This is a genomic window from Bacteroides intestinalis (assembly GCF_003464595.1).
GTDB classification, from domain to species: Bacteria; Bacteroidota; Bacteroidia; order Bacteroidales; family Bacteroidaceae; genus Bacteroides; species Bacteroides intestinalis_A.
Map to the genome: position 1 here is coordinate 115,344 of NZ_QRZF01000003.1, position 115,343 is coordinate 230,686.

At 40.6% G+C, this 115,343-nt stretch carries 69 protein-coding genes and 1 riboswitch (2 of these 70 cut by a window edge); of the genes, 39 read left to right on the plus strand and 30 right to left on the minus strand.

Annotated elements, in window-relative coordinates; all coding sequences use genetic code 11:
• The 3 genes from DWW10_RS05305 to DWW10_RS05315 all read left to right on the plus strand — a co-directional run.
• On the plus strand, positions 1–1,052 hold the 3' portion of the coding sequence (locus tag DWW10_RS05305) for a cofactor-independent phosphoglycerate mutase (protein WP_118421553.1). It extends 244 nt beyond the left edge of the window; 1,052 of the gene's 1,296 nt are visible here — the last part of the coding sequence; the start codon falls outside the window, past its left edge; the stop codon is at positions 1,050–1,052.
• 2 nt (positions 1,053–1,054) lie between these two features.
• Entirely contained in the window at positions 1,055–2,356 is a 1,302-nt protein-coding gene (gene thrC / locus DWW10_RS05310; RefSeq protein ID WP_022393659.1) for a threonine synthase, read from the plus strand.
• A 398-nt stretch (positions 2,357–2,754) separates the two neighbouring features.
• Positions 2,755–3,570, plus strand: a complete 816-nt coding sequence (locus DWW10_RS05315) for a hypothetical protein (protein WP_259320416.1) — start codon at positions 2,755–2,757, stop codon at positions 3,568–3,570.
• Between the two features lie 28 nt (positions 3,571–3,598).
• Here DWW10_RS05315 and DWW10_RS05320 read toward each other — a convergent pair whose 3' ends face one another.
• Both DWW10_RS05320 and DWW10_RS05325 read right to left on the minus strand, forming a co-directional pair.
• The gene (locus DWW10_RS05320; protein ID WP_007667484.1) at positions 3,599–3,910 is read right to left on the minus strand and encodes a type II toxin-antitoxin system RelE/ParE family toxin; all 312 of its coding nucleotides are present in this window, start codon (positions 3,908–3,910) and stop codon (positions 3,599–3,601) included.
• Positions 3,895–4,086 carry a hypothetical protein gene (locus DWW10_RS05325; protein ID WP_007667482.1) on the minus strand — a complete coding sequence of 64 codons (192 nt, stop codon included), beginning with the start codon at positions 4,084–4,086 and terminating at the stop codon, positions 3,895–3,897. The genes DWW10_RS05320 and DWW10_RS05325 overlap by 16 nt, the downstream gene beginning before the upstream one ends.
• A 127-nt stretch (positions 4,087–4,213) precedes the next feature.
• On the opposite strand from DWW10_RS05325, the gene DWW10_RS05330 reads away from it, so the two are divergent.
• The gene (locus tag DWW10_RS05330) at positions 4,214–5,125 is read left to right on the plus strand and encodes a DMT family transporter (protein ID WP_022393657.1); all 912 of its coding nucleotides are present in this window, start codon (positions 4,214–4,216) and stop codon (positions 5,123–5,125) included.
• Positions 5,126–5,191: 66 nt separating this feature from the next.
• Here the strand turns inward: DWW10_RS05330 and DWW10_RS05335 are convergent, their stop codons facing one another.
• Genes DWW10_RS05335 through DWW10_RS05345 form a run of 3 tightly spaced genes read right to left on the minus strand, consistent with a single transcriptional unit; the run spans position 5,192 to position 8,808 of the window.
• Complete coding sequence (locus tag DWW10_RS05335; protein ID WP_022393656.1) at positions 5,192–5,854, minus strand: thiamine diphosphokinase; 663 nt, start codon at positions 5,852–5,854, stop codon at positions 5,192–5,194.
• Positions 5,855–5,892: 38 nt separating this feature from the next.
• Positions 5,893–6,495, minus strand: coding sequence for a nicotinamide riboside transporter PnuC (gene pnuC / locus DWW10_RS05340; RefSeq protein WP_022393655.1), 603 nt, complete (start codon positions 6,493–6,495; stop codon positions 5,893–5,895).
• A 3-nt stretch (positions 6,496–6,498) separates the two neighbouring features.
• Entirely contained in the window at positions 6,499–8,808 is a 2,310-nt protein-coding gene (locus DWW10_RS05345) for a TonB-dependent receptor (protein WP_118421467.1), read from the minus strand.
• A gap of 34 nt (positions 8,809–8,842) precedes the next feature.
• A riboswitch (TPP riboswitch) is annotated at positions 8,843–8,939 on the minus strand.
• 257 nt (positions 8,940–9,196) lie between these two features.
• On the opposite strand from DWW10_RS05345, the gene DWW10_RS05350 reads away from it, so the two are divergent.
• Positions 9,197–10,069 carry a mechanosensitive ion channel family protein gene (locus DWW10_RS05350; protein WP_118222869.1) on the plus strand — a complete coding sequence of 291 codons (873 nt, stop codon included), beginning with the start codon at positions 9,197–9,199 and terminating at the stop codon, positions 10,067–10,069.
• A gap of 104 nt (positions 10,070–10,173) precedes the next feature.
• Here DWW10_RS05350 and DWW10_RS05355 read toward each other — a convergent pair whose 3' ends face one another.
• From DWW10_RS05355 to DWW10_RS05385, 6 genes are all read right to left on the minus strand, one after another.
• A complete protein-coding gene (locus tag DWW10_RS05355) occupies positions 10,174–10,422 on the minus strand; it encodes a hypothetical protein (protein ID WP_007209479.1) in 249 nt (82 codons plus the stop codon).
• Positions 10,423–10,604: 182 nt separating this feature from the next.
• Positions 10,605–13,232 (minus strand): secretin and TonB N-terminal domain-containing protein, encoded by a 2,628-nt coding sequence (locus tag DWW10_RS05360; RefSeq protein ID WP_022392973.1) that lies wholly within the window; start codon positions 13,230–13,232, stop codon positions 10,605–10,607.
• A 201-nt stretch (positions 13,233–13,433) separates the two neighbouring features.
• Entirely contained in the window at positions 13,434–14,405 is a 972-nt protein-coding gene (locus DWW10_RS05370) for a FecR family protein (protein ID WP_118421469.1), read from the minus strand.
• A gap of 278 nt (positions 14,406–14,683) precedes the next feature.
• Entirely contained in the window at positions 14,684–16,525 is a 1,842-nt protein-coding gene (locus tag DWW10_RS05375) for an LruC domain-containing protein (RefSeq protein WP_259320417.1), read from the minus strand.
• 199 nt (positions 16,526–16,724) lie between these two features.
• Complete coding sequence (locus DWW10_RS05380) at positions 16,725–17,276, minus strand: RNA polymerase sigma-70 factor (protein WP_118421471.1); 552 nt, start codon at positions 17,274–17,276, stop codon at positions 16,725–16,727.
• 148 nt (positions 17,277–17,424) lie between these two features.
• Positions 17,425–19,062 (minus strand): rhamnogalacturonan acetylesterase, encoded by a 1,638-nt coding sequence (locus DWW10_RS05385; RefSeq protein WP_409012351.1) that lies wholly within the window; start codon positions 19,060–19,062, stop codon positions 17,425–17,427.
• Positions 19,063–19,437: 375 nt separating this feature from the next.
• On the opposite strand from DWW10_RS05385, the gene DWW10_RS05390 reads away from it, so the two are divergent.
• Positions 19,438–19,788, plus strand: coding sequence for a DUF1622 domain-containing protein (locus tag DWW10_RS05390; protein ID WP_007667463.1), 351 nt, complete (start codon positions 19,438–19,440; stop codon positions 19,786–19,788).
• A gap of 230 nt (positions 19,789–20,018) precedes the next feature.
• On the opposite strand, the gene DWW10_RS05395 is transcribed toward DWW10_RS05390, so the two are convergent.
• Positions 20,019–20,867, minus strand: coding sequence for a 23S rRNA (adenine(2030)-N(6))-methyltransferase RlmJ (locus tag DWW10_RS05395; protein WP_022391416.1), 849 nt, complete (start codon positions 20,865–20,867; stop codon positions 20,019–20,021).
• A 66-nt stretch (positions 20,868–20,933) separates the two neighbouring features.
• Positions 20,934–21,512: a Crp/Fnr family transcriptional regulator gene (locus DWW10_RS05400; protein ID WP_118421472.1), complete on the minus strand. Its 579-nt coding sequence runs from the start codon at positions 21,510–21,512 to the stop codon at positions 20,934–20,936.
• Between the two features lie 414 nt (positions 21,513–21,926).
• Here DWW10_RS05400 and DWW10_RS05405 point away from each other — a divergent pair, with 414 nt between their 5' ends.
• Positions 21,927–25,154: a glycoside hydrolase family 2 protein gene (locus DWW10_RS05405; protein WP_118487004.1), complete on the plus strand. Its 3,228-nt coding sequence runs from the start codon at positions 21,927–21,929 to the stop codon at positions 25,152–25,154.
• 117 nt (positions 25,155–25,271) lie between these two features.
• On the opposite strand, the gene DWW10_RS05410 is transcribed toward DWW10_RS05405, so the two are convergent.
• Both DWW10_RS05410 and DWW10_RS05415 read right to left on the minus strand, forming a co-directional pair.
• Complete coding sequence (locus tag DWW10_RS05410) at positions 25,272–27,335, minus strand: alginate lyase family protein (RefSeq protein ID WP_118421474.1); 2,064 nt, start codon at positions 27,333–27,335, stop codon at positions 25,272–25,274.
• A 20-nt stretch (positions 27,336–27,355) separates the two neighbouring features.
• The gene (locus tag DWW10_RS05415) at positions 27,356–28,831 is read right to left on the minus strand and encodes a sialate O-acetylesterase (protein ID WP_118421475.1); all 1,476 of its coding nucleotides are present in this window, start codon (positions 28,829–28,831) and stop codon (positions 27,356–27,358) included.
• A gap of 204 nt (positions 28,832–29,035) precedes the next feature.
• On the opposite strand from DWW10_RS05415, the gene DWW10_RS05420 reads away from it, so the two are divergent.
• From DWW10_RS05420 to DWW10_RS05510, 19 genes are all read left to right on the plus strand, one after another.
• The gene (locus DWW10_RS05420) at positions 29,036–31,552 is read left to right on the plus strand and encodes an AfsR/SARP family transcriptional regulator (protein WP_118421476.1); all 2,517 of its coding nucleotides are present in this window, start codon (positions 29,036–29,038) and stop codon (positions 31,550–31,552) included.
• A 181-nt stretch (positions 31,553–31,733) separates the two neighbouring features.
• Entirely contained in the window at positions 31,734–33,644 is a 1,911-nt protein-coding gene (locus DWW10_RS05425) for an MGH1-like glycoside hydrolase domain-containing protein (protein WP_118421477.1), read from the plus strand.
• 12 nt (positions 33,645–33,656) lie between these two features.
• On the plus strand, positions 33,657–36,473 hold the full coding sequence (locus DWW10_RS05430; protein WP_118421478.1) for a glycoside hydrolase family 31 protein: 2,817 nt from the start codon (positions 33,657–33,659) through the stop codon (positions 36,471–36,473).
• Positions 36,470–40,519, plus strand: coding sequence for a hypothetical protein (locus DWW10_RS25970; RefSeq protein ID WP_182021353.1), 4,050 nt, complete (start codon positions 36,470–36,472; stop codon positions 40,517–40,519). Before DWW10_RS05430 ends, DWW10_RS25970 begins: the two co-directional genes overlap by 4 nt.
• A 763-nt stretch (positions 40,520–41,282) precedes the next feature.
• Complete coding sequence (locus DWW10_RS05440; protein WP_182021354.1) at positions 41,283–44,462, plus strand: SusC/RagA family TonB-linked outer membrane protein; 3,180 nt, start codon at positions 41,283–41,285, stop codon at positions 44,460–44,462.
• A gap of 36 nt (positions 44,463–44,498) precedes the next feature.
• Entirely contained in the window at positions 44,499–46,628 is a 2,130-nt protein-coding gene (locus DWW10_RS05445) for a RagB/SusD family nutrient uptake outer membrane protein (protein ID WP_118421480.1), read from the plus strand.
• A 17-nt stretch (positions 46,629–46,645) separates the two neighbouring features.
• Positions 46,646–47,416, plus strand: coding sequence for a DUF3823 domain-containing protein (locus tag DWW10_RS05450; RefSeq protein WP_118421481.1), 771 nt, complete (start codon positions 46,646–46,648; stop codon positions 47,414–47,416).
• A gap of 395 nt (positions 47,417–47,811) precedes the next feature.
• Positions 47,812–51,501, plus strand: coding sequence for a glycoside hydrolase family 2 protein (locus DWW10_RS05455; protein WP_118421482.1), 3,690 nt, complete (start codon positions 47,812–47,814; stop codon positions 51,499–51,501).
• A gap of 47 nt (positions 51,502–51,548) precedes the next feature.
• On the plus strand, positions 51,549–54,146 hold the full coding sequence (gene xyl3A / locus DWW10_RS05460) for a xylan 1,4-beta-xylosidase (protein WP_118421483.1): 2,598 nt from the start codon (positions 51,549–51,551) through the stop codon (positions 54,144–54,146).
• A gap of 31 nt (positions 54,147–54,177) precedes the next feature.
• Entirely contained in the window at positions 54,178–57,579 is a 3,402-nt protein-coding gene (locus DWW10_RS05465) for a PA14 domain-containing protein (protein WP_118421484.1), read from the plus strand.
• A 46-nt stretch (positions 57,580–57,625) separates the two neighbouring features.
• Positions 57,626–60,445, plus strand: a complete 2,820-nt coding sequence (locus DWW10_RS05470) for a glycosyl hydrolase family 28-related protein (RefSeq protein WP_259320418.1) — start codon at positions 57,626–57,628, stop codon at positions 60,443–60,445.
• 282 nt (positions 60,446–60,727) lie between these two features.
• Positions 60,728–63,628, plus strand: a complete 2,901-nt coding sequence (locus tag DWW10_RS05475; protein ID WP_118421486.1) for a glycoside hydrolase family 2 protein — start codon at positions 60,728–60,730, stop codon at positions 63,626–63,628.
• Between the two features lie 159 nt (positions 63,629–63,787).
• Positions 63,788–65,080 (plus strand): glycoside hydrolase family 99 protein, encoded by a 1,293-nt coding sequence (locus DWW10_RS05480; RefSeq protein ID WP_118421487.1) that lies wholly within the window; start codon positions 63,788–63,790, stop codon positions 65,078–65,080.
• A gap of 3 nt (positions 65,081–65,083) precedes the next feature.
• Positions 65,084–66,481 (plus strand): sialate O-acetylesterase, encoded by a 1,398-nt coding sequence (locus tag DWW10_RS05485; RefSeq protein WP_118421488.1) that lies wholly within the window; start codon positions 65,084–65,086, stop codon positions 66,479–66,481.
• Between the two features lie 34 nt (positions 66,482–66,515).
• Positions 66,516–67,811 carry an alpha-l-rhamnosidase gene (locus DWW10_RS05490; protein WP_118421555.1) on the plus strand — a complete coding sequence of 432 codons (1,296 nt, stop codon included), beginning with the start codon at positions 66,516–66,518 and terminating at the stop codon, positions 67,809–67,811.
• Between the two features lie 331 nt (positions 67,812–68,142).
• A complete protein-coding gene (locus DWW10_RS05495) occupies positions 68,143–71,805 on the plus strand; it encodes a heparinase II/III domain-containing protein (protein WP_118421489.1) in 3,663 nt (1,220 codons plus the stop codon).
• A 60-nt stretch (positions 71,806–71,865) separates the two neighbouring features.
• Positions 71,866–74,127: a GH92 family glycosyl hydrolase gene (locus DWW10_RS05500; protein ID WP_022391892.1), complete on the plus strand. Its 2,262-nt coding sequence runs from the start codon at positions 71,866–71,868 to the stop codon at positions 74,125–74,127.
• Positions 74,128–74,136: 9 nt separating this feature from the next.
• Positions 74,137–76,497, plus strand: a complete 2,361-nt coding sequence (locus DWW10_RS05505; protein WP_118421490.1) for a glycoside hydrolase family 3 N-terminal domain-containing protein — start codon at positions 74,137–74,139, stop codon at positions 76,495–76,497.
• Positions 76,498–76,673: 176 nt separating this feature from the next.
• Positions 76,674–77,294: a CatB-related O-acetyltransferase gene (locus tag DWW10_RS05510; protein WP_118421491.1), complete on the plus strand. Its 621-nt coding sequence runs from the start codon at positions 76,674–76,676 to the stop codon at positions 77,292–77,294.
• Here DWW10_RS05510 and DWW10_RS05515 read toward each other — a convergent pair.
• From DWW10_RS05515 to DWW10_RS05525, 3 genes are all read right to left on the minus strand, one after another.
• A complete protein-coding gene (locus DWW10_RS05515) occupies positions 77,253–77,876 on the minus strand; it encodes a DUF1062 domain-containing protein (RefSeq protein WP_118421492.1) in 624 nt (207 codons plus the stop codon). The genes DWW10_RS05510 and DWW10_RS05515 overlap by 42 nt on opposite strands.
• Positions 77,877–77,986: 110 nt before the next feature.
• On the minus strand, positions 77,987–78,826 hold the full coding sequence (locus DWW10_RS05520; RefSeq protein WP_022393545.1) for an RteC domain-containing protein: 840 nt from the start codon (positions 78,824–78,826) through the stop codon (positions 77,987–77,989).
• A 333-nt stretch (positions 78,827–79,159) separates the two neighbouring features.
• Positions 79,160–80,152, minus strand: a complete 993-nt coding sequence (locus tag DWW10_RS05525; protein ID WP_118421493.1) for a hypothetical protein — start codon at positions 80,150–80,152, stop codon at positions 79,160–79,162.
• Between the two features lie 502 nt (positions 80,153–80,654).
• On the opposite strand from DWW10_RS05525, the gene DWW10_RS05530 reads away from it, so the two are divergent.
• Together DWW10_RS05530 and DWW10_RS05535 are read left to right on the plus strand one after the other, a co-directional pair.
• Positions 80,655–81,494 carry an AraC family transcriptional regulator gene (locus DWW10_RS05530; RefSeq protein WP_007219784.1) on the plus strand — a complete coding sequence of 280 codons (840 nt, stop codon included), beginning with the start codon at positions 80,655–80,657 and terminating at the stop codon, positions 81,492–81,494.
• Positions 81,495–81,510: 16 nt separating this feature from the next.
• Positions 81,511–84,234 (plus strand): ATP-binding protein, encoded by a 2,724-nt coding sequence (locus tag DWW10_RS05535; RefSeq protein WP_118421494.1) that lies wholly within the window; start codon positions 81,511–81,513, stop codon positions 84,232–84,234.
• A 67-nt stretch (positions 84,235–84,301) separates the two neighbouring features.
• Here the strand turns inward: DWW10_RS05535 and DWW10_RS05540 are convergent, their stop codons facing one another.
• The gene (locus tag DWW10_RS05540) at positions 84,302–84,520 is read right to left on the minus strand and encodes a hypothetical protein (protein WP_118421495.1); all 219 of its coding nucleotides are present in this window, start codon (positions 84,518–84,520) and stop codon (positions 84,302–84,304) included.
• A gap of 139 nt (positions 84,521–84,659) precedes the next feature.
• The gene (locus DWW10_RS25975) at positions 84,660–84,869 is read right to left on the minus strand and encodes a hypothetical protein (protein ID WP_182021355.1); all 210 of its coding nucleotides are present in this window, start codon (positions 84,867–84,869) and stop codon (positions 84,660–84,662) included.
• A gap of 205 nt (positions 84,870–85,074) precedes the next feature.
• Here DWW10_RS25975 and DWW10_RS05550 point away from each other — a divergent pair, with 205 nt between their 5' ends.
• Both DWW10_RS05550 and DWW10_RS05555 read left to right on the plus strand, forming a co-directional pair.
• On the plus strand, positions 85,075–89,100 hold the full coding sequence (locus tag DWW10_RS05550) for a response regulator (protein ID WP_118421496.1): 4,026 nt from the start codon (positions 85,075–85,077) through the stop codon (positions 89,098–89,100).
• 140 nt (positions 89,101–89,240) lie between these two features.
• Positions 89,241–90,767: a right-handed parallel beta-helix repeat-containing protein gene (locus DWW10_RS05555; protein ID WP_118421556.1), complete on the plus strand. Its 1,527-nt coding sequence runs from the start codon at positions 89,241–89,243 to the stop codon at positions 90,765–90,767.
• 60 nt (positions 90,768–90,827) lie between these two features.
• On the opposite strand, the gene DWW10_RS05560 is transcribed toward DWW10_RS05555, so the two are convergent.
• The gene (locus DWW10_RS05560; RefSeq protein ID WP_007209541.1) at positions 90,828–91,346 is read right to left on the minus strand and encodes a helix-turn-helix domain-containing protein; all 519 of its coding nucleotides are present in this window, start codon (positions 91,344–91,346) and stop codon (positions 90,828–90,830) included.
• Between the two features lie 234 nt (positions 91,347–91,580).
• On the opposite strand from DWW10_RS05560, the gene DWW10_RS05565 reads away from it, so the two are divergent.
• From DWW10_RS05565 to DWW10_RS26350, 3 genes are all read left to right on the plus strand, one after another.
• Positions 91,581–94,886, plus strand: a complete 3,306-nt coding sequence (locus tag DWW10_RS05565; RefSeq protein ID WP_118421497.1) for a SusC/RagA family TonB-linked outer membrane protein — start codon at positions 91,581–91,583, stop codon at positions 94,884–94,886.
• 13 nt (positions 94,887–94,899) lie between these two features.
• The gene (locus DWW10_RS05570; protein WP_118421498.1) at positions 94,900–96,882 is read left to right on the plus strand and encodes a RagB/SusD family nutrient uptake outer membrane protein; all 1,983 of its coding nucleotides are present in this window, start codon (positions 94,900–94,902) and stop codon (positions 96,880–96,882) included.
• 126 nt (positions 96,883–97,008) lie between these two features.
• Positions 97,009–99,819: a glycoside hydrolase family 88 protein gene (locus DWW10_RS26350; RefSeq protein ID WP_259320419.1), complete on the plus strand. Its 2,811-nt coding sequence runs from the start codon at positions 97,009–97,011 to the stop codon at positions 99,817–99,819.
• Positions 99,820–99,913: 94 nt separating this feature from the next.
• Here the strand turns inward: DWW10_RS26350 and DWW10_RS05580 are convergent, their stop codons facing one another.
• On the minus strand, positions 99,914–100,849 hold the full coding sequence (locus DWW10_RS05580; protein ID WP_118421499.1) for a DMT family transporter: 936 nt from the start codon (positions 100,847–100,849) through the stop codon (positions 99,914–99,916).
• A gap of 311 nt (positions 100,850–101,160) precedes the next feature.
• Here DWW10_RS05580 and DWW10_RS05585 point away from each other — a divergent pair, with 311 nt between their 5' ends.
• Both DWW10_RS05585 and rsgA read left to right on the plus strand, forming a co-directional pair.
• Positions 101,161–101,973: a class I SAM-dependent methyltransferase gene (locus tag DWW10_RS05585; protein WP_118421500.1), complete on the plus strand. Its 813-nt coding sequence runs from the start codon at positions 101,161–101,163 to the stop codon at positions 101,971–101,973.
• Positions 101,970–103,025, plus strand: coding sequence for a ribosome small subunit-dependent GTPase A (gene rsgA, locus DWW10_RS05590; protein ID WP_118421501.1), 1,056 nt, complete (start codon positions 101,970–101,972; stop codon positions 103,023–103,025). Before DWW10_RS05585 ends, rsgA begins: the two co-directional genes overlap by 4 nt.
• A gap of 70 nt (positions 103,026–103,095) precedes the next feature.
• Here the strand turns inward: rsgA and DWW10_RS05595 are convergent, their stop codons facing one another.
• On the minus strand, positions 103,096–103,407 hold the full coding sequence (locus DWW10_RS05595) for a helix-turn-helix domain-containing protein (RefSeq protein ID WP_007209550.1): 312 nt from the start codon (positions 103,405–103,407) through the stop codon (positions 103,096–103,098).
• Complete coding sequence (locus DWW10_RS05600) at positions 103,404–103,769, minus strand: type II toxin-antitoxin system RelE/ParE family toxin (RefSeq protein ID WP_118421558.1); 366 nt, start codon at positions 103,767–103,769, stop codon at positions 103,404–103,406. Before DWW10_RS05600 ends, DWW10_RS05595 begins: the two co-directional genes overlap by 4 nt.
• A gap of 271 nt (positions 103,770–104,040) precedes the next feature.
• Here DWW10_RS05600 and DWW10_RS05605 point away from each other — a divergent pair, with 271 nt between their 5' ends.
• The 4 genes from DWW10_RS05605 to DWW10_RS05620 all read left to right on the plus strand — a co-directional run bounded on the left by DWW10_RS05605 (position 104,041) and on the right by DWW10_RS05620 (position 108,743).
• Positions 104,041–105,393 carry an MATE family efflux transporter gene (locus DWW10_RS05605; RefSeq protein WP_118421502.1) on the plus strand — a complete coding sequence of 451 codons (1,353 nt, stop codon included), beginning with the start codon at positions 104,041–104,043 and terminating at the stop codon, positions 105,391–105,393.
• A 111-nt stretch (positions 105,394–105,504) separates the two neighbouring features.
• A complete protein-coding gene (locus DWW10_RS05610; RefSeq protein ID WP_118421503.1) occupies positions 105,505–105,840 on the plus strand; it encodes a helix-turn-helix domain-containing protein in 336 nt (111 codons plus the stop codon).
• Complete coding sequence (locus tag DWW10_RS05615) at positions 105,833–106,939, plus strand: type II toxin-antitoxin system HipA family toxin (protein WP_118487006.1); 1,107 nt, start codon at positions 105,833–105,835, stop codon at positions 106,937–106,939. Before DWW10_RS05610 ends, DWW10_RS05615 begins: the two co-directional genes overlap by 8 nt.
• 52 nt (positions 106,940–106,991) lie before the next feature.
• Positions 106,992–108,743: a PDDEXK family nuclease gene (locus DWW10_RS05620; RefSeq protein ID WP_118487008.1), complete on the plus strand. Its 1,752-nt coding sequence runs from the start codon at positions 106,992–106,994 to the stop codon at positions 108,741–108,743.
• A 183-nt stretch (positions 108,744–108,926) separates the two neighbouring features.
• Here the strand turns inward: DWW10_RS05620 and DWW10_RS05625 are convergent, their stop codons facing one another.
• The 6 genes from DWW10_RS05625 to DWW10_RS05645 form a co-directional block, all read right to left on the minus strand.
• A complete protein-coding gene (locus tag DWW10_RS05625; RefSeq protein WP_118421505.1) occupies positions 108,927–110,822 on the minus strand; it encodes a fimbrial protein in 1,896 nt (631 codons plus the stop codon).
• Positions 110,823–111,155: 333 nt separating this feature from the next.
• Positions 111,156–112,628 (minus strand): hypothetical protein, encoded by a 1,473-nt coding sequence (locus DWW10_RS05630; protein WP_259320420.1) that lies wholly within the window; start codon positions 112,626–112,628, stop codon positions 111,156–111,158.
• A gap of 217 nt (positions 112,629–112,845) precedes the next feature.
• A complete protein-coding gene (locus DWW10_RS26355) occupies positions 112,846–113,094 on the minus strand; it encodes a hypothetical protein (protein ID WP_259320421.1) in 249 nt (82 codons plus the stop codon).
• 422 nt (positions 113,095–113,516) lie between these two features.
• A complete protein-coding gene (locus tag DWW10_RS05635) occupies positions 113,517–114,305 on the minus strand; it encodes a DUF4469 domain-containing protein (RefSeq protein ID WP_118421507.1) in 789 nt (262 codons plus the stop codon).
• A 292-nt stretch (positions 114,306–114,597) separates the two neighbouring features.
• Positions 114,598–114,915 carry a nucleotidyltransferase domain-containing protein gene (locus tag DWW10_RS05640; RefSeq protein WP_118421508.1) on the minus strand — a complete coding sequence of 106 codons (318 nt, stop codon included), beginning with the start codon at positions 114,913–114,915 and terminating at the stop codon, positions 114,598–114,600.
• 217 nt (positions 114,916–115,132) lie between these two features.
• Positions 115,133–115,343 carry the 3' portion of a hypothetical protein gene (locus tag DWW10_RS05645; protein WP_118421509.1) on the minus strand. The gene runs 3,134 nt beyond the window's last position, so the window shows 211 of its 3,345 coding nt (coding positions 3,135–3,345); its start codon lies off the right edge, out of view — the gene reads right to left on this strand; it ends in the stop codon at positions 115,133–115,135.

The following is a 115,343-nucleotide window of genomic DNA, read 5'->3' on the forward strand; positions in this document are numbered from 1 at the left end:
GCATCGGTGTAGATTTGAAACCGGGCGAGATGGCAATGCGTTGTAACATCATTTGCATTGAAGGCGATCATATTAAAAACCATTCTGCCGGACACATCACAACGGAAGAAGCCGATGTATTGGTGAAGTACTTGCAGGAACATCTGGGCAATGAGCGGGTGTGTTTCTATACAGGCGTGCAATATCGTCATTTATTGGTGATCAAAGGCGGAGATAAGCGTATTGATTGTACGCCACCGCACGATGTGCCCTTGAAACCTTTCCGCCCGTTACTGGTGAAACCGGATTCAGTTGACAAGGTTTCAGTTGACGAGGTAACAAGGAAGAGTGACTCCCTTGTCAACTTGTCAACTGAAGCCTCGTTCCCTTCTCCTCTGTCCCCTGAACAAACCGCTGATTTGATTAATGACCTTATCCTGCGTTCGCAGGAGCTCTTGAAAAATCATCCGTTGAATCAGAAGCGGATGGCGGAAGGGAAAGACCCGGCTAACAGTATTTGGCCTTGGAGTCCCGGCTATCGTCCTAAAATGGAACGTTTGTCTGATAAGTTCCCACAAGTGAAACGGGGGGCAGTGATTTCTGCTGTAGATCTGATCAATGGTATCGGATATTATGCGGACTTGCGTCGCCTGACAGTGGAAGGTGCAACGGGTCTGTATGATACCAATTATGAAAATAAAGTGGCTGCCGCACTGGAAGCCCTGAAGACGGATGATTTCGTCTATCTACATATCGAGGCCAGCGATGAGGCCGGACATGAAGGGAATGTGGATTTAAAACTTCTGACGATTGAGAATCTGGATAGTCGTGCTGTAGGTCCTATATATGAAGCCGTGAAAGATTGGGAAGAACCGGTAGCTATTGCCGTATTGCCCGATCATCCTACTCCATGTGAGCTCCGTACACATACCAATGAACCGATCCCTTTCCTCATCTGGTATCCGGGTATCGAACCGGATAGTGTACAGACCTTTGATGAAGCGTCTGTTTGCGAAGGTAGTTACGGATTATTGAAGGAAGATGAGTTTATTAATGAATTTATGAAAAGCTGATTATGAAATATTACAGTACCAACAAACAAGCTCCCGATGCCAGCCTGGAAGAAGCCGTAGTGAAGGGACTTGCTGCCGACAAAGGACTTTTCATGCCATATAGTATTAAACCTTTGCCGCAAGATTTTTATGATAGTATCGATACTCTTTCTTTTCAGGAGATTGCCTATCGCGTAGCCGATGCTTTCTTTGGGGAAGATGTACCTGCCGAAACATTGAAACAAATCGTTTACGATACATTGAATTTTGATGTTCCTTTGGTGAAGGTGACGGAAGATATTTATTCACTCGAACTTTTCCATGGCCCGACGCTTGCTTTCAAAGATGTGGGTGGACGTTTCATGGCCCGTCTTTTAGGATACTTCATCAGAAAAGAAGGTAAGAAACAAGTCAATGTGTTGGTTGCCACCTCTGGTGATACGGGAAGTGCGGTAGCTAATGGTTTCCTCGGTGTGGAGGGTATTCATGTATATGTGCTTTATCCCAAAGGGAAAGTCAGCGAAATACAGGAGAAACAATTTACGACTCTCGGACAGAATATCACAGCCCTTGAGATAGACGGTACATTCGATGATTGCCAAGCGTTGGTGAAGTCTGCTTTTATGGATAAGGAACTGAATGAGCATTTGCAACTTACCAGTGCCAATTCCATTAATGTAGCACGCTTCTTACCGCAGGCTTTCTATTACTTCTATGCTTATGCTCAACTGAAGAAGTTAGGCAAGGCGAACGATGCCGTTATCTGTGTTCCGAGCGGTAACTTTGGAAATATCACTGCCGGATTGTTTGGCAAACGTATGGGATTGCCTGTGAAGCGTTTCATTGCTGCCAATAACCGTAACGATATTTTCTATCAATATTTGCAGACTGGCGTTTATACTCCACGTCCTTCTATCGCTACCATTGCCAATGCTATGGATGTGGGCGATCCGAGTAACTTTGCACGTGTGCTCGATCTTTATGGTGGTAGTCATGCGGCCATTTCTGCTGAAATCAGTGGTACTACTTATACTAATGAACAGATTGCCGAAACGATGCGTGAGACGTGGAAGGAATGTCATTACCTGCTTGATCCGCATGGTGCCTGTGGTTTCCGTGCTCTGAAAGAAGGATTGAAACCAGGTGAAACTGGTGTTTTCCTGGAGACGGCGCATCCGGCAAAATTCCTCGAAACCGTGGAAGGTATTATTGGTGAAACCGTAGAGATTCCTGCGAAACTGAAAGCTTTTATGCAAGGTGAAAAGCAAAGTCTGTCGATGACAAAGGAATTTGCTGATTTTAAAAGTTATCTATTGTCGCTATAAGGAGCGGAATTTCTTTAAGCGGAAAGAAATAAAGACCCGAAAGCTTGACTTTGGTGTTTCAATATAGTATATTTGTAACCGTAATTTTAACTCAGATTCAAGTTTAAATTAGCATAAGAGGAGGGGCATTGCTTCTCCTCTCTTTTTTTATCCCATCTGAAATGCCACATTTGATCTTCCCGAATGCCACATCTTAATGACTGAAATGTCACACTCTAACAGGCAAATAGTGTGGCATTTACCCGGTTAGAATGTGGCATTTGCCTTATTCAACTGTGGAAAACACACCATCTACTTGTGGCAAACGCATCATCTGTTTGCATGAAACACATGATGGAATGCATAAATCTGCTCTTGACAAAAAATCAGTAACTACTCAAGGATAATATTATTATAACATGAAAAAAGGCCTCTGCCAACTATGTTGGATTGTTTTTTTATACCTTTGTACCCATATTCAATTTCTGGTTTGTATTAACCATAAACAAGATAAAAACATGTTTGTATCGTCAATGTCGTCCGAAGAGTTATGTGCTGAAGCACTGAAAGATTTTTCAATATTGCAGACCAAAATCGATTTATTTATGGATCGTTGTGGAAAGCGCTACAGGCAAGAACACTTTATCGGAAGATTTGTTAAAAGAATGGTAGTCACGACAAAGCGGAATAATTCTTGGACCATTGCCTTTCTTGCTCTCAATGAAGGTATTTCACTTCTTATTTACGCTCCGATAACCGGTCAGGAAACTTGCGGATATATTGCATTATCGAGCAATAAACATCCTCTTGTTCTTGAGTATACTCCACATTTTATGCAGAGATATAGAGAACGTTACCTCAGGTATTATAATCTGGAAACTGGTAATTATAATGCATTTGAGTTTTTTAGCTTGAAAAATAATAATACTCTTTATGTCAGGCAACCTGATAATTCATACTATTTTATATCAGAGCAAGGTGTCATGATTGGCAGGCTGGTGTCAGAACGCATGATAAGTCACAGGACTTATATCGGAGATGATAACCTGTCTCTCCGTAAAAGGATTATTCTTGATGAAGAATACAAAAACCTCTGTGCTGCAAACGCACTTCTCCGTTTGCCTGATAATTTGAATTTGGAAACAGTACGTAATGTTGCCAGTCAATACAACTTGGGTGATGAGTTCACACAAAAATGGTATGCATGGCATGCGATGGAATTTGTTCAATCATAATTCGCTACTTATTTACTTTTTTTACATCTCATTCCTTTTTGGGGATTACTTTCAGTTCCCCCATTTTTAGTCGGTTGTCCCATAGTACAACAACTTCTATCTTCTTGAGGCTATGTCGATAGAAAAGTGTATATCCCGGGTGAGGAATGATGTAGCGTATATTTTCTATTTCTGTTGTTTGTCCGATGAACGGATTCATGCTGATGCGGTGTAATATGTTCTGCAATTGTACATAGAGCACTTCACCAACCTCATTATTCCCATTCTTTAGTTTTAGTATCTGGAATGCTTCCTTCAACTGTTTCTTGGCGACGAGCGACCATATTACTTGCTTAGCCATTCTGCTACCTCCTTGTTTATTGTTAAGTTATTCTGTCCTTCGCGGTTATCCAATTGGCAGCAGGCAGTTTCAACTTCCCGGCGCAGTTGATGAGAGAATACGAGCACTTGTTCTTTGCTCTTAGGTTCATCTTGCGTTTCGGTACGCAGTGTGTCTTTTTCTTCTTTACTTTTCATAGGGCTATCCTTTTTTGTTTTTCATAGAACATCCTAAAGATACGAATAGTTTTGGAATATCCATGCACGTTGAACAATTTTCTTCTCCCTGCGTTCTCTGCCTTGAAACCAAAATTGCGATATCCGAATGAAAGATAAGAAACTGGAGGCCAATTTAAGTTTGGTAGTCTCGCGAATATTTGCGGGATTGAATATGAATGCCCTGAAATTCCTGCTGCCCGTGTGGATGGGTGCATTGACGGGTGTCACGGTGCGTTGTACTTTTGCTGCTATAGCGTTCTGGGTGACAGGCTGGTTTGTGAAAGAAGCACCTATCACACGGCGGCAGCGTATCGGGTTACTTTGTCTGGGAGCATTCGGCATGTATGGTTTTATGTTCTGCTATTTGCTGGGTATCAGTAAGACGACACCCGTCAGTAGTGCCATATTCAATTCCCTGCAACCTATCTGGGTATTTCTTATCTCCGTTCTCTTTCTGCACGAGCGGGCTACACTGATGAAAATTATCGGTATTTCCCTCGGGTTCGGTGGTGCATTGCTGTGTATATTGACTCAAGGCAGCGATGACTTGGCACATGATGCCTTTACAGGTAATATGTTGTGCCTGCTCAGTTCGGTGTTCTTTGCCATTTATCTGATTCTGAGTAAGAAATTGCTGGAAGAGATCGGCTTGGTGACCGTAATGAAATATGTGTTTGGGGGCGCGGCGCTGTCCGGTCTGGTGATATCTACTATCCTGGGCTGGGACGCGCCGTTGTTCGCCGACGCAGCACATGGAACCTGGCACTGGATGCCGTGGATGATTTTGGCGTTCATCCTTATTTTCCCTACTTACCTTAGTTATTGGTTGATGCCCATCGGATTGAAATATCTGAAGACAACCGTAGTGGCCATGTATGGCTATCTGATACTGATTGTGACGACCGTCGTTTCTTATATCGTGGGGCAAGACCGCTTTACCTGGGAACAGGGGGTGGCTATCGGGATGATATGTCTGAGTGTGTACTTTGTGGAGGTAGCGGAGAGGAAAGGTAAGTAGTAATTATGAATTATGAATTATGAATTATGAATTGCCATGCGGCATGACAGCGTAGCAATTCATAATTCATAATTCATAATTCATAATTATCAAGTATTCCCCTTCTGCGTGAATGGTGAATTCTGTTTCCGTGCTTTCGTTCAGTGTACCTTGCCACCAGTTAGTGAAGTCACTGAGAGGGTATACCAAGCCTTCACCTCGCAGGTTATGGGCACCAAAGTTTATGATCGAAATCTGTTGCCCTGGCTCGCTGGGGAAAGAACAGGTGTCATGGCAGGGAATGAAAATACCATAATCGGTCAGCATGCGGACATGAGCTCCGGTACGCATATAATCAATGAGCAGGCTGATATTTCCTAAAGTATGGTCTTCCCGTTTGCCTGTGGCTCCTACGATAGCGATGTTTTTTCTGCCTTGTGATAAAAGGAAGTTTACGGCTTTAGTCTGGTCGTTGGTCTCCTGGTCGGAGATGTAATGGAGAATATGACTATATTTCCGGCGGTTCTCTTCACTCAGGGAATCTCCGTCACCGATAATAACATCAGGTACGTTGCCGCAATCTATATAAGCATCTGCACCGCCATCACAACAAACGATATAAGGAGCGTTTGCCAGTACCTGCAAAGGTATGGGATGGGTCGGATAATCACCATTGGCTAAGATAACTGCTTCCGGTTCACCACAGAGAACACAGAGTTCCACTGAATTCTTATTATTATTTTCTTTCATCATTGTTTCTTTTATCACCCTATCACCTTAACACCTTATCACTCTACCACTCTTCCCATCATCCTCTTCCATTTGAAGTAGCCAAAGATAGCGATTATTGTATAAAGAGCATACAGTCCTGCTGTGAAATTGAGGTCTTTGTAAACATAGAGTCCTGCACTGACAATGTCCACTACAATCCATGCCCACCACTGTTCTACATATTTACGTGCCAGCATCCACATGCCTACGATACTGAGGGCAGTGGTGAAAGAATCAAGCCAGGGTACATTACTGTTGGTAAAACGAATGAGTATCCAGGCAATGCCGACAAAAGTAACGGCGAATACAATGCCGAGGGGCAGGTAATATTTCATTGGCATACGGGTAATGGGAAGTTCCTGCTGTCCTTCTTTGATACGTAGATGAAGTTTTCGTCTTACAAAACTGCCGTATTTCCACATCATCCAACCGTAGACGGCCGCCCCCAGATAATAGATATTTATTCCGAAGTCAGCATACAGTCCGGCATCGTAATAGACGAAAATGTAGATAGCAGGCATGATGATGCCCGCTATCCAAAGATAGATACTTGCCCGGTATTCTAACCAGAGGTAGACAAGACCGACGATGGTTCCGATAATTTCGAGAGTTTGTTCCATGCTTTAAAAACTCAAAGAGATATGTCCCAGAACATTGGTTCCGGCTTGTGCCGCATAGGTTGCATAGCTGTAACGTTCTTTTTCTCCTGCATCATTGAGGGAATATCCGCTACCTGCGAAACCATTGTTTTCGTATGTTTCATTGAATAGGTTATATATCGTACAACCCACTGTGACTGACTTCATGCGAGGCAGTTTGAAGGTATATGCCAGGTTCAGATTGCTAACGAAGTAAGCATCCAATATTTGGTCATCACGTTTAGCATTGGTCATATACTGTTTGCTGACGTATTGGGATTGCAGGGCTGCTTCAAACCCTCTATACGTATAACTGAAACGATTGTTCAGAATAAAGTCCGGTGAGAAAGAGATAGGAGTATTGCCACGATCTATTTTCCAGGCTTCGGTAGTAGGCTTTTCCCATTCGTACAGTGTCTCGGAGAAGTTCTCTACACGGTTACGGCTAAAGGTGGCATTGATATCCCATTGGAAACCACAGTTCAGTTTCAATCCGGCCATGAGTTCTATACCCATGCGATAACTGTCGGGTACATTGGCTGCTACAGCTTCGCCAATTTCATTCTTTTCGCCTGTCAATACCAGCTGGTTTTTATAATCCATGTAATAGAGATTAGCGCCCAGATTTAACCATGAGTTGGCAAAGGTATATCCCAGTTCATAGTCGAATAAGCGTTCTGCTTTGGGATGTTCGGTTAGTTTTCCGTCGGTATAGTTATTGCGCGTAGGTTCTTTATGGGCTACACTGAATGAACCATATAGACGGTTGTTAGTATTGATCTGCCAGAACAAACCAGCTTTCGGGTTGAAGAAGTCGAACTTATCTTCAATATGCAAGGTTTGAAGTGCGTTCGTATCATCGTTCCATTTGTCATTCTGACCATGCATCTTGTAGGTGATGTGACGATATTGCAGATCGGCGTATGCACTGACACCACCACCTAACTCATAGTTGGCTTTCAGATAGATATTTCCATCATTTTTAGTAGCGTTGTTGCGGTAGTAATCATTATCAGGATTCAGTTGCCCCAGATAGTTCTTCACCCACAGTACTTTACCGAAATGGTCGCCATCATAACGATTCAGACCGCCACCCAGTGAAGCATTCAGTCGGTCATTGGTATAATTTACGGAGAAGATTCCTCCACCAAACCAGTTATCCATTGCTTTTTTACGAACAAGATCGCTTTTGGTTACGTTTTCTCCACTTACTTCATAGGGTTTCATGCCATATTCTACCAATTTACGTCCAATCTTGTATTCCTGATAATATCCATCTCCTTTGGTATAGTGCAAGCCGGCATTCAGACGCCATTGCGGAGTAAAGGTGTGGTTGACTAACAGGTGATAGTTCTTTTGTACATAGTTATCTGTCTGGTCATCATAGAAGTGGAAAGTGCCACCATTTTTGATCAGTTGATCGGCTTCTTTGACACCATAATCGTAATCAATCTCCGGTTGATGTATCCCTCCGCTTTTATCTTCAATATACATGTATCCGCAAGAGTTGAAACGGCGTCCGAATGCTGCCATTTGATCTTTGCTGGCATAATTCCATGCATGATAAGTGCGCTCTTTTCCGCCGAAAGTGATCAGTTTCACCGATGTGTTGTCATTATAATATCCACCCTGGGCATAGTAGGAATTTAAGCCAACGGATGCCCGGTCTATATAGCCATCCGAACTGATATTGGATAGCCGTACGTCAAAAGACCAATGTTCGTTGATAAGTCCGGTACCTACTTTCACCGTCTCTTTGTGAGTATTGAATGAGCCGTAAGATGCGTTGATTTCGGCATATGGTTTCAATGAAAAATCTCCTGTCTGCATATTGATACTACCACCGAATGCACCTGCACCATTGGTGGAAGTACCTGCGCCTCGTTGCACTTGTAAGTCTTTTACGGAAGAGGCAAAATCAGGCAGGTTTACCCAGAATACGGTGTGGCTTTCTGCATCATTGATAGGAATACCGTTGGCGGTGACATTGATTCGCGTGCCATCTGTGCCGCGTATGCGCAAGGTGGTATAACCAATACCGGCACCTGCATCACTTGTTGTAATGGCAGAAGGTATCATGCTTAATAAATAGGGCAGGTCTTGCCCGAAATTCTGCTTTTTAAGTTGTTCTTTACTAACATTGGTAAACGCCACAGGTGTGGTTCCCGTGGCACGGGTAGAGATAACTTCTACTTCCTGCAGGTTTATCACCCGCAAGCTGTCTTTCTCATGCGTCTGCGCACAGACACTCAGCGTTGCCATCAACAGGCAGGCCGCCATTGCATGTTTTCTCATTACAATTTTAACTATTAAAGATTAATACAGAAAAGGGGAACTTTTCTTCTTTTCCCTCCGCCGGCACTACCCGGATCAGGTCAATGGGTATGATCTCAGCCCGTCATATTAGGGCACCCCTTAGTTGAAATCGGGGGCAAAATTAAGTGTTTTCGCTGAAACACGCAAATCGAGTGAACGATAACCGGAAATATTTGTTACTTTTGCAGTTGACAAGGTTTCAGTTGACAAGGGAACAAGGCAAGAATGTCAGGCTTTTCATGAGAAAATGATAGGTAAGAATTGTTTGTGAGACTATCTCCCTTGTTCCCTTGTCAACTGAAACCTTGTCAACTACGAAAGTTGAGCTTGCGAAACTTGAATTATTAACTTCAAACGAACAAATATTATGTTATTATTTTTACAAGCAGCGGCTCCTGCAACTGAAACTGTTGTGGAAGACGGTTTTAGTAAATTGCAGGTATTTCTCCAACAGTTGATAGACTGGGGAGTGAATGCGGGTGGCCATATCATTGGTGCTGTATTGATCTTTATTATAGGACGTTTCCTTATTTCTTTCCTTAATAAAATGTTGGCCCGCTTATTGGCTAAGCGACATGTGGATGCCAGTATCCAGAGTTTTGTAAAGAGTCTGGTGAACATCTTGCTGACTATCTTATTGATTATTGCCGTTATCGGTAAGTTGGGAGTGGAAACGACTTCATTTGCTGCCTTGCTGGCATCCGCCGGTGTAGCTATTGGTATGGCATTGTCCGGTAACTTGCAGAACTTTGCAGGTGGTCTGATTGTATTGCTGCTCCGTCCTTATAAAGTAGGTGACTTGATTGAAAGCCAAGGCATCACGGGTACGGTTCGTGAGATTCAGATTTTCCATACGATCCTGACTACCGGTGATAATAAGATTATTTATATCCCGAATGGTGCGTTGAGTAGTGGTACTGTGACTAACTACAGTCGTGAAGCTACCCGTCGTGTAGAATGGATAATCGGTGTGGAGTATGGCGAAAACTTTGATAAGGTGGAAGAAACTACCCGTCGTATCATTGCTGAAGACAAGCGGATTCTCAGTGATCCGGCTCCTTTTGTTGCCCTTCATGCACTGGATGCCAGTAGCGTGAATGTGATTATCCGTGCCTGGGTGAAGAGTGAGGACTATTGGGGAGTTTATTTCGATATGAACAAGACCATCTACTCTGTGTTCAATAAGGAGGGTATTGGTTTCCCTTTCCCACAGCTGACGGTACATCAGGCAAAGGATTGATAGTAGTCTGGAATTGATTACCGTAAATGAATAAAGGGCATAACAACAACTTGTTATGCCCTTTATTCATTATAGTTAATACTCGTGATAGTTTTTATTGCAAATCACATTTCATATACTCCGAGTTCTTCCTCTATGGCTTCGCATTCATCTTTCTCTATATGCAGTAAGCGATTGATTTCCCTTCGCTTTTCGAGATCAGTGAAATAACTTTCTACTACGGTATACAGGTCGAATCCTTTGGTGGAACCTGCTGCCATGTCTAATGACTCTACCATTTTCTCTACTTCCCTGTGAATGCGTTCCTTGTTGATGAAATGCAACTCATTACTATGAATCAGATACTTTTCCATGATCGTTGGTATTTAAAGTTCTATGGATATAACGTCTGTCGTGAACGGTTAGTTCATACAAAGGATGATAATTCATTCCGGTACTGTGAAATTTCCTGATACATCTTCTTTGCTTTTATCGGGGGGCAATAGAATATTTTCGCTGTAAAATGGTGTAAGCAATAAGTGTTCTCTTTCATAAATTAAAAGTAGATTTTATAACTGATATTCGGAATCATACCCGATCCGTCTTCTTTCTCTATCTTATGGGTCTTTTCGTTGTACTGGTAAAAGTGCATACCTGTGCGCATACCTACATTTAGCATTTTAATGGAAAACTCATGAGATATTTTCCTTTTGTTGATTCTATAACTGAAAGAAATATCACCATTGAGAGAAGGATTAAATTTCTTGCTGTAAGCTCTGGTTTCATCAAATTTGATATCATGTTCTATCAGGCTTTTCTCTTCGTCTACAGGAGTGTAGCGGTCGCCACCTTGGAAGAAGATACGTCCGTTAAGGCTTAGTACATTTTGTTTATTGCGTCCCACCATCCATTCTTTTCCGGCAAGTACGTTTAGGAGGTAGTTTTTGTCCAACCGTGTGTTGCGCCAGATATGATCCCCGGCTTTGTATCTCGATTTAAAAAGAGAAGCCGTTATCATATAGTAGAAACCATTTTTCATGTATTGTTCTAATGTGATGTCTATACCGTAGTTCACTCCGGAACCTCTATTCTTTAATATTCTTTCCAGGTAGAAGCTCTGATGGTTGATGATAGAAAAGGAAGAATTCTCTTCAACGGGAATACGGAATAAATATTGATAATAGGGTTCCACTTTTAAGTGTATATATGAGTTGATGTTCCAGTCGTATGTAAGCCCAAAGTGATGAGCCTTTGAAAAATTCAGATATCTGTTGGATTCAGTTTTTCCATTGACCTCTTGTTCTACAAAGTAGTAGTCAAGTCTTTCTCTTCGACTGTGCAGGCCGTATGCCAATGCCAGGGCATGTTTCGGATTGAAAGTCCATTTCAGGGCTGCTCTGGGTTCTATGGTCCAGTTCTTATTTAGAGTGAAGTATTGCGCAGTGATGCCCAGACTGGTGGTAAGATGATTACTTAGGTTGATGACAGAACTGCTGTAGGCCGAGAGTACACAACTTTCTCCGTTCCCTTTTGAAATCTGTTCCATAGGTATATCTAAACCAAAATTAGGACTGATTTTGTAATCCAGATCGTATTTAAGTCCTGTGATTGTGATACCTGTCCGGTTGATGTGGTTGGAGCTGAACTTCTTGTTCAGATAAGAATTGAAAACGATATCCCATTTGGAATTCCGGATATCTCCTACATGGACCAGTTTATCATCTTCTGTCATCTGATCAGCTTCTGTGTGATCTTTTGCATAAGTAGCGGCTAATGAAGAGTGGATATAAGTATCCGTATTGATAAGATACTTGTGAGTAATTCCTCCTGCTGCTTTATCAAATGTTGTATTTCCGGATTGCCGGTCACTTTGTGTTTCCCATTCATCACGATCGAGAATCTCCGGTTTATAGCGGTCAATCAGTCCGATCCCCCAGATAGAGAAAGTTCCGGCCTTCCGGGTAGGAAAATTCAGCTTAAATGATAAGTCCTGATATTTGAGGTTCATGTCATTTCCTGTAGCTAAAGAAGTAGTAGAGAAGCGGTAATTAAGGATATAGGAACTTCCATGCTTCTTGCTTATCGGGCCTTCCGATGCCAGGTCAATACCCAGAATACCCAACTGAAATGTATGTTCGTACTTCTGATTGTTACCATTTCGTATTTGCATGTCGAAGATACCTGATAACGCATTGCTGTATTCGGCAGGGAACGCACCGTTGTAGAAATCGGAGTTACCGATCACCTGTGTACTCAGGGCCGAAAGAAAACCTCCACCCAGTCCGGTAAGGTCAGCGAAGTGAGTAGGATTAGGAATTTCTACACCTTCCAACCTCCATTGGGTAAACTGGGGTGAATTTCCTCTGATAGCTACAGCGTTGGTTCCTACATCTCCTGCCACACCTGCAAATGCAGAACTCAGACGTGCCGGATCATCAAAGCCATTGGCAAACCTGCCTGCCTCTTCCATACTGATCATACGTCCGCCGGTAATGGCCATTGCATTCAGGGGCTTATCTTTCTTTATCTCCGGTTGTATGACGACTTCCGCCAACGAATGAACATTCTCATCCAATGGGATTTCCATATATACTTCCTTGGAAGAGGTTACAGGTATTTCATTGAAAATATTGGCATTATATCCTACATAGGAGGTTTGTATATTGCATCGTCCCACAGGAACATGATCTATCCGAAATCTCCCCAGACTATCTGTTGTACTGCCCAAAGAACCGCTATTCATAATTCTTACAGTCGCAAACTCTATAGGTGTATTGGTTTTGGAATCCAGTACGATTCCTCTGACTGTTTGGGTAGGTTTCTCCGTTTTTTCCTTGGTGGATTTCTGTTGTTCGTTGTCGGATGGAGTGATAATGATATGGTAGCCTGTTATTTTGTATGAATACCGGGTGTCTTTCAGGATTTGTGATAACGCCTTGTCAATACTCTGGTTTTCTAATGACAGGGATATTTTCTTCTTTACATCTACAGTCGACAACTCATAAGCTATGCTATATCCGGTTTGTAGTTCTATCTCGGCAAAAGCTTCTTTCAGTGATATGTTTTTATTTTGTATGGTGATTTGCTTTTTGTCATTCTGTGCTGTGGCATTAAATGATAGAAAGGCAAAAAATAAAAAAAGGAGTATCTTATTTATTTGTTTATTAATGGTTATTCGGTTCATTATTGTACATTTTTATAAGATAAGCTGCATTTCGGCAGAACTTTTTCATGCAAGCATGAAAGTTCTGCACTCAAATTGCATTATCTTTGTATGGTTGATACTTTATTTTAGTTCACTTTCAAATAGAGCATTAGCATTTCAGAACCGGGTTGAGGGTCTCAAGCTGCAATCCGGTTCTTTTTCTTCATAGGCAGTTTCTTTTTATTGTTTTTTGATTAGTTCTACTTTGTTTCCTTGCTTTTGATAACTGAAGCCAATCATCTCACTTAATACAGGCAGTATTTCTTCCAGATTTTCATCTTTAAGGAATCGGACGGTATATCGTTTGGAGGCAGGGATGTTCATTGTATGATTGATAGTCACATTATAACGTCTTTCAAGTGTTTGCAGGATCTCGGTGAAAGGTGCATCGGTAAATATCAGTTTACCCGTGATCCAGCCATCTGTATCGGTTGGGGAGACTTCAGTAATGTTGACGGCGTATGTTTTTTTATCGTATGTCAACTGTTCATTAGGCTTTAGTATCCGTGGGTCTTGGGTGGGAGGGATAACTTCCACTCTACCACTTGTCAGGGTAGTGGTCACCAGTTCATCATCAGCGTAAGCCTTTACGTTGAATTTAGTTCCTAATACTTTAACTGAGAGTTGGGAGGTTTCTACAATAAACGGTTTACTTGTGTTCTTCCGAATAGAAAAATAAGCTTCGCCATCAAGGTGTACAAGGCGTTGCACTTTCGAAAACTCTTTCGGATATTTGACTACAGTTCCCGCATTCAGCCATATTTCAGAACTGTCCGGTAATAAGAAGTGTTTCTTGTCACCGTATGCAACTGATATTTCAATCCATTTATTTTGTGTGGAGGTATAATATAGATAGCCTCCTGTCATCATAAATAGTGGAATCAGAACGGCTGCAATACGTGCCAATTTCTGATAGAAAGGTCGGTGAACGATTTCTTTATAGTCAATTCTTTGATTTACTCTGTCCAGTATAAGTTCTGTGTCCGGATCGGCTTTTGCTTCCAGTTCATTCCAATATTCCAGTGAGGCTTTTTCTTTTTCCTCAATATCTTTATCTTTAATAATCCATTTCTGAACCCTTTCTTCTGTATCGGAAGAGAAACGTCCGGATAAGTATTTCTTAAGAATTCTAGCGATAATATTTTTTTTCATCTGGCTGCATTTTATAATATATACAGCTAACAGATGAAAAGCTCAGTAAGAAAACCGAGTTTTTTTTATTTTTTATTTTAAGGAAGTAGGCTTTCTCTAATAACCGAGAAAAGGAACAAAATAATCTGCACCTTACTAACTCCATATCTCCTCCATACCAACTCCATACCAACTCCACTGTTTTGTTTCCCGTATAGGAGTGGAGCAAGTGCGGGCTTGATATGGATATGGAGAGCTTTTGACCAAAATGAGTTATTGGATTAATTCATTTCCTAACTCTATTGTGCAGGATGCTTATACCAATCTTTATTAGTTTTTCCCTCAGACTTTACCCAATCGTTGAATTGGGGATAAGCTAAGTCGATTCTTACACTTTCATCGGGTGTAGGGAAATCCTTAATACTTGCCAAATTCAGGGCAAAGGGAAATTTAAGCCTGTTCATTACGTAGTAGAGGCCTTCATCAGGGCGTGAAGCATCGCTTCCTGTACCGAATAGACCGAAATCAGCCTTGTCTGTCGGAGGATATTTCACTAAATGTACTTCTCTTCCTCTGCCTTTGTCCGATTCTACAAAGATGAATGGATTATATGGAGGTACGACATTTGCTTCTTCAAGATCGTTCAGTTCAAAACTTATTGTGATTGTCTTTTCGAGCACATCTTTGATATTGTCGAATAATAAGAAAGTAGGATGACTTTGTCCAGGCTCCTGATTAGCTCCTTGCATATATTGGGATTGTCCGGCTCCATCTATCGTTATATTACTTACTTCACCAGATGAGACATTGCTCAACTGGAAACCAAATCCTGATTGAAGTGTACCACCATTATGACGTGGAATGAATTGATTCTCTATCTTATATACTCTGTTATTACTTGTGTTTTTATACACTTTGCATGAATAGTCTATCATCACATCATTCATATCATAGTCACCCATTGATGGCCACAAGTCTTCAAAGGTTAGTGTACCATAGTATGTAGTGAAGTTCTCTGTGTTACTCGGTGGATTTCCGACATCCGGTATTGTAGGTGTGTTGCTTTCGTCTATTGCTCCCTTCTCTTCTATTTGCAGATAAAAAGTGGCGTCATTGTAACGATAGTCATTATTATCCTCGAATCCAATAGCTACAAGTTGGTCAGAGTCCGGCTCTCTTAATGAAATACTTCGTTGTATCCCATCCGAATTTAGGTGGGGAAGTGAGAAACTATTGTATCTTCCATCTACTTTATGTATGATATTTCCTGTATTGAATCCCATTCCTTGCAACCACCATCCGATGGTTACCCCTGCCGGAAATTCATCCTGGAATTTTTCTCCATCCCAATATTTCAGTTGCACCTTGTCTCCACTAACTAATGCTCCCGTTGCACCTTTTTGGGCAATAGATGTGGCACTGGGGAATGCAATGATTCTCTGCACTTCTGATATACTTTGGGGCTCTTGTCCGGTAGAATAACTAAAGTAACCGACACTGTTGTTCCAGGCAGCGGAACTACTAATGAAGCATAAGTAAACTTTTGTAGCTTTTATGATTTTTATCTCAGAACTAACGCCAGGAGCGAAGAATGCTTTTCCATAATCTCTTTGCTCCATAGCAGTTCCATTGTATTTGACGAATATCTCATTTATGTTATACAACGTTTTTGCATCAGGCAGCACTCTGCCGGGTGTTAGATAAGCAGGAGTTCCGAGGGTACTCCAGTCACCCAAGGTTAGCCAGCCGTCAGGATATTGATGATTGTTAGGTGTTAAGGCTCGGGTAGTTGCTTTTGCAATATACTTCTCCTGATTGTACATGATAGAGTTATCAGTAACTTCTAACTGAATAGGAGAGAGTGTTCCAGCATACTCTGAGTATAACCATACCTCTGACAAAGCAGATTGAATTTGTATCTCTCCGGAAAATTTACCATCCTTATCTGTGGCGGCACGATAAATGGGAGAGATGTCTTTTTTGACAAGTTCCCCGTTTTCATTTTCTATTATCGGATTTTCGTCGTAGAGGTCGAATAAGACAACATAGTCTTTTCCTTCGAATCCATAGTCCACAGACAGGTTTATCTTCTGGTTTAAGTCAAAATCGAAGAACTGGTCTGCCGGAATTTTAACATACACATCATTTTTTTCTAAACAACTTGTCGCTAGTAATAGTGTCGAAGTTATGCAAGTAGCAATAAATAAAAATCTTTTCCCCATAAGATTATGAATATAATAATTTGCAATTATACGAAGAAAAATGATTCTTTGTTATTTTAGGTGAATATATTTTTTCTTTTACTCCTTTTTTAGGGGGTTGGAGCGAAAAAAGAGTGTATTATAACAGTGATAAGAAGAAGCATGAAATTGTTTTCCGTATTTCTTTCAAGGCGAGGCTTAGCTGGCTTTCTACATTTCTCTTCGTAGTATTCAGTTGTGCTGCTATCTCTTCATTGCTTAAACCTTCGTTACGGCTCAGGGTGTATATCTTCTTCCTCTGTTCCGGCATTTTTTCTACTGTGTCGTCTATCAATAGGCCGAGTTCTTTGGCTATCAGGTCTTCTTCCGAAGTGGAACTGCATTCTTGCTTTTGGATATTATCTAGATAGGTATCTTCTACATATTTATGTTTCAGGAAGTTGATAGCAGAGTTTCTTGCTACTGTATGTAAGAAAGAATCAAATGATTTTGAAATATCAATAGAATGACGGTTTATCCAAAGATTCACAAATAAATCTTCTGTAAGCTCCTCGGCATCCGGACCCGACTTGATGTAGCCATATATAAAGGCTTTCGTCTTACCGTAATAAGTGATAAAAACTTCTTCGAAAGCCTTGTGGCTACCTTGCCGCAAAGCTTTCAGAGTTTTGATATCAATCTTATTGCTCATTTATAGTCCAGTTTTGTTTTTTGACAGGAGCAAAAGAAGTGATTATTTGTTTGATGAAGCTATTCTTTTGGATTAATTAACCATGTCTATTTTATTTTCTATTTTCATTCTTGGGGCTGATCATTCCTGCAATGTTTTCATATAACTCCTATTTCAAAAACTTCTTCAGTGGACAATCTGTAGTTTTTAATCCTTCTGCAATACTTCGGGCATTCATTTGTGCTCCTTTCAAAGAAGTGTGTGTATGATCCGTATTGTAGAAAGTTGTGGTTTTCTCAGGTCCTACTTTTTGGAGTTTATCAGCAGATAGTTTATTCAGGTCTATAAAGTAAGCACTGGTTGCTTCTGCCGCTTCACGTGTCCACTTGCCATAACTCTTGGTATTACGCTCTATTTGTCCGTCTTTCCATTTATTGCGGGGGGTATGGCTCAGAACAATGGGAATCGCCCCCTTTTCCTGGGCATCCATAATAAATTTACGGAGATACCAGCCAAAGGTATAGACTACTTGGTATTTTCCAGTCTTCTCCATTAAGAAGACTTTACTTTCGTTTCCTGAGCCATGTAACTCACCGCGGGCTTTTCCAGTGTTGATATCTCCTCCGTCATTGTGTCCGAACTGGATTAATACGAAATCTCCCGGTTTGAGTGCATTATAAACCTTGTCCCAACGTCCTTCGTCCAAGAAAGTACGGGCACTACGTCCTGCCATAGCACAATTCTCTACCGATATTTTTTTCGGATTAAAGATCTCGGCTATTACGCTTCCCCAGCCCCACATGCCATTTTTATCATCGTCTTTGTTTTTGACTGTACTGTCGCCGATGGTGAATACTACCGGACATCCTTCTTTTCGGCTGGAACCAGTGATCGTATCTTGTTCAATTGGTTTCAGATAGTTAGCCAGTTCCAGACCTGCATATTTCCGAATACCTTCGGCGGCAGATTCAGCATTTACTTTTGCTCCGAAAGCACTGGTGTGAATGCGGTCTAAATAGAACATATACTTGACTTTTTCCTTGCCGAATTTCTCGAATTTACGGGCAGTGATATCATTCAGATCAATGAATGGAATCTTTTGTTCTTCGGCTATTTGCTTGGCCCATAGGCCAAAAGTGTGATTGACGCGTGTGATAATCGTACTATCCTTGTCTTCCCAAGCATTGCGGGGAGTCAGGGAGAATAGGATAGGATGGGCACCTTTTGCTTTTACATCCTGTACGAAACGGCGCATATATTCTCCGTAAGAGTATACAGTTTCCTGTACTCCGGTTTCCTGAATAGTGACATTCAGGCTATCTTTACCGATACCTGGTATGGAGGCACGTGCACGACCGCTATCATAAGGGCCGTTGTCGTTATGTCCCAGTTCAATAATAACCCAATCTCCTGCCCGTACACCTTTAATAACTTCCGGCCAGAGACGGTTATAAAAGGTACGACTGCTTGTTCCCCCCAGTGCATGATTTTCTACAGTGATTTTATTTGAATCAAAATGATCGCCGGCATAATATCCCCATCCCCATTGTCCATTATTACCATTCCCTAAGGTTCCGGTACGCATAGTAGAGTTACCCACTAAAAATAAAACGGGATTATTTCCTTTTCTACTTGACCCTGCTACAGGTCTTACTGTGTGGGCTTTATTTAAACTATCCAGTGTGTTGTCAATAACTTGGTTGACGTCTTTCATGGGTGCAGTAATCTTGTTCTGAGCTTGTACAGACAATCCAAAGGCAAATGTCATACCTACTATCAAATAACTGTAAAATGTGTGTTTATCCATTTTTCTATAACCTTAAATTCTTTGTTTGTGCAAAAGTAGGCGAAATATAGGTTCCTGTAAATGGAATATTATTCATAATTACTGTCTTTTTGTACACTCAAGTGGGATTCTTTTAAAATAGAATCCCCAGTTTTATTGAAATTGAGTTGTGACGGAGCTTTTCTTGGAATTGATTGTCGGGTTGAAGAAATATCCACCATTTACATCTTTTTCAGGAGCAAATGAATATCCCATACTTACATTACAGGTAAGGCACCTATCGTTGCGCTGTTGCGAGCTGGTACCTGATATCTGCAAAGACCGGTATCAAAGCTTTTTCATAAAAATCAAACATTAAAGCATTTTGCAATGTTATATTAATAAACTTCAATCGGCATGCTTACTACTTTCTTAAATACATTAGCTACAATAATCAGTGTGACAAGTCTTCTAATTGTCACCTATGGAGCATTAATCGGAATAATATCTTTTCTGATCAATGAGTTCAAAAGGTTCACGGGTAAGTATTCGACTACTAACATCCGAAAATTACGGGCAACTTTCGGAACTTATTTGTTGCTCGGACTTGAATTCTTAATCGCATCAGATATTTTAAAAACAGTATTGGAGCCAACTTTGAATGAACTGGCTATTTTAGGTGGTATAGTTGTTCTGAGAACTATCTTATCCGTCTTCCTGAACAGAGAAATCAAGGATCTGGAGGCTGAAAGCGAAAAAGATCAATGATGCTGTAGAAAGTGGAATTCTTTATGTTAATTGTTAACATAAAGAATTTGAATAGTTAACAACTTCCTTCATTCTATTAAACCATGTTATAAATGTCCCCGTTTAGTCTTGGAAATTTGGAGATATCCTGAAAGTCCGTATCTTTGCAATGTGTTTTTCATAGTATTAGATTTAAGGTTAACAAAAGATTGGCTGTCTGGGATAGATAGCCTTTTTTTATGTTGGTATGTTTACTTTATACTATCTCTGTATAGTCTCCCATCATAACTTTTATATTTAGTGTCACTGTACATGCAAACTAACATATCGCTATAATCCCAAATTGCTTTATTGGCTTCCTGAGATAAGTTGGTAGCTAAAATGCCGCTTCCCAATATACCCGGGTTACAAGGAATCGCATCTTTTCTGATTGAATTCATGATTAACTCAATACAGGTATATTCTTTTATGCTTTCTTCCTCCAGTCTATTCACTATATATTGGTTAATGTGTATTTTGTCATTTTCAGTCATAAAACCGTACCACAATAGGCATTTCATACCTGCTTGGGTTGCTTGTATTAATACATCCAGATAGGTTGTTCCCGATATTCCCTTTTTATCAATTTCATAAGGATCGATATGGAGGAAGGAAGATTGGGAAAGTGAGGGTAGTAGTTTTATAACCCCTTCGAGTGAATCCGTATGACAGGTCTGGATATGTGATTCTAATTTCACTTGTTTGGCATAGGATTTTATATTTTCTAAAGCATCTTTTTCTATATCAAAGAATATATATTGGGATGTTCGTTCTGCCAATGTATTCATTGCTAAAGCGGGAGAGCCTAAATAGTTTCCTTTTGCCATTTCTGTGCTTTCCAGCTTGTAATAAGGAGATTCCCTCAAAGGTTTTTCTTCACGGGCTTTCTTCAGGAAATGGTAAATGCCGTATTGCTGTTCCGGGGTATGCGCCATTTGATAAATGGCGGATGCTGAATTCGTTTCTATGTATATCTGCGGTTTTTCGATTTGAAGAACCTCACAAAGCACCAGATGTTTGAATACATCAGCTTGTTTCCCATAATGAGTGTAAGTTGCCATACTTTTATGATTTATGTTTATGGCGGCAATATTAAGCTATATAAAGTGAAAAAGCCTTGACCAGAGTCAAGACCTTTCGTTATACAGTTGCTTTTTTCGTATTCTGCTGAGGGTTTCGGGAGTTATGCCAAGAAACTGGGCTATTTCTTTGAATGAAAGCTTTTCTTGTAAACCGGGGCATCGTTTCATTAATGCATGATAACGTTGTTCCGGAGTATCGCAATAAAATCCCAATAGTCGTTGGTATATTTCTGCAAACATGGTTTCGGCTATTTGCCTTCCTAATCGTTGGGTGTCCATGTCTGTTTCCCAGAATTGATTAAGTTTGCTCAAAGGGAGGAGATAAATCTCACATTCGGTAGAAGCTTGTATCGTGACTGTGGAAACTGTCTGTTTTATGAAAGAAGGATAATCACAAACAAAATCATTTGCAAAGCTATAGCCTACTATCCATGTATTACCATTTGCATCTGTATGAGACAAACGGAATATACCGGATACGACAAAGCCTATCTGATTGTTTTTCTCATTTTGCTGTACCAGATATTCGTTCTTTTTAATTTTCATCAGGAGCCCTTCTTCCAAGAATAATTTTTCAAGTCTTGAGGTATCCGGAGGACTATCTTTTACATTAAATTTGTCCATGATTATCATATTAGTACATACGACAAAGGTACGAAGATTACAGAATAAATGATATAGTTCTAAACTAAAATAAGTACTGAATAATATTATATATTATTTATAAATAACGTATACTTAAGAAAGGGTAGTATGCTGAACCTAATTCAGTCGTATAGTGAATGCCATTCAGTCGTATACTGAATAGGGTTCTGTCGTATACTGAATACAGTTGGGTATATCATGTCCATAATCATCAGAAAGATGTTAATTCAACTACTGATTTGCATTATTAACAGAAAAGTTCTGGATTCCGGAGGATTAATGTGTTTTTAATCCAATATTAATTCTGTTTCGGCTTACTTTTTAATGTCACCCTGTTTACTTTGCAGACAGGAAAAACAAATATGTCTAATACCTAATTAATAGTATTCTTAAATGAAACGAAATGCAATTTTATTAAGCTTGTTGACGACTTTGTTCTTGCTGCCGGGAAAGGCAGTGGGGCAAACCACATCGAGCGATGGTAAATTGGTGTATAATTTCCCGTTTGCACCAAGTGAGGGTCTTGTGAATAGAACAGAAAAGGAGTATAGGAAAGAAATCTGTCTGAATGGCTATTGGGATTTCCAACCTGTGGCCTTGCCGGGTAGTTACGTGCAAGGTAAAGGAGTGGCACCGGAATTATCGCTGCCCAAAGAAGGTGCATGGAGTAAAACACGTATAAAGATTCCTTCTCCATGGAATATAAACTCTTTTGCTAACAGAAATGTAGAGGGACCTGATCATCGCAACTACCCGTCTTATCCGAAAGAATGGGAACAAGTGAAAATGGCGTGGATGAAGAAAACAGTAACTATTCCTTATGACTGGAATGGTCAGCAGATAAAATTATATTTTGAAGCTGTAGCCGGCTATACTGAGGTCTATATCAATAAGGAAAAAGTTGGAGAGAATTTTGATCTTTTTCTTCCATTCAGCATAGATATTACGAATAAGGTAGCTGCAGGTGAAACCGCTGAAGTATGGGTGGGAGTTCGTAGTCAATCTTTGTTTGAAAACAACTCTACAATTGGTCGTCGCATTGTTCCTGCCGGTTCTATGTGGGGATATCACATTGCCGGTATCTGGCAGGATGTATACTTGTTGGCATTGCCTAAAGTACATGTGGAAGATGTATATGTGAAACCGTTAGTTTCAAAGAATATGCTCGAACTGGAAGTGACTGTACAGAATAATACGGAAAAAAAGACTGATCTGCAACTTCAAGGTAAGATTAATGAATGGGTAAACCTGGCTGGGACAGATGTTAATTCAGCTCCTGTACCTGCATGGGAACTTGGACAGGAAGCTTTGAAAGTGGTCCCTGTTAAAGTTAGTATCCCTGCCAATGCTTCAACAAAAGTAGTGTTGCAGGTTCCGGTATCCGGTGAGTTGAATTACTGGACTCCTGAACAACCGAATCTTTATGCCGTATTGCTTTCATTGCAGGCTAAGAAAGAAACCCTTGATATGAAATATGAACGTTTCGGATGGCGTGAATGGACATTGCAAGGCACCACACAGTACCTGAATGGTAAACCTTATCAGTTGAGAGGTGATTCCTGGCACTTTATGGGTATTCCGCAAATGACACGCAGATATGCGTGGGCATGGTTTACTGCCATTAAGGGTATGAATGCTAATGCTGTTCGCCCTCATGCACAGATTTATCCTCGTTTCTACATGGATGTAGCTGATGAAATGGGTATCTGCGTATTGAATGAAACTGCTAACTGGGCGAGTGATGGTGGTCCGAAACTGGATTCTGAGCTCTTCTGGGAAGCATCAAAAGAACATTTGAAACGTTTTGTACTCAGAGACCGTAATCATGCCTCTGTCTTCGGCTGGAGTATCAGTAATGAAAATAAACCGGTGATTTTGCATGTCTACAACAGACCGGAATTGATGCCTCAGCAGAAGAAAGCTTGGGAAGATTGGAGAGACATTGTTCGTGCAAACGATCCGACCCGCCCATGGATTTCTGCCGATGGAGAAGATGATGGAGATGGCATCTTGCCGGTTACAGTAGGTCACTATGGTGACATGAACTCAATGAAACATTGGGTTGGAATAGGTAAACCTTGGGGAATCGGTGAACATAGTATGGCGTACTATGGTACACCCGAGCAGGTTGCTAAGTATAATGGTGAAAGAGCTTATGAATCGCAGTTGGGACGTATGGAAGGATTAGCTAATGAGTGCTACCACCTCCTTGCTAACCAGCGTAATATGGGAGCTTCTTACAGTACTGTTTTCAATATGGCATGGTACTCTTTGAAACCGCTGCCGCTGGGAAAGAAAGATATGACTACAGAACCGGATATCAATAAAGATGGTATTTTCTTCACTGATTATAAAGAAGGTGTACCGGGTGTACAACCGGAACGTGTAGGTCCTTATTGTACAACATTCAATCCGGGATATGATCCGAATCTACCTTTGTATGATCCATGGCCTATGTATGATGCTATGCGTGCAGCCAATGCACCGGGACACCCTGCTTGGTCTGCTTACGCTGATATTGACAAAAAAGAATATGAAGCACCGACAGCTACTCCGGCAGAGAAATATAAAGAAGTGATTTTCATAGGCGGAGATGACAGTAAATTGAAAGGTATTCTGGATGCGCAAGGCGTGAAATTTGCTGCAAAGATTACTGCACCTGCACGTATGATCTATATTGTAGATGGTACTTACACTTTGTCTGCTGCTGAAAAGAAGAGTATGTTAGCTAATATTGCTAAGGGTGCTGATGTATGGATTTGGGGATTAACACCTCAGACATTGAATGTATACAATGAGATATTGCCTCTTCCGGTAGCGCTGGACAACCTTAAACGTTCTTCTTTCCTGCCGGTTCAGAAGTCATGGATACGCGGCTTGAATAACTCTGATTTCTATTTCTGCGAACTTCAGAGAGCTGATGCTTCAGAATATTCATTAACAGGTGCGCTGGTAGAAGAAGGAGATGTCTTGCTGAATGCTTGTAAAACAGATTGGAGAGCTTGGAATAAACGTCCGGAGGAAATCAAAACTGCCAGCACGGTGCGGAGTGAGTACGAATGTACAGCTGCTACTCCTGTGTTTGTGAAGTATCGGAAAGATGCCTCTTGTTTCTATATCAGTACCCTGAAAGAATTCACTAACTCTGAAAAGGGATACAATACACTGGGAGTGATTTTAAAGAATGCCGGTATTGATTGTAATGAGATTGAAGTAAAATCAAATGAAGTCTTCTTCTTGCGTGATAATCAATTGGTATTTCCGGTTGCAGCGAAAGAAAAGTTAGTGAAAAAAGCGGATGGATGGGCCTTGGATATCTATGTATTCAGTCCGCGTCCTTTGGATGACTTGCTGATTGAACCGAATATGCCGAAGCTGACTTTGGTTGTGAAAGCAAAAGAATGCCAGCTTGCTATTAATGATAAAGCATATGCAGTTGCTTCGCAAAATAGGCATGAGGCTACTTATAAAGAACTGCCCTTGCTGCAAGGTTGGAATAAGGTGAGCATAAAAATAGGAGAAAGAGATAAAAATGAATTCAGTGGTAACTTTAGATGTGATAACAGAAATGAATTCCTTTCTTCGTTGAAGATTATGTTTGTTAATCCTGAAGCGAAATGATTATAGATAATGATTAGAAAGATGTAGTTTTTAATAGGTTCTTTTTTGATAAGTTCAGTGTTGCAATCCAGTGTAGTGCGAGATAATTCGCATAGCACTGGATTGCTTATTTATTTTTTATTCTTTATAGTTATGGCGGCTTATGTTATCTTTAATACTTGGTTGGATGGCCGTTCTTGCATCGATACCATAACATCTGTTATTTTGTACAGTGTTATGATGGATTGTTATATCTTTGCAGTTATTCATTTGCTTTTCGATAAATATCCCATTTTCTCCATTTCCTTCAGCGAGGCTGTTGATTATAGCTATTTGGCTACTTTCTGCACATCGTATACCTGAGAGTCCATTACGAGCCATCTCCGAATGAATTGCTTTTACATTCACACAGAAGGTAACGTTTATGCCATTTCCATAGGGAGAGGTATCAAAACGACTACTTGTTATTTCACAATTGGTAATGTATGATAAATGAAGATTGTGGTGAAATCCGGCACCCGGCACTACACTGGCTCCATTATCACTGAAATCACATTGGTGAATGCGAATGTTTTTTCCACTGACTATTGCTACACCATTTTTTGTGAAATTCTGTACTGTAATATTTTCCAAAACAACATTCTGTATACCATCTTTCTCTTTGGATTTGAGAATGATACCTTCCCGGCTGGGAGCATTCATATATGAACGGCTTCGACGGTCATGATTAGGATCGGCATTTTCGATAACTTTAATGGCTCCTTCTACTAAAAGATCGCGAATGGTGACATCAGAAAGGATATCTTCTCCATTAATGATTGCAGTTTCAGTACGTGGAGAGGGAAAGATTATTGTTTCACGTCCCTTGCCGGCAAGGAGAGTTCCACTGTATATTTTAAGAGGAGCATCCAAAGTATGTACTCCTGCTTCCAGAATAATCCATTTACCAGTATTTCTGTTGGAGTTTATAGCCTCTTGTATAGATTCTCCCGGTTTTAGATGGATACTATTGGCAGGGAGCTGTTTCGATTTACCTTTTAAAGCCCCGATTATAGTTGGTTTCAGAAAGTTATCGGATCCTGTAAAGATAGAAGGTTGTGTAGAGACATTGGAAATTGGAGCTTTTACAGCTGTCAGAAAGCCTACTGACGATTTGGAACGAGTGTGTTCTTTTATCGCTTTCTCAGTATATGGCAATATTACACCTCTTACATTTTTATAATGATGATATATGGATTCATAAATATCCCTGAATTTATCGTTATCTCTATCTGTAAAAACTCCAAATAAATCGATATGCTCTCCTAACATGAAACGTGCGGTATATTCGAATCCTTGTGCTAATCTATCATCGGCTACACTGTAAAAGTCTAACCCCTGCGTGTTGGCTGTTTGTGCAGCTTTGGCAAATTCACCTATGCCCAATTGTACATGCCCCCAGTCTCGTGTAGTTTCCTGACATTGCCCTCCAGGGTAGAGATACCGGGTGATACCAGAATTTCCTTCTCCCCAGTAAAATCGTTCTATTGCACGGTTGAATATATCATGGTTGTCGGTAAAAATGCCAATACACATGATGGTACTGATCATAGATGCATCCCAGTTACCATTGGCTTCAGTGAAAAAGTCTTTAATAGTGGGGTAAAAGACTGTAAGAACCATTTGTGTAAATTGTTGTAAGTCTTTGGAAGTCCAACCGGAATCGGTATATTTTAATATTTCGGCTGCGTTAAGGTAGTAATATCCGAAAAGCCCAACATTCAATTTGGCATTGTTTGCATCGAATCCGCGGAGCAAGTAGCTCCATGCATTCAAAATTTCGATAGTTTTTTGTGCGTAAGCCCTGTCCTTAGTAATATACCACATCAATGCATGATTATATGCCATCTCGGCACTTTCGGAGAATTCACGCCCGCCAATGCTATTTGCGCCGTAAGGGCCAACGGATATTTCGGTACATGGACTGGGGATGAAATCTAAAGAGGCGCTTTTCTTTAAGTTTTCGTAGGCTTTTTTCCAGGGCTGTATGCCTTTTAGTACCATTTCACGCATATAATCAAGATCTTGTTTACTTTGCGCCATTCCGGGATGTATAAAAGCTTGAGTCAGGAATTCCGTTTTGGATTCCTTCTCACCTGAGGCTGATATGCTGTATATTGAACTGCATAACAGACATACTAATAAGAATATTTTCTTTTTCATGCTTTTTATGTGATTATGATTTACCAGTTATCGGTTCTGAATGGAGCCACGGGAATGCCATAGATATTGAATACACTTGCCTTTGTGTAGTTTTTATAGGCGTATCGCACTGCAACTGGATTTGGAACTTTATCACATGATACAGCGAGTCGAGTCGTCTTAGTTTCTATTTCAGCATAGGCAGGGTAGAAGACTTTATCTTCACCAGCAATTTCGAATCCTTCAAGTGGAGTCCACATCGGACAGAGTCCACGTTGTGCATTATCTACATTGATATATATCTTATTGCCAGATATTTCCATTGATTTATAAATGGGAGTGGCGTAACCAAATCCTTTTCGTCCATATGTTTGGGAAAGGGCCCAAAGAGCCAAACGATTTCCCACAGTTTCTTTATCCATTGGATGAATGAATACCGGATGTCCGATATCTAAGGTAGTGACCATTCCACTGTTGGGAATATCTTTCATATTTTGCTGTTGAACTTCACGCATGCGGGCTGCTGAGGTACCATCAGCGCCTTCGTAATTGAAAGGTGCTATTTCCACGAAATAAAAAGGAAATTCTCCGATATTCCATTTACTGCGCAGGTCTTTGACAAAAGCTGGCATTAAACTTTTGTATAAGTCTGCATTATCGCGGTTACTTTCACCTTGATACCAGAGAAAGCCTTTTATAGTGTAATTTGTGAAAGGTGCAATTTTCCCGTTATATAGTACGCAAGGGGTGGCTGTAATATTTTTTATAGGTTCATCATTGTCGAGTATAGATAAGTCGATGCTTTTGAAGGGCGTTATTGCTTCCCTGCTCATCCATGCTTCTACTTTTGAACCTCCAAGTGAAGATACGATGATACCGACCGGTACTTCCAGTACTTCTTGGATATATTTGGCAAAAAAGTAAGCAGCTGCGCTTGTGTGAGATACGTTGCTTGGACTATTTTCTAACCATTCGCCTTTACAGTCTTCCTGTGGAGTTTTGCTGAATTGTCGTACCCATCTTCCATCTTTTGAGTCGGTATTATAAATACGAATTGGAGTAGACACTTTAGCTTTTGCAATAATGTCATTTGTACCCTGCGTTGGTTGGCGATCGAAGCCACTCATGGGCATTTCCATATTTGACTGGCCGGAGCAGAACCAGACTTCACCTATTAGTATGTTTTTCAGTGTTAAGGTTTCTCCATCGCTAAATGATATCTCATAGGGGCCACCGGCCACTGGTGTAGAAACAACTAAGAGCCATTTTCCTTGTTGGTCAGTAGCTGTTTTGTATGACTTATTATTCCATGATGTTTTTACAGTAACGAAAGAGTTTTCTTTGGCATTACCCCAAAGTTTAACATTTGATTGTTGTTGTAATACCATGTTGCTGTTAAGTACAGAGGGCAGTTTGACTTTGGCTTCTACAGATGTAGAGATAGAAAGAAAATGTACTAATAGTAAAAAAGTAAATAACGATCTTACTTTCATGTAATTAAAAAAAAGTTTTTTCATAATACAGTTTTAATTTGATAAATAGAACGATCTTTTTTATTCTTTGTAACAAAAGTAAATTGAAGATATTACTTCCTTGATTAATTTGTTATTAATTTACGCATAATATCAGTTTAATTGAGCTCTAATTCCAAATTCTCGTATCCTTTATTTGTAATGGACGATTTTTTGTTACCTTTGCAGTGTGTTCTTTAACGACATACTATGAAAAGTAAATTGCTAATTTGGATATTATTATTCTTCTCATTTGGGTATTTGGAAGTGTTGGCTTCTATAGATTATGGCCTACATTTCAAATCTCATTCTGTGCCTGGTAATGAACGTACTTCTTTGTCTCTTGATGAGAATGTTCCTTTCCATATAAAAAATGAATTTATTATTGATTTTCAAATGTGGGTTCGTAATGAACCTGATTTTGGTGCTATTCTTCATTTGTGTACCAATGAAAATCAATTTCTTCATTTTGTATTTGCAGCAGGTGATAATAATCGGAATTTTCCAGCTCTTGTATTCAATGAAGGGATGTTTGCTATTAATACCAATATAGAAAAAGGTAAATGGATCCCTGTCTCTTTGCACCTTAATATAGAAGCAAATCAGATTGATTTGAAGTATGATAGTAAAGATACTACAATGGTAGTGCCTTTGCGTGGAACTAAGGATATAACGGTCTCGTTTGGAAAATCTCCATATTTTTCAGCCGATGTAGCTCCAATGAATATTAGAGATGTAAAGATTACCCGTGATGGAGAATTGATTAGATATTGGAAGTTATGGAAACATAATGGTGATGTTTGTCTTGACGAAGAAGAAGGAGCTGTGGCATTGGCGTCCTATCCTTCATGGTTAATTGATAATCATATTGAGTGGAAGAAAATATATGCTGAAAGAAGCTCAGGTCGTTTAGATATTGCCTTTAATGCTCGTGATGCTTCGTTTTATCTTATAAGACGAGATAATATAGACATATTGAATGGAATTTCTTGTGATTTGAACAAAAGACCTATTGTGGAGGGATACCCAGCTATGGAGTATACGGATCATATGGTTTACGATACTTTGACTAATCAGTTACTTTCTTATTCTTTACATGAGAAATTGGTTTCTGCTTTGTCTGTCAATGAGGGAAAATGGAGTTTAAATGAAAGACATTTGGATGAGCCTCGTTATTATAACCATGCACGTACATTTAATCTTTCTGATTCTTCATTTTACTTTTGGGGGGGATATGGGTTTTATCAATATCGGAATAATTTATATCGCTTAAAAGTGGGTATGAAGCAAGTCGAAGAAGTGACATATACCCCTGTTATTTCTCCTCGTTATTCATCTGCTGCTACTGTAGTAGGTGATGAATTGTACATTTTTGGTGGTCGTGGAAATAAGCAAGGAAAGCAAGAGTTTAATGCTCACTTTTATTATGAATTATGTGCTATTAATTTAAAAACAGGAAAGTCCCGTAGTATATGGAGGAAAAAACAAGCTACAGATGTACTATTGATGGCATCTACTATGTATTTTGAACCTTCGGATAGCTCTTTTTATGCTGTTAGTATGAAAGGTGGAGGAAGCTTGTGGAAGGTTTTTATGAATGATTCTGCTTGGGTAGAGATATCCAAACCTATTCATAATGATTTAGTTTACCAGGACTGCGATTTTAGTTTTTACTCATCACCAGCTCATCATAAGCTATATTTGGTAATAGATAAGATTTTGAGTGATCGTACACATGATGTAGCTATTTACTCTATTAATACTCCTTTATTGAATGATAATGAGATAGTTCAGATTGTAAATGATAATTCGGTTCCAAGATGGCTATGGTATTCGTGTGGTATATTGTTATTAGGGGGGGCGATATTCCTTTTCTACCGAATAAAGCATAATAGAGTAGGAGTTAGAGTTGAAGATATAAAAGAAGATACTCCTCGAATGGAGCCTGTTGTTAATGAAACGATAGAGGGAGTAGAGGTCGTGAAAAAATATTTTGATCGTAGTCGCTCAGCAATATCTTTGTTGGGTACATTTAATGTTCGTGATAAAGATGGTAATGATATAACCGGAGCTTTTACACCACGATTGAAAAGTTTGCTTATATTACTTGTGCTTTATACGGAAAAAAATAAGCAAGGTATACTGACTAAAAAAGCAACGGATATTCTATGGTCGGATAAAGAAGAAGAAGCTGCTCGTAATAATCGTAATGTGACTTTGCGTAAGTTACGTGTGCTGTTGGAAAAAGTAGGTGATGTGGAAGTTGTTAGTGATGCAGGATTTTTGTGTATTCGATGGGGAGAGGGAGTGTTCTGTGATTATTGGGTAGTATTAGATTGTATTCGTCAATTTAAGGAAAATGGTGAGCATGGGGATGATGAACTCTTAAATCAGATACTTGAAATTTTGTTGTACGGTCCATTGTTATCAAATACTATCGTTGATTGGTTAGATGAGTTTAAAGATTCTTATTCCAGTCTTTCTATTGATTTGCTAAGGAATTTGTTGGAATTACAGCGTAACGATTATGATACAGTGTTGCGTATTGCCGATATATTGTTCTTACATGATCCTCTGAACGAAGAAGCATTAGCTGCTAAATGTTCTATTCTCTTTATACAAGGTAAAAAGGGTATTGCAAAGAGTGTGTATGACCGTTTCTGTAAAGAGTATAAGGACTCATTGGGAGAAGAGTATAAAGTTCCTTTATGTAATTTATACAGGTGATAAATAAATGCTAAAGTAAGAAAAGCGCTTAATCGTAATGATTAAGCGCTTTTTTAATGTTCAATTAATAAGTGATAGCTCTGTTTTTTAAGATTAGGCCTTTTATTTTGCATTTGTGAAGGTATTCTTGGAAACCTTCTAAATGAAAAGTTGAAATAATATATAATTTAGTATTTAAGCTATGAAAAAGTACTTGTCAATTGGATTGTTTTTATTAGGACTGTTTATTCATCCTAATAAAGCTATTTCTGGTAATACTCCTGAAGAATTATATGAGAATTTGCAAAAGCAATTAGCTGTCGGTTGGAATACCTGGGATACTCGTAGCGTACTGACTCATGTATTTCTTCCTTATGGTTTTGCTGTCGATTTAAATATAATGGATATAGATGGGAGTCGGGTGAAGAAGTTTAGAATCGGAGACAGGGCTAAGGGAGCGCCGTTATTGCAACCGGGTCCCCATTCATTTGATGGAGCTTATACAAAGATAACTGTAGATTGGCGTGGATATAAGTTGCAAGTAGAAAGTGCTGCTGTGGGATTTAAAAATGTAATTCTGATTAAACCGCTGACAGGAACAAAGAGAGGAGGGCGATTGGTCGTTATACCTGAGAGTCTTTGGAAACGTGGAAATACGCTTACTGTAGATAACCTCGGATTTACGCTAGCATCACGTGACAAAGCTGTTGAAATAAAAACTTATATAGAGGGGGAACTTAAGGGGAAAAATGGGAGAGAATTTATTTTGTCTTTGGATACTCCGATTGCTATCTGCTGTGGCGAAAAAATGAATTTAGATCATGCTATGGCTTTTATAAATGATCGTGCCCAGGATTTTGTTCATTCTAATCAAAAATGTTTTGGTGAAAATTATGATTGCTATAATGCGATGCAGAGTGTTTTGGCTTGGGATAATATTTATGATCCTAGTATTAGAAAAGTTATTACCCCTGTGAGTCGGATTTGGAGCTCTGAATGGTTTGCTAGTGAAGACTTTGGCGGGTTCACTTTGTTCTGTTGGGATACTTATTTTGCATCGATGATGCTTGCTGTTGGTAATAAGGAACTAGCTTACGCAAATGCTGTAGAGATAACCAAGGCGATAACAGAGAGTGGGTTTGTTCCTAATTGTTTTTATAGTAATAATTTTAAGTCAAGAGATCGTTCCCAGCCTCCTGTCGGTTCTTTAGCTGTTTGGACAATATACAAACAATATCAAGAAAAATGGTTCTTGGAATTATTGTATAAGGAATTGTTGACTTGGAATCGTTGGTGGAATCAAAATAGAGAGTATGAAGGATTATTATGTTTGGGTAGTAACCCCTATGAAAAAGTTACTTATTTCAGATCTGAATTTGATACAAATTGTCATTATGGTGCAGTCTTGGAATCAGGACTAGATAATTCTCCAATGTATGATGGAGTGCCTTTTAATAAGCAAAAACATTTGCTGGAACAGCATGATGTGGGTATGTCTTCTTTATATATAATGGATTGTGATTATTTGGCTTTGATAGCGGAAGAACTTGGGCATAAAGAAGATGTAATTGAACTTAGAAATCGCGCAAAATATTATCGGAATAATTTAGAAGGATTGTGGGATGAGAAAACAGGCTTTTATTATAATCGCTCTACTCAAAACATGAAATTTAATTATCGTACCTCACCGACTTGCTTTTATCCGTTGTTGGCAAAAGTGCCTACCCAGAACCAAGCTGAAAGAATGATAAAAGAGCATTTACTGAATACAGATGAGTTTTGGGGAGAATATGTTATCCCTTCTGTACCAAAGAATGATCCCGCATTTAAAGATAATGAGTATTGGAGGGGACGTATATGGGCTCCGCTGAATTTCTTGGTTTATCTGGGATTGAATAACTATAAATTTTCGGAAGTACGGCATGTTTTTGCTGAAAAATCTAAAAAATTATTATTGAAATCCTGGTTATCGCATGGGTATGTTTTTGAGAATTATAATGCTCTCACTGGAGAAGGTGATGATGTCTTGAGGAGTGATAAGTTCTATCATTGGGGGGCATTATTGGGGTATATTTCTCTTATAGAGAATGGAGTTGTAAGTAAATGTAATTAATAATGGTGGATTATGAAAAATATTATTTTGATTATCAGTTTCTTGTTTTATTCTGTTTCTATTGTGTATGCTCAAGAACAGTCTTTTTTTAAGAATTCTTGGAAAGGAGACATGACTTTTGTTACGCAAGAAAAAGGAAGTTTGGAAATATCATCTATTACTGCACCTGAAATGTGTTGGCATTTGGATGCTTCTTCTAAAAGGGTAAGTATATATAGAGATGTGCAGTTAAATAGTATAAATGGGACAGTTTGGTGTAGCTTTTTGGTATTAAAAGAAAAAGGTAATTCACGGTTAGGCTTTTCTTTAGAGAAAGGTGTTGAGGAAAGAATATTTGTAGAGGCTAAGCAGACGCGGGAACCTCAGTTAGTTGTGGTACGTATTGATTTTTCTGATGAACCTGATAAGGTTGATAAAGCATATGTTTTTTATAGTCCTACTGCTGCTGCCGTTCCTGACTTGGAAAATGCTGAATATACCTTATCTGGTAAATTTGATTTTAATCGTATTAAAATCCTAGCAGAGAAGGGAAGTAAGGGAATTTTTACTGATGTTTCTTTGGGTAAGAATTATCATGATGTAGTACGTCCTAATACACTACAAGTTACTAATAGAGAAGGGCAGTCGCAAACTGTACTTTCTTGGGAGAAAAAACAACAGGCTTTGTGGGTTCAGACATCGGGTGGGATTTTATATTTGCAACCCTATAGTATAGGGAGTATGCATGTGATGTTCGGTTCTGAATATGAAATAAAAGAATATAAGAGTGTTGCTGTAACTCAACAGTCAAAAGTAGCAGAGTTTAGTGTGGAAGATACTCAGAAAGAGATAGTATTACGTTCTCCTCGTTTTTCTGTTACTGTGAATAAGAAGAAAGGATATATCAGTCTTCTTGATGTATCTGGAAAAGTATTATTAAAAGAATTTCCAGAAAAAGCGAGGATGAATGTATGTGGAGATTCTGTCAGTGCATATTGTAAGTTCCAGTTACGGGATGAAGAAGCTTTGTATGGTTTAGGTCAATTTAGGGATAATTTAATGAATTTACGGAATGCCAAACGAGAACTAGTTCAGTTTAATACACAAGCTGCTGTGCCGATTATTTATTCTACTGGTGGTTGGGGAATATTTTGGGATAATCCTTCACGGACCGTTTATACGGATGATAATACCGGGATGAGTTTAGTTTCTGATTATGGTAAAATTGTTAACTATTACCTTTTTGTTGGTGATAAAATAGATGACTTAGTGGGCAGCTATCGCTCTTTAACGGGAGTTGCTCCGATGTTACCCGATTGGGCTTTAGGCTATCATCAGAGCCGAAATCGTTATGCTACGCAAAAAGAAGTGATGGATGTTGTGAAGAGAATGAAGAAAGAAGATATTCCTGCCAGTACTATTTTTATAGATTATCATTATTGGGGTAAATATGGAACAGGTTCACATCGGTTTGACGAGGCACTATTTCCTGATATTCCTTCAATGTTAGATAGTCTCCATAATGTTTATGATATTAAGGTAGTTCTCACAATGTGGCCTAGTTTCAAACCTGGTATTCCTAATTATAATGAGATGTCGCAAAAAGGGTATATTTTGGAGGGCGCAAAAGCTATTGATGGCTATATATATGATACTTTTAATCCGAATGCTGCTAAAATGTATTGGGATAAAGTATCTTCTTTAGTCAATCTCAATATTGACGGTTGGTTTTTGGATGGGCCGGAGCCTGATCATATAGCTTCGTACTTACCACTTAATACATATGCTGGGTCAGCTCAGAAGGTACGAAATATATATCCTTTAGTTCATGCATCACATTTCTATAAAGGAATAACCGAGGCTCGCCCAAATATTCGTCCTTATTTGCTGACCAGATGTGCCTGGGCTTCTCAGCAAAAGTGGGGTACAGCTGTATGGTCAGGTGATATTCCAGCAACATTTACCGAGTTACAAACGCAAGTAACAGCAGGATTAAACTTTACAGCAACAGGAATTCCCTATTGGACTACAGATATTGGTGGCTATTCAGGGGGAGATCCTTCTAAAAAAGATTATCAAGAGTTATTTGTACGCTGGTTTCAGTATGGAACATTCTGTCCGGTTTTTCGTTCTCATGGACGCCGCTATCCGGGAGATACAAAAGCACCTAATGAATTATGGGCATATGGGCCTGAAGTACAACGTATATGTACTGATTTTATAAAGTTAAGATATCGACTATTACCTTATATTTATACTTTATCAGGTAAAGTTACTCATGAGCATTATACACCAATGCGATTACTTGCTTTCGACTTTGCTCAAGATGAAAATGTGTTAAATTGTAAAGATCAGTTTATGTATGGTCCAGCTCTCTTAGTTTGTCCCATTTTGACGGCAGGAGCAATATCTCGCTCTGTATATTTGCCACAAGGACATATGTGGAGGGACTTTTGGACAGGAACTATATATAATGGGGGAACTACTATTGAAGCGAAAGCATCTCTGGATAAAATACCTTTGTTTGTAAGATCAGGTTCTATTATACCTTATTATACTTCTGTTGAGAAAAATATAGATACTAATGTTCCGCTTGAGATTCATGTCTTTGATGGGGAAAATACAAGCTTCGATTTATATGAAGATGATGGTGAGACTTTGGATTATAAAAATGGAGATTATAGTATTATTCCGTTTAAATGGAATGAATATACAAAGGAATTTATAATTGGAGCCCGAATGGGAAATTATGCAATGAAAGACAGGGACTTTATCATTAAGTTAAATGGTGGAGATGTGGTAAAGAGAATAAGATATAGCGGTAAAGAAATGAAAATTATATTGAAATGATTTTTAGGAAGTTTATAATAGTCAGTCTCTTTTTCTTTTCTTTTTTTGCAAATCTTTTTGCAAGTGGAAATATCAGGGGATGGGTTATTCTGTCTGATAATATGGATCATGCTATCCAGACAATTAGAACGGCAAAGGAGTATGATATCAACCAGCTCCAATTATCTCATGAAATTATTCATGATCTAAAAGCTATTAGAGAAAAGAAAGTATGTGAACAGGTTAATAAACTTATTCATTTTGCACATTTACAAGGCATTGAAGAGGTTCTACTTTGGGATCATAGTCTATATTCTTTGGATTATTATCCATCGTGTTTTAGAACAGGTCCTAACGGAACAATCAATTTGGACAATCCTAAATTTTGGGAATGGTTTAAGGAGGATTATCGCCGGATGCTTAATCTGGCACCTGAAGCAGATGGACTTGTTTTAACATTTATTGAGACTGGAGCTTATGTAGAGAAACAGTATTCGATGAGCATGAAAACACCTGAAGAAAAATTGGCTGCAGTTGTTAATGCAATCTCTGATGTGGTTATAGGAGAAAGAAGCAAAAAACTCTATATCCGTACTTTTGCTTATTCGGAGGAAGAATATAAGGGTACTGTTGGGTGCATAGAACATATAAAAAGCGATGAGGTAATTTTAATGATGAAAGAAACACCTCATGATTTCTTCTTGACCCATCCTGATAACTCCTATATTAGAAAAATGAATAAACCTACAATTGTTGAGTTTGATTCTGGTAATGAATACAGTGGACAAGGAGTGGTTGCTAACACATGGCCTGAATATACTATGAAAAGATGGGGTAGTTATATTAACTGTCCTAATGTTGTTGGATATGTTGCACGAACGGATCGTTATGGAAATACCAGTATATTAGGAACTGCCAATGAAATTCAATTATATGCATTGAAACGGATGACAGAAGAACAAACGGTATCTGCAATGCAAATATATGATGAATTTATTACATCAAAATATGGTGAAGCAGCTTTATTGCCCATTAGAAAAGCTTTCCAAAATGCATACGATATAGTTACATCTGTTTTTTATACTTTAGGGACAAATTTGACGGATCATTCTTCTTTAAATTATGAAAATAATAAATGGGGATATAGTAGACATGTATCAGGAAGATGGATTGATCCACCTATGGTGCATGTAGAACATAATATAAATAAAACATTTCACTATTGGAAAGATATTATAAATCATATTACTCCTGTGCATCTTAAATCGTTGTCATCCCCATTAGCTGTTGAAGTAAAAACTGTATTTGATAATCAATGGATCGACTCTGGTGAAAAAATGGATAGTGTATATTATAATTATATTGTAACTGAAAAGCAATATGGAGTTCAACTTGCTTCTGAAGCATTATCTGAAATTGAAAAAGTAAAACCATTATTAAAAGCTACAACATATAATGAATTATATCAGCTTTTTTATCGTACTTATTTAACGGCGTGTTTGCATGAAGCTGTATGTGTAGCATATTATGGTTCTAGGATATATGTAAGAGATGAATGTTTTCATCCTAAAGGTTTGAAGAATGGTATTCTTTTATCTTTAATGAAAATTGAACAAGTCTCAAAAGAAATGAATTTGCTAGCGAATACATATCCTATAGGTCAATATAATTGGTTGAATGATGCTAAAACAGCTTTGCAATACAGAGAAAAAAATCTGCAAATAATGAAAGAGCATGATTCAAAGTTTAGTATTGATGAAGGAAGTTTATCAAAGGCAGAATATTTTTCTTGGATAAATAATACTAATGAAGGAGCTACGGAATCTCAGACATTAGCTAATTTGAATTTTTTTGAATGGCTTCATCAAGAATACGGAATGCAGTTGGATATATATGCTTTTGATGCAGGGTTAATTGATGGCAAGAATTGTTATGGGAATATGAACTCACAGAGGTTTAAGGAAAAATTTCCTGAAGGATTAGATGCTGTTTATTCAAAAGCTAAAGAAAATGGAATGCGCTTAGGACTTTGGGGAGGCCCAGATGGGTTTGGAGATACTACTGAAAGTGCAGAGGAAAGAAAAAACATGTTAGTTTCACTTTGTTGCAACTATGATTGGGCTCTTTTCAAATTCGATGCTGTTTGTGGTCCATTGAGAGAAGAGAAAGAAGATCTATTTGTAGATATGATTAGGGAATGCAGGAAATATTCTCCGGATTTAGTTCTTCTAAATCATCGTTTGGGATTAAAAAAAGCAGAACAATGTGCGACAACTTTTTTATGGGAGGGTAAAGAGAGCTATACTGATGTAAACTCTTTTAATACCTATACAGCTCCTCACAATAGAGCAGGAGCATTAGAAAGAGGAATTGTTCCTGATTTGAAAAGACTAACAGAAGATCATGGGGTTTGTCTTTCTTCTTGCTTAGATTATTGGGAAGATGAACTTGTATTACAGGCATTTAATAGGGCTTTGATACTTTCTCCTCAAATATATGGTAATCCTTGGTTGTTATCAGATGGGGAGTTTTCTAAATTAGCACGAATTTTTAATTTGCATCGAAGATTTTCGAAGTTGTTAGTGAATGGTATGGAACTACCTATGACTTATGGGAAATATGCAGTTTCGAGGGGAGATGACCAGACGAGGTTAATAACATTGAGAAATCTAACTTGGCAGCCTCAGAAAGTCAATATTAAATTAGATCATGAGATTGGTTTGGAAGAATGTAAATATGTAAAGTGCCGACTATTTCATCCTGTTGAAAAAATATTTGGAGTTTATGAATATGGCGAATCTGTGGAAGTAACAGTATTGCCATTTAGATCGATGTTATTTTATGCTTCTGCAGATGAGAGTATAGACGGTATTGGAATTGAAGGCACTGATTTTGAAATAATAAAAGATGTAATAGGACAACCAATTGAAATAAGTCTATTAGGATTTACAGGAACACAAACGCATATTAAATTAAATAATTTATCCAATATTGAAAAAATAGAAATGGATGGACAAGATGTTACAAAGAAATTGAATAACTCGAATGGGATGAATATAAGCTTTGCAGGGGATAAATATTCAAAGTTTTACCACCGAAAAATAGCTGATTTATCTCCTAGCTCTATGCCTTATGATGCAAATTCCTTATATGAATCTACTGTATTTGCTGCAGATAATAATGCAATGGAAGTTCGTTCTCTATATCGTTCGGGAATAACAAAATTTAATCAGGTAGAGGCTGCTCGCAATGCATTCTTTAATCAGTCTACTTTTATAAATCGAGGCATTTGGGATAAATACTTATTTGATGGTAACATGAAGACAGGCTTTTGGCCATCAAGAAGAAAAGGGGATATTCGAATAAAGGGTGGTTGCTTTCGTTTGGATCTTGGAGAGAACTTATTGGTGGATAGCATTCTAATGAGAGTAAACAGCGAATATGAATTGCAACCTTTATTAATTGATGAAGGTAATATCGCTTATATCTCATGCGATCTAAAAAGTTGGGAATCTATGCCTTTTAGGGCTGGTACAACTATAAATTTGAAAATAGGAAAGAAGATGAGATATCTTAAAATGAAACCTTTTCCCGATGCAATAGCCGAAGTAGAAGTTTATACTGATGGAAGAAAGATAGAATCTAGTAAGTTTAGAGCCAATAATCTTTTTGCAGATAGCTCTGTTATGCAGTGTGCTGGTGCTTGGAAAACAACATTTCAGTTAGATGAGGTTGCTCCTAATAGTCGCATTTGTGTAGCCATTAATGGGAAACATGGTATTGAGGGAGCATATGTTGCATTAAAAGTGGATGACCAATATATAGGAGCATCTTCTAGAGCAACTTCGTATCCTGCTAATCCATGGGAAAATACGACTATACAATCTGATTCCAACTATACTTATTTCTTTGAGATTGATGAGAAATTTGAGAACAAAAATATAGAAGTATACTTATTGGCTTATGATTCAAATAAGCTTTCTCTACATCCAGAAGTCTGGATAACAGCTTATCCGATCCCTTATGAAAAAAAGACATTAGTGATTCATCAGAAAACTGTAAAATAGCTGGTTTAAAGTAACACGAGTAGTGTTGAATGCGGAAATATGTTGATTTGATCTTAGTTATCTTATAATGTTAGTAAAGAGGCAGTTCTTTTTTTAATTTAATTCAAAATTAAGCATCAGATAAGCGAGATATCACTTAATTTTTAATCTCGAGTATATAAATTTGTCGTATCAAAGCGATAATAATAGGCTCAATAATAAGTTCTTTTTAGGTAATATAAAAGATTGTGCACAGGATAATATTTTAAAAAACGAAGGATACTAAAAATACTTAACTTAAAAAAAGCATATGAAAAATACAAGTTAACTGAAGGCATATCCTTTTACCTAATTTAGGTTTCTTCAAAGGATAGTATGAATTTATAAAGTTGTCCATTGAAATCTGGACGGTTAAAGATAAATTGGGTCTACCAGAACCACTTCGTTCTTTGTCATTTTGAAATTAGCTTTATTGAAGAGATCAGATAACAAGTAAAGGAGGATTTCTAAATTATGTATTGCATAACTTTGATTAAATTTTTCCAAATTATTTAGAGGAATATATTTGCTAAGTTTTGAATGATGCGCTTTACTTTGATGAGCTTGCAATAATATGCTAAGTTCAGATATACTTTGTCAGTTTGATAATTGACTGAATCTTTAAGAGTTGATTCTGATCTTTAGATAATTGCTTAATTTCTAAGTGCTTCAAAGATTGTTTGAGGGTCTCTAGTGGTTACTAATGATGTGATTTATTATGAAAAACAATTTTAAAAGTGAATTTATGAAACACATGAAAAATGAAAGAAAAATTACCGACCCAGGTAAGTATACCTGGTGGTGTATGTTAGCGGTGTTTTTGATGATTTTTGTTCCTTTACAGGCACAAAATCTTCGGAGTATATCAGGACAAGTCGTTGATGGTACAGGTCAACCGATTATTGGTGCTAATATTACAGTTGTTGGTAACAAAGCATTAGGTACTATTACTGATGTTGACGGTAATTTTAATCTTAAAGTTCCTACAGGAGCAACGTTGGATATTTCTTATATTGGTTATACAACAAAACAAGTGAAGTTGGACAATAGAACTTCTTATAACATTGTTTTGCAAGAAGATTCAAAATTGTTGGATGAAGTGGTAGTAGTAGGATATGGTACGCAAAAAAAAGCTACTATAACAGGTGCTGTGTCTGCTGTGGATAATGATGAGATTATTTCTACTAAAAGTAACAATATCCAGAATATGTTGACAGGTAAATTGCCGGGTGTTCGAAATATACAAAAGACATCTGAACCTGGACAGTTTACTAATCAGTTTGATATTCGTGGTTTGGGTGCGCCTTTGCTGATTGTAGATGGTGTGCCACGTGGAGATATGCCGCGTATGGATCCGAATGATGTTGAAAGCATTTCAGTTTTGAAAGATGCATCGGCCGCTATTTATGGTGTTCGTGCGGCTAATGGTGTTGTGTTGATTACTACTAAAAAGGGAGAAAAGGGAAAGGCTAAGATTGAGTATTCAGCTTACTATGGTATTCAAACGCCGGCTGAAATATTGCGTCCTCTTCGTTCCCGTGACCGTGCTATTCTGTATAATGAGACTACTATGCGTAGCACTACTAATCCTGTTTTAACATACGATGACTTGTATTTCGAGCAATTGGCGAATGGTGAAATGGCCGATACAGATTGGTATGATGCAGTTTTGAAGAATACTGCTCCCCAACAACAACAAAATGTCTCTATCAGCGGAGGTAGTGATAAAATAGACTATTATGTTAATTTTGGTTATAATGATCAAGGTGGTTTCTTCCGTACTAACTCTGCTAACTACCACCGTTACAATTTGCGTACCAACTTGAATGCTCAGATTACAAAGAATTTGAAAGCAGGTGTCAAATTGAATATGATTATGGATGAAACAAATCGACAACAAATGTCAAGCTGGGAAGTTTTCAAGATGCTCTGGCGTTCACGTCCTACAGATCCGGTGTATGCTAATAATACTGATCCTTATTTCTATCACCCAGATGTAGAGTTTAATCCGGCTGCTGTTATTCGTCCTGATCTGGCTGGATATGTAAAAGATAAGAAGAATATCTTTCAATCTAATATGCAGTTAGAATATACAGTTCCATGGATTAAGGGTTTGACAGCTAAAGGTATGTTTAGTTATGATAAAACTTATAACGACAATACTAATTATAAGCAGGAGTATAATGAATACCGCTACAATTCTGTTACAGAGCAATATGAAGTAGCTGCTACTCGAAATAGTAAAACAGAGTTGAAACGTGTGTTTGATACTTCTTATTCTACATTATGGAATGTACAATTGAATTATGACAATACATTTGCTGAGAAACATCATGTGGGTGCTATGATGCTCTATGAAGAGGGATATAGCCAAGGATATGATTTCAGTGCAAAGCGCTATTTCGAGATTCCCATTCCTTATCTGTTTGCTGGTAATACCGAGAACCAGGAAGGAACAGGAGGAGGTTTGTCAGAGAGTGCTTCTAGGGCTTTGGTTGGTCGATTTAACTATGATTATGCTGGTAAGTATATAGGTGAATTCTCTTTCCGTTATGATGGATCATCTAAATTTCCGAAAGGTAAACAGTGGGGATTCTTCCCAAGTGTGTTGTTAGCTTATCGTATTTCAGAAGAAGCATTTCTTAAGGATAATCTTCCTTTTATTTCTAACTTAAAGATAAGGGGGTCTTGGGGAAAGCTTGGAGATGATGGCGCTTCTGCATTCCAGTTTATTGAAGGATATGATTATCCTCAGTCATATCATAATAGGCAAAATCTTCCGAGAGGATATGTATTTGGTAACACATTTACCAATGCGCTTGGATTTAGAAATGCACCGAACTTGGATTTGACTTGGTATACATCTACCATGATAAATGTTGGTGTTGATGCTGATTTCTGGGATGGTCTTTTTGGCTTTTCTGTAGACTTTTTCCAACGTGACCGTGATGGCTTGTTGGATACTCCAAGTATCGTTGTACCAGCCACATTTGGTTCTGGTATTTCTCAAGCTAACTTGAACTCGGATCGTACCAAAGGTTTTGAAGTTGCTTTGCGCCACAATCATCAGATTAATCAGTTTAGATATAATGTAGGGCTTTCTGTACAGATGACTCGCAGTATGTGGACGAAAAAAGTGATGCCTGAGCGTTCTAATTCTTACGACTATTGGCGTAATAATTTCATCAATCGTTATAAAGATATTTGGTTTGGAAAAGGTTCAAACGGCCAATATCAATCGTATGATGAAATTGCTAATTCAATTTACTCTAATGCAAATTCACTTCCTGGTGACCCGATCTATGAAGATTGGAATGGTGACGGTGTTATCGACGATGCGGATAAACATCCTATTGCTACAACTACAAACAGTGATAATAATGGAGGACTTCCCGGTACCAATCTTAACAATGCCCGTAACTATCCTCTCATGAACTTCAGTTTGACATTAGGTGGTCAGTGGAAATGGCTTGACTTTAACTTGTTGTTCCAAGGTGCAGCTATGTCTTATATTGGTTATGGTGAGCAATTGTTGAATCCGCTTTCTTGGGATGGAAATGCTCTTGACTTATTGTATGACAGATGGCATCCGGTTGATGCGAAGAAAGATCCGTATGATCCAACTAATAAATGGGTTTCTGGTTGGTATCCATATGGTAAAACCAGAGCAGAAGAAACCTCTGAGTTTAATTTGCAGAATGGAGCATATCTGCGTTTGAAGAGTGCAGAACTCGGTATTACCATTCCAAAAAATCAACTGTTTGGCCGAATTGGAATTAAGAATTTACGTGTATTCGTAAACGCTTATAATGTATTTACTATTACAGGTGTAAAGGGACTTGACCCGGAAAAACCCTCTGAAACATACGGTTATCTTTATCCGTTGAGTAGAACTTACAACTTCGGAGGAACTATCACATTCTAATAGAACTGGATTATAAATATGCTAAAGATAAAAGAAATGAAAAAAATACATTGGATGGCAGTTGCGTCACTGCTTTCGCTCAGGCTACTTACCTCTTGCGTTGATTTGGATATTACACCTACATCCATTGTTACGGCCGAGGATATATATAATGAAAAAGGTATTAAAGCTTACATGGCAGGTATGTATAATCACTTGCCTATGGAAGATTATCACTATGATACGAATTCTGACGGTACGGAAATTGGCGGTGGATATTATGTTGGTAATGGATTAAGTGTTTGGACTTTTTGGAATTCTACCGGTGAAATGGTTAATCGTAACAATACTGGTATGACATACCACCGAAGTGGTTACTGGGGAGGTGGATTTAAAGTAATCCGTCAAGCGAATACGTTGATTACAAATCTACCTAACTATCCGGAATTAGCAAGTCAATCAAAATCTTGGATTGCTGAGGCTAAGTTTATCAGAGCTTACATCTATTTTCAATTGGCTAAACGCTATGGAGGATTGCCGAAAATATTTGAACCACAAACTTTGGATGCTAATGATGAATCGAAGTTATGGGTAGCACGCGAAAGCCATGCCGATACGTATGATTTTATATTGCAAGATTTGGATGAAGCTATTGCGGATCTTCCTGAAACTAGTGAAGCTGGTCGTGCTAATAAATACGTGGCAGCTACTTTAAAGAGTCGTGTAGCATTACATGCCGGTACTACAGCTCGTTATGGATCAGAAAAATTTCAAGATTGGGAAGTGGATGGAGTATTGCTTCAAGGTATTCCCAAAGAAAAGGCAAATGGCTATTTCCAACAGGCTTGGGATGCTGCGAAACTTGTGGAAACTGGTGGACAATACGAACTTCACAGAGCCAATGCTGATAAAGAAGCTAATTATGCCGAAGTATGGGAAAAGGCTGATTCTAATAAAGAATCTATTTGGTTGCGTAAGTTTGACTTCAATATGAGTGTTCACTCTTATAATTCTATGATGTGTCCACCTCGTATGGCATCTGAAGGTGGGGACCGTTTCAATCCGACTCTTGACTGGGTAGAGTTATTTGATGGACTACCTTTAGATGATAACGGACATTTCAGTGCTTTTGATGAAGAGGGTAATTACTTGGTATATGATAACTGTCAACAGTTGTGGGAGGGTGTAGAACCACGGCTTAGAGCTAATCTTTTGATACCGGGAAGACTTTATAAAGGAGGCATAAAGTTAGATTTGCGTGCTGGTATTATAAAAGAAGAATATGATCCGGCTGTAGATGCGTTCAAGAAAATTACCGTTGATGATGGAGCTGCTGAAAGTAACCTTAACTCTTCTTCAATGTGGAATAAGGGTGTTTATACAAAGAATCCTTTCCGTGAACGTACTTTTATCGATTGGTCTACGCAAGGGTCAGCGGATCAGCAGGATCCATACCTTCGTTCGGATGGTGTAAAGATATTCAAGAATGGATTGGACGGACCGAAGATTAATGGAAATACTGGTTCTAATACAATTACCGGTTTCTTTGGTCGTAAGCACTTGGATATTACTGTAGATAAGGCGTCAACTGTACATCAGACTTCTACTCAGCCTTGGATTGAAATGAGATATGCTGAGGTATTGCTTAATCGTGCAGAGGCAGCTGTTGAATTAGCTCAAAACGGAGTGGCATCTTACGGTGGCACAGATATGCTGGAGGATGCTTTCAATTGTATCAACGATTTACGTGATCGTGCTGGAGCTGATTTGCTGAGTAGTCCGAGTGAACTTTCTACTGAAGCTGCTTTTACCAACTGGTCTAATCCTGGTCCTAAAGGACAAGGTGGATTTGTTGAAGCACCGACTAGGGGCTTACAGATTGTCCGTGTAGAAAGATATAAAGAGTTGGCTTTTGAAAGTAAAATTTATTGGGACTTGCTTCGCTGGTTTACATTTGATACACAGATTCGTCAGTATCGTCGTAGAGGACTCTATTCATTTATGTTCGCTAAAGGTGCTACTGTAGATGAAAATGGTATTCCTGATGGTAAGTACATCTACGATGCCAAGTCTTGTGAAGAAGGAAGTGGTCGAGTTAATTTTGGTGCTGTAAATAGGTATTATGAAGGAATTCCGACTAACGAGTTGAAGAACAATCCTTTGTTGCAAAAGAATAGAAATCAATAACTTTAAAATGCAATAATATGAAACTCTTAAATAAATGTATACTTTTCGTTTTGTGTGGTATGTTGGCTACATCTTGCGAATTAGATAATTATGACGAACCAGATGCTACGATTCAAGGTACTTTGTACGACCATAATGGCCAGCCGTTGCAGGTAAATCACGGATCGGGATATATCCGAATGCGTGAGATTAGTTGGGGGGCCGGAAAAGAAAATGCGTTCATTGGTAACCAAACATTGAAGGTACAACAGGACGGTACATATCGTAATACAAAGTGGTTTGCAGGTGAATATCGAATGCTCCCTTATGCTGGAAATTTCTTTCCGTATGATGATGAGCTGTTAGATGGTGATGATGCAGGTGAATTGGTTAATATATCTGGTACTACCACGAAGGATTTCACTGTGACTCCGTATCTTACCATCGAGTGGGTGAAAAAGCCAACAATTACAGCAGATAATTATTTGGAATGTTCTGTTCGTTTCAAGAGAAATCAGAAAGCTGGATATGAAATGCCTGATTTGCGTGAATCTTATTTGCGCATATCTCGTTCGGTGAATGCTTCTGCTTTTGATGGTCAGCTGTTTCAAACTAAGAAGACGATAACTAATGATATGGAAGGACAGGAGATCACATATCGTACAGATATGCCATTGAAATATACAGGTATTGACTATTGGGTTCGTGTATCAATGAACTGCCAGACAGCTACAGGAAAACCGGAAACAAACTATCCTGGTATGGGAGCTGAGAACTTTACGACAATTGAAAAGATACATGTACCTTAAATCTTAGATTCCGGAGGAAATATTGAATTGTCCGGATATCAACAGATACAAAGCAAGTTGATTTGAAATTGAATTGAATAAGTAGTTAGGTAAGGAGGGTATTTGTTTCCGAATAAGTGCCCTCCTTCTTTTTATCTGTTAGTCTTGCCATAGTACTGGCAAGGTTTTGCCACTCCTATGGCAATACTTTGCCAAAGGGATGGCAGAGTATTGCCAATAAGGTGGCAAAACAACAAGAATAATACTCTTTTTTAGTCCTGTATTATCTTTAATTCTCATTGATGAAGATCGCTCAATAAAATTAAGTACTTTTTAATGCCTAATTAATTGTTTATTTGGCTTTCTGTTAATGGGGCAGGACTACTTTTGTAAAACTATAATTTATATTTTATATTATGAAGATTTTTAATACGGCTTTTTGGACCGCTGTATGTCTTTGGATTTCATCATCCGGGTATGCGCAATCTGAATGGAAGACTGATTTTTCCAATCAACAGGAAGTCTTAAAAACGATAGGGAGAGGTGAGTGTGGAATAATCGATGGCGTGTTCCACTCTAAAGGCTCATATGCATGTTTTGGTAATCCGGAATGGAGAAACTATACGATGTCTTTCAAAGCGCGCGCTCCCCAAGAAGCAGAACAAGTTCAAATTTGGGCTGGTTTCCGTGCCTACAACCGTTTTGACCGCTATGTAGTTGGTTTAAAAGGTGGTTTACAAGATGATTTATACCTGATGAGAATGGGATATATGGGTACTGATGAATTTATGGGAGTTCGCCCGTTAGGATTCCATCCAGTGCCAGGTCAGTGGTATAAATTAAAGGTAGAAGTATGTGGTAGTCGTATTCGCATTTTCTTGAATGATGAAAAAGAACCACGTATGGATATTACAGATAAAAATAGCAATTTAGCACCCTCCGGTCCTGTGACTTTGGGAGGAGGTTGGATTGAAACTGAGTTTGATGACCTTGTGGTTACTCCTCTGAAAGAGGATGCATTGAAGGATGTGAAGGTTGCAGAATATCGTAAGGTAGTAACACCACAAGAGAAGGAAAATAAGCGTCAGCTTGAGAGAGCAAACTATACCTCTGTTAAAGTGGGTGAACTGGAGGAAGGACGCACGGATATTTCGTTGAATGGAAATTGGCTTTTTATGCCCGAATATCAGTTGGATAACAAAGAAAAAGCAATATCTACTACAACGGATGATAAAGATTGGCATGTAATGTCTGTTCCTAATTTCTGGAATCCTATTCGTATTTGGTTACATGGCGAGACTATGCCTTCACCTACAGGAGCTCAGCCTAAAGGAGTTTCAGATACATACTATCAGCAAGAAACAGAACGTTGTGAAGGTTATACTTTTGATTATAGGAAAACAAATGCAGCCTGGTATCGTCAGTGGGTGGAATTGCCTGCTAATATTGAAGGTAAGAACATGACTTTGACTTTCGATGCAGTTTCAAAGGTAGCGGAGATTTATATTAATGGGGAATTGGCTGGCTCACATATCGGTATGTATGGTGAAATACAGGTAGATGGAAGCAAGTTACTGAAACCTGGAAGAAACTTGGTGGCAGTGAAAGTGACACGTAGAGCAGATGGCAGTTCTTCTGAAAGTGGTAGTGCTGCTATTGATTTTTTCTATTCTTCTGTTCGTGAAAGTGAACAAGAAGGCGGAAAAGTGTCTGTAAAGAGTAATATCCTGAAAGATATTGCCCATGGCTTTTATGGTGATGATCCTGCAGGTATCTGGCAACCGGTGAGGTTAACTATTACCAGTCCGGTAAAAGTAGAAGATGTATTTATAAAACCAACTTTAGAGGGGGCTACTTTTGATTTGACAGCGAAGAATCATGGCAGTAAGAAAAGCCAGTTCGATCTCTATACTGATGTCATAGATAAAGAAACCGGTTCACTACTTTACAGTGGCCTTTCTCTGCCTAAACTGATACTAAATGCTGGTGAAGAGAAGGTGTTTACTTACAGTGTGAATAATTTGAAACCTCGACTTTGGACGCCTCATCATCCTAATTTATATGACTTCCGCTTTCGTTTAGTTGCTGCCAAGGGTGCTGAATTGGATTGTATGACAGAGACTTCCGGTTTCCGTACTTTCGAAGTAAAAGAAGGATTGTTTTTCCTGAATGGTAATCGCTATTGGTTACGTGGTGGAAATCATATTCCGTTTGCTTTAGCTCCAAACGATCTGAATCTGGCCAATACTTTCATGCAATTGATGAAGGCTGGTAATATGGATGTCACTCGTACACATACCACGCCATGGAATAAACTCTGGATGGGAGCTGCTGACAAAAATGGTATTGGGGTTAGCTTTGAGGGTACATGGCCTTGGTTGATGATTCATTCTACGCCGTTACCCGATGCAAAACTTATTGAGATGTGGAAAGAAGAATTTCTCCGTCTGTTGAAAAAGTATCGTAATCATCCTTCACTACTCTTTTGGACAGTGAATAACGAAATGAAGTTCTATGATAATGATAATGACTTGGAACGTGCTAAAGAGAAATACCGTGTAATTTCGGATGTTGTGAAAGAAATGCGCCGTATAGATCCTACACGTCCAATCTGCTTTGACTCTAATTATCAGGCTAAAGGTAAGGATAAGAAATTTGGAACTGACTTTATGAATAGTATAGACGATGGAGACATTGACGATATGCATGGTTATTATAATTGGTATGATTTCTCTGTATTCCGCTTCTTCAATGGTGAATTTCAGGAACGATATAAAATGCCGGATCGGCCGCTCATCAGTCAAGAAATGTCAACTGGATATCCTAATAATGAAACAGGGCATCCAACACGCTCTTATCAGTTGATTCATCAGAATCCACAATCATTGATTGGTTATGAATGCTATGATTTTTCTGATCCGAAGTACTTTCTTACGGCGCAGTCGTTTATTACAGGTGAATTAGCCGAGACGCTTCGTCGCTCCAATGACCAAGGATCGGGTATTTTACACTTTGCATTACTCACCTGGTTCCGTCAGGTATACGATTATCAGAAAATAGAGCCGTATCCCACATACTATGCTCTGAAGCGTGCTTTGCAACCAGTGCTGGTAAGTGCCGAATTGTGGGGGCGCAATCTGTATGGTGGCGATAAACTTTCTACGCGTGTTTATGTAGTAAATGATCGCGAGGATGGTACAGAGCTGAAACCAACTTTGCTGCGTTGGGAAATTCTGGATGAAGCTGGAAAGAAACTAGTTTGGGGGAGTGAAGAAGTTCCGGCAGTGAAACATTACGAACGTCATTATATTGAACCAAATATTCAGTTGCCTACCAATTTACCAGCTGATAAGATCAACGCTAAATTAGTATTAAAGTTGACAGAGAATGGATTACCTGTATCTGAAAATGAATATCATTTAGTGTTAGCTCGTAAATCCTGGAATATGAATCAGATCTCAGAAGGTAAGAAAGTGGTTCTTTTGGATAAGGATGGCATGAAAGATAAACTTGATTTCTTACATGTAAAATATCAAATGGTATCTTCTATAAAGGAATTGGTTAATTCTAAACTGAAAGCTGACCTTTGCATTATCTCAGGATTGACTGAATGTGTGGATGAAGAAAAGGAATTAATTCGTTCTTATCAGTCAAGGGGTGGGAAGCTTCTTTTGTTGAATAGTAAAGAGGTTGCAAAAAACATCTATCCTGAGCATATCACAGGTTGGATTATTCCGACAGAAGGTGATATTGTGAATATGGAACGTAATGATGCTCCTGTGTTCGATGGTATTGATGTATTGGAACTACGTTATTTTAACAATAATAAGAGAGAAATCCCCTTGGCTTGTAATGCTACTTTGAAAACGAACCGGAATGAAAATTTGATAGAATTGGCAGGGCAGATGAAGATACATGCCTATATTGATGGAGGAAAACCAGAAGACCGTATTCGTAAGATAGATTCGATGAGGGGCTTTACTTTACTCCAGATAAAGGATGGAAAGGGATTGACTACTGTTTCTACAATGTGTACGGAAAAGGCTGATACAGATCCGATAGCAGGAAAATTATTGGTAAATATGATATCAGATTTGTTGAGATAGCGGATATTAACATTTAAGTCTGTTTAAACTATTACAGTCAAAATACTATGATGAAGAAATATCTTGTAACTTTTTGTTTGAGTGCTGTAGCCATTTGGGCTACAGCACAAAATGAGCCTTATAAAAATCCGAGTTTGTCACCTTCGGAACGTGCTTGGGACCTATTGAAACGAATGACTCTGGAAGAGAAAATCAGTCAGATGAAAAATGGTTCTCCGGCTATTGAACGTTTGGGTATTCCAGAATACAATTGGTGGAATGAAGCACTACATGGAGTAGCACGTGCTGGAAAAGCAACTGTTTTTCCGCAGGCAATAGGGCTTGCTGCTACTTTCGATGATCAGGCTGTTTATGAAACTTTCGATATTGTTTCTGATGAAGCCCGTGCCAAATATCACGATTTCCAGAGTAAAGGCGAACGAGATGGTTACAAAGGATTGACATTTTGGACCCCGAATATTAATATATATCGTGATCCACGTTGGGGACGAGGTATGGAAACTTATGGTGAAGACCCCTATCTTACCTCCCAGATGGGATTGGCTGTAGTAAAAGGTTTACAGGGTGATGGTGCTGGGAAGTATGATAAAACGCATGCTTGTGCAAAACATTATGCGGTACATAGCGGCCCTGAATGGAACAGACATAGTTTTGACTCCAAAAATATTTCCCAACGTGATTTGTGGGAGACGTATTTGCCTGCTTTTAAAGCTTTGGTGAAGGAGGGAAAAGTGAAAGAGGTGATGTGTGCCTATAATCGTTTTGAAGGAGAACCATGTTGCTCGAACAAGCAGTTACTGATTCGTATCTTGCGTGAAGACTGGGGATATGACGATATCGTTGTTTCAGATTGTGGAGCTATTGGAGACTTTTATTACCCTAATCATCATGAAACCCACCCTACAGCAGCTGCAGCTTCTGCTGATGCGGTTGTATCCGGAACGGATTTGGAATGTGGCGGTAGTTATTCTTCTTTGAATGAGGCTGTGCAGAAAGGACTGATTTCAGAAGAAAAGATCAACGAATCTGTGTTTCGTTTATTGCGTGCTCGTTTCCAGTTAGGTATGTTTGATGATGATACGCTCGTAACTTGGTCCGAAATTCCTTATTCAGTGGTAGAGTCAGAGGAACATGTGACCAAGGCTTTAGAAATGGCGCGTAAAAGTATGGTATTGTTGACTAATAAGAACAATGTCTTGCCATTGAGTAAGTCTATTCGTAAAGTAGCGGTATTGGGGCCTAATGCTAACGATTCAGTTATGCTTTGGGCAAACTATAATGGTTTCCCAACCAAATCTGTTACGATTCTTGAAGGCATTAAGAATAAACTTCCAGAAGGAGTAGTGTATTATGAAAAAGGATGCGATTACGTGAATCCCCAAACTGTATTCAGTTATTTTGACTGTTGTTCCTATAATGGTAAGAAAGGATTTAAGGCAACTTTCTGGAATAATAAAAAATTGGAGGGGGAAACTGCTGCAGTTGGTCACTTTAGCGAGCCGCTTAATTTTGGTAATGGTGGTAATACCGTATTTATGCCGGGGGTAAAGCTGAATAATTTCTCAGCACGTTTTGAATCGGTATATATTCCGAAAGAATCAGAAGAAGTCTCTTTTATTATTTCTGCCGATGACGGTTCACGTTTGTATATTGATGGCAAAGAAGTATATTCAGATTGGCATGACGGACCTGCAAAAGAACAGATATATACTCTGAATGCAGTGAAAGGTCAAAAATATAAGGTCGTATTAGAATATTTTCAAGCTGGTGGAGAAGCCTCATTGAAGTTTGATATAGGTATCAAAAGAGAAATAAATTATAAAGAAGTGGCGGATAAAGCGGCGGAAGCAGATGCTATAATCTTTGTTGGTGGTTTGTCTTCCTCATTGGAAGGTGAAGAAATGCCTGTGGATCTTCCCGGTTTCAGAAAAGGTGACCGTACCAATATTGATCTGCCGCGTGTACAGGCCGAAATGCTGAAAGCTCTGAAAAAGACAGGTAAACCGGTAATTTTCGTAGTATGTTCTGGTAGTACACTAGCATTACCTTGGGAAGCTGAGAATCTGGATGCGATTCTTGAAGCATGGTATCCAGGTCAACAAGGTGGAACGGCTGTAGCCGATATCCTGTTTGGCGACTATAATCCTGCCGGACGTTTACCACTTACTTTCTATGCTTCAAACAATGATTTACCCGACTTTGAAGATTATGATATGAGTAACCGTACCTATCGTTATTTTAAAGGTAAAGCTTTATTTACTTTTGGACATGGTTTGAGCTATACTACTTTTGATTATGGTAAGGCGAAGGCAGATAAAACGGTCCTTCGGATAGGTGAGGGGATGGTTTTAACAATACCATTGAAAAATACAGGTAAAATGGCTGGTGACGAGGTTATACAAGTCTACTTACGCAATACAGGTGATAAAGAAGGTCCCATTAAAACTTTAAGGGCTTTTCGCAGGGTCAACTTAAAAGCAGGTCAGGCAGAAAATATACGTTTTGAATTACCTGTCTCAACATTTGAATGCTTTAATCCTGCAACAAACCGAATGGACATTCTTCCTGGTAAGTATGAACTACTTTATGGAGGGACTTCGGATGAGAAAGTCCTACAAAAGTTGACAGTGACATTGAAAAAGTAAAATATGTTCTCCTATAATCTTTAATACTGATATGAATAAATATTTCTCACTGTTTTTTGTCTTTTATCTGCTTTGTGGCTTTTCTGCCAATGCAGGAGAGGGAAGATATACTATCCCATTGACGGGAAGTGGCTGGTCGTTATGGTTTGATAAAGAAGCAGAGTGGCAGAATGATCGGCTTTATCTGCCTAATGAAATCACAGACTTGTCTATACTACCTGTGAATGAACCCACGGGTGGTTGGCAAATCTTAAATCATAATCCTAATGCTGTTCCTGTTGAGGTGCCGGGTACGGTAGAGGAATATCTTACCAGTACTGATAATCCTCGTCCGGAACACTTCCGGGGAGTTAGCTGGTGGTACCGTAAAATCAAGATTCCGGCAGATCAGCAGGAGAAACGCTTTATCATCTATTTTGAATCAGTCCGTATGCGTGCGGAAGTTTATCTTGATGGTAAGTTGGTAGCTTATGACTTGATTGGTGAGACTCCCTTCCATGTAGATATTACTGATGAGGCTAAACCTGGTACAGAGCAGTTATTAGCGATACGTGTAACTAATCCCGGAGGAAATTTCCATTGGCAGGATTTCGATATATTGAAATGGGGAGAGTACAACATTCCTCCTGCAAGAAGTTTCAGTGGAATAATTGGCAGAGTTAAGTTGGAAAGCGTGAATCCGGTTTTCATTTCTGATATCTATATGCAGAATACTCCAGAACTGACTAAGGTGAATGCAATCATATCTTTTACCAATGAAACACTTTCCAGCGTGAAACAGAATGTAGAACTGGTAGTGAATGAAAAGGCTAATCCCGATAAAGTAGTATTCCGACAAACTTTGAAGAATCTCTCTTTTCCTGTAGGAAACCATGAAGTAACAATTCCTGTTAATGTTCCAGACGCCAAACTATGGGATCTTTCTACTCCTGAATTATATACATGTAATGTACAAATAAAGAAGGGTAAGAAGACGCTTGACCAAGATAAGAAAGATTTTGGATTCCGTTGGTTTACTGTTGATGGAATTGGTAAGGATGCAGTATTGCGTTTAAATGGACGGCGTATTATGTTGAAAAGTGCAATCAGTTGGGGATATTTCCCTGTGACAGGATTAATTGCAACAACTGAAATGGCCGAGAAACAAGTGCTTACAGCTAAAAAACTGGGGCTGAATATGCTGAACTTTCATCGTTGCATAGGTAGTCCTGTTGTTCTTGAAAAGGCTGACGAGCTAGGGCTGCTGTACTATGAAGAACCGGGTTCTTTCCATTCGGCTAATCATGATCCGTTTATCCGCACTATAGTAAATGAGAAGTTGAAGCGAATGGTTTATCGTGATCGTAGCCATCCGAGTTTAGTTATTTTTAACCTGATTAATGAATTTGGTGGTCCATTGACGAAGGATAAGGCACTTGTAGCTAAACGTATGAATGATATGCGTGAGGCTCATGCCGTAGATCCCAGTAGAATTATGACATTTACATCGGGTTGGGCAGGAAGTGAAGATAAGGAAGAGGACTCAAAAGCGCATATGTTACCTTTTGACACCACTTTATATAGAAAAGGCTGGTTTGATAATCACCGTGCAGGAGGACCGGAAACTTATATAGAAAGCTATTATAAAGGTCCTAAAGACAATCTCATGTATACCACTAATTGTACGGAAGTATATATGAGAGGTGAGGAAGGAGCCATTTCTACTCCTCCACGTATTCAGTTGATTCATGATAAAGTTGAGAGTACAGGTAAAACTGGTTGGGATGGACTTTTCTGGAAGAGTCAGTATAAAGCTTTTACAGATTATTTTCAGGCTAAAGGACTTACTAATCACTTTGCTACTCTTGATTCTTTAACTCGTGCAATGGGGAATGTCTCTTTTGAGCATCAGGGAAGACGTATAGAAGGTATGAGAATGCAAAATCTTGGTGATGCCTATATGGTAAACGGTTGGGAAGCAATGCCTTATGATAACCATTCTGGTATTGTGGATATATATCGTAATCCTAAAGGCGATGCTTCTATATTAGCATACTATAACCAGCCGCTATATGTAGCCGTGGCCTCACGTAATCAAGTGGTTAAACTTCCTGGTACTGCAACGGTAGACTTTTATATTGTAAATGAGAAAAACTTGAAGGGTGATCATACTCTTGAGATTAAGGTGATTGCTCCCGATGGAAAAGTTGTTTATACCCAAAATGAAAAGGTGAATATCGAAGGGGGAGAGACTTTTGGACAGCTTCTATTGGAGAATGTAGAAATACCTATTGATAAAACAGAAGGTACTTATCATATAAAAGCTAATATAAAAGCCAGCAATCAGCAGATATGTGCCCAAGGGCACGATGAAGTAGTTGCCGTAAGTTGGGAAGCTACTGATTTGGCAGGTAACGGCGCGTATTACGGCGGTGAAAATGATAAAGTTGCTGCTTTCTATAAAGAAACTACCGGTAAAGAACTTCCGGTTTTCACACCACAACAGGCTGCATTGGATTGGCTCATTGTCAACCGTTCATCATTGGATGCTCCGGTAGCTGTTGCTCCTAATTACTTTCAGGATAAGACGGGAAATTCTACTTTGAAAGTTACTTGGTATTATGATAATGATATGAAGTCTGTTGCCTCTGTAAAATCTGATACAGAGATTAACCGGACTTTTGTGGGAGGTGCCCAACCGGATGAATCCGTTCCGGCTAACCAACCTTTTTCCGTTGTGTGGGAAGGTGACATATATCCACTTGAGTCAGGACAATATTTACTGGGAGTGGAGACGGACGGTGGTGTGCGTTTGTATGTTGACGGATTACAATTGATAGATGACTATAATAATAATTCTCTGATAAAGCAAAACCGGCCGGTTGTTATGGAAGCAGGTAAGCCGGCTAAAATCCGCTTAGAGTATCGACAAGGTGGTCAGGGGGGTCAGATACAATTGAAGTGGTCTCAGCCAAGTGCAACTACTATTGCTCCACAAAAATTGTTTGATCGTGTGAAGAATGATGGAACTACATTGATTTTGCTCGGTGCAACTGAAACTTGGATGCAAGCTGTAGCAGAGTATACAAATACTGTATATAGTGGTTATTACAATGTTGGAAAGAATTGGGTTGGTGGTATTCATTTTGTAAAGGAACATCCTTTGTTCGATGGGCTTCCTGTGAATGATGCTCTCAACTGGCCTTATCAATCGGTAGTGAAAAATGGTGACCGTAGATTTGGTTTCCGTATGCAAGGAGAAGATTTGGTGGTTGGTTCTTATCGAAGTACGCCATTTGAGTTGGGAACAGCAGTGGGAGTTATTCCATGTGGAAAGGGAAAAATAATATTCTCTTCATTGGATATTGTAGATAATTTGGATGATCCTTCCGGACCGGCAGAAGTGGCTCGGAAGATATTGTGTAACTATATTAAATACTCTTTATATCGGTAGTCTTGCCACTTTATAACAATCAATAATTATGAATCGAAATTGCAGAATGACAAAAGTATTTCCTAAGTTGTGGATAACGGTTTCAATAACTCTGATGACAATGTTTCCCATGAACATTGCTTGTGCGCAAACAAAACAGCAAGCTCCACAACAAAGTATTAAAACCATTTATCCAACAAAGGATTGGGTTATATCTGACTTTGTTGTGACCGAGTTTGGAGCTAAGGCTGAACCTGGATTTGATAACAGGGTTGCCTTTCAGGCGGCTATTGATGCCGCATATAAAAGTGGTGGAGGTGTGGTATATATACCTGCCGGAAATTACGAATTCCGTAGCACACAAGTTGGTACTAAAAATGTCAGAGTTCGCCAAGGTCGTTCGGAAACAAAGACAGATTTCCATTTCGAGTATGTTTTACGTCTCCATCCTGGTGTACAGCTACGGGGAGATTGGGCTGATCCGGAATCTAATAATGGAAAAGTCCTTGGAACGATTCTCGAAGTGCGTGTCGGTAAAGATTCACCGAATTATGATGGAAGCGTTGAAAGTTGGTGGAACGATGGCCAAGCGGGAAATGCACTTCGCACAACCTATACAAGCATAGCTGATAGATTCATAGAAATGAATGCGGGAACCGGAGTTACCAATCTTTCCATCTGGTATCCTGAACAAGATATTAATAATGTAAAGCCATATCCATGGACGCTGTTTCAGACTCAGGGAGATTGTGCTACGATAGAGCATGTTACTCTTGTGAACTCTTATAATGGTTTCAATTCTGCACCAAGTGAGTTGCATTATGTTTTGAATAGCTACATGACTGCTCTGAATAAAGGTATTGAAGTGCATGTATGTACTGATATCGGTCGTATTGAAAATGTCAGTATAAGTCCTAAGTATTGGGCTAATTCAGGTCTTCCGGGATCTCCCTCTCTTGCTGCTGTAACAGCCTATACAAAAGCGAACGGAACAGGGTATCAAATGCATCGTTCGGACTGGGAATATGTTTCTTACCTGTATGTCTCAGGTTACAAAACTGGTGTGTGGATAGGACGTGAACCCGGCTTTGCCGATGCACCGAATGCTCAGTTGTACGAGGTTCATGTAGAAGATTGCGGAAACGGATTGTATGTTGAGGATGTCAACCCTTATGGTATACTTATTTCCAACTCTTCATTCAGTGCCAATAAAGGGGATAATGCTGTGTACTTTTACAAGGATTTTAGTACTTCCGTACAATTCAATGGAGTGGATTTCAGTGGAGCTATCGTAGGTGATGGTGAAGATGGGGTCGTATCGTTTGAAAGTTGTACATTTGGCGAATACAGTGATTATGCCCTTAAGATGAATAGCGGTAATGTATTGCTATCTCAATGTGATTTTAAAAAGAATATCGGGCATATATATCTTGGCGCAAATATGCATACTTTGAAATCTGTTAATTCAGGCTATAAAGGCAGGCTGAAGATTGATAATCAAAGTACTTCTGCTAAAGTTGAAGTTGTCACAGGGCAAAAATATGCTTTCGCCCCCATTCCTAAAAACATAAAGACAAATATAGACGTACATCCAAGGCCGGCATCAGATAAAGTTTTGAAAGCAGATTTAGCGAAAGCAACAGGTTTTAATAATAATCGTCCGGTAAAAGATATATCAGCAGAACTGCAATCTGCATTAGATGCTGTGAAAGCTGCTGGTGGAGGTACGCTTTATCTACCAGCTGGTAGATATTTGGTGGATAATCCTATTAAAGTTCCTTCGGGAGTGGAATTGAGAGGGTCATGGGATGTACAGCATCATACACAAAGTGGAGGGACTGCCATATTCACCAATTATGATGGTGGAGCTGCGGGAGAAAATGGTTCTTCGCTCATACAACTTGAAGCTAATGCGGGTATCAGAGGTATTACGCTGGCACAACTCAATATTGCTTCTGACGGTTTCAGTGTTGATAATCCGAGAAAGACTCCATTCTTGATACAGGGACAAGGTCCAAAAGTGTATATTATTAATGTAACTATAGCTGTAGGTGATAAAGGTATAGACTTGGCTTCATACGATACGAGTGGACACTATGTCGATTACTTGGGCGGTGTACCTTTAAGGGCAGGCATTTGGGTTGGCGGTGGAGCCGAAGGGGGATTCATTCGCAATATGCAGCTAAATCCTCACTATGGATCAAGGCTTCCAGAAGGAGGGCAGGGATATCCGGCAGTATTTATGATGCGTTTTGTACAATCCAATTGTAGTGCACTTAAATTTGCAGATGTTAAGAATCAGACTATTTTCAATAACTTCGTTTATGGTTCGGTATACGGAATACATTTTCTGAAAGATGCAATAACAGGCAAGTATCCGGGGGAGATGACTGTTATTGGGCATGGATCTGACGGATGCACTTATTCTTTGTTTGTGGAAGATGCAGATAAGAATACTAAGATAGTTGCTATTAACTCTGAGTTAGTTAATACAAAGATTCCGAATGAACCGGTCAGATCATATGTTCTTATGGGAGATAAAGTCAATACTGATAAAGTACATCCAGATGCTAAACTAATCTTGTACAATAGTGCATTTTGGGGTAGTCCTGTTTTTGGAGCAATCATAAACAATGGTATTGTATCCTTTCAACAAGCTAACTTCTCCCGTTCCGGTACACAAGGGGTAGATGTTAGAGGTGGAAAAGCACATGTGTTCACTTCTTATTTCGCTCAAAAAATAGTAGAGGGAACTAACGGAAGTGAAGGGTATGCAAGACTGGGTATTCAGGGCAAATCGATAGAGTTTACCAATAATTATTATATATCCGGCTTCCGGTTTAATAAGTCTGGAGAAGGGCTGATTTATGGTTCCGATAAGAAATAAGTGTTGCGAGACGGTAACTTCATTTACATGCTGAGGTAAAGGTCGTTACATACCGAGGTAAAGAGCATTACAATAAGTGGTAAAAGTCGTTACATGCCGCGGTAAACGCTTTTACATCGTAGGTGAATTAATTGTAAATGCTATTTGTTGATAATCAGTGAACTAACGAAGTGTATTGGCAAGGTTAATTCGTTTCTACTCAAGAATGAATTAATTTTGCCAACGCTGTTTTAAATATTTGATACCTATTGTGTTATCTTTAATTTTTTAAGTATGCCAGTTATGACTAATAATATTTCATTTAAGTGCTGCTTGTTGGGAGTTATTTTCTTGTTTTGGGGAGTAGTTGATCTTATATCTCAAACGGTAGTGTTTCCACGTGATTTTTCACCAGCTGAGGGCTTGGTCACTATACAAGAGAAACCTTTTCGTGACGAAGTATGTTTGAATGGACTTTGGGAACTGCAATGTGTTCCCGTGCCCTCTTCTTGGAAAAGTGGCTCCGGAGTAGCTCCTGAACTATCGTTACCACAACCAGATAAATGGGAAAAAGTAAAGATAAAAATTCCTTCTGCCATTAATGTAAACGACTGGGGAAGAGGTAGCAATGTAGGGGATGGTACACAAAAGCCCTACGTCCCGAGCTCCGTTTATTTTCCAAGTTATCCGGAACATTGGAAGCATACCCGTATGGGATGGTTGAGGAAGAACTTCCGTATTCCGGTAGAGTGGGAGCAGAAGCGTGTTTTACTTCATTTTGAGGCTGTTGCTGGAGACTGTATTGTTTTAGTAAATGGTCAGGAAGTGGGAAGCAATTTTGACTCTCATCTTCCTTTCGATTTGGATATTTCCAGCTATATTAATCGTGATGCAGAGAATGAACTGTTGGTAGGTGTTCGTCATACAAAATTATTTGATAAGTCGCATCCTTTATATAAGAAAATGGGAGCTACTTATCCTACAGGATCTAATACGGATGATTTGATTGGCATCTGGCAAGATGTATATTTACTTGGAGTGCCGGAGGTGAGGATTACAGACGTGTTTGTGCAACCTTGGGTAGATAAGAACGAACTAATATTGGAAATAGCAATGACTAACCTTACTCCAAAGAATAAAAAAATCACTTTAGGTGGAGTGGTGAAAGAATGGGTCAACCATGCTGGTAAGGATGTATTGACAGCTCCTGAAATCAGTTGGAGCTTGGGAGAAACTGTGCTTACCATACCTTCTGAATTCGTAATACTTCGGGCAGGAGAGAGTAAAACGATTACGGTCCGTCATCAGGTGAATGATGTATTGAAATACTGGACTCCTGATACTCCTTATCTATATACTTTGCTGCTGAATGTAAATGATAAGAAGCAAACCTATGATTGTAAAGCCACCCGTTTTGGCTGGCGTCAGTTCAAGATAGTAGGTGATGAATTTCAGTTGAACGGCAAAAAGATACAGTGTTTTGGAGATATACAACATCCTTTCAGTGCTTATATCTGTTCACGCCGTTTTGCGTATGCATGGTATCAGATGATAAAAGATTTCGGCGGGAATGCAGTTCGTCCACACGCACAACCTTGGCCACGCGTCTATTATGACCTGGCAGACGAAATGGGATTGATGGTATTGGATGAAACGGCTTTATTCGGCAGTTCCATCCGGTTGAACTTTGAGGAGGAGCTAACCTGGCAACGTTCGCACGAGCATCTGAAGCGGTTAATCTTGCGCGATCGCAACCATCCGTCGGTGATAGGTTGGAGCGCAGGGAATGAAACATTCGCTATAGCCCTGCTGAATAAACCGGAAAAAGAAGTAGCTGCTGTTTGGGATGACAAGCTGGTAGATTTGACATTGAGTGCCAGGAAATCTGATCCTACTCGCGACTTTATTACATTGGATGGTGACCGTGATATGGAAGGACGCCTACCAGTGTGGAGTAAACATTTTGCGCATGGCCTTAAGTTGGAAGATCTGCCTCGAAACCTGAATAAACCTCTGATTGTAGGAGAATCAGGTGCTACTTATTACGGACGTCCCATTCAATTGTATCCCTTTGTAGGCGAAAAAGCTTTCTTGTCTTATGAAGGCCGAAGCGAAGCATTGGCGATAGATGTCTATCAGAATGCAAAGCAAATGGCGCTTCCTTATCTGTCTTACTATTCTCCGTCTGAGGTCTGCTGGTTTGGTCTGGAACACATGAATCTGGGATATCATCATTTTGAGCGTTTGCCCAGTCTGACAGATGGTATTTTTGCAGGAAAGCCTTATGAAGAAGGAAAACCCGGTTACCAGTATGAGCGCATACCGCCTTATATAACTACGTTTAATCCGGGATTAGATCCGGAACTTCCTTTGTATAAGCCTCTCCCTATGTTTAATGCTCTGAAAGCTGCATTAACCGGCGGTACATGGACACCTTATCAAGAAGTGAAACACCCGGCAAAGCCTGAGTTCCCTCTTCCGCTTTATGAAGTTGCCTGTCTGTTTGGAACGGTACAACCGGAACTGATTGATTTCATAACTCGGGCAGGTATTTCTCTGACCGATATGCCCCAAAAAGCAAATTTATGGATTATAGATGCCGAGGTTGTGACAGCTGAAGACTTACAGAAGATACAACCGATATTGAAAAAGTGGCAGAAGAAAGGTGGAATGCTGCTTGCCTTAAGCTCCGGTGCAAAACTGAGTGAAGCCTTCTGCAACTGGTTGCCGGAGGAAGTGAAACTGACAGATCGTCGGGCTTCTGCTTTGGAAACCGATAAGAATACCTCTTGGGGAAGCTATTTTGAACTTCCCGATTTGTACTTCAGCGAGATGGATGGTGATCGTTACATTCTGAAACAGGGATTGGCGGGCGCATTGGTAGAAAAAGGGAATGCCATATTCCGGGCGTCACGTACAGACTGGAATTTGTTCAACAATGTACCCGAACATTGGAAGTGCGCTCAGGTAGTACTGTATGAAGCTATGGAGAAACCCGAAGGTACTGCTTTGGTCACTTATCCTTTAGACAAGGTCAATCTGGTTCTTTCTGCTATTGATTATCATTTGTGGACGAAAGAGACAGATGTTTTCTGGAGAACCTTGTTCAAAGTGATGGGGATTGATATAGATAAGAAAGACGTTCAAAATAGGAATGCAAAGAAAAAAGAGCATGATTTATTGATGGATGGCCCTACAGATTGATAAAAACGCTATTAATGTTTCATTTTAATTGAAAATTAATTGTCAGATAAGCGCAATGTACCTGAAGGTTTAATTTCCCACCTTTACTTTTGCAGAAAGATGAAAGAATAAAAACTGGTAGAAAGTTTTATAAATAATAGATATAAAAGATAATTCATTATGAGGAATAAGTTATTCGTTACATTGGGTATACTGGGTATGAGTCTGTTGGCTTATGCCGGCCCCAAACACTCTCAGGAAACTTCTTATCCAAGTTACAAAGGATTGATTATGGCGGGGTACCAAGGATGGTTCCGTGGACCGCAGGATGGGACCAATCAGGGGTATGGTCATTATGGCACCGGAAAACTTTTTGATGAAAAACATTGTACCATTGATGTATGGCCTGATGTAAGTGAATATCCGAAAACGTACGAAACTTCCTTTAAACATGCTGATGGAAGAAAAGCGCATGTGTTCAGTTCGGCGGATCAATCTACTGTGGATTTACATTTTAAGTGGATGAAAGATTATGGAGTAGATGGGGTGTTTATGCAACGTTTTGTTGGGTATACCCGTGGTAATCAGGAAAACTCTGTACCTAACCGCATCTTGGCAAATGCTTTGGAAGCTGCTTCGAAATATGACCGTGCTATAGCTGTAATGTACGATCTGTCCGGATTGAAGAAATCTGGCGAAGACTGCTCGATGATTATTGAAGACTGGAAGCGTCTGGTGGATAAACTGAAAGTAACGAATCAAGTGGGTAAAAAGACTTATTTACATCATAATGGCAAGCCTGTTGTAGCAATCTGGGGTGTTGGTTTCCCCGACCGTCCCTATAATGTCAGGAATATCGGCATGGAACGTTTAATTGACTTCCTACAAAATGACCCGGTATATGGTGGTTGTACGGTTATGTTGGGTGTTCCCACTTTCTGGCGGAATTTAGAGTCAGATTGTATTAATGATCCTTATTTGCATACAATAATTAAGAAAGCTGATATTGTTTTACCATGGACAGTTCAGCGCTTTTCTCCTCTGTTACATAACGATATGGACCGTTATCGTGATTTGGTTATTGGAGACATTCGTTGGTGTAAAGAGAATGGAGTAGACTATGTTCCTGCCGTGACTCCAGGATTTAGCTGGCATAATCTCAGTAAGTTGGAGTTCCCGGATGATGTGAAGCCTGTCGGTAGTATTCCGCGTCAAGGAGGACGTTTCTATTGGCAACAGCTTTCAACAGCAATGATGGCAGGGGCTGAAATGATATATGTTGCTATGTTTGATGAGGTGGATGAAGGTACTGCCATATTTAAATGTACGGAAGATCATCCGGTTAGTGATACAGCCAAGTTTATTGATATGGACGGACAGCCTTCTGATCATTATTTGTGGCTGACGGGAGAAGCTGCCCGTATGCTTAGGAAAGAAATACCATTGACATTTAAGCTGCCTGTAAGAAATTAAGCTATGAAACGATATCAGTTGATGATGGCTTTACTTGCATCCTTACTGTTTCTAACAGAAGGGATGCAGGCTAAAATAACATTACCCGCTTTTTTCTCGGATGGAATGGTGTTGCAACAACAAAGTTCTGTTGCTATTTGGGGAAATAGTGATAAGAAAAAACAAAAGGTCACGATAAAGACGTCATGGAACCAAAAGAAATGTGCGACAATCACTGATGAATTGGGGCAATGGAAAGTGAGGGTGGAAACACCTGTATATGGTGGTCCTTATAGTATAGAGGTAAGTGATGGTGAAACGGTAACTATTAATGATGTATTGATTGGTGAAGTATGGCTTTGTTCGGGGCAGTCTAATATGGATATGCGTGTAGGCGGGCGTTATAGCGACCCGGTGATTGGTTCGTTGGATGCTATAGTCACTTCTGAAAATCCTGAAATCCGTATGTTCATGGTGGGAAGTAAGATGACTTCCGCACCCCTGACTGATTGTGAAGGTATTTGGCAAGAAGCTTCTTCTGAAACAGTTCCCGACTTCTCGGCTGCCGGATATTTTTTTGCACGTAAGCTGAATGAGGTACTCAGGATACCGGTGGGGATTATCCATGCCAGTTATGGTGGTTCGCGGGTAGAGGCTTGGATGAGCAAGGAAGCGATAGAACCTTACAAAGATTTAGAGGATGTACACAATGCTTCCATTCTCTATAATGGAATGTTGAGTCCGGTTGTAGGATATGGTATACGGGGTTGCCTGTGGTATCAGGGAGAAGCCAATGTAGATGCTCCCGATTTGTATACCCAATTGTTTCCGTCATTGGTAAATGATTGGCGGAAGAAGTGGGGAATGGGAGAATTACCTTTCTATTATGCCCAGATCGCTCCATTCAATTATAATAAAGGTGAAGGAAAAGGAAAGAATTCAGCTTACCTGCGAGAAGCTCAAACAGCATGCTTGAAATTGATTCCTTCATCCGGCATGATCATTCTGACTGATATTGGCGATGCGCGTACTATACATCCGATGGAGAAAGAAGCGGTAGGCAATCGCTTTGCATATATGGCGTTGGGGCGGACTTATGGTAAGAAAGGTTTTCCTACTACCGGTCCGTTATATAAGTCTATGCAGACGGAAGGAAATAAGATAACTCTGTCGTTTGATGAAATGGGTAAGGGGTTGACTACGTATCGCCAACAATTGACAGGGTTTGAGGTAGCCGGTGAGGATAAAGTATTTCATCCTGCCAATGCACGTTTTGGCAAGGATGCACAAACGGTTATTGTTTCAAGTCCGGAAGTGGAACAGCCGGTGGCTGTACGGTATGCTTTTAAAGATTATATAAAAGGTACTCTTTATAATATGTCCGGTCTTCCGGCATCTTCATTCAGGACGGATAATTGGTAATATATACGAATAAAATTATATAGATTGAACAATGATGAATAGATACATTCTTTCTTTTTCGCTTCTTTTATTCCTTTCGGTAGCTTCTATGCTAAGAGCGCAACAGACCCGATTAGTAGAGGTAGGTAAAGGATATAGCTGTACGTCGGTCAATACTACTATATTTCGTCACAATTCTTTGGTGACGAAAGGTAACACGCAGTACATTAGTTATTACGATGCGGATGGATATCTGGTACTGGGTAAACGGAAATTGAAATCTGATCGTTGGATACTGAACCGGACACAGTATAAAGGAAATGTGAAAGATGCGCATAACGGCATTAGTATGATGCTGGATGGTGAAGGCTACCTGCACGTCTCGTTCGACCATCACGGTCATAGGCTGAATTATTGCAGGAGTGTTGCCCCGTATTCATTAGAATTGGGTGACAAGGAAGCCATGACGGGAGTGGACGAGGGTAATGTTACTTATCCTGAATTTTATTTGTTGAGTGGGGGCGACCTGCTTTTTGTCTATCGTTCTGGATCTTCAGGCAGGGGAAACCTGGTGATGAACCGTTATTCTGTGAAAGAAAAGAAGTGGTATCGGGTACAGGATGTTTTGATTGACGGTGAAGAACAGCGAAATGCTTATTGGCAGCTTTATGTAGATAGTAAAGGTACAATTCACCTATCTTGGGTGTGGCGTGAAACGGGAGGCGTGGAGACGAACCATGACCTTTGCTATGCGTGTTCTTTCGATAATGGTGTGACGTGGCAAAAGGCGGATGGTGAGAAGTATGAATTACCTATCCGTGCTGACAATGCGGAATATGTCTGTCGCATTCCGCAGAACTCGGAGCTGATTAATCAGACCAGTATGAGTGCGGATGGTGATGGGCACCCTTACATTGCTACTTACTGGCGTGCTTCTGACAGTAAAATACCTCAATATCGCGTTGTTTGGCATGATGGTGAGGCATGGCATATCCGTCAAGTCTCAGATCGTAAGACTCCTTTTTCATTGAGAGGCGGCGGTACTAAGATGATTCCCATTGCCCGACCACGAATTGTGGTGCATAAAGAGCGTGCTTATTACATTTTCCGTGATCAGGAACGGGGAGGCAAAGTCTCAGTGGCCTATACACCGTCTATAAGCACCGGTAAGTGGAGTGTTACTGACTTAACGGACTTTTCTGTGGATGCTTGGGAACCGTCTCATGATACCGAACTTTGGAAGCATAAACATCGCCTTCACCTTTTTGTGCAGCGTACCGGACAGGGAGATGGAGAACGTACAGTGGAACTTGCCCCACAGTCGGTGTATGTGTTGGAAGTGAATAATTAATTCGGATGTATATATAATTTATTATAATGGCGAATTCTCTTTAATCCTTGCTCAGAATACTTTCTGGAAGGGGGAATAATGAGTATAGGACTGAATGGCATTCAGTATACGACTGAATAAGATTCACTCCGGGATAATGAAATGAATTTCGTCCAGGATCATGTAAATTGGTAGGTATTGTTTACCTTAAAAGCATTCACCGAAACCTAGAATGCCGTGAGTACTGTACCTTTTTCAACAAGTGATTCTTTGGTTTTGTCTGAACTGCACAGATCAATTTATTAATGGTTTAAAAACTGCTCTCTAGATAGGGAGCGCAATTTATTTACGTATGAAAAACAGAAAGAATTTATTTAGAATAGCTTGTGCCGCATTGTTCCTGTTTACTGGATTACCCCAAAATAGTCGGGCTCAAGAATCTCCCAAAGAGTATTGGAACATACGTACCCAATTAACCCCATTGCGTCTCCCTCCTCCACCGGTTGGTTATAAACCGGAGTACCTGGATCTGAACGGAGACGGCAAGCCGGATGCCATAAAGTCCGTTACCCACAATAATATCCCTATCCTGTGGCTGGACGATGACGGCAATATGAAGGAAGGTGACCTGGAAGGTGATATGGTAAACGACTGCCTATTGATTGACCGTAATCGGGATGGTATTTACGGAGGTCAGGGAGACTTGATCATCGACTGGGTAGATACAGACGGAGATGGAAAAGCAGATATGCAGATTGTCATTGAATACCCGAAAGAACGTACAGGGGAAGTATGGCCTAACGGACATTATATGATAATGCTCGATCTGGACCATGATAATGTTTTCAACTATATCAATTGGAATAACTTTACTCTTCAATGTTGGGATCGTAGCGGTTTGTCCGATTTCTATGAGGACTATAGTGGTCAGTCTGCTTTCATGAAGATACATACTTCTACGTATGATATGAAGGATTTGCGCTTGAACTGGGAGAATCCCTTCTTGTTCTATGATCCGGATAAAGACAATAGGACAGAAATGGCTATTCGTTTATTGGATTCTCCGAAAATTCATGATCCGAATGCTCCCTCTAACAGTTATGTGAATCGTCAGGTAGAAGGACGGATAGACTGGGTTTCGCTCTCTGTGGATATTGATAACGACAATGCCACTGGTAATGAGTTTGACTTTGATTTCACTATCGGTTTCCAAGGCGAAGGTTTTGATTATATGGATCAGGTTCACCCTATCAGAAACCTGCGTGGAATGCCCGAGGCTGATAAATTCTTTATGGACCCCCGTTATCGTCAACTGACGGAATTAATATATCCGGATCATGACAGTGTCCAGGAACTGATCTTCCAGCGTGGCAAGTGGAACCGTATCAACTTTATCTATGATGAAGATGATGATTGCAGCCGTTGGGAACGTGTAGAGTTCTATGATCCCAAAGATCCGTTTAAGGTAGGATGGAATAAGGGTGGTATCGACAACAACAAACAGAGTGATGCTGCCGGTGACCGCGGTGAGTGGGACATGGATAATTCGGGTAATGCTCAACTCTATATCAGTCGTTTTGACGGTCGCCTGCACCTATATGGGGCAGAAACCGGAGTTTGGCGTATTGATCAGAATGCGGAATACTTCCAGGGATGGGACCGTATGTGGATGGGCTTCCGCGATCCGAAACAGTTTGCTACAGTACTTTATAGCGATCGTGACAATAATGGTTTCTTCGATCATATTGAATATGACCTCGATGGTGATACAAAGATGGAGACCGTGATTGACTTTAAAGAACTGGGTATTGACGATGCCTGTGAGGTGATTGATATTTCCAAGTTTACTTATAATGATTATGTTGCTTTAGGCAAACGGATGTCTGAAGATATCTGGAAGAATGCCGGGCAAGCCGTTCAGGTGGCACGCCAATATGGAGTAGAACCTTTGTGGTATGCTAAATGGATGCAAGCTTCAACCACACGCGAGAAATATAACCGTGGTTACTGGTTGCAATTCTACTTATACAAAGATCTGGAGAATCTGTTTATCCGTCAGGGCGATGCTGCCAAGCTCCGTTTGTTGAATCAAGCTTATTATTCCGGCGATTGGTCAATTATAGCTAAGAAAGGCAACGAAGGTTTTTATTTCTTTTCTGATGAAGATGTTGCTGCTATTCGCTCATCGGCAAAATCACAGTGGGGAAAGAAAATCATAGCCGATTTGGAACAGAAAGTGAAAGAAAGACGTAAGCATCCGTTGGAAGTGCCTAAAGAAGAAGGAGGACATTTTCATGATTACTTCTGTCCGGTACATAATCTGCAATTTACTTTCCGTTGGGATAAGCCTTTGGCACAATATTGCTCGGCTTGCGATAAAGAGTGGATTGGAAACAATCGTTATGACTGGGCGTGGATTTATGAAGTACACATGCTGAACAGAGATTACATGTATCAGTGTATGTACCTTTATCTGGCCACCGGAAAACAACAATATGCTGATTATATCCGTACCATGTTATTGGATTATGCAGGTAAGTATGCCGGTTGGTTCGAGCATAACTCAGGCAGGAAAGCTACTGATCAACATAGTGGGAAAGCATTTGCTCAGAGTCTGGATGAGGCTAACTGGGCTACTAAAGTGGCAATGGCCTATATGGCTGTTAAACCAGTTTTATCAAATGAGGAGGTCAAAGCGATAGAAGAAGGATATCTGCAACCTGCCGCTACTTTATTGTTGCATCGTCCGGCCGGGGCTAACTGGCAGATGTGGCATAATAGTGGATTGGCTGCCTTAGGCATTGCTTTGGAAAATGACTCTATTGTTAATGTAGCAATCAATAAGGATAAGTATGGCTACCACTATCTGATTGAAAAACATAAAAATAACGATGGCTGGATAAATGAGGGGTCTCCCCATTATCATTATTATCCGTTGGAAGCCTTGCTGTTCACTGCTAATGCAGTAAAATGCCGGGGGATAAAACTGTTTGATAAGGATTTGCACGATATGTTTGTGGAACCGGTAAAGGGTACATATCCAGATTTATCTTTCCCTGCACATAGTGATGGATGGTATGGGGCTAATCTTCTGTCTCAATCAGCTTTGTATGAGGTAGCAAATGCCCGGTATAACGATCCTTTCCTGAAGCGTGTACTGGAACTGACTTATGTTCAGAAAAAGAGACTGGATCCCGAAGCTTTGCTAAGTAACCAGTTGATAAAAGCATCCGGAGAGAGTCTGTTACAGAAGAGTTATTCGTTTGATACTTCCGGTTTCTGCTTATTACGTAGTGATGCACGCACCGTTGTATTGAAATTTGGTGGAGAAGGTATCGGACACGGTCATCCGGATAAACTTTCCATTACGATTCATGATGGTAAGAATGAGCTGGTATCTGACTTCGGAACTTCCGGTTATGGAGTTCCGGATTATTTGAAATGGTATAAGCGTACTCTTTCGCACAATACGGTGACTGTGGATGCTAAGGATCAGAAAAGGAGTGTGGGTAAACTTTTGAAATTCAATCCCCGTTCTGACGGAGGATATGCTGAGGCAGAAACCACTACAGCTTATCCCGGAGTCAGGATGAAACGGAGCCTGGACTTAAAAGGTACACATTTGCAAGATGTATATACTTGTACATCCGATTCTTCTCATTTATACGAATATGTCATCCTGTTCAATGAAAAACCGATTATGGATGGACAGCCGACAGCAACTACATTGACAGGCAGCGAGGTACACGAACGGATTCATAATACTTTCTCCTATCCTCATAAATCTGGTTTTACTTGCCGCACTTCTTCTGCTTCCGTACAATTCGATATTCCTGAGGGAGAAGTGGTGGAAGTGGTATTGGGCGAGGCTTCGGGAATACCGGCCAATCCAACCGTTAAAGATGGACCAGGTGCGGGAGATGTAGCAGTAAAGCCTTGTTATCCACTGATTATCCGTATGAAAGGGAAGGCTATGAAGGTTGAAGCTAATTGGAATCTTACACGTATCAAGTAACGACTGATTGTTAACATATAAATATTTGCTTTTATAACAAAAACATAAACATATAATTTTATGAAGAATAAACTCTGCATGCTGTTGTTGGCCTCAGGAATCGGATTGTTTTCCTGTGCAGAACAGGACCTCCCCAAGGAGTATACCGATAGCGTGAATGTATTTATAGGGACTGGTGGACATGGCCACACCTTCCCTGGTGCAACTTTACCCCATGGAATGGTACAGTTGAGTCCGGATACCCGTCTCTTTGGCTGGGATGCCTGTTCCGGCTATTATTACGACGATACTTCCATCATGGGCTTTACCCATACCCATCTTAGTGGAACGGGTATTGGAGATTATGGCGATATACTCTTTATGCCCGTAGTCGGCGAGAAACCTTTGATTGCCGGGACAGCAGAAAACCCGGATGAAGGCTATCGTTCTCGTTTCTCGCATGAACAAGAGAGTGCCCGGCCGGGCTATTATCAAGTACTGTTGCAGGATGATTCTATCAATGTGGAACTGACCGCTACTTTGCGTGCAGGCCTGCATCGGTATACTTACCCTAAGGCAAGTGATGCCCGTCTGATTGTGGATATGGAACCTACCATTCATGGTCATCAGCATCCTGTTACTCAGATTCGTGTGGTGAATGATTCTACCATAGCAGGAATGAAATATACTGTTGGTTGGGCTAAGCGTCACTATGTATATTTCTATGCAGTGTTTTCCAGTCCGTTTGATTATAAATTGTATTCGGGTACTGAGTATCAGTCGGATAGTACATCTGTAACAGTCAATACCGCTAAGGCAGTGATGAGTTTTAGAAATCTCCCTGCTGACGGACGTGTATTGGCAAAGGTAGGTATCTCAAGTGTGGATGAAGAGGGTGCCCGATTGAATGTAGAGGCCGAAATCCCCAATTGGGACTTTGAAGGTGTCATGAAACAGGCGAATACTACCTGGAATGAAGCCCTTGGAAAGATTGATATCGAAACTTCGGACAACGATAGCCGTACTGTATTTTATACTTCACTGTATCACGCATTTATCCAGCCGAGCCTGGCATCCGATGTAGACGGACGTTACCGTACAATGGGACATGAGATTAAACAGGATGCTTCTTATACAAATTATACGGTGTTCTCTCTCTGGGATACTTTCCGTGCAGCTCATCCTCTCTACACTATTGTTACACCGGAGCAGAATCAGGCTTTCATTCGTTCGCTGCTTCGTAAGTATGATGAAGGTGGCATCTTGCCTAAATGGGAACTGGCTTCTAATGAAACCGGTACTATGATCGGTTACCACGCCGTTTCTGTCATAGCCGATGCTATGATGAAGAAACAATGCGATTTTGATGTAAAGAAGGCACTGGAAGCGTGTATACGTTCATCGGTATATGATACTACGGGTGTTACGCCGATGATGGATCGCCAGATTCTGAATGGGAAACTGATGCCTGTATCCATTAAATATAAGAATGAACTGGGATATATTCCTTGCGATAAGGTAGGTGGTTCTGTTTCACAAGGGCTGGAATTTGCTTATAATGACTGGCTGATAGCCCAGATGATGAAGGAGCATAATCGTAAAGACCTTTATGATAAATATATGGAGCTTTCCAGGAACTATCGGAACTACTTTGATCCGGAAACTAAACTGATGCGGGGACGTCTGAGCGATGGCAGTTGGATTACTCCTTTTGATCCGGCATCCGTGCAACGTCCCAGTAATTACGTAGAGGGAAATGCATGGCAATGGGCATGGTTTGTGCCGCAGGACGTAGAAGGACTGATGGAACTGGTTGGAGGCCGGAAATCTTTCGAGGCCCATCTGGATACGCTGTTTACTACAAGTTCCGAACTGACGGGTGATCCGAACGCCGCTGCCGATGTTACCGGAATGATTGGCCAGTATGCACATGGCAATGAGCCAAGTCATCATATTCCATACCTTTATAATTATGCCGGTGCACCTCGCAAGACACAGGCTTTAGTAGACCATATTCTTCATACACTCTACCATAATGATCCTAACGGGCTTTCCGGAAACGAGGATGTTGGACAAATGTCTGCTTGGTATGCATTGAGTGCTATGGGATTCTATTCGTTCTGTCCGGGCCGTCCGGTTTATGAAATTGGCCGTCCGATATTCGATAAAGTGACTATTCATTTGAGTAATGGGAAAGATTTTGTAATCCAAGCGAAGAATAATAGTGTGGAAAATAAGTATATTCGCTCCATGAAGTTGAATGGTGAGGATTTGGCGGAACCGAGATTCTCTCATTTCGACTTGATGAAGGGTGGAGAACTAATATTTGAAATGGAAAACTAAAAAGATGCTATGAAAAGAAGAATCGCTTTATGTATTGCTGTATCGCTTTGTGCGGGTGTGTATGCGGGTAATAATCCCGGTATATATAAGAAAGGCTGGATTGATTTTAACAAGAACGGTGTGAAGGATATCTACGAAGATCCTTCGGAACCGATAGAGGCAAGAGTACAAGACCTGCTGTCGCAGATGACCTTGGAGGAGAAAACTTGCCAGATGGCTACCTTGTACGGGTCCGGCCGTGTACTGAAAGATTCTCTTCCTACTGAGAAGTGGAAAGATGAAATCTGGAAGGACGGTATAGCCAATATAGATGAACAGGCCAATGGCTTGGGACGTTTCGGTTCTTCTTTATCATATCCTTATGTAAATAGTGTAGAAAATCGGCAGACCATTCAGCGATGGTTTGTGGAGCAGACCCGTCTGGGAATACCTGTTGATTTTACCAATGAAGGAATTCGCGGACTTTGCCATGACCGGGCCACCATGTTCCCTGCCCAATGCGGACAGGGGGCTACTTGGAATAAGGAACTGATCAGTGAAATAGCTCAGGTCACCGCTGAAGAAGCAAAAGCATTAGGTTATACTAATATTTATTCTCCTATTCTGGATATTGCACAAGATCCGCGTTGGGGACGTGTAGTAGAATGTTATGGAGAAGATCCTTTTCTGGTGGGAGAGCTTGGAAAACGGATGATTAAAGGACTTCAGCAAGAAGGGCTGGTTGCCACTCCCAAACACTTTGCAGTATATAGTATCCCTGTTGGTGGGCGTGATGCCGGTACCCGTACCGATCCACACGTAGCACCGCGCGAGATGCGGACTCTTTATATCGAACCTTTCCGCAAGGCTTTCTGTGAAGCCGGAGCATTGGGAGTCATGAGTTCGTATAATGACTATGATGGTGAACCGATTACCGGAAGCTATCATTTCCTTACTGAAATACTTCGCCACGAATGGGGCTTTAAAGGCTATGTAGTGTCTGACAGTGAAGCGGTAGAATTTCTTTATTCCAAGCATCAGGTGGCTGCCGATGCTGTAGATGGAGCTGCCCAGGTAGTAAATGCGGGACTGAATGTGCGTACTAACTTTACTTTGCCCGAGAACTTCATTCGTCCGCTTCGGCAGGCTATTAGTGAAGGAAAGGTTTCCATGCAGACGATTGATAGTCGTGTAGCAGATGTGTTGCGGGTAAAGTTTGGGATGGGGTTGTTTGATAATCCTTATAAGGGAGATGCCAAACATCCTGAAAAGGTGGTGCATAGCAAGGAACATCAGGCAGTATCCATGAGAGCGGCTTTAGAATCTATCGTTTTATTGAAGAATGAGAATAATATCCTGCCACTCTCCAAAGATTTGAAGAAAGTAGCAGTGATTGGTCCTAATGCGAATGAAGTGCAGAACCTGATTTGTCGCTATGGTCCGGCTAATGCTCCGATAAAGACGGTATATCAGGGAATAAAAGAGTATTTGCCTGATGCAGAGGTTCGCTATGCAAAAGGAACAGACATTATTGATAAATATTTTCCGGAGAGTGAGCTTTACGAAGTGCCATTGGATCAGGAAGAACAGGCTATGATGGATGAGGCTGTAGCCTTGGCAAAGGAATCGGACGTAGCCATCATGGTACTGGGAGGAAATGAGAAGACAGTGCGTGAGGAATATTCCCGTACCAATCTGGATTTGTGCGGACGACAGGAAAAACTATTGCAAGCTGTATACGCAACGGGCAAACCTGTGATCTTGTTACTGGTAGACGGACGTGCCGCCACCATCAACTGGGCTGAGCGTTATATTCCGGGTATTGTACATGCTTGGTTCCCGGGAGAATTTATGGGAGATGCTGTGGCACAAGTACTTTTCGGTGATTATAATCCGGGTGGTAAATTGGCGGTAACCTTTCCCCGTTCGGTAGGGCAGATACCTTTTGCTTTTCCTTTTAAACCGGGTTCCGATTCAAAAGGTTTTGTACGTGTTACCGGTACGCTTTATCCCTTCGGATATGGTTTGAGTTATACTACTTTTGCTTATAGTGATTTAAAGATAGAGAATCCGGTCATTGGTGTACAAGGTAGTGTGAAGTTGAGTTGTAAAGTGAAGAATACAGGAAAAGTAGCCGGAGATGAAGTCGTTCAGCTTTATCTGCATGACGAGATGAGTTCTGTGACTACATATGTAAAAGTATTGCGTGGCTTCGAACGTATCCATCTGGAACCGGGCGAAGAAAAAGTGATTGATTTCGTGCTTACCCCGCAAGAGTTGGGATTATGGAATAAGGATAATCATTTCGTAGTAGAACCGGGTACGTTTGCTGTAATGGTGGGAAGTTCTTCACAAGATATAAAGTTACAAGGAAAATTTGAAGTGAAATAATTACTATCTTTGCTATGTGATATGAACCATAGTCTTTAATCATCATGAAATGGCAACTTTGTAAATAGCTTCGTTTAGTATAATAGGGCAACAGCTAAGTCTGTTGCCCAACTTGATTGTGACCGTTTCCGTCACAAGATATTAAAATACTAAACATACAAAAAGAAGTAATTACAATGAATACGAAAACATATCCGCGTACCAATGATTATCAGACTATCTATTTGAATACCATTATCAACAATCCGAATATCATAGTTGGTGATTATACCATATACAATGACTTTGTAAATGATCCGGCTCAATTTGAGAAGAATAATGTCCTCTATCATTATCCTATCAACCAAGACCGCCTGATAATCGGCAAATTCTGTTCTATTGCCTGTGGGGCAAAGTTTCTTTTTAACAGTGCCAACCATACATTGAAATCCTTGTCCAACTACACATTCCCCTTGTTCTTTGAAGAATGGGGATTGGATAAGAAAAATGTAGCCTCAGCATGGGCTAATAAAGGTGATATCATTATAGGCAATGATGTCTGGATAGGCTATGAAGCTGTTATTATGGCAGGCGTGCATATAGGAGATGGATCTGTCATCGCAGCCCGGGCAGTAGTAACTAAAGATGTTCCTCCCTACACCATAGTAGGAGGAACACCTGCCAAGAAAATACGGATGCGATTTGAGGCAGAGACAATCGCCAAGCTGCAACAGATACAATGGTGGAACTGGCCTGTTGAGAAGATACGTCAGTCCTTACCTTATATCATGAATGGAACGGTTGATAGACTTACTTAATCCCTCTCTTTGTATCAGAATCATATCTCCATCTTTCACTTTATGCTTCTGAGGTGGTTTATTGCTTGAAATCGTAATGATACCATCTTCGAACATACGTTTCACCTGATTGGCAGAGAGTGAGAAGCGCCTTCTGATTAATGATGATAATTTGAGATCAAACTCAAGCTCGCACTTGATGTGGATTTTGATAACCTCATTGGATAGATTCAGCAAATCTTCCAATGAGGTATTAGGAATAACTTCGTATTCTACACTACCATAATCCAGCCTCAGGTTATTCTTTCTCTCCATTTCAGTAGAAAAAGCATACTTCCAGGCTGTGTCCTTATCATTCATTGAAAAACTATGGAATAATGTCTTGTCAATCAAATCCGGTTTACTGCGTGATAACAAAGTGAGGTTGCAAGTGTTGTCACACTTCACGCATCTGTAAATCAACCATACATCTATGTTCTTCTTTTGAGCATTCATCCTGAACTTGTCGCTACAATAAAATCGGTCACTATCGCAGTGACTGCATTTCTTAATTAATAAAGGGGTATTCTTCACCTTTACTTCCCATGTAATTGTTGTCTCCATAAATAAACTATTATCTTTCTTTGCGGGTTAAGTAATTTTCCGGCAAAGTTGGATATTAGCCATTTACATAATTCACAAGATGTCACAAGACGCTATGAAATATTCTTTGTTTACCTGTCAAGTTCGTCCATCATTTGGGTTATTTTCTCTTTCAGTTTATCCAGAAATTGTGTCCTGCTTTTCTTCCTGTTCCTGATTTCAAGAAATATCCGGTAGAAATCACCAATCTCAATATCAAAAAGAGTTTCGCAGCAGAAAGCGATTTCTTTCAGGTTCGTGTTACCATTATTAAAGCATTTTCCGGCATATAGTGCATAAATGAATTCTACCAATGAAACCTTACTTTCCGTCCATTGCAATAGTTTGCTTTCTATGATAGAGGTGAACTTTAGGTGTAGTTTCTCCGATAACGCATCAATCTCCGTGGAGAGATAATGAGTGAATTTCTTATTTGCTAAGATCTCTGCTACGCTGGAATCATGCAAAGTGGAAAAAGAAGTATCTCTGTCCAACGAGTGGCAGTGAACATCTGAAAGGATATCATAATGCTTTCTCATGAAATACAGATGATCTGAGTCTGTTTTACCGGCTTGATAATAGTTATAGAAATTCTTGTCCGAAGAGATATTCTTCAGACTTTCATATTCCTCCTTCAGGTATTTATATTGAGCTGACGGTGATTTCCCGATCCGATTCCTTTCAATCTGATACAGACGGATATAAAATATCAGTAGACCGGATATTTGCGGTTTCCGGACTTTAAAGAAAAGAATCTCCTCCTCGGGATTAATAAACTGATAGTCCGCAATGGTTGCTTTTAGTCGGGCGAGTGAAGTCTGTATGAAGCCGACTATTTGCTTTATCTTATCAAGGATATCAATATCTTGTTGCTCAATTCTTTGGATTTCTACTTCTATGTCTTGCTTAATGTTCTTTACGAAATTCTCCATTCGCATTCAGCGCATCCATAACTTTCAGACGGTTGCTGCAAAACCTGCTAAAAGTCTGAATAGCAAATTACAATTGCCTTGCAGAGACAATGTAGTTAATACTAAAAATGATAAAATGAAAAACCTGTCTGAATAAGAATTATTCAAACGAAAGAAATTAGCCTGTGGTTTGTGAGGCTAATTATTAAGCAATAACAAATTTAAGAATTGTGCCCAAAATAGTTGCTTTTAGAATTCGGGGCAAATATAGTCCTTTTTTTGTAAATCCCCTAAATCTACAGTCAAAATGTAGATTCAGGGGATATTGAGTATAAAGAGTATTGAATTGAACTATCAGAATATATATTGTACACCAAACTGGTATCCGATATACAGTTGTTGCAGTTTGGTAGACCCAGTCTTTTTCCATAAGGAATGGTTCGGGAATATTTTGCTGTTGCTTATATCTTTGGTCATCATGTAGTTTATGCCTACCCCTCCGAATAGCTCAATGTGCTTCCCGATTCTGAAGGACGGAATGAGTGAGTATCCAGTATTCAAAACAGGTTCATCCGAATCGTTTCCGATGGTTGAGGCTTTAAGTTCATTGTTAATCCTGAACCAGGAGGTAACAGGAATATGAGCACCGAATCCACCTTCAGCCACCAATGAGTTATTCTCAGTTTTATGGTTATATCCAACGCCTATAATGCCATAAGTGTATCTGCCTCCCGAACGGAATGTGGCTACTGTACTTCCCAGTGCATCATAAGTGACGGCAACCCCCATCTCACCATTTTTAATGATGTTGATTAATCCGATGGGGCAGTCACTCTTATCCGCTATATTGACCAGTCCGGCAAATTGTACGCCATTGACCTCTTTTGCAATGTTGACTAATCCGGCAACCTGCAAACCGTTTACTTCTTTTGCAATATTGACTAATCCGGCGAATTGGAACCCGGTCATTGCAGAAGCTGTATTTGCCAATCCTGCCATCTGGAAACCACTGAACTTATTCTTATTTATATTAGCCAGTCCTGCAGACTGCACTCCCTGTCCGTCATTTCCTATATAGTTTGAAAGTCCTGCCATTTGGAAACCTTTGGCATCATTCAGAATAATGTTTGAGATACCTCCCCAGGTAAATGCCTCCTCGTTTCTGGAAATACCTACAAGTAAGTTGAGTGAAACAGTATTCGTATACTGATGCGAATAGGCTCCATTGGTACTCAGGGGTGGGACAAAGCTCAATTGAAATACGGTTTTCTTGTCTTCATTGGATTGAGCAAACAATGCGCTATAAACTAATACACATAGTATTAAAACTAAAATCTTCTTCATCATTTTGGTTTTCTTTGTTACTAATCTTTATATTTCTATCATCTTGATTTCGGTTACAAAGGTAAGTTTAATAATTCTTCCTTAGAGAGTTTGTAGACGAACCATACTGTTTCTTATGACGAAATGATGAAAATGAGTGATTATTCCCGTAATTTCTTTGGTGTGATAAACCAATCCTCAACATGCGATAAACTAACTCCCGGAATGCAAGAATCTATTCTCGAAGATGCATAAAACTATTCATACTATAACTGTTATTGAATCTTACAACAACTGTGTTACTTTCTTACAATAAATATAATTCTATCTTACAACAACTGTTGTAAGAATAAAAATGTGCATTCTGAGAATTAGTTTCTTGCATTGTGGCGATTACTTCTTTGCATCGTTGCTATTCTTTTTGTTGGCACCGAAATTTGCTATTCGCGTTCTATATCTTGCATCCTGAAATTTGCTTGGGTATAAATTAGTATCTTTGTTATTCATTTTAACCACGACATTTCAGATGGATGGCAATTTTTATATATATACCGATCTCTCTGCCCTTCCTGTAGATGAACATGAAGCGTATTTGGCAGAAGGGTTTGGTGGAGTTTGCACAGGTGGAACGGCTGTAATAGAGGTTTTTTCAGTCAGCCGCCAGATATCTAAAAACGACCTGGTGACAGTTTTGCCGTTACAGTCAGTATTAATCCGTGAGGTAAGTCCCGATTTCTCTATGACTTTTTTCAAAATAGATAAAACGATGTTCTTGGATACCATGAGTAGCCTGGGGAAGATTACTCCTGATTTTTTCTTTTATATGCGGAAGAATTTCCAGGTTCGGTTGACTCGGGGTGAAGTTCAGAGATTTCTTGGCTTCTGTCGTGCAATTGATTTTCGGAACAGTTCTGACGATCCCGCTTTCCGGCGGGAAACCATATTGCACTTGTTGCGTATCTTTTATTGGGATTTCTACGTTCATTTCCGCAAGACCGTAAGCCGGGAGGGAGTTTCTATCCCCTTGAACTCTAATAAGGAGAATATTGCTTTCCGGTTTGCAATGCTGGTCTATGAACACTATAAGCAACATAAAGAAATGGCATTTTATGCGGACAAGCTGTGCATAACTCCTCAATATCTGACCCGAGTTATTCAGGAGGTAAATGGTCAGTCGGCCCGCGAGTTACTTGCAGATCATGTTGTACTGGAGGTGAAGGCACTGCTTCGAGACGCTAATCTTGATATAAAAGACATTGTGCGGCAGACGGGGTTTTCAAACCAATCGTCGCTAAGTCGCTTTTTTCGCCGGCATACGGGTATGTCTCCGACAGAATACCGGCGTACAATTCACATTATTCGCTAACTACAAAAACTGATAAATGGAACGACTGGAAACACAAACTTGCAATGGAGATAGTACATCTTTTGAAAAAGAGATGCTGGCATTGTTAGATGAGCAGATTTTCTTGACAGATAGCGTGTTCGCCCGTCTGCCGATGGGTGTGGAAATTTACGATGCGTCAGGTATACTCCGTTGCTTAAACGAACGGGCACGGCTTATGTATGGTGTTAAGCTCGATGCGGTAATCAACAAAGTCAATCTGTTTGAAAGTCCTTATGTGGACGAGGCGCTTTTAGCGAGAATTCAATCCGGAGACGACATTGTACTTGAATTTGAATATGATTTCGACCGGATGAATAAAGAGTATTTCCATACTTCCAATAAAGATACCATTATCTACGAGGTCAAGATTGTTCCGATAATCAATAAGCAGGGGACTATCGTAGGTCATATATTGCTCACCAATGATGTGACTTCTACCAAAGAGGCGGAGTATCGGACTGAAGAAAGTAAGAAAAACCTGGAGATGGCGATGGAGGCTGCGAATATGTCCTCATGGGTATACGACGTGTACAAAATGGAGTTCGGGATCTTGCATGGAAACTCTGTTTTCAAAAGTGGTATGTCCTTGGAGCAATTGTTACCGATGCTTCATCCGCAGGACTGCGTTCCGTTAAGGGAACTATTTTCCCGGCTGATAAACAAAGAAGTCCTGCAGGGGCAGCTCACAGTACGTGTTTTCAATGAACAGGAAGGAGAATTCCGGCATTATGAGAGCCGTATGCGGCTTTCGACCGAGCATTTTGGTAAATTGCAGATTGTAGGTACCTTGCTGGATGTAACTGAAAAGCTCCGGATGGCAAAAAAGACACAAGATCTTTTAGTTAAGCGTGAACTGGCCATGAAGGTCAACGATATAGTTCACTGGGATTTTAATGTGCAGATGCAAACATTCGAAGCTTACAATGATCCGGTAAACGATTATGCTTCTGACAAGTTGGTATCTTTGGAAGAGTACTTGAATGTGATTCATCCCGAAGACAGGTCTTTGGTCAATGATGCGCTGCAATCTATGCTGTTGGGGCGGAATATGAATATAAATCTCACCTGCCGTATTCAGACCAGGTATGATAATACATGGCAATATTGCAATATTACGGGCGTTCCTTTCGAATTTGGAGCGAGCGGAGATGTTATCCGTTATACCGGCTTTAGACAGAATATTTCCAAACTCCATCAATTGAACGAGGAGCTTAAAGAACGGAACTACAAGATGGAACTGACTTTCAAAACTGTGGGTATGTCCTATTGGGATTACGATGTGAAGACCCGGCAATATCGGTCATTCAATGATCCGGTGAATGATTTTAATCCCGAAAAAGCAATTATGCCTGAGGATTATTTGAAAGCTGCCCATCCTGAGGATACGGAACGTGTTCGTGAAAATATGGTCGGCATGTCTGCCGGGCAGTATAAGGAGTTCTCGCTTCAGTATCGTTCCCGTACCAAATGGGATCAGGATTGGCAGACACTGATTGTTACCGGGCTTCCGTCTGAACGTGACAAGAAGGGAAACGTCATTCGCTATACCGGTATCGCTTTCAACAATACGAAGTGGGAAAAAATGGCTCAGGAACTGAAAGAGATGAAAGATAAGGCCGAGCTCTCCGACCGGTTGAAGTCGGCATTTCTGGCCAATATGAGTCATGAAATACGTACGCCACTGAATGCCATTGTAGGGTTCTCCGAATTGCTGGTCGACAGTGACGACCCGGATGAAAAGAAGGAGTATTGGCATATCATCGAGTCCAACAATGATTTGTTGTTGCGACTTATCAATGACATTCTGGATCTTTCGAAGATTGAGTCGGGAATTATTGATCGGAAACGTGAACGGTTTAACCTGACACAACTGTGCAATGAACTCTATGTGATGATGCGGTCGAAGATTCCGAACGCTGACGTGGAGTTGGTCCAAGATAATCCTTGTCCGGAATGTTGGATTTTCCTCGACAGTAACCGGCTTAAGCAGGTATGGATGAACTTCCTGACTAATGCGGTAAAATATACCAGATCGGGATATATCAGAATGGGATACTCGGTTGAAAAAGACGGAATTCGGTTTTATGTGGAGGATACGGGGACGGGTATCCCTAAAGAACTACAGGATCGGGTTTTCGGTCGTTTCCAGAAGTTGAATGAATTTGTTCAAGGTACAGGACTTGGATTGGCAATCTCCCGGGCAATTGTTGAAGCTGCGGGTGGAGAGATCGGATTCACTTCTGAACAGGGGATTGGATCGACCTTTTGGGCATGGGTTCCGTGTGAGATTTTTCAGCATGGAGACGTAGGTTTCCCGGAAACAACTCTTCCAAACCGTCGTCCGGTGTTTAGCGAAGACAGTGACAGGAAACTCAGAATTCTGGTGGCTGAAGATAACGACAGCAATTTCTTGTTAGTGCGGAGTATTCTTAAGGATTACGACTTGTTACGGGTGACCAATGGTGTAGAGGCTGTTGAGGAGATTCGCAATGGGAAGTTTGATTTCGTGCTTATGGATTTGAAAATGCCTGTCATGGACGGTTTGGTAGCTACTCGGAAGATTCGGGAGTTCAATAGTGACATCCCGATTGTAGCACTTACAGCGAATGCTTTCGATACTGACCGTGCCAGTGCTATGGATGCCGGATGTAATGCTTTCTTGCCTAAGCCGGTAAAACGGAAGCAACTGTTTGAACTCCTTTCAGGGGCCTGTCGGTAAGTTCGAGATAAATAGTAACTCGTTTGTTTAGTGTGCTTCGGTAGCAGCTCTTGGAATAACTTCTACTTTATTCTAACTCTGTTGCGCAGATATCGATTGTATTCAGTGCGTCCGAGATATCAGTCGGGGTTATCCCTTGACATTCAATTCTCAGTATCTTCTCCCAATCTTCAAAGTCTACGTTCCATACGTGGATCTGTGGATATTGGGTGAATAACTTTTCTATTTTCTTTATTTCCCGCCTCTTTTCTATAGAAGTCCGGAAGATTAAAATATTGTCTGTCATTGCGATAACTTATTTAATACCACTTATGTTATTTAGTCTGTTTAGTCTTTCTGGAAGCACTTCGTTTGATGCAAAGATAAGCCGAATAATCTTTCCGTAAAAAGTTTGTAGACCAACCTACAGATTCCTTATGACGAAATTAAGAATATGAGTGACCAACTTCTTTTCCTGTATATTCATACTGCTTCATTGGGTTTGCAAAAATAGCGTTTGGATTTTGCATACGCTTGTAAAAAAACGACATTTTGCTATACGGTTCTGAAACGTTGTCTGTAATCTGATGGAGTAATTCAATCAGTGCTAATGTAGATTGTCTCTTAATCCATGATAGTGTTTTGGCATCGACCATATCCGTGAGGCTTTCGGGAATACCCGGAATGAATAGGGTATCTATTTCATAATCCAGAGATTTTTATTATTGGAAAAACTGACTTCCTATCATGAAATGTGCTTAGTGAAAGAGGCGATGGCTTTTTGAAGAATAGACGTTTTTCTTCCAAATGTACTTTTATGCTTGCATAATTTATATATTTGCAGCATAAAAATCTTGTATTATGTTAAGAAAAGCACCTTTTTTCTCATATGTTGTAAGAATGGTAACATTCTTTGGTTTTCTTGGGCTATCTCTTTATATGAATGCCCGGAATATACAGATTAAGGATATTCCCCATATAGATAAATTGTCCACGAATGTCATCAATACCATTTTTCAGGATTCTGAAGGGTATATATGGTATGGTACAGCGGAAGGATTATGTCGTGATGATGGTTATAATATCCATACATTCAGGTCTGACTTTAAAGATCCGGATATGATGCCAAGTAATGTGATCACTTGTCTGGGAGAAGACAGTATCACACACAATATCTGGATTGGAACTGATAAGGGGTTATATATCTTAAATAAACAAACTTACACTATTGCATCTGCGGATATCGCAGAGCTTAAGGATATCAATATAGAGGGAATCATAGTGACCTCAGATCACTCTATATGGATAAATGTCTATAGAAGAATGTTCCGACTTTCGCCAGAAGGAGAGATTCAGAAAATGTACCCATTGCAATGTTCTACCGGTCCGGGAGAGGAGTATGTACTGTATGAAGATAGAAAACATCAACTGTTGCTCTCTATATCTGGTAAAGGATTACATAAATGGAATAAGCAAAAGGATGAATTTGAACTATTCTTCCCTTATACTGATAGGATAAGTGATCTTATACAAGATAGAGAGAAAGACTATTATTGGCTGGCTTCCTGGCAACAGGGGATTATTCGTTTGGATCCCTTGAATTCTGTTAAGGAATTGCAATATGTTCCTCAACCATTACCTATGAATTCTGCCGGGCAAATAGCCAAGACGGCTTTACATCTTGTGCAAGATGATGTGAACAACTATATTTGGACAATATCATGGAGTGACTTGTTTGCCTATCAGGTCACAACGGGTGGACTGTTGAAGCAGGTAGATACCTCAACGTTTTTGCCGCAATACAACAAAGCATTAAAGCGTATTATTAAAGATAGGGATGGCAATCTTTGGGTGACTTCTCTGGATAATCACAACTTTATCATCTATTTTGATGAGGATAATTTGCATGAATACAATATCGCCCCATTGGAAAAACAAATAAAGTGGACACCAATTTTTGAAAATCTGTGTAAGGATGAGAAAGGAATATTTTGGGTTTTCCAAAGGCGTCTCGGACTTTGTATTTATCAACCGGAGAAAGATAAAATCGAATGTTATACCAGTTCGAAAGCAGTCAGTGACAGTCCATTTCTGGTACTTTCTTATTTGCTGAAATCAAAAAAACAAGGGCTGGTATGGATAGTACCGCAAAGTAGCTGTGAATTATATGGCTTGAGCCAGAATAATATGGAGATAGAAATAGAACGTAGGGTGAATTTGTTTTCGGTATCAAAGACCTATGATGTTATCAATTATTTATTTGAAGATAATGACGGTAACCTTTGGATTGCAGCAGGTAATCATTTGTTTATCTACCAGATAGAAAGTGAGAAGTTGGAGCTTGCTTCTGATAATATAGGTGTTATCAAAGGTTTTGCTCAAACAGAGGATGGTATTATCTGGGGTATTGTAAAAAATAAAGGCCTCATCAGGATTGACAGGGAAAGGCATATGACAGAATATTCTGCCCCTCATTCTTTTCTATGTGTAGCTGCAGATCATAATAAATTATGGCTGGGGACTGATAAAGGAGGTATTATGTTATTTGATTCTGAAACCGGTTCTTTTGAAGATTATAATACGGCATGTGGAGTAAACGGAGACAAGATTAGCAATATCATAGTGGATCGTTTTCATCATGTATGGATAACAACCAGTAGGGAGGTCAAGGAATTTAATCCTAAGAATGGAGCTTACAGAAGTTTCTATGCATCCAGTAAGAATATTGGTTTCAACCGTTTTCTTCCCCAGTCTGTGTTTGAAGATGCTGACGGGCAACTTTACTTTGGTGGTATTCCTGGTATATTATCTATTTCTCCTTCTCAACGTCTGGACAATATTTCCCAACCCAAAGATATTCTTATAACTGATATACGGATTATGGGACGGAGTATTCTACTGGATAATAAACGGCCGGGTAAATCATTGAAAGTTGTTGATATATATCCGGAAGAACAAAATATCGAGATACAGTTTTCATCTTTAGACTATCAGAATAGTTCGCGGATACGATATGCATATCGCTTATCCGGAATAGATAAAGAGTGGATATACTTGTCGGCAGGAAAAAACTCAGCTTTCTATAATAAGTTGAGTAAAGGTAAATATGTGTTTCAGGTAAAGGCTACAGATGGAAATGGTTTGTGGAGCGACCATGTGGTTGAGATCAGCCTTAACCGCCTTCCGGCCTGGTATGAAAGTTGGTATGCTTATACGGTATACGTATTGTGCATACTGGCGATTACCTACTATTTCTATAGAATGGTACGTAATCGCATTCGTATGAGACAAGCCATAGCAATGGGGAAAATTGAACGCCAGAAGATAGAAGAAATCAATCACGCCAAACTGCAATTCTTTACTAATATCACACATGAACTACTCACTCCTTTATCTATAATTTCAGCCTCTGTGGATGAACTAAAGGAAGAAATACCAAGTAGTTCGCGGCTTCTTCAGGTTATGGAGAACAACACTTCCCGCTTAATCAGACTGATCCAGCAGATTCTTGAATTCAGAAAGGTAGAAAACGGAAAGTTGAAGTTGAAAGTTTCTTGTGGTAATATCAGCTTATTCCTGAAAAACTCCGTTTTGGCTTTTGCTCCTTTGGTAAAGAAGAAAAAATTATCTATTTCTTTGGAGGCGACCGAAGAGTGTTCTGGATATTTCGATGTAGATAAGTTGGATAAGATTATATATAACCTGCTTTCTAATGCTGCTAAATATACTCCTGAAGGAGGTGCCATAACCCTATGTCAGTCTTATGATGAAGAAACCGGATTACTGAAAATCACTGTCAACAATCCGGGAGAATGTATTCCGGAAGAAAAACTGGCGCATTTGTTCGAACGGTTCTATGAAGGTGAATATCGGAAGTTCCATACTATTGGTACCGGCATCGGCCTTTCATTGACAAAAGATCTGGTGGCATTGCATCATGGCACTATCCATGCCTTTAGCAATAAAGAGGAAGGCAATACATTTGTGGTACAAATACCTGTGCGGCGGGAGGCATTCAAAGAAGAGGAAATTGATGAAAGTATGGAGTATGCAGCTTATAATGTTCTGCCTATTGGTGAAGTAGAAGAAGCAGTTGCTACGGATATGGCTGAAAGAGAACCGGGTAGTTCCTCTTTATTGCTGGTAGAAGATAATGAGGATCTTTTGTCGTCTATGGTCCGTTTGTTGCAGGGCAGATATCATATCTTACAGGCAAGAAACGGGGTAGAGGCATTGGCTGTGCTTGAAAAAGAAGAAGTGAATCTGATTGTTTCGGATATCATGATGCCTGAAATGGATGGAATAGAATTATGTCGCAGGATTAAAGAGAAATTTGAAACTTGCCATATTCCAGTCATCTTGTTGACGGCCAAGATAACTGATGAGGATCAGGTAATGGGGTATGAATCGGGGGCAGACGGTTATATCTGCAAACCACTCCGCTTGTCTGTTTTATTAGCCAAGATAGACAATTTGTTGAAGAAGAGTAACCGTATGGGAATAGATTTTCGTAAGCAATTAGTGTTCGAAGCTAAAGAGTTGAATTTTACTTCTATGGATGAGGCTTTTATCCAAAAAGCAGTGGATTGTGTGAATGCACATTTGGATGATTGTAATTTTGAACATGCACAATTCTTGGCAGAGATGGGAATGGCGAGAACTACTCTGGCTGATAAGTTGAAGTTATTGACGGGGCTTACTCCTTCTGGATTTATCAATAATGTTCGTCTGCAAGCTGCATGTCGTTTGATAGATGAAAAGAAGAAAATCCGTATTTCAGATCTGGCTTATGCCGTGGGATTCAATGATCCTAAATATTTCAGTCTTTGTTTCAGGAAGAAGTTCGGACTGTCTCCTACAGAATACATGATGAAGTATGAGAATTGAATTTATTAGCGAGAAAGTCCCTTTTTGAACCATCAGTCTCTCTTTTCCGGTAATAGTTCTCCTTCTTTTTATTTATATTCCTCTACTTTTGAGGACGTGAATTAATTCTAAATATAAATATGAATTTAAAGAAGGAAACTATGATTAAACTAAAAACGGCAACATTGCTGCTTGTCTTTGCATGCACCTTTTTCTGTGTTTGTGATAGCAGTGCCAAGACTGGAAAAAATTATTATGTAGATGCCTTGCAAGGTAACGACGATGCTAATGGATTGAGTAAACAAACAGCTTGGAAAAGTCTGGAGAGGTTGAAAGATATTCAGCTTCGTGCAGGAGATTCGTTACTATTTCGAAGAGGGTCTGTTTTTATCGGCATTTTGGAACTCTCAGCGAAGGGGAAGGCTGATAAACGGGTTATTATAGATGCTTACGGTATCGGTAGAAAACCATGTATCAAAACACCGGACGCTTCACTATATACAATATTAGTACAGAACTCGGACTACCTTACACTACAGAACCTTGAAGTGGTAAATACTGGTACAGAACGGCTGGCACACCGCACGGGTGTAAAAGTGCTGTGTGAGAATTACGGTGTATCTCATAACATCATACTCAATGCATTGGAAATCCATGATGTAAATGGTAGCTTAATCAAGCAGAAAGGAGGTGGTTCTGGCATTTTAATTGTGAATAAAGGACAAGATGTAATATCGACCTTTGATGGATTGACCATTGAGAATTGCATCATTCGCCGTTGTGAGAGGAATGGCATGATTTGGTCTTCCTATAGCAGCCGTAATAATTGGCATCCCAGTACCAATACTGTTGTTCGTAAAAACTTGATAGAAGAAGTTCCCGGTGACGGTATTGTTCCGATAGGCTGTGAAGGAGCACTGATAGAATATAACTTGATGCGTAATTGTCCGGGAACACTACCGCATAGCGAAGCTGCTGCCGGTTTCTGGCCATGGAGTTGCGACAACAGTGTTCTTCAGTTTAATGAAGTGAGTGACCATAAAGCCCCTTGGGATGCACAAGGCTTTGATTCCGATTATAATTGCCATAATACGACCATTCAATATAATTTTAGTCATGATAATGATGGGGGGATGGTTTTAATTTGTAATTCCGGGACAGACGGTGGAGTAGGCAATCAGGGTACGGTAGTACAGTACAATGTGAGCATTAATGATGCTATTCGTCCACGTGCCACACGCAGTGGTATATTTTCTGCTACTATTCATATCGGTGGACCTTGTGAGAATACGCTGATAAACAATAATATCCTGCATGTTAATCCTAAGACGGCTTCGTTCATAGACCGTAGTATCATTACATCTGATTCATGGGATGGATATGCTAATAACACTATATTTAAAGAAAATATCTTTTTTGCTCCTCAGGAATCGGAGATTCGTCTTACCAAATCCACAAATAACATCTTTGATGGCAATTACTATCTAGGAAATTTCATAGGAAAACCTGCCGATAAAAGTGCCAAGGATGCTTCCGCTTATTACTATTCATGTATAAGTAAAGACCCAATGGGATTTGATAGTTTGTCTTTCCTTTTCGATACGGTAATTGTTGGGGATGGGGCTGCTGTACTGAAGGTAGTCAGTAAGGATGCCATTCATCGATTCTTTGAAGATATGAAGAATTGATTTTTTATCTGAAACAAAATATAGCGATAGTATTACCGGATAATAACGGTAGTGCTATCGCTATATTATTATTCCGCACCGTCTGAAGGTAGAGGGGGCTTTACCAAATTTCTTTTTGAAACATTGGCTGAAATATCTCGGATCGTTAAAGCCAACCTTATAAGCTACTTCTGATATATTGTATTGCCTTTCCGACAATAGGCTGCATGCTTTCTTCATGCGGACATTACAAATAAATTCACTGGGTGACAATCCGGTCAATGCTTTCACTCTTCGATAGAGCATGGATCTGGATATATGGATTTCTGCTTGCAGGAGTGGCATGGATAAATCCGGATTATCCATATGTTTCTCGATAGCAGCAAGTATTTGTTTAAGGAATGCTTGCTCGGATGGATTGGGCGCAATTCTTTGATACTTCGATTGGTTCTGCATTTGTGCAGACAATGCATTTGTTTTTGATAGCAATTGGGTAATATAGCCTGTAATATCTTCGTAAAGAGTCGAAGGAAGTATTATGACTTCCAGTTTTTCTGTAACTGGATTCATGAATGGATTGTCAATAAGGTATGCTCTCATATGTTTTTAGAATTAATGAAATAATATATGGAGCAAACTTCCGAAAAAGTGAGTAATAGGAGGGTGAATTATTACCGGAAACCTGCTTATAAGGCGTTTATAACCCTTTCCCGGTAATGATTCATCCTCTTATTCCTTATATCCACCTACTTTTGGCTAACGATTTAGAACAAAGAACATATATGCATCTTGTTGAATTAGTCACCTTAATTATCTAATAAATTTTAAAAGACGATGAAAAAGAATTCGTTTAGATTCAAAAGAAATCGAAAGGCGATAGCAGCCTTGCTAATCTGTGTAGGTTTCGTCGGTATTCATCCTTTGGCGGTATTTGCCGAAGATGATGTTAATGTCGTACAGACAGTGCAACAACAGAAACAGACCATTACTGGTATTGTGAAAGACGCAACGGGGGAACCTGTGATTGGAGCCAGCGTGAAAGAAAAAGGAGATCCATCCAATGGTGTGATAACCGATATTGATGGAAACTTCAGATTGAGTGTTCCTGCTAATGCAACTATTGAAATCTCATTTATCGGTTATCAGACGGCCAGTGTGAAAGCCATTTCAGGAAAACCTTTAAATATAGTATTGCAGGAGAATACTGAGATGTTGGACGAAGTGGTTGTAGTGGGTTATGGTACGATGCGTAAAAAGGATTTGACAGGTTCTGTCATTCAGATTCGTCCGGACAATCTTGCTAACGAGGCACCCAAGACAGTACAGGATGTACTACGTGGTACACCGGGTTTGAATGTGGGTATGGATGCTTCTGCGAAAGGTGGTGGTTCTCTTCAAATTCGTGGTCAACGTTCACTTTATACAGACGGTGGGCATAATGATCCGCTGATTATTCTTGATGGCATGATGTTTTATGGAGAACTTTCCGAACTCAATCCGGATGACATTGCGCAAATTGATGTATTGAAAGATGCTTCTGCCGCTGCTGTGTATGGGGCAAAAGCTGCTAATGGTGTTATTATTGTTTCTACCAAGAAAGGAAAAAATGGTAAACCGATGATTAATTTCAGTACCAACTGGAGCTTTTCTACAATGGGAGCTAACCGTGATGTTTATGATGGGGAAGGTTATTTGAAGTATCGCCGCGATTGGTATGTTGCAGGTACATACGGTGTAAACCCTGAAACTGGTGCTTATGAAGAGTATCAGGCGGATAAGAAAAAATACCCTGCAGGATATTATGATGCTCCCACACAGGAAAATCTGAATAAATACGGTATTACCCTTGACCAATGGCGTGCATATACCAATGCGGGTTCGGACATTTCCGACCAAGAAGTATGGGGAGCCACTAGGCTTGGTTTACAGGGAAATAGCCTTGCCAATTTTCTCTTGGGACAAACTTTTGATTGGTACGATCATTCTTTTCGTACAGGTCTCAACCAGAATTACAACGTGAGCATGTCTGGCGCTACCGATCGTGTGAATTACTATTTCTCTCTGGGATATATGGATAATGAAGGAGTGGCAGTAGGTAATGATTATACCACTTTCCGTTCTAACATGAAAGTGAATGCAAAAGTTACCAACTGGTTTGAAGTAGGCGCTAATGTCAACTTCCAAGAGCGTACCGATGGGGATACCACGGTAGACTGGGGCAAGCAGATCACTGAAAACAGCCCATTTGCTTCTTATCGGAATGAAAATGGAGAATTGGAGCGCTTTCCGATGGGAAATGTTTCAGGAAATACGGGGTACAACTATGATTACAGACAACAATTTAAGGAACGTGAGTCGGGTTATACAGTACTTAATACTATTTTGAATGCCAAATTGACGTTACCGTTCGGCATCACTTATGCCTTCAATATAGCACCGCGTTACCAGTGGTACTATTACCGTTCTTTTCAGTCTTCAAAAGATCCTGATGTAACGGCAGGGTCGGCAAGCCGTAACAATGGTAAGCGTTTTGACTGGTCACTGAACAACACTTTGACTTGGGATAAAACTTTTCTTGAGAAGCACCATTTTACAGTGACACTAGTACAGGAAGCTGAAGAACGACGTTCATGGGGTGACAATTTGAGTGCCAACAACTTACAGCCGACTGATGCCTTGGGCTTCCATTATGTAAAAGCAGGTGACAAAGAATCCAGCGCTTTCAGTTCGGATGATGGACATGAAACCGCTGACGGTATGCTTGCACGCCTGTTCTACTCGTATGATGACCGATATATGTTTACCGGCTCTATACGCCGCGACGGTTATTCAGCTTTTGGTACTTCCAATCCGCGTGCAACTTTCTATTCAACCGCCTTCGGATGGACTTTCACAAATGAGAAATTTTTCAATTGGGAACCGATGAGTTTCGGTAAACTGAGATTTTCCTGGGGACAGAATGGTAACCGTTCATTGGCTAATCCCTACATTGCTCTTGCCGACCTGGGCTCAGGTACCGGAGGTACTTATGGTTATGTAGACGCAAGTGGTAATACGACAGAATATCGTTACTTTACAATGAACCGTCTGGCCAATACGCATCTGCAATGGGAAAAGACCACTGCTTGGAACATTGGTTTAGATTTTGGCTTCTTGAATAACCGTATCAGTGGTAGTTTTGAGTATTATCACATGCCTACTACACAGATGATTATGAATCAGTCCTTACCCGGATTTTCCGGTTTTGGTTCAGTCACTACCAACTTGGGAGAGGTGCAGAACCGTGGTGTGGAAATCTCATTAAGTACAACAAATATTAAAAATGATGTATTGGAATGGAATACTACGATAGGTTTTTCATTCAATAAGAATGAAATCAAGCATCTGTATTATGAGTATGAAAATGTGCTTAATGCGCAAGGTGAAGTAATAGGTACTAAAGAAAGAGATGATATTTCCAATAAATGGTTTATCGGACAGCCTATTGGGGCTATCTGGGATTATAAAGTAACCGGTATTTGGCAGAAAGATGAAGTGGAAGAAGCTGCCAAGTATGGACAGCGTCCGGGTGACCCTAAGGTATGGAACAATCCTGATAATGATAAAGTAAATGCAGACGGTAGTGTTACTATCGTGTATGACAATGATGACAAGCAATTCCTGGGACAAAGCAGTCCGAAAGTGAATTGGTCTATGCGTAATGAATTTACTTTCTTCAAGGATCTAACTTTCTCATTTAATATCTATTCAAAGATGGGGCATAAGAGTCTGGAAACAGATTACCTGAATAAAGATAATGCAGGCTCAAAAGTGACGAATGGTCAGAATGTATATGCTAAGAAGGGATATTGGACTGTAGATAATCCGACCAATGAATATGGACGCTTAGATGCACAAGGTCCGTCGGGAGTGACTACACCGGGCAAATTACATAACCGTTCATTCATTCGTCTGGATAACATTTCACTTGCCTATAAACTGCCCAAGAAGTTCATTTCACGCTGGAGTATAGAAAAGGCGATTATTAGCGGAAGCATCAAGAATGTTGCAGTCTGGGCTAAAGACTGGAAATACTGGGACCCTGAAACCGGTGGTTTGGCTCCGAGAACCTTTAATATTGGATTAACTTTAACTCTTTAATTACATAACGGATATGAAAAAGATAAAAAATATAGCATTGATAGGTATGATTGCTGCCGGTGCGTTGTGTTCTTCTTGTTCAGAAGACTTCCTGAAACCAGACCCGCTTTCATTCTACGAACCTGAACAAACCTTTACTACTGAAGCCGGATTGCGCTCTGTTGTAGCTACGCTGGATAGACACTTGCGCAATTACTGGACTTATTATCAAGCTGCCAATCTGGTAACTCCTTTCTATACATTGTTTATGCATACCGATTTAGCTGTTGCCGGAAAAACAGACCAGAGTACTATCTGGGCAGATCCATCCGAACGCCTGACTCCTTCGGACGGAATGGGCGGCGGAGGCAGCGAAGTGAATCAGTTCTCGTATTTCTGGGGTGAAACTTATACAGGTATAAAATCAGCTAATACAATAACCAGCTATATCGGCAAAATTAAGGATATGGACGAAGCTTCCAGAAATAAATACATTGGTTGGGCTTATTTTCATCGGGCATATCGTTATTTGTCATTGGTCTTTATGTTTAAGGATGTCCCATTGGTGACAAAGATTATAGAAGGTCCGAAGTTCGACTATAAAACAACTTCCCGTGAGGCCATTCTTGCGAAGATGGTTGAGGATATGGAATTTGCCGTACAGTGGGTTCCGGAACAAAAGGATATGAAAGAGATCGGTCTGGTCAATAAGGGAGCTTGCCGCATGTTACTTTCTAAACTTTATCTGGCAACCGGACAGTGGGAGAAGGCTATTCAGCAGCTGAATGAAGTGATAGATAACTCCGGTTATTCGCTGATGACGAATACCTTTGGCACCTTTGTCACTCCTTTCAATACAGAAACGTGGCCTATTCAACGCAATGTGATCTGGGATTTGCACCGACCTGAAAATAAGTTGATAGCCGAAAATAAAGAAGTGATACTGGGTATGCCTAATCGCGGTATCGGTTCATCGAATTCTTTTGTTGCTTTCAATACAATGCGTGCTCTGGGTCCATTGTGGGATGACAAGAGTAATCTATTGGACCCTAATGGAGTACAAGCTGTGAAAAGTTTTGCTCGTAGCGATAAGAATTATGACTCTAAATATGACTATAATCGCTCCATAGGTCGTGGTACAGGTTATTTGCACCCTACTTATTACTCTCAATATGGTATGTGGGAAGTGAATGGAGTAGATGATGAGGGAGATTTGAGACGCAGTACAAAGAGTGGAAACTGGATGATGATGGATTCTGTCAGGGTCAATAATCCTTCTTCCAAATATTATGGTCAGTATCTTCAGAAGTCTTGGTGTAAGGATACAATCCGTGATTGGTTCGGATGGCCTCACTATAAAATCTATTTAATGGACCAGAATGCCGAGGCGAAAGAAAGTAGTACACAGTTCAATGGCGCTTCTAGCAGCTCCACTACAAGTGGCATAGCCGACTGGTATTGCTACCGTCTGGCAGAGGCTTATTTGCTGCGTGCTGAAGCAAAATTTTATAATGGCGATCCTGCCGGTGCTGCTCTGGATGTAAACAAAGTGAGGGAGAGAGCTCAGTGCAAACAGCTTTACACAACTGTAACCATTGGAGATATCATGGATGAGCGTGCACGTGAATTGTATCTGGAAGAATGGCGCTATCTTGAATTGAGTCGTGTGTCTTATTGCCTTGCCCTAAGCGGAAAACCGGATGAATGGGGAAATACGTATGATGTGAATACTTATGATAAACAGGAAGGTACAGACCCGAATGGTGGAAGTTATTGGTATCAACGCATTATGCATTACAATGAATTCTATAATAAAAATCCGGAGTTGATTGTGAAGAACCATAAATATACCATTGACAAGCGTAATCTGTATTTGCCTATTCCACAATCAGCTATCGATGCCAATCGTTTGGGAAAACTACGCCAGAATTATGGCTATGACAAATATGATGACAGTGTGCCGATGTGGGGAAACTGGCAGGAGGCTGTGGCCGACGAAGATAACCTGTCTAACTAGATTGGGCTTCGGCTCTTCTGAGTAGTAAATTCGCATTTTTTCAATAGGTATTATAAGGAACGGGGTGATCGTTCTTTTCTTGAGATCACCCCGTTTTCATTTGTATCAATCAATATAGAATCAAGTATGAATAGAATAACAATGAAAGGACTGTTTTTTGCTTTTCTGACTCTTATTTTTTGTTCCGGATATTTTCCGTGTGCAGCAACCGAACTTCCGAAGGTGTCCGATGTGTCCGGTATTATCCATAAAGTGAACAGATACTGGCAAACTACGCATCCTAAACATAGTTGGTCATTCTGGGATCATGCTGCCTATCATACCGGAAACATGGAAGCTTATTTCCTGACAGGGGATACCGCTTACTACAATTATTCTGAAGCATGGGCTGGGCATAATCAGTGGATGGGAGCCAGAAGCAAAGATAAGTCTAAATGGAAATCCGGCTATGGTGAAAGTAATGAATATGTTCTGTTTGGCGATTATCAGGTGTGTTTTCAGACATATATCGACCTTTATACTGTGGAGCCTGACGAACGGAAAATAGCCCGTGCCCGCGAGGTTATGGAATATGAAATGAGTACCGATCGCTCCGATTATTGGTGGTGGGCTGATGGACTCTATATGGTGATGCCCGTTATGACTAAACTGTATAAGGTGACCGGAAATCCGCTTTATTTGGAGAAGCTGCATGAGTACTGGGAATATGCCAATAGCATTATGTATGACGCAGAGGCTGGTCTGTATTATCGTGATGCGAAGTATGTCTATCCTGAACATAAAAGTGTAAATGGTAAAAAGGACTTTTGGGCGCGTGGTGATGGCTGGGTACTGGCTGCATTGGCCAAAGTGCTGAAAGACTTGCCTCAAAATGATAAATACCGGTCAGAATATGTCGACCGTTTTCGGACAATGGCTAAAGCCGTAGTCGCCTGTCAACAACCGGAAGGCTATTGGACCCGAAGCATGCTCGATCCGCAACATGCTCCCGGGCCGGAAACCAGTGGAACAGCTTTCTTCACCTATGGTCTGCTGTGGGGCGTCAATAATGATTTATTGGATAGAGAAACTTATGAACCGGTAGTATTGAAAGCATGGGAATATCTTGCTACAGTGGCTTTGCAACCGAATGGGCATGTAGGCTATGTACAACCTATTGGTGAGAAAGCTATCCCCGGACAAGTGGTGGATGCTAATTCTACTGCCAATTTTGGTGTAGGTGCTTTCTTATTGGCTGCTTGTGAAATGGTACGTTTCATCGAAGATGCGCCTATCGTCAATGAAGGATATCAGGTGACGGATAAAGGTGCCTGGTGTTGGTTTGCCGATCCTCGTGCCTTGCATTATAAAAGTAAAGATGGCAGTATAGACCGAACCTATATCGGCTACATTGATACTCATGGAAACATAAAAGCCATGCAATATGATTTTCATAAAAAGCAGCAGAAAGAAGTCCTTATCCGTTCCTGCTTCCAGCCGGATGATCATGATAACCCGACTTTCCTGATACTGCCTGATGAGCGTGTCATGATATTCTATTCGCGCCATACGGATGAACGTTGTTTTTACTATCGCATCTCGCGGGAACCGGGTGACATTACAACTTTAGGAGAAGAGAAGAAAATTATCACTGAGAATAACACCACCTATCCTTCTCCCTTTATTCTTTCTGATGATCCGGATCACATCTATCTTTGCTGGCGCGGAATAGGCTGGCATCCTACGATTGCCAAGTTATCCCTACCGGATAAAAAAGATAATGTAGACGTGGAGGGGGGACCTTACCAATTGGTACAGTCTACCGGAGCGCGTCCCTATGCCAAATATACGTCGAATGGAAAAGATAAGATTCTTTTCACTTATACTACAGGACATCCTGATCAGGAGAGTCCAAATTTCTTATATTTCAATTATATCGATATACACACTTTGCAACTGGAAGATGTGAAGGGAAATGTGCTTTCGACCATAGCCGATGGCCCGTTTCAGATAAATAAAGGAAGTGAGTATGTAGAACAGTATCCTTATACGGTGGTAGATAGTCCTGAAGAGCGTGACTGGGTATGGCAGATAGCCATCGACAAACCGGGGAATCCTGTTATTGCCATGGTTCGTATCAGTGAAGACAAAACCTCACACAATTATTATTATGCCCGCTGGACAGGAAAAGAATGGAAAAAGAACTTTCTGGCTCATGCCGGCGGACATTTTCATCAAAGTTCTTATATCGAGAAGTGCTACAGTGGCGGAATGACTATTGATCCTACACAGACAAATGTGATTTATTGTTCTGTTCCCGTAGAAGGCAAATATGGACGGAAATATGAGATACAGAAATATATGCTGAATGATGGGGGAGATGTGGTTGCCGTTGAGGCTGTTACCCGTAATTCCCGGTACAATAATGTGCGTCCCTATATTATTCCTGATTCGGAAGATACTCCGTTACGGCTGACATGGATGCATGGCAATTACTATGACTGGATTGTAAGTACCACACATCCGTTGGGGTATTGTACTGCGATTCATTCCGATTTTCGAGGTTTCCCTGTTAAGACTGAAACTGAGAATATTGAGATGACAGTTGAACAGGCTAAGGATTTTAAATTTGATCTTAAGGAAGACTTTGTAATTTCCGTAACCCTAAAGCCTGATACGGTAAAATATCGTGGCTGTCTGTTGCAACTTGGAAAACTGGGGTATTATCTGAATGCCAATACTATGAAACCAGAGGTACGTTATCAAAGAAAAGTATATACCAGTACCAATATTCTCGGAACAGCCGATACTTGGACAATCATGCCACGTGGAACGAATGGTAAATGGTATGTTCCGCAGAAATACTCCGAGTTACGTTTAAAGTTGGAGTATAAGAATGGTATTTTGCGTACTTATGTTAATGGCCTGCTTGATCAGACCATTGAACTATTGCCATGATATTCACTGGAAAAAACTTACACTTTTAATCTTAATGTCGGAAGAATTGAGGGGTAAACAAATGCTAAGAAATACCGGAGAGGGGCATATTGGATTAATGCCCCTTTTTCTTTATCGGCAATCGTGGAAACAACTTCCTGAACCGTACCAAATGTGTCGTAATATTGCTTCCGGCTATAATAAACGTCACAGCCAGGATAATCAATATAATTCCGCAACACAATCTGGGTGTCAGACTTTCCCCGAAGATTGTTACTCCGAAGAATACAGCCGTTACAGGTTCCAAAGCTCCGAGGATGGCTGTAGGGGTAGAACCTATATATTGCACAGCTTGCGTAGTGCAGAGGAAGGATATGGCTGTGGGGAAGATTGCCAATGCAATCAGGTTCCCCCATAAATACCATTTATCGACAACATGCAGGCTTTGCCCGAAATCTACACGGACTAAAAAGAGCGATAGGCCGAAAAGCAATACATAAAAAGTAACTTTAAGCGTTGCCACATCTTTTAATATCGGTCGGTTTACCCCTACGATATAAATAGCATAGGAGAGGGCCGATGCCATGACTAACCCAACGCCAACTAAGCTAAGCGTTGTACCGTCTCCTCCTTTATATAGTAACCCAATACCACTTAAAGCCAGAAAGATACATAAGACTGTTTGTAATGTGATTTTTTCCTTGAAAGCGACAGCCATAATCAGTGCCACCAAAATAGGATAGACAAACAGTATTGTTGAGGCAATACCGGCTTCCATATAGTTATAGCTTTGAAACAGGGTAAGAGAAGAAATGGCGACCAACCATCCCAGTATGATTAACGGCAATATTTCTTTCCGCTTTAGACTGAAACTTCTACCTCTCGCTTTGAGCATAATCCCCAGGATGGGAATGGCAAACAGATATCTGAAGAAAAGAACGGAATCCGGATTCATACCTTCCTTATATAGCGGAAGGGTAAAGAGGGGATTCATACCATAAGTGGCGGCAGCAACGGCTCCCAATATATATCCTTTGACCTTTGTATTCATAAACACTAAATAATTTCTTAGTTCTGGTTTTCTTTGGGGGTGCAAAGGTAAATCTTTCCTTTATATATTGTCATTACAAACCTCTTAATTTTTACTTTTTCCTGCCTTGGATGACTTCAGTTTTCGTATTCTCAAAATATTATTTATCTTTGCGCCATGACAAAGACATTCAAATCGGATTTGGTTTAATAAACAATCTGTGTTTCTGATACAGATTGTCCCTTCGTTTACTCTCGGATAACTCCTTTCGAGAGTAGTTTTCTATTATTATAATTCAAGTTTAATCTGCGTACAATGATGAAGGCATTGTTATGCTTTCCGTGTATGCAAAATACATTAAGAAAATGAGTAACGAAAATAAAACAATTCACGATTTCGAACTTAAATTAATCTGTGACTTCTTCTCCAATATGGAACGCCAAGGACCCGGAAGTCCTGACGTAACACTGAAAGCGCTGAGCTTTATAGATAACCTCACCGACAAATCCCTTATCGCCGACATCGGTTGTGGAACAGGAGGACAGACAATGGTATTGGCCGGACACATTCTCGGGCAGATCACCGGACTTGACCTTTTTCCCGACTTTATTGATATTTTCAATCGCAATGCAAAGCAAGCGGGTTTGCAGGACAGAGTGAGAGGCATTGTCGGTTCTATGGATAACCTTCCTTTTCAGAATGAGGAATTAGACCTGATCTGGTCGGAAGGAGCCATCTATAATATTGGTTTTGAACGGGGACTGAATGAGTGGCGTAGGTATCTGAAACCGGGAGGATATATTGCTGTTTCTGAAAGTTCGTGGTTTACTGACGAACGTCCTGCAGAAATCAATGACTTCTGGGTGAATGCGTATCCTGAAATAGATACGATTCCCAATCAGGTGGTCAAGATACACAAAGCAGGATATCTTCCCGTCGCTACATTTATTCTGCCGGAAAATTGCTGGACAGAGCATTACTTTGCTGCAAAGATTGAAGCTCAGAAAATCTTCCTTCATAAATATGCGGGAAATAAGATCGCCGAAGAATTCAGTTCGCTTCAGTTTGATGAAGAAGAACTATACAGCAAGTATAAAGCATTCTACGGTTATACATTTTTCATAGCAAAAAAGATAGAACAATGATTCATTTGAATAATTACGGTTGGAATGACAAGTTAAGCCAACTAAAGCAAGAGTCAATATACAATGCCCTTACACATGGACGTATATCCATCGTACACCGCACATGTTACGAGGTCGTTTCAGAAAACGGTCTGTTTCAGTGCGAACTGACGGGGAATATGATGTATGGAAAATCAGACTTTGAGCTCCCTTGCACTGGTGATTGGGTACTTTTTCAACCATTCGACGAACATAAAGGGATTATAGTGGATATGCTGCTTCGTGAACGGACTTTATATCGCAAGAAAAACGGAACGGTTGCCGATAAACAGGCCATTGCCTCGTATGTTGACAGGGCATTTATCGTGCAAAGTCTTGATGATAATTTCAATGTTCGTAGAGCCGAGCGTTTCATGGTTCAGATGCAGGAAGAGAATATTAATCCTGTATTGGTGTTCAATAAGGCTGATTTAGGGTTTGACAAGCAGAAAGTTGAAGAACAGATCAGACACATTGCCCGTCAGATACCGGTGTTTTTTACAAGTATTCATCAACCTCAGACGATTCTCCAATTACGGGAGTCTATATCGGCAGGTGAAACGGTTGTGTTTGTCGGCTCTTCAGGTGTAGGGAAAAGTTCTCTGGTGAATGCGCTTTGCGAGAAATTGGCATTGCTAACGTCTGATATCAGCCTGTCCACGGGAAAAGGAAGACATACTTCTACTCGTCGGGAGATGGTATTGATGGACGGTTCAGGTGTATTAATCGATACTCCGGGCGTTCGGGAATTTGGCTTGGCCATTGACGATCCCGATTCTCTTGCAGAGGTCTTGGAGATTTCAGATTATGCTGCATCGTGTCGTTTCAAGGATTGCAAGCACATCAACGAACCCGGATGTGCCGTTTTAGAAGCGGTAAGTAGTGGTATATTGGACCGTAAGGTTTATGAAAGTTATCTGAAACTTCGACGGGAAGCGTGGCATTTCTCTACTTCCGAACATGAAAAGCGTAAAAGGAATAAATCTTTTTCAAAACTCGTGGATGAGGTGAAGAAGCGCAAGGCAAATCGCTAATTTCTATTATAAGAGTGTGTCATTTACCTATTGGGTTTGTGACACACTTTCATTTTACATTTTCAGTGAATTATAAAAACGTAGGTGTGAACTCGATGCCTAAGGCACGGGCTATACGGAAGAAACTTGAAATCTGAATATCTGTTTCTCCCTTTTCTACACGGGCAATATAACTTCTTGCCGTACCAACCTTCTCTGCTAACTCCTGTTGAGTTATCTTTAGTTGCTTTCGACGATCACGTAAAATCTCACCATAATACCATGCTATTGACTTCTCATGAAAAACTGTACGAGATTCAGTTCCTGCTTCTCCATATTTATTGTCCAGTAGTTCACCTGCTGTATGTAGCTTGGCTAATTTATTCTCATCTAATTTTCTCATAACTCAAAGTCTTTTAATATCCGTTCTGCAATCTTAATTTGTTTATTGTAGTCTTTTGTTGATTTCTTTAGGAAACCATTCAAAAGTAGTATTTTCTTTGAAAGGATGATGTTATCATCATCAACAGCAAAAAGAATAGTTCTGTATTCATTGGTACTAACAGATACTCGCATTTCATACAAATCTGTATTTTCCAAGTGTTTTACGAACTTTGTGCTAAGCACATACTCGGTTCTGATAATATCCATTGTATGTTCAAACTTAGCTTTTACTTTATCTTGTAGTGCATTGTAAAACTCTGTGAATTCATTTGAGAAATACAATTCGCGTATGTCGTTGTCCTTTTTATCTGTTGCTTTCATTGTGCAAATGTACCCAATTAGATACAATTGGGCAAGTAAAATATAAACTCTTGCAGATATTTAACTCTGATTTTTCTACACTGGACCTTCACAATCGAGGAAACTATAGTTAGGGTTCATAGCTCTTGATACAGTTTTGCCGGGACACTTTTCTTCTGTAATGCTAGTAGAAGTGTTTTATTTCCGTTTCCTGTAAAAGCCGCCCTATTACTTTGGGGTCGAGTGGAAATTCTTGTACCTTTGCACTCGTTTTTAGAAAAGAAGAGTCACGATGATCAATAAATATGAAGAACGTCTGGGAACCGAGCGTATGTTGCCACTGGTTTTCAAGATGGCGCTTCCGGCAGTAGCAGCACAATTCGTCAATTTGCTTTATAGCATTGTCGACCGTATCTATATCGGACACATACCGGGCATCGGGACGGATGCATTGGCAGGCGTAGGAGTAACAATTTCTCTCGTGGTATTGATTTCTTCTTTTTCAGCAATAGTGGGCGGTGGTGGTGCACCGTTGGCTGCCATAGCCCTCGGACAAGGTGACCGCCAGCGTGCCGGAAAGATATTGGGGAATGGTTTTACCTTGCTGATTCTATTTACTTTAATTACTTCCTTCATTGCCTATACCTTCATGGAGCCTATTCTGCTCTTTACAGGTGCTTCGGAACATACATTGAGCTATGCGGTCGATTACCTTTCCATTTATTTGCTGGGAACTGTTTTTGTAGAGATTTCCACCGGACTCAATTCCTTTATCAATGCGCAGGGGCGTCCTGCCATTGCCATGTACTCTGTCTTAATCGGAGCTTTATTAAATATCATTCTTGATCCTATTTTTATCTTCTGGTTTGATATGGGGGTGAAAGGTGCTGCTTTGGCTACGGTGATTTCTCAGGCTTGCAGTGCTGCATGGGTACTGCCTTTCCTATTCTCCCGGAAGGCATCTCTGCCTTTGGAGAGGCGCTATATGAAGTTGAATCGGGGAATTGTTGTTGCGATGTTGGGACTGGGAGTATCTCCGTTCATTATGGCCAGTACAGAGAGTTTGGTGGGCTTTGTGCTGAATAGTAGCTTGAAAGATTTTGGAGATATTTACGTCAGTGCGTTGACGATACTACAGACTTCGATGCAGTTTGCCAGTGTGCCGCTGACGGGGTTTGCGCAAGGCTTTATTCCGATTGTAAGTTACAATTATGGTCATGGTGATAAGCAGCGTGTGAAGGATTGTTTCCGTATTGCACTGATCACGATGTTCTCTTTTAATCTGATTCTGATGCTGCTTATGATCCTGTTCCCGTCAACGGTTGCATCAGCTTTTACAAGTGATGAAAAGTTGATAGAAACGGTCCGTTGGACCATGCCTGTCTTTCTGGGTGGTATGACCATTTTCGGCTTGCAACGTGCCTGTCAGAATATGTTTGTTGCATTGGGACAGGCTAAGATATCCATTTTTATCGCTTTGCTCCGCAAGGCTATTCTGTTGATTCCGTTAGCATTGATACTGCCGCATTATATGGGAGTGACCGGAGTATATGCGGCTGAGGCTATATCCGATGCTACGGCTGCAATTTGCTGTACGCTGTTGTTCTTTTGGCAGTTTCCTAAGATTTTGGGGAAGATGAAATAAGGTGGATAGAAGCCTTCCAACTACTTTAAAGTGATTATTTTCATCTTATTAGTTTGATAATAGAGAAACTTTGATTAACTTTGTAAGTGCTCATATAATAGTAATTATTGAATGGAAAATGGAATAAATGATAATATATTATCACTTATAAGTAAAACTCCGGATTCATTGATGCTGGGTATTGCTGAACGTGTAAAGTTGAGGCGACTGGAAAAGGGATGGACGCAAAATATGCTTGCTACAAAATCAGGAGTTTCTTTGGCTTCTTATAGGCGCTTTGAATCGTCAGGGGAAATGTCCTTACGTTCACTGGTGATGCTTGCCTTTGCGCTGGATATGACCGATGAATTCGAAGCTCTTTTCAACAGTAAGACCTATCAAAGTATTGATGATATACTAAGGGCAGGGCAATTAAAACAACGAAAACGGGGGAGTAGAAATGGATAATATTTCAATAATAGAGGTCTTTATATCTGGCAGGCGCATAGGGCGAATGGCTCTTACGCCTGAAGGTATGTGTGGTTTTGAATACGATGCGGATTGGATACAGACCGGTTTCTCAATATCTCCATTCTATTTACCGTTGAAATCGGGATTGATAATGGCTAAGCGAGATCCGTTTGGCGGAAACTTCGGAGTATTTGATGATAGCTTACCTGATGGTTGGGGTAATCTTCTGCTTGATCGCTATTTGCAAGAAAGAGGAATAGATCCATATAAGTTGAATATTTTAGAACGGTTATCTCTTATTGGCTCCACAGGACGTGGTGCGTTGGAATATTACCCGGATAAAAGTGTTGTAACTGATGCTGAGTATCTCAATTTTGATAGCTTGGCAAAAGAAGTTGCAAAGATACTTGAGAGCAAGGAAAGTAAAGGGTCGGTAGACCTGCTTTATAAATATGGAGGTTCATCGGGGGGTGCCCGTCCCAAAGTATTTACCAAAGTAGATGGTCGTGAATGGCTTGTGAAATTTAAGGCTACAAATGATCCTGCTGATGTGGGAGAGATCGAGTACAACTATTCATTGCTCGCTCGTGATTGTGGAATACGGATGGCAGAAACTCGCTTGTTTGATAATCGTTACTTTGGAGTCGAACGATTTGACAGAGCTCCTCAAGGTAAAATCCATACGGTAAGTGCAGCAGGATTACTTCACGCTAACTATCGGATTCCAAGCCTTGATTACTCTATATTGCTTAAACTTACACTGAATCTTACCAAGGATATGGAGCAAGTAGCAGAAATGTTTCGATTGATGGTGTTCAATGTATTGATTTCAAATAGGGATGATCATGCCAAAAACTTATCTTTCCAATGGGCTAACGGAGCATGGAAACTTTCGCCGGCTTATGACCTTTTACCAAGTAACGGTTTTAATGGTTATCACACCACGACTATAAATGGAAAAGGAGAACCTGCACTTGCTGACGTCATTACGTTGGCAGCTGAAATAGGGCTATCAAAACAATATGCAACTCAGACCATAGAAGAATTGACTGAGAAATGTGCTGCAAGAAAGATGGTAAAATTCAGGTTGAGATAATTACCGGCTTGATGAGTATCATTTAGCTTATAACTTGATCGGTTTTAGTCGTATGGTAAAGAAAAAAACTCATATAGACTTCTGTCATGAATTGAAAGCACAGAATTTAAAAGTTACTGTCTTGGGAACATACAAGGATTACAACTCTAAAATTGCTGTAAAATGCGATAAATGTGGTTGTGAATGGTCGCCGCGTGCAGGAAGTCTATTGCACGGACATGGCTGTCCCAGGTGTGCCGGAGTCAAACTGAAATCTCATGCGGAGTTTGTGAAAGACTTAAAATCCCTGAGAGATGACGTTATCATAACTGGCCGGTATGTGAAGGCACTCGAAAAAACTAAATTCAGATTCTTGAAATGTGGACATGAGTGTGATATCACTCCTGCACATGTTCTTAGTGGCAGGGGATGTCCGGAATGTGGACGATCCCAGAAAGGAGCGTCTCAGCGCTTGACGATGGAGATATTTTTGGAGCGTCTCCATAAAATCGACCCGAATCTTGTTGTCAGCGAAGGTGCAATGTATATAAACAATCATACACTTATGCCGCTTCATTGTAATGCCTGCGGATATGAGTATCAAATAAGACCTCATGATGTTCTGAACCAACGTGGCTGTCCTAACTGTCACAGGTCCTGCACCTCCTTTTTAGAACAGTTTATATATCACTCATTTGCTCATATTCTGGGCGAATCTAAAGTCATGTCAAGAGAAAAAACGGTGATAGGAGTTGAATTAGACATATATGTGCCTGATTTAAAAGTAGCTGTAGAGCCCGGTTCGTGGCACTGGCATAAAAATATGGTAGCGAAAGACTGGGAAAAGCATCTATTGTGCAAAGATAAAGGCATCAAACTCATAACTATATACGACCACTATGATGATGCAACAGTTCCTTTCGATAATTGCCTGGTGACACATTGCGATCTTGTTTCTCGCCGGAATACAGATAAACTGATTGAAATAACCAAAAAGGTTCTCTCCGAATTCGGATTAAATTCGAACCTTGGTACAAGTGAGTGGGAAAAAATTAAGAAGAATGCTCAAATTGATTCAAGACGAATGAGCACTGAGGAATTTAGAGAAGAACTGTCTAAAATAAATGATAAGATTGAAATTATTGGTGATTTTGCAGGAGCTAATAATAGAATTAAAGCACAATGTAAAGTCTGTAATCATGAATGGCATGTGAGACCGTCTTCTTTACGTTTAGGTTCGGGATGTCCTAAATGTGCCGGTACTTTAAAAATGACACATAATGACTTTGTTGAAAGATTAAATTCATTACAGCCCAATATTATCCCTCTGGCAGAATATATCAATATTGATACTTCTATAAGAATAAAATGTAAAGTATGTGGCTATATATGGTCTACCCAACCCTATCATCTTGTAGCGAAATATAATAGAACCGGCTGTCCGAAATGTGCCAATAAAGCACGGAGAACCCATGAAAACTTTGTTGAGGAAATCGCAAAGCTGTTGCCTACAATTAAAGTTATAGGAACCTATGTAAGTAGGAATAAACCCATATTAGTACAATGTAGTGAATGTGGCAAGACCTGGCAGGCATATCCGGGAAATTTATTGCGGGGAAGCAGCTGTAAAAGCTGTAAATTCAAGAATACAGTGCAACAAAGAAATAAGAAGATAAGGTGTATCACCACCGGAGAAATATTCAATACATTTAAAGAAGCTGCCGAAAAATACAATATAAGCTGCTCAACAATCTGTCTGTGTTGTAATGATAGCTCTAAGCATAAACATGCCGGAGGATTGGAGTGGGAGTATACTATACTGTGAATCACGCTTTTTCTATGTTTCGGGCTTTACTAATTTATAGCCTTTGATATTTCCAGACGAAATCTATTCAAATCAAAGTAGGAAGAAAACCCCATCGTTTCCTTCCTACCCGATTCTTTATTTTCAGAAGTTTTTTTATTATGTCACAAAGACCTTTTTCATCATTTCTTCTTCATTTCCTATTTATGGTGCTTCCGTCACATTAACTGTTACCGTCACCTTCTTTGCCACATCCGACAGATTCTGTATCTCAAAGGTTGCCGCCGCATTTGCTGGGAACGATCCTGTGGGAAAATCCTTTGCATTTTGGTCCAGCGTCAAGGTATAGTCTATAGCTTTGGTGTTATGTCCTTCCGTCTTATCCGCTTTCAACCAGGCAGGTAAACCAACAATCCGGCTACCGCCTTTGGCAGTCACAGTAAGTTTCATGGACGAGGTGGTTCCGGCATTGGCCTGTTTCTGCATGTTGAGTGTTCCTGTGATCACATCCGGTGATTCGCTTCCGGCAGTGTAGGTATTTGCCGCATCCGGTTCTGATGGTGTAACTGCTGCCGCGGCAATTCCCGGCACTCCTACATCGGCTTTCACTGCAATCTGGCTTTCTTCGCGCCCTGCCTTGCTGCGCAATAAGATGATGGCTTTCGGGAAAAGATTCCCAGAATAGCTATCGGCTTTTGACACTTTACAAGTATACGATGCTGATCCGGCACGGGTTACCGGCGTGATTTCCGTCTTCAGCCACTCGGCACTGCCACCCGCGGAGCTTGTATAGACAATGCTGCATTCCGCTTCCGAATTGCTGGTGAAAGGAATACTGAAATACTCAGTCTCATCCGGGGAGACGGTGGCTGTATTGTTACTCGCAATAACGGTTGCTCCCACTCCTGTCAGTGTCCCGATAGCCAGTTCATTTTCCGGCTGATACTCAAAGTCCCCGCCATCCGTCCAGTCCGAAACGGTGATGTTCACATCCAGCTTGAACGGGTCGGCGTCGGTGATGCGCACCGTGTAGCGGTGGTTGGGCTTTACCTCGATGTAACCGCCCGTGCCCGCTACCGACTGCTCAAATTCTACCATGTAACTCACCTCCTGCGGTATATCCGTCTGGTTCAGCGCATACTTTCCCTTGATAATCAGATACCCCTTGTCGGCAATCGGACTGGGATAGCTGTAGAAAGCCCCTGTTTGTGTTCCCTTATTGGCATTGGCGCCGTCAAAGTCACGGTCGGGGTAGGTGATAAGTGTCTTGTCCGGATCGGCATCTTCCACGGGAACCACCGGAAAGAAGGTAACGCCTTTGCGGCCGTGCCCCATCGATACACCGGTGATGGTGAGATGTGACAATTTCTCGTCATTGATGATATCGAAACGGGAGACGATACGCGACAGTGTCATATTGATTCGGGTACGGGACCCCATACTGATATCCCGCAGGTCGAGTGCAGGGCTGTAGGAACCTACCATCGGCAGGGGTGTCAGCAAGATGTCCGTATCCTCGGTGGGGTCCAGCAACGGAGTGGTAAAGGTGAGGAAATCCGTTTCAGTGGGAATGCCCGCTTTGGTCACAATATTATAGTCCGCACCCGGTGAACTCTGTTCCAGCGCTACGAAATTGGTGTATTCCGCTCCGGATTTCAGCAATTTCGGCTGATTGGCAATGCAGTAGAATTTGGTGAACAGGCCTTTCTTGGGGCGCAGGGTGGCGAGTGCTACGTTGTCACCCTCCACGGTCAATATAATTTTCGTAGCGTTAGGTATCGTAGCACCGTCCGAACGATAACAGAACCGTTCCTGATAAGTATATGGCCCTTCTTCCTTGTCCGAAGAGAACACGTAAATATCCAGTGAAGTGATTTCATTCTCTTCGGTCGTGGCGATGGGGGCATCGGCGCGGGTGACGGTTTTTATGTTCAGCTTGTTCTGAAAGCCGAGAATGATTTCACGGCGCGTCGGGTCATTGGCCAGCGGGTCATCACCGGGAGTAGTGGCCGGCAGCACTTCCGCTTCGCTGCAGCCCGCAAGGGACAGGGCAAGCAGGCCTATCACCCATGCAGAAAACTGTTTTCTATTTTTAATCATAATCTTAATATTATTGTTATTACTTACTTATTTACTGATATTTCGCAAGTTATTCATATCGTCCTGATTAAAAGAGTATCTGTTTTAATTAACCGAGTATTTCAATTCTCCTCCTCCGGCGGAGGAGGAGTACCCCAACGGGGGGGTGGTAGGTGAGAAAATAATTCCTTATTTATATGATTCATCGGTATTTCTTACTTTACCTACCACCCCGCCCTTTGGGCACCCACCCCCTCCGGCTCCCCCGTTATCGGGGGAGAGCAACCTCCTGGGAGGAGGGGAATTGGGATAGTTCATTAACATACAGGCTGCTCGCAGGATTTATATTACGGTTTAAGGAGCTACAGCAGCCGCACTCACCAGCACTGTCACGTCTTCCATGCCCGAGATATTGTTTTTCAGCACAATCGGCGCGGCTGTGAAGTCGGTAACGGCATCCTTCACGGTCAGGGTGAACGTCTGGCTGCCGGTAGCATCCGTCGGAGCGGTTCTTGCAAAGGCAGTGGTCTCGGCAATGGTGAACCAGGACGACAGCGTGCTTGCCGTCACGCCTTGCGGAGAAGTAATTTTTACCTCAACAGTGCTTCCGTCAGTGCGGGGCACATCAGTAATCTTATAGTTATTGTAAGCGGCTCCGCCCGTTGTCCCCGTCAGTTCAATCGTTGTAATGGCAGGATCGAGCAATTCCACCGTCAATTCCAGTGTCTGAGTTGCGTCTCCCAGATTGATAATCTCGAACTTGCTGTTTACATCGCTGGTTGCCGTCACGTCTTTCAGCATAAGCGTGTAGTACTCTTCCACTGGAGTCGAAACAGAAACATCCGTGGCGGGAGTACCCGTCGTGCTTGGCGCAGGGCCTGATTTGCTCTTCGAAACTTCCAGCCAGGGAAGCTGATTATTCAATACTAATTTCGTTCCGAACGGACAGCTTGCCCCGAGTGTGATGCTGCTCTTGCTCGTTTTGTACATCGTGAGTTTACCATTCGCCTGATCGTATAAGTTGAAATTACCCGTAGCCGCATCCGGTGTGGCAAAATCCAGTACCGGTGCCGTGGCGGGCGGCACAATGGTCAGCGTAGTATAAACCGATTCATCCTGTGAAGCCGATTCATTGGCCAGGGTCAGTGTAACGGGAACATAAGGAGTGGCGGCAGTCAGCGTATATTTGAAGGTCATGGTAGTGGTGGTCACTCCGTCCACGACTTCCGACTTGTAGGCAGCATCGTCATGCTCCAGCCAGTCGATGTCCCATCCCGTTGTGGTGCTGAACTTCGGCTGTACCTTGCCGCTGGCCGTAGCGGTCAGTGTGATGACTTTCTCCGTACCGTCGGCTGTCACACTGATTTCTTTGGTGGCGACGTCCGCATCGGTTCCTTCCACATTCAGGGCGGTCACTACGGGCGCGGCATTGTCGGGCTTAACGATGACTCCGCCGCCACTGGTCCAGTCCACAATTTCAAAGAAGGCGGTGATGGTGGCTTCCATTACTTCCTTGATGTGCAGGGTGTAACGGGTGTTGGCCACTACGTCTATGAATGCAGTCGCTCCGCCGGTATCTGGAGCACGCTGTATGTCGAGATGGTATTCCACGGGCACAGGGTCTTTCTGCATCGGGTTCTGGTATTTGCCTTTGATGATGAGGAACGCCTCGTCCGTGTCTTTCAAAGGATAGGTGTAGAGGGCACTCTCCGTCACTCCCTGATTGGCTTTGGGCAGCATCAGATAGCTGCCTTCGGCTACGGGGTACTTAATGAGGCTGGCAGTACGACCGGCATCATCCAGTGTGGTCAGCGTCCCCGGCATCACGGTAGCCTGGTTGCGTCCGTTTCCCAGCGCGACGCTTTCAATGATCAGTCCCGTCTTGGCGGATTCATTGTCGATGTCGAAGCGGCTCACGCGGCGTTTCAGTTCGATGTTCACCGTGGCGATATTGCCCAGTATCTTCGTTGTGCCGCTTCCGGTCATTACTAATGGAGTGCCCAGGGCGGTGCCTGTCGGCTCCAGTTTGGCGGTACAGTACTTCTCAAAGTCCGTGGCTTTCGTGCCGGCGGTTTCTATGGCTCCGGTGGCGGCGTTGGTTTTCACCGCTACCAGAGGGTCTATTGGGTCTCCGTCGGCTTTGTAGAGTGTGGTGCTGTTGGCTACGCAATACAGTTTCAGGTTGGGGATGCCCTTCAGCTCCGTCGGGAAGATGGAGGCCTTGCGGGCGGTTCCGGCACCGCTCAGTTTGAAGGTTTTCGCTGCGGTGTCGTCCTGTGCGGCGGCTTTCCACGTTTCCAGATACTGGTAGTCTCCGCCGTCGGCGGTGGCTGCAAATACATAGATGTCCAGGTTGTCAATCTGGTTCTCACTTTCGGAAGCGATGGCGCGGGTGTATTCCTGCGACTCTCCTCCGCCACTAAATACGAGACGGATCTCTTTGCCTACTCCTTTTCCCGGAGCGTCGTCGGTGCCAAGCTCCCCCTGGCTGCATCCTGCAAGCAGGGCCAGCAGAGCCGACATCCAAAGCATGTTTTTCGTTTTCATCATTTGTCTATACTTTTTTTAGAAAGTTAATAATCTTATTGTGAGGCATTTCCCGGGCCGTACTGCTACGTGTGGCGTAGACGGTCAGCTACGCCGGTAGTAGACGGCCGTCTATGCCATCCGTAGGTGGCCACCTACGCCACACGTAGCAGTACGGCTGCCGCCGGACTATCCTAACGGGTCCTCTTCCAGACCTCCATCAGGACCGAGACCGCCTCCATCGGGTGCTTTGCCTATATAGATGGTTTTCATCACGCTGCGCGGCACTTTCAGCATGGTCTTGCTGTTGCTGCCGAATTGTGTGGTTACTTTGAGTTCATACGTTCCGTCCGCCAGATCGGCAGGGATGATGAACGTCAGTTTCGAGGGATCGTTTGTCACCCAAAGGTCTTCGGCTACTTTGGTTTCCTTTCCTGAACTGCTTTTCAGGGTGATACCCACTGACGGGTCGGTTCCCACCACTTTCAGCTTGCTACCTGTAAGGGTGAAGGCGCGTCCTGCCGTGGCTGAAGCATCCTGTGCACGGGTGGAGGCATCCTGCACGCCGCCGATGTACATGGCACTGCCTTTCTCGCCGATGATGCCCACTGTGGTTGCCTTGATGGCTTCCCGCAGGTCGGCGCCTACGTTGAAGTTCACCACGATGGAGTTCTTTGCCGGATTCCAGGTGGAGTTTTCTATGACGCCGCGGAAAGCGACTGAGGCGTAATACAATCCCGTGTTCACACTCATGCCGGTCATCAGCATGCGTTTGATGACCCGCTTTTGCAGGTCGAAGACGTGGCGGATGGTTTCTTCACGCAGACCGGAGTCCTCCGCTTTCAGTTCGGCAATGATGCGGTTTTCGTCCGCACTGCCGATGGATACGGGGACGAGGATCATATCCTCCTTGTTGTCCACGGTCACGGTGTTGTCCGCCAGTTGGCCGTTGATTTGATACTTGATTTCGTTTGCCATAATTTATAAATATTTATAATGAATACTATCGGTAAAACCGGAGTCTTGCCGTTGTTGATAATCGAATAATTATGGCATGAGGAATGAGTCTCTTAGAGAAAAGCCGGAAGGGAGTTTCACAAAAAAATCATTCCAACATGTCAAACGAGCTTTCGTTCTTTGACATGTTGGAATGATTTTATAAATATAGGGTAACGCTTAAAAGTTAGGCGTTAGTGTGCGATGTTATAATATGATAGTATTTGATATGCTTGTTCATCAATTAACTTTTTCTTTTCTTCTTCACTGAGTTTCATAATTCAACTCCTTCCTCTTCTACATTTTTAAAGAATGGTGTACCTTTTCGTTTTATCCATTCGGATAGGGTATAAAGTTTCATGCTGAAATACTCTCCAAGGTTCCACCCCAGCTCTACAAAAGGATAAGCGTAAGTATCGAAATCTGAAGGAGCTATTTTTTCTTTATCTAAAAGTAATAACATATCCCAGTCAGAGTCGGTAGTAGCATCACGACGTGCCTGCGAACCAAAAAGAATAAGTTTACCTGATGGCAATACAGTTCCTTTCAACTCTTTAATTTTATCTATAATCTTTTCTGTAGTATGGGCCATGATCTTATTGTTTTGATGAAGGCTTTACAAAGATAATCATAATTTCTATTCTCAGCATCCCGAAGAACAGGTTTTTACGTTTTTATCAAAATGTATATTCTATTTATAGAGACACTTTTGTGTATTATAAAAATCATTCCAACATGTCAAAGAACGAAGGATTCTAAATCCTAATATTAGAGGCAAGCGGATTACGAATCCGCTTGAACGAGGCTATTTAGTAATGGAAAGCAACTGCGTAATAGTCAGATTCTGCTGTATATTTATCCATTAATACCCATTTAAATAAGGCTGTGCCTGATGACGTGTTTATATTGCTTATCCTTAGGCCGCATTCATATATATCGGTATAGTCTGTATTATAAAATCTGCCCTCAATGAAAACATTGGTAAAATATGCCGGGTAGGATTGAGTTCTCTCTCCATCT

What these genes read in the sequence shown, in the direction of transcription:
- thrC (WP_022393659.1), top strand. Translation starts at nt 1,055, where the DNA reads ATGAAATATTACAGTACCAACAAACAAGCTCCCGATGCCAGCCTGGAA.
- DWW10_RS05315 (WP_259320416.1), top strand. Translation starts at nt 2,755, where the DNA reads ATGAAAAAAGGCCTCTGCCAACTATGTTGGATTGTTTTTTTATACCTT.
- DWW10_RS05320 (WP_007667484.1), bottom strand. Translation starts at nt 3,910, where the DNA reads ATGGCTAAGCAAGTAATATGGTCGCTCGTCGCCAAGAAACAGTTGAAG.
- DWW10_RS05325 (WP_007667482.1), bottom strand. Translation starts at nt 4,086, where the DNA reads ATGAAAAGTAAAGAAGAAAAAGACACACTGCGTACCGAAACGCAAGAT.
- DWW10_RS05330 (WP_022393657.1), top strand. Translation starts at nt 4,214, where the DNA reads ATGAAAGATAAGAAACTGGAGGCCAATTTAAGTTTGGTAGTCTCGCGA.
- DWW10_RS05335 (WP_022393656.1), bottom strand. Translation starts at nt 5,854, where the DNA reads ATGAAAGAAAATAATAATAAGAATTCAGTGGAACTCTGTGTTCTCTGT.
- pnuC (WP_022393655.1), bottom strand. Translation starts at nt 6,495, where the DNA reads ATGGAACAAACTCTCGAAATTATCGGAACCATCGTCGGTCTTGTCTAC.
- DWW10_RS05345 (WP_118421467.1), bottom strand. Translation starts at nt 8,808, where the DNA reads ATGAGAAAACATGCAATGGCGGCCTGCCTGTTGATGGCAACGCTGAGT.
- DWW10_RS05350 (WP_118222869.1), top strand. Translation starts at nt 9,197, where the DNA reads ATGTTATTATTTTTACAAGCAGCGGCTCCTGCAACTGAAACTGTTGTG.
- DWW10_RS05355 (WP_007209479.1), bottom strand. Translation starts at nt 10,422, where the DNA reads ATGGAAAAGTATCTGATTCATAGTAATGAGTTGCATTTCATCAACAAG.
- DWW10_RS05360 (WP_022392973.1), bottom strand. Translation starts at nt 13,232, where the DNA reads ATGAACCGAATAACCATTAATAAACAAATAAATAAGATACTCCTTTTT.
- DWW10_RS05370 (WP_118421469.1), bottom strand. Translation starts at nt 14,405, where the DNA reads ATGAAAAAAAATATTATCGCTAGAATTCTTAAGAAATACTTATCCGGA.
- DWW10_RS05380 (WP_118421471.1), bottom strand. Translation starts at nt 17,276, where the DNA reads ATGAGCAATAAGATTGATATCAAAACTCTGAAAGCTTTGCGGCAAGGT.
- DWW10_RS05385 (WP_409012351.1), bottom strand. Translation starts at nt 19,062, where the DNA reads ATGGATAAACACACATTTTACAGTTATTTGATAGTAGGTATGACATTT.
- DWW10_RS05390 (WP_007667463.1), top strand. Translation starts at nt 19,438, where the DNA reads ATGCTTACTACTTTCTTAAATACATTAGCTACAATAATCAGTGTGACA.
- DWW10_RS05395 (WP_022391416.1), bottom strand. Translation starts at nt 20,867, where the DNA reads ATGGCAACTTACACTCATTATGGGAAACAAGCTGATGTATTCAAACAT.
- DWW10_RS05400 (WP_118421472.1), bottom strand. Translation starts at nt 21,512, where the DNA reads ATGGACAAATTTAATGTAAAAGATAGTCCTCCGGATACCTCAAGACTT.
- DWW10_RS05405 (WP_118487004.1), top strand. Translation starts at nt 21,927, where the DNA reads ATGAAACGAAATGCAATTTTATTAAGCTTGTTGACGACTTTGTTCTTG.
- DWW10_RS05410 (WP_118421474.1), bottom strand. Translation starts at nt 27,335, where the DNA reads ATGAAAAAGAAAATATTCTTATTAGTATGTCTGTTATGCAGTTCAATA.
- DWW10_RS05415 (WP_118421475.1), bottom strand. Translation starts at nt 28,831, where the DNA reads ATGAAAAAACTTTTTTTTAATTACATGAAAGTAAGATCGTTATTTACT.
- DWW10_RS05420 (WP_118421476.1), top strand. Translation starts at nt 29,036, where the DNA reads ATGAAAAGTAAATTGCTAATTTGGATATTATTATTCTTCTCATTTGGG.
- DWW10_RS05425 (WP_118421477.1), top strand. Translation starts at nt 31,734, where the DNA reads ATGAAAAAGTACTTGTCAATTGGATTGTTTTTATTAGGACTGTTTATT.
- DWW10_RS05430 (WP_118421478.1), top strand. Translation starts at nt 33,657, where the DNA reads ATGAAAAATATTATTTTGATTATCAGTTTCTTGTTTTATTCTGTTTCT.
- DWW10_RS25970 (WP_182021353.1), top strand. Translation starts at nt 36,470, where the DNA reads ATGATTTTTAGGAAGTTTATAATAGTCAGTCTCTTTTTCTTTTCTTTT.
- DWW10_RS05440 (WP_182021354.1), top strand. Translation starts at nt 41,283, where the DNA reads ATGAAACACATGAAAAATGAAAGAAAAATTACCGACCCAGGTAAGTAT.
- DWW10_RS05445 (WP_118421480.1), top strand. Translation starts at nt 44,499, where the DNA reads ATGAAAAAAATACATTGGATGGCAGTTGCGTCACTGCTTTCGCTCAGG.
- DWW10_RS05450 (WP_118421481.1), top strand. Translation starts at nt 46,646, where the DNA reads ATGAAACTCTTAAATAAATGTATACTTTTCGTTTTGTGTGGTATGTTG.
- DWW10_RS05455 (WP_118421482.1), top strand. Translation starts at nt 47,812, where the DNA reads ATGAAGATTTTTAATACGGCTTTTTGGACCGCTGTATGTCTTTGGATT.
- xyl3A (WP_118421483.1), top strand. Translation starts at nt 51,549, where the DNA reads ATGATGAAGAAATATCTTGTAACTTTTTGTTTGAGTGCTGTAGCCATT.
- DWW10_RS05465 (WP_118421484.1), top strand. Translation starts at nt 54,178, where the DNA reads ATGAATAAATATTTCTCACTGTTTTTTGTCTTTTATCTGCTTTGTGGC.
- DWW10_RS05470 (WP_259320418.1), top strand. Translation starts at nt 57,626, where the DNA reads ATGACAAAAGTATTTCCTAAGTTGTGGATAACGGTTTCAATAACTCTG.
- DWW10_RS05475 (WP_118421486.1), top strand. Translation starts at nt 60,728, where the DNA reads ATGACTAATAATATTTCATTTAAGTGCTGCTTGTTGGGAGTTATTTTC.
- DWW10_RS05480 (WP_118421487.1), top strand. Translation starts at nt 63,788, where the DNA reads ATGAGGAATAAGTTATTCGTTACATTGGGTATACTGGGTATGAGTCTG.
- DWW10_RS05485 (WP_118421488.1), top strand. Translation starts at nt 65,084, where the DNA reads ATGAAACGATATCAGTTGATGATGGCTTTACTTGCATCCTTACTGTTT.
- DWW10_RS05490 (WP_118421555.1), top strand. Translation starts at nt 66,516, where the DNA reads ATGAATAGATACATTCTTTCTTTTTCGCTTCTTTTATTCCTTTCGGTA.
- DWW10_RS05495 (WP_118421489.1), top strand. Translation starts at nt 68,143, where the DNA reads ATGAAAAACAGAAAGAATTTATTTAGAATAGCTTGTGCCGCATTGTTC.
- DWW10_RS05500 (WP_022391892.1), top strand. Translation starts at nt 71,866, where the DNA reads ATGAAGAATAAACTCTGCATGCTGTTGTTGGCCTCAGGAATCGGATTG.
- DWW10_RS05505 (WP_118421490.1), top strand. Translation starts at nt 74,137, where the DNA reads ATGAAAAGAAGAATCGCTTTATGTATTGCTGTATCGCTTTGTGCGGGT.
- DWW10_RS05510 (WP_118421491.1), top strand. Translation starts at nt 76,674, where the DNA reads ATGAATACGAAAACATATCCGCGTACCAATGATTATCAGACTATCTAT.
- DWW10_RS05515 (WP_118421492.1), bottom strand. Translation starts at nt 77,876, where the DNA reads ATGGAGACAACAATTACATGGGAAGTAAAGGTGAAGAATACCCCTTTA.
- DWW10_RS05520 (WP_022393545.1), bottom strand. Translation starts at nt 78,826, where the DNA reads ATGGAGAATTTCGTAAAGAACATTAAGCAAGACATAGAAGTAGAAATC.
- DWW10_RS05525 (WP_118421493.1), bottom strand. Translation starts at nt 80,152, where the DNA reads ATGATGAAGAAGATTTTAGTTTTAATACTATGTGTATTAGTTTATAGC.
- DWW10_RS05530 (WP_007219784.1), top strand. Translation starts at nt 80,655, where the DNA reads ATGGATGGCAATTTTTATATATATACCGATCTCTCTGCCCTTCCTGTA.
- DWW10_RS05535 (WP_118421494.1), top strand. Translation starts at nt 81,511, where the DNA reads ATGGAACGACTGGAAACACAAACTTGCAATGGAGATAGTACATCTTTT.
- DWW10_RS05540 (WP_118421495.1), bottom strand. Translation starts at nt 84,520, where the DNA reads ATGACAGACAATATTTTAATCTTCCGGACTTCTATAGAAAAGAGGCGG.
- DWW10_RS25975 (WP_182021355.1), bottom strand. Translation starts at nt 84,869, where the DNA reads ATGGTCGATGCCAAAACACTATCATGGATTAAGAGACAATCTACATTA.
- DWW10_RS05550 (WP_118421496.1), top strand. Translation starts at nt 85,075, where the DNA reads ATGTTAAGAAAAGCACCTTTTTTCTCATATGTTGTAAGAATGGTAACA.
- DWW10_RS05555 (WP_118421556.1), top strand. Translation starts at nt 89,241, where the DNA reads ATGATTAAACTAAAAACGGCAACATTGCTGCTTGTCTTTGCATGCACC.
- DWW10_RS05560 (WP_007209541.1), bottom strand. Translation starts at nt 91,346, where the DNA reads ATGAGAGCATACCTTATTGACAATCCATTCATGAATCCAGTTACAGAA.
- DWW10_RS05565 (WP_118421497.1), top strand. Translation starts at nt 91,581, where the DNA reads ATGAAAAAGAATTCGTTTAGATTCAAAAGAAATCGAAAGGCGATAGCA.
- DWW10_RS05570 (WP_118421498.1), top strand. Translation starts at nt 94,900, where the DNA reads ATGAAAAAGATAAAAAATATAGCATTGATAGGTATGATTGCTGCCGGT.
- DWW10_RS26350 (WP_259320419.1), top strand. Translation starts at nt 97,009, where the DNA reads ATGAATAGAATAACAATGAAAGGACTGTTTTTTGCTTTTCTGACTCTT.
- DWW10_RS05580 (WP_118421499.1), bottom strand. Translation starts at nt 100,849, where the DNA reads ATGAATACAAAGGTCAAAGGATATATATTGGGAGCCGTTGCTGCCGCC.
- DWW10_RS05585 (WP_118421500.1), top strand. Translation starts at nt 101,161, where the DNA reads ATGCTTTCCGTGTATGCAAAATACATTAAGAAAATGAGTAACGAAAAT.
- rsgA (WP_118421501.1), top strand. Translation starts at nt 101,970, where the DNA reads ATGATTCATTTGAATAATTACGGTTGGAATGACAAGTTAAGCCAACTA.
- DWW10_RS05595 (WP_007209550.1), bottom strand. Translation starts at nt 103,407, where the DNA reads ATGAGAAAATTAGATGAGAATAAATTAGCCAAGCTACATACAGCAGGT.
- DWW10_RS05600 (WP_118421558.1), bottom strand. Translation starts at nt 103,769, where the DNA reads ATGAAAGCAACAGATAAAAAGGACAACGACATACGCGAATTGTATTTC.
- DWW10_RS05605 (WP_118421502.1), top strand. Translation starts at nt 104,041, where the DNA reads ATGATCAATAAATATGAAGAACGTCTGGGAACCGAGCGTATGTTGCCA.
- DWW10_RS05610 (WP_118421503.1), top strand. Translation starts at nt 105,505, where the DNA reads ATGGAAAATGGAATAAATGATAATATATTATCACTTATAAGTAAAACT.
- DWW10_RS05615 (WP_118487006.1), top strand. Translation starts at nt 105,833, where the DNA reads ATGGATAATATTTCAATAATAGAGGTCTTTATATCTGGCAGGCGCATA.
- DWW10_RS05620 (WP_118487008.1), top strand. Translation starts at nt 106,992, where the DNA reads ATGGTAAAGAAAAAAACTCATATAGACTTCTGTCATGAATTGAAAGCA.
- DWW10_RS05625 (WP_118421505.1), bottom strand. Translation starts at nt 110,822, where the DNA reads ATGATTAAAAATAGAAAACAGTTTTCTGCATGGGTGATAGGCCTGCTT.
- DWW10_RS05635 (WP_118421507.1), bottom strand. Translation starts at nt 114,305, where the DNA reads ATGGCAAACGAAATCAAGTATCAAATCAACGGCCAACTGGCGGACAAC.
- DWW10_RS05640 (WP_118421508.1), bottom strand. Translation starts at nt 114,915, where the DNA reads ATGGCCCATACTACAGAAAAGATTATAGATAAAATTAAAGAGTTGAAA.